The organism is Paraburkholderia sp. EG286A, assembly GCF_040965375.1.
Classification (GTDB): Bacteria; Pseudomonadota; Gammaproteobacteria; order Burkholderiales; family Burkholderiaceae; genus Paraburkholderia.
Window position 1 is genome coordinate 57,532 of sequence record NZ_JBFRCB010000012.1, and the last position, 113,328, is coordinate 170,859.

The following is a 113,328-nucleotide window of genomic DNA, read 5'->3' on the forward strand; positions in this document are numbered from 1 at the left end:
CCGCCTCGTGCGCAGAAACTCCATCAGGCGCAGCAACCGCCCCGAACGTGACATGCAAGGCTCCCTCTCTGCAATGCTCCGGGCTGCCGGCGAATGCTCCGGCAGCGCTCCAAGATTGTAGCCGTCGACAGCAACCGCTAGCCGGCGGGAAATCCTGCTCCTGACAGGAACTGACAGCAGCAGCCCTTATGATCGATTCCCGATTTCAATGGAGAACTGAACCCATGCTCGATCACATCATCCTGACCGTAAGCGATATGGTACGCTCGCTCGCGTTTTATGAAGCCGCGCTCGAACCGCTCGGCATCCGTTGTTTTATGCCCTACAAAGGCGAAAACGGCCATCCGGATCTATGGGGATTCGGCGACGGCCAGAGTGCTTGTTTCTGGTTGAAGCAGGGAACACCGAATCCCGCTGCGATCCATTGGGGTTTCATTGCGCCCGATCGCCAGACCGTTGATGCGTTCTACAAAGCCGCCATTGCAGCCGGCGCAACGAACAACATCTCGCCCCGTGCCCGGTTGGAATACTACCCGGGCTACTATGCCGCCGATGTATTCGATCCCGACGGATATTCATTTGAAGTCGTGCACAAAAGCTGACACACGCAGCCGTGTCACACCTTTGCGATACCTTTTCACTCGACCTTCGCAATTGGCACCTGACGCCCCCCACAGCCGCTTGAGCCGGGATTAAGCTAACGGTAGCTTCCAGGGTCTAACGGCTTTTCACAAGCGAGCGGCATTATCCTCCGTCATCGTGCGGGGGGGAGACTCGCCCCGGGCGGGCGCCCAATATCGAATCGACTCTCGGGTGCGACGAGTGCATAGGCCGATGGGCCACCTGCCCGAAGAATGATGCCTGCGCCGAAGGTGTCGAAGTTGCCGTCTTTAAGCAGGTCCTGGCGAATGTGAACAGCCACGACTTCTCCCAACACGAGCCAGGTGGTAACAGGCGTGCCCGTGTGATTGCGAAGCTGGATCACATCGGTGAGCCTGCATTCGAAGTTGACGCCACTCTCCGCCACGCGTGGAACGGCAACTTGCCGTGACGGAGCTGGAGTCAGCCCGGCCAGTTCAAACTCGTCGACTTCGTAGGGCGCCATTGCACACGTTGCATTCATTTTTTCGGCGAGATCGCGTGTGGTGAGGTTCCAGACAAACTCCCCCGTTTCTTGTACGTTGCGCAGGCTGTCCTTCGCGTTGATGCTCGCGAACCCGATGATCGGCGGATGGTAGTTGAAGGCGTTAAAAAAGCTGTATGGCGCGAGATTGTTCGTGCCGTTGCCGCCGCGCGTGGAAATCCAGCCGATGGGCCTAGGACCGACAATCGAATTCAATGGATCATGCTGCAAACCGTGGCCTTGTGACGGTTCGTAGTAGTGGTAGATTGCGTCAGTCATAAGAGGGTGTAGTCAGAGATGTGAGTGTACCAGGCTAGCGCGGCGGCTTGCAGCGCGCGCATTGCATGCCTGAACTGCGCCTGCCGCGAACATGCCGCGCTGGAACAGGTTCAGCTATACCGTCCAAGAGGTTTCAGGCATCGCGGCCGCTTCTATCGTCGAGAGACCTTCCGGGATCGCCAGGGTGTTGCTCTCATGCGCGACCGCGTACTCCGCATAGCCGCCGCTCGGGACCAGCGCACAGACGAGATCGCCAACCGCGAATCGGGTCACGTTGCGCCCGACGGACACGATCGCGCCCGCGACTTCGAGCCCGGGAATGTCCGATGCGAACGGCGGCGGATCGTACAACCCCTTGCGCTGAAACACGTCGGGACCGTTCACGCCGGCCGCATCAATGCGGATCAGCACTTCGTCGTTGGCCGGTGCAGGAACATCGCGCTGCTCGCGTGCCAGCACGTCCGGGCCGCCCGGCCGCGCGACGTTGATCGCGGTCATCGCCACGGGAATGCCTTTTGTTTCATGTGACACGACTTCAATCCTCTTCAAATGCCGGATGCGCCGCGGTTTCGGGCGTCCGCCCAGAATTGCCGCATCGCTTGAAAAAGTGTAGCGGTGCAGCCGGGGCCTGACATGCAGCAATTTACCGAACATATGATGCAAATTTGCATCATGCCGGAGGCGACATGAACTGGGACGACGCGCGCATCTTCGTCGCTCTCCAGCGGGAAAGAACTTTGCGCGCCGCTGCCCGCGCGCTCGACATCGATCAGGCGACGGTAGGCCGCAGACTTGCAGCCTTCGAGCACGCGCTCGGCGCGACGCTGTTCCTGCGTACATCGAACGGCTATGAGCTTACGCCGGCTGGCCGGATCGCGATCCGCGCGGCCGAGGCGATGGAGCAATCGGCAGCTCCCTGTGCCAATGGGCGAACGATGCGGTCTCGAGCTGATCTGGCCAGACCGTTCCGACGACGCGCGGTACGAAGTTTGGCTCGTCACGCATCAGGATTTGCGGCACACGGCGCGCATCCGTGTGACGATCGACGAGATCGTCTTAGCGTTCGGCGCGTAGCAGCAAATGCGCTGCTCGTGACAACGGAGGTGCTAACTCTTTCCCCTGAGCGACCGACAAGCGGCAGTCAAAACCTGGACTCCTGCTGATGCATGGCGAAATGTCCGTAGGTGGTGGGCCGGTATTTTCACCCAACCGCGTTCGAGCGGAAAGCGGACCTTCTGGGGCGTTGAAGCCGAAATGGCAAGTGGCCAAGAGTGTTCCCTCGAACGCGGCACAGCTTCGTTCAATTTCAATACCCTGCTTGTTTGCGGCCCTCGTCACAAAAACTTCTGCCGGTGTGCGCCAGTCGAGCGCGTCTTGCGCAGGCGCATGTTCAGCCGTTTCGTCCAGGCGAGCCCGTCCTGACACGTCGAACGCAAATTGCAGCAATCACAGCAGCAACGAAGAAACATGCGGCGGTCGCACCGAAAATTTCCAAAGAGATGAACTTCAAAGCGTCATACAGGTATTCCGACGTGACGATAGCAATTCCAGTCATAAACGTCCTGTTCAGCGCGCAAGGGCGCGGTTCTTTGAATCGGTTAACTTATCCGAGGGCAATTCCACGCGATGGCGTTTTTTGCTTGCTGCGTCGTGCCGGCAATCGCCTGCACGACGCTCGCTATCTGTGTGGCAAGCTGGCCGACCGCCTGACGATGGCCGGCCACCAGTGCGTCGTATCCGGGGCCGATCTCCACTGAAACGTCGGAATGACAGGTCATCACCGCCTGGCTGGCGAGCGAGCGCACGCTCCAGACCGCATCGATCGATGCCCGCTTTCCCGGCCACGACTCGAAGCGCTCCACGTTCACGCTAACCCGGTAAACCGGGATCGCTGGGGGGCTCGCCGAATTGGCGACATCGATCGTGTCGAGGCGTGTTGCCAGCGCGGACGACAACGCGTGACAAATCTCCTCGCTGGGCAGCGATATCCACCGCTCCCGCTCCACTACGTCGACTTGTGTCGCACTCTTTTGCACGACGAACTGACTTCTCTCAACCTGCTCGGGCACATCGACTGCGACCAGCTGGATCAGGAATGACGGATTGTTGGGCTCCGTGTGTACGGTCGCCGGGTCAACGGTATCCAGCGTATAGAAACGCTCCGGTGGCGACGAACATGCCGCGAGCGACGCCAGCAGGGCGCCCGCGCCCGCGAGACGGTAGAACGAACGTTCAAAACTGGAAATCAATTCTTCTCTCCTGGCTTGCCCTGCAACAGCGCCTCAGGGTGCCGCTCCAGATAGTCGGCCAACATGTTGAGCGACTGCAACGTGCGTGTCAGTTCCTTGAGGGCGCTGTGCACGTCCGATTGCAGCGGCGAATCCTGCTGCAGCGTCGCTTGCGCGCTCGAGAACGTTTGTTTGGCCGCCGAAAGCGTATCGCGCGCCTCAGGCGCGACCTGCGTGTTGAGCTGCTTGAACAACCCATCTGCGTTCTTCAGCGCCGAATTCAGGTTATTGCCAATCTCATCGAACGGTACCTTGTCCAGCTTTCTGGTGATGTCGGCAACCTGCAGTTGCAATTCGTCGAGCGTATTCGGGATGGTCGGCAACTCGACCGTATCCTTTCTGATGTCGAGCTTCACGGCGGGTGCGTTCGGGAAGAAGTCGAGCGCGACATACAGCTGACTCGTCAGCAGATTTCCTGTGCGCAACTGACCACGTAACCCCCGCTCGACGAGCCGCTGCAGAATCTCGCGACGCTGGGTCACCCCCTCACTACGGATCGTGTCTCGAAAGCGCTTGCCGAGCCGGTCGGGGTAGAGTTCTATCGTCACTGGCATCGTAAAGTTTTTGGCCTTCGGGTCGTAATCAACACCGATGTTCGTCACCTTCCCGAGTTCGATACCGCGAAAATCCACCGTGGCGCCCACAGCCAGGCCGCGTAGCGACTGGTTGAAGTTCATGACGACCTGCACCGGCTCGCCGTCCGGAGTGTGCATGGCATCGGCCTCATCGGCGCTTAGCTGGAAGGATGCGTTGTTCGGCGCGGCACTGCCGACCGGCTGGCCTGGCGGCGACTGGAACGCAATACCGCCGAGCACCACTGAGGCGAGCGACTGCGTGTTCAGCTTGAAGCCGCTGGAATCGAGCCGTAAATCGATCCCGCTCGCCTGCCACCAACGCGAATCGAGGCCGACGTATTGGTCGTACGGTGCGTTCACGAACACGTGGAACGTGACGCCCGTGCCGTCCTTGTTGAGCGAGAAGCCGACGACCTGACCGACCTGAAGGTGCCGGTAATAGACGGGCGAGCCCGTATTGATCGAGCCAAGCGAGTTGCCGTGTAGGACAAACGACGTGCCTTTCTGGTCGACCGTCACCGCAGGCGGGGCCTCGAGCCCGGTGAACGCGTCCTGGGTGTCCTGCGAACGGCCGGCGTCCGCGCCAATGTGCGCACCGGAAAGCAAGGTGCCGAGCCCCGACACGCCCCCCACGCCGATGCGCGGGCGCACGACCCAGAACCGCGTACCCTTCACGGCGAATTTCTCGGCCTGCTTGGTCAGTTGAACTTCAACGAGCACGTGCGACAAGTCCTTCGACAGCGTGATCGTCTTGACCATGCCGATCTCGACGTCCTTGTATTTGACTTGCGTCTTGCCGGGCTCGAGCCCTTCCGCAGTGCGAAAGCTGATCGTGATGTCGGGCCCACGCTCGAGCACAGACCTGGCGACCAGTCCAATGCCGATCAGCGCCGCGATGAACGGCACCAGCCACACGAGCGACGGCCTCCAGCCGCCGTGCCGCGACACGACGGGATCGGATGAAGATGGCTGCCCGCCATTCCGGTCGTTTGGCGAGCCGTGCGAGTTAATCATGAAGTTCCTCCGATATTTCAACGTCGTCCCAGACCAGGCGCGGATCGAACTGCATCGACGCGACCATCGTCAGGATCACTACTGACCCGAATGCGAGCGCACCGGGCCCCGCCGTGATCGACGCGAGCGGACCGAAGTTGACCAGCGCGACCGTGAGCGTCACCACAAAAATATCGAGCATCGACCATCGGCCGATTCGTTCGACAAGACGATAGAGTTTCGCCCGTTCGAGTGGACGCCAACTGGACCGGCACTGAGCGCTGACGACAAGGATAAGCAGCGCAATGAGCTTGAGCATTGGCACGAGCACGCTTGCGACAAACACCACAAAAGCGAGGGGCCATGCGCCAGAGACCCAGAAATAGACAATGCCGCTCATGATCGTGTTGTCCTGCGAGCCCGCGATCGACGTGGTGTGCATGATCGGTAGCAGATTCGCCGGAACGTAAAGGATGGCCGCAGCAATCAGGAATGCCCATGTGCGCTCGACGCTCGCAGGTATGCGCAGGTGCAGCGCAATGCCACAGCGCGAGCAGTGTGCTTGCACGCCGGGGCGCGACAGTTCCTGCAAGTCACCACAGACATGGCAATTCGCGAGGCCCGCACGGGCAGCGGTCGAAAGCCTCATTGCGCGGGCGCCCCGCATGGCAGGCATGTCGCGCGGTACCGCCAGCGCACCACGTGCACGAATTTGGTCCGCGACGTCCCAGAGCGTGCGCAGATCGAACATCAGCACGACGGCAAGAATCAGCGTCACCGCCGCGAACGCAAAGAGCGCCGCCTCCGGGATCACCTGCGCGAGCGTCACCATCTTCACGATCGTGACGAGAATCCCGAGCACGAACACCTCAATCATTCCCCACGGCCGCACGAACTGCGTCACGCGCAATACCTGATTGAACGCCGGCGGCAGGACGCCCGCGCGCATCGGGAACAGCAGGTACAGCAATGCAACGATTTCAACGAGCGGGAACAGAAGCGTCGAGCAGAACACCATCGCCGCGACGATGCGCATGCCCTGGGTCCAGAGCGCCACCAGCGCGCCGATCAGCGTGGTCTGCACGCGTATGCCGTCGACCTCCATTTCGAGGATCGGAAAGCTTTGCGCAATCACGAACAGGACCAGCGCCGCGAGGGACAGCGCGAGAATGCGCTCGAGATTCGAAGCATTGCCGCGATAGAGCAATGCCTTGCAGCGCGGGCAGTGCGCGACCTCTTTTCCACCAAGGCTCGGCTTGGATAACAAAGCGTCACAAGCGTGACAAGCAATCAAATCAAGTTGGGACACGTGGCGTAAGTCAGTTCATTTACCTGAGGATCCGCTGAAGGAGCCGCTTGAGACCCCCCCGCTCCTCAGCCGTGAATCCGCTCAGGATGGTGTTCTCAGCCTCCATCAGTAGCGATGAAGCTTGCGCGGCAGTCACCAGACCGGTCGACGTGAGCAAGAGATCCAGCGCGCGACGGTCCCGCTCGTTGCGGTGACGCGCGATCAACCTGCGGCTCTCGAGATCGTGCGTCAGGCGCGAAATATGGCTTGCGTCGTATGCGAGCCGTTCCGCGAGTTCGTTACATGACACGCTTTCGCCACGCGCGAGTTCCACGAGTGCACTGACTTGCGGGAACGGCATGTCAAGCGTTGTCAACGTTCTCTGGTTCACCAGTCGCCTGACTGCGAGCTGAACGCTCAGAATCAGGCGAAATCCATCCGCTGCGTGCGATTGATCGCCGCTACTGGATGGAACGAACCTGTCGTCCATTCTCTGCCCTACCGTGGTTTCAGGACAACCGGAGCCTCTGCGCGATATCCACCGCCCAGCGCCTTGGTTAGCGCAATATCCTGGCCGATCCGCTGCCCATCGATGTCGAGCAGCGCAATGCGCTCGACAATCACGGCCTGCTTCGCTTCCACCGCGGATAACTGGCTCTCCAGTCCAGTGCGATAGTGGGCGTCGGCGCCCCGCTCGGCAAACGTCACCGCCTGGATCTTCTGCGTTTGCAGCTTTGCTTCGGCATCGAGATCCTGTAGTTGGCTGCCCGTCATCGCAACGTCGCGCACGGCGTTCAACACCGACTGGTTATACTGAAGAATCAGCAGGTTGCTCGCGGCGCGTGCCCCGCTGAGATTCGCGTTGAGCAGGCCACCATCGAATATCGGCAGGTACAAACCGGGAACCAGGTTGATTTGCTGGCTTGCGTGCGTGAACAGATCGCTCAAATGCAGTGCGTTGACACCAAAAAATGCCTTGATGTCGAAACTGGGATAAAACGCGGCCTTTGCCGCATCGATCTTGTCGAACGACGCTTCGACATACCAGCGCATCGCTTGCAGATCGGGGCGTCTCGCCAGCAATTCGTACGAAAGCGTCGTTGGCAATGAGGATGGTGGCGTCGGCAACGCTACGGACTTGATCTCACCCAGATCGCCAGGCCCCGCCCCGATCAGCGCGCGCAACGATTCGCGCATCCGCCGGATGCGCCCCTGGGCGGCCACGATCTGCCGTTGCGCCGCCAGTTTCTGCGCGCGTGCGAGCTCGGTTGGCGTCTGTGCCTCGAGGCCGCGAGACGCGCGCGCGGCGTGTGCATTCAGGGAAAAGTCGGCGACATCCTGCAATTGCTCCTGCAGGTCGATGAGAGCCGAGGTCGTTTGAATGCCGTAGTAAAGCTGTGCGACGTCTGCGGAAATCTCCAGTTCGACCGCCGACGTCTCCACCCGTCGCGCATTCTGCACCCCCAACGCTGCCGCCACCTGCGCGCGCTGCTTACCCCAAATATCGACGTCAAGACTCGCCCCTAGACCGACAATGCCAGCCGTGTACCAGGGGCCTGTCGCGCCCAATAGCGGCTGATTGCCGGAATACGCGCTCAGGAAGCCGTTACTCGACACTCGTTGGCGATCCACTGCGCCAATGGCGGTCACCTGCAAATTGCTTCCCGCTCTGGCGAGATCGACACCGGATTTCGCCTGGGATACGCGCGTCCGGGCGATTGCCATGGTCGGCGAGTCGGCGAGCGCACGCTCGACCAGTGCGTTGAGTTGCGGATCGCCATAGCCGGTCCACCAACGAGCCGATGGCCAGGCGTCACTCACAAGATGAATGTCGTTGGCGACGCGGATACGTTCGGCATCCAGCGTCGACACTGGTTTGCTGTCGTGCCGAATCAACGCGCAGGCGGACATGCCGCACATCAGGGCAACAACGGCGACACAGCGCAGCGCTGAATGTGAAGAACGAATCAACGAAACGGTCATGCTTGCGAAGCTCGCGAGGTGAATACAGAGTGGGCTTGTTCAGGCGCCCAGGCCGGCAGACCCGATATTTGATCGGCCAGGTTCCGGGCCGTCGCCAGCAATCGTGTATAGGCGGCGTGCTGGAGATCGGTCGGCTGCGTCGAGAGATCGGCCCGGCAGCATGCCGACAATGCTTCGAGAGCGGCGGTCGGCGGCGCATTGGCGGTTAGCGGATGCTCGGACAACTCGCGCGCGTAGCCGTCGAGTAACGCGGCAAGCTCGGCCTGAAACGCGGTCGCCTCCGCAGCAGTCCCGGCGGACGAACTCAGCGACCGCCGCTCCGCGCCAAACGCGTCGGTGGCCAGAAGGATTTCCCTCACCCGGGCGAGCAGCGACTGCATACGCAAGGTCAAACCTTCCGGCTGTCCTTCGGCCATCTGCCAGCCCGGCTCCAATGCGACACGCGCGGCCATCGACTCAGAATCGCTCAGCTCGATCCACACGCCGCCAGGCACCGGCCCGCCCATACCCGAGCGGAGTTGCTCACCGATCCGGCGTAGCAGCCGCGCAACGCGCTGACGCAGTGCTTCGCCCTCGGCCTCGGGCCACAAACACGCGTGCACGACCGTCGATACGGCAACGCCTAGCAAAATCCCGCACATCCGATCGCGGATTTCGGTGAGATTAGTGGTCGGACCAAACTGGTCCAGCAAGGCCAGCGCAAACGTGAACATGATCTGGGTGCCGGCATAGCTGATGCGTTCCGAGCCGGCGGACACCCAGGCCCCCAGCGCGATTACCGGCAAGGCCATCATCAATAGCCCGACTATTCCGTCGAGATGTGGCACGACCCACACGACCAGCGCGAGAGCCAGTGCACTGCCGATCAAGGCGCCGCCGAGCCGGAGCACCGCACGCTGGGTCGTTGCACCAAGGCTGGGTTGCGCGACGATCAGACAGCTCAGCATCATCGTGTGTATGCCTCGCCAATCGGTTGCGATATAGAAGACATAGCTGAGCATGGCCGCCATCAGCACCTTCAGTGCGAACTGCGCATAGACCGGGTTGGTAAAGGCATCGGGTACCAGCAAGCGCTCCTTTTCAGCGGGAGATTCAGCGGCGAGCGGGGCAGCAGAACGATCCGAAAATGCCAACAGTGCGTCACGCATCTCCGCCAGCGCGCCAGGCAAGCCATCTGCCGTCAAATCGCCCAGCGCGCGCGGGGCTACAAATTGCGTTTCCATCTTGATCGACTCGCCTAGCCTGTGGCAGGCGTTGCGAACTACAGACACCGCGCCGTCCGCTATTCCTGCTTCGGAGGCCGGCATATGGCCGGTCGCGGCATGCAGGCGCGAAACCGTCACGACTCTCGCAAGGTGGAACGCCTGGTTCGCGCGATACACAGTGTCTCGCATCGTGGCGAAACGGAGCAGCTTCTGGAGCGTCAGCACGCCAGCCTGGAATTCACGGGCGCCGGGCCCGCCTGCAACCGCTGTGCGTTGTTCGAGACTCGCCAGTCTCGCGTCTATTGCGTCCAGTTGACGGCACATGGCGGCTTCGAGCTGGTGCACCGGTTCAGCGGGCAGGAACAGCGTGTTGATCACGAGCGTCAGTGCGATCGCGTAGTTGACCGCAACCCATACCCACAATACCGCGCGCACCAGCAACTCCGCCTGATCGGTCTGATCGACGAAGGTCTGCGCGTAGATGACGACGATGCCGACGATAAAGAACACGACGCCAATCCGGGTCACCCGCATCATGTAAACGCTGAAAAAGAACAGTGCTCCGGCTAGCAGAATTCTTGCCAGTGGGTAGTCGTAGGTGAACTCGAGTACAAGAAGCGCAGTGCCGACCGCCACCGTCGATCCGACGATAAAAAGAATGCCGACGAGGCGCGTCATCACGACATTCGACTGCGTCACGTAGAACACGACAATCAGCGACAACGCCAGAAGCGGCACTTGCAGCGCCATGGATGTCACGATGACAAGCGCACTCGTGAGCACGCAGCGCATTGTCACGTTCATGCGCCCAGGGTATGGACGAATTTCACCACCGACGAACTGTACGAGTCGTTCGAGACTATTCAATGAGGACTGCCCTGCGTTCATGCGTTGCTCACCGCGAAGAGTCGCGGTGCAGCGTGGCGACTGCCGAGGTGCCGACCCGGAACAATGCCGGCTGCGGGTTGAGCACCGCGATCTTGACCGGGAAACGCTGCGACACGTGCACCCAGTTGATGCTGCGCTGCACGCGCGGCAAGCCCTCCAGCACCACGCCGCCATCGTCGGGCAGCACACCGTAGCTGATTGAATCGACCCGGCCTTCGAAACGCTTGCCGGTATCGCTCATCAGATAGACAGTAGCCGGCGTCCCCGCACGCACGTCCTTCAACTCCGTCTCACGGAAATTCGCAATCACGTACCAATGACGTGTATCGATCAGCGTGAAAACCGGCTTGAGCGCCGAAGCGAACTGACCGACCGCGGTGCGCAGCGCCGCAACCCGTCCGTCGAATGGTGCCCGCACCTCGGTGAACTCGAGATTCAACTGCGCGATGGCAATTTGCGCCTCGATTTCGGCGCGTTGCGCGACCAGTGCATCCACGCCGCTCACCGCAGCGGAGGCCTGTTGAGCTTGCAGCATCGCCGCATCCAGCTCCGCCTGGGCCGACGCTTGCGCAGTGCGGGCGCGATCGACCTCTTCCGCCGATGCATAGCCTTGCGCGAGAAGCGGCTCGATGCGATGAAACGTGTCCGTTGCCTGATTGGCCGCGGCGCGCGAACGCGCTACCGCGGCCTTTACGGATTGCGCGTTGTATTGCTGTGCGTTCACCGAACGCTGCGTGAGCGCGATCTGCTTGTCGAGCGTAGCGAGCCGTGCGCGCGCCTGATCCAGCGCATCCTGGTACGGCCGCGGATCGATCCGGAACAGCAGATCGCCCCGCTTGACCGCCTGGTTGTCGCGCACTGGCATCTCGACGATGCGTCCGCTCACCTCCGGCACCACGTTGATCGTGTCGGCATAGACATAGGCGTCATCGGTGCCCGGTGCGCGATCGATGCGCCACAGCACGACACCAAGCAGTACGAGCGCGGCGACAACGATGAGCAACGCGGGAAGGGACTTTTTGCGCGAGGCGCCGGAAGCGTCGGACATGGACGGTAAGTGAAATCAGTGGGAAAAGACCATCAACCAGAAGGCCATGGCCAGCAGTGCACAAAGGGCCGGATAGCTGAGCGCCAACGGCGCGAGCGCCGCGCGCTTGCCTTGCTTGCCCAGTACGGCATGGACGACTACGGTGCCCAGCACGCCAAAGGCAATGCAGAAGAGCCAATCCGGAAATGCTGCGCCGAACACGGCGATCGAGGGTGCCGGCGCGCAGCCTCCGAGCAACAGGTTTGCCGCCAGGGACACGAGATTCAGGGCGGTAGATGAGCGCATCTGCAAAGTGAGTACGGCACGGTAAACGCGGCACGAAAGAATGCCGCAAGGTTGAATCGACAATTGAATGCGCACTGCGGAAGGAGGCTCGGGCTAGCCGCCGCCTACTTTGCGCGGCAGCCGGGCGCCTTTGCTGGCTCCGGGCCGGAATCGCGCAACGGTCAGAGCATGCGCGTCAAAGGTCTCGATATTAAGCGCGTAGGGGTGCCGAGAAAATTGTACGAACCCGCAATTTGACTGTGGATAGTCACAACGGACCGCCCGGTTCCGGCCGGCACGCGGCCGGAATGACACGCTGTACAATGGGAATCGATCTCCAGGAGCGAAGAAACGTGACTGTCGCAGTCCCTGAAATATCCCCAGCCTTGCGCGAATGGACCGAGAAAATCGCCCGGGATCATACGGAAGTTATCGATCGGGTTTACAAGACGCTATCCATTATCAAGCCGTATGCGGACCTCGATGCGCCTACCCGGCTGGATATTCGCCATTCGATCGGTTTGTCCCTGGGGTTATGGCTCGATACGCTTTTGTCAGGTAGTCCGCCTTCGGAGCAGGCGCTTGAAGACTTCCAGGATTACGGGCGCCGGCGGGTCTATCAGGGCGTTCCGCTCGAATCGCTGCTGCGTGCCTTTCGACTCGGCTCTCGCGAACTATGGTGCCACTATATCGAACTCGACAAGAAGGACGAAAAGCTGCGCGACGAGCTCTTGTTCCAGGTTTCTCCCTATTTAATGGAGTTTTCCGACACATTGGCGCAGGCCATTACCCAGATTTACCTGGAAGAACAATACAAGCAGGCCCGCTGGCGAGAATCGCTTCGATATCAGCTTCTCAGCATTATTCTCAACTTTCCAGACGAGACCGAAAGATTCTCGAAGGCCGCTGCCGCACTCAATCTCGACGCGAAGACGCCGCGAATGGCATTGGCCTTCGATATCGACTCGGTCAATAGCGATTCGCCCACGTTCAAGAGCGAAATTGACCCGATCGTGGCAGCCACCGCGCGACGCCTCAAATTGCCTGTGGATGAAATCTTCGACATCTGGTTTCGCGGCCAACTCGTCATGTGGATACCTGCCCGGGTTGGAGAGCTGATGGGAACGAGTGTTCGTCAAGCGGCCGGGCAGATCGCCAACATCACCGATGCATTTCCCCAAATCAAGGCGATTGGCATCGGACTCCCAGGTGAGGGCGCAGCGGGATGGGCCATGTCGGCCGACGAAGCCAGCAAGGCACTGCGTTTCGACCGACGCCGCGACGACAAGGATCGCGTGCGCCTGTATTCGGAAATCGCCGTCGAAGAGAGCATCCGAGGTACGGATCGTGCGCTGGGCTATCTGGTCTCACTGGTCGAGCAACTCGCCAGTGAGCCCGACTTGCTCGAAACGCTCCGGACCTACTTCGATCAATTACAGCGCCGCAAGGTGACTGCAAGCGTACTGGGCATTCATCCCAATACGCTCAACCACCGGCTGGGGCGCATCGAAACCATTCTCGGCGCGCGACTGGACGAATCCGGCTGGATAGCGAAGCTCGACATTGCGCTCAAGCTGTACGCCCCGTGAAAGTAAGAGGATGTCTAGTCTGCATGAAATCTCCGCCACTGCATGGGAGACATCTCATACTTCCCTTTGAACGCTCGACTGAATGCCGCTTCGGACGTGTAGCCGAACCGATTTGCAATATCGAATGTGGGCGCACGCCGTTCCGCAATGACTCTGCGGCCCGATCAAGGCGACTGTTCGTTAGGAAATGCAATGGCGCGGACCTACGACGCACGGGATTCGATCTGCACAGGCCGAGCGGGACAGATTCGACAACGCTGCGAGGTCATTGATGCTCCATGCCCGACCGGCATCGGCATGAATGGCAGGCGGTCTTCCACCTCCGCCCTTAGCCCCAGGTCCCCATGAGAACGTGACATCGAGTCCCGCCATCATGGTCCAATACGGGATATTGCTTCCGATCCCCGTTGTGACCGAGATCGAGGACACGTTGAAGATCAACCCGTTTCCGGTCCCTTCCAATAACGCCCGAAGTCTCCGGAAGGCGGCAAACTGTGCACGCTAATTGACCTTCGTGATCTCGCCGATCAAACCCGTCGGTCAGCGCGCCGAGGTCAGCGTGCTTGACAGGCCTGGTGAGGCCTACTGTGTTCCCGAATATATCTACACGCCTGGACGCGCTGCGCACATCGCTTTCCAACGCAGCAAGCGTTCCGCTGTCGGTCATCGCCACCCGTCATCACGAAAATCGATCGCGCATCACGAAGATTCTGGTGTTCGCGGCTGTCAACGCGCCGTTCGACCATGTCGACTGGCTGACCGTGACCACGGCATTGAATTGAGCCATTAGTTCTTCGATGGGAAGAACTTCTTCGTGCAGCGAACCGGGCTTTCCGACCGGGTAACTTTGACCGTGCAAGGAGACTGGCCTTATTACCCGATCCACGCATTGATCTATTGCCTGTTTTAAACAGCATTCGTCATATGTTTTTTCTCCCATCAACGTAACGGTATGATAATTCGGCGTAAATCGGCATGTTCCGTGTCGCGCCAACCACTTACAAATGCACCGTGAGGCTTTCAATATGCTTTTTAATTAACGAAATCGAAACGGTGTTTTGGCGTCAAAAATGCTATCGCGTCAATGTTTCCCCCTATGATCTGTGGCGACGTTTTTACGCAGCCTGGACTGGAGAACAGTATGGATCTGGCAAGAATCCGCCGCGATGCATTCGCGATGCCCATGCACAACCCCGCGTATCCGCGGCCGCCGTTTCGCTTCGTCAATCGCGAATATTTCATCATCACGTACGAGACCGATCCCGATGCGCTGCGCGCCATCGTGCCGGAGCCGCTCAAGCCGGAAAACAATCTCGTGCATTACGAATTCATCCGCATGCCCGACGCGTCGGGTTTCGGCGATTACACCGAAAGCGGTCAGGTGATTTCCGTACGCGATCCGCAAGGCCGCCTCGCGAATTACACGCATTCGATGTATCTCGACGACGAAGGTCCGATTGCCGGCGGCCGTGAAATCTGGGGCTTCCCGAAGAAACTCGCGCGCCCCGTGCTCGCCGTCGATGGCAACGACACGCTGCTTGGCACGCTCGATTACGGCACGCAGCGCATCGCGACCGGCACGATGGGCTACAAGCATCACGTGCTCAACAGCGAAGACGAGCGCCGCAAGCTCGCCGACACGCCCAACTATCTTCTCAAGATCATTCCGCATGTGGACGGCACGGCGCGCATCTGCGAACTCGTGCGCTTCTATCTGCGCGACGTGACGGTGCGCGGCGCATGGAGCGGCCCGGCCGCGATCGAGCTGCATCCGCACGCGCTCGCACCCGTCGCCGATCTGCCGGTGCGCCGCGTGGTGGGTGCACGCCACGTCATTGCGGACCTCACGCTCGATATCGGCGAAGTCGCCTTCGACTATCTCGCCGCGACATCGAGCCAGGACGCCGCCCTGGGCGAGCCCGAAGTCGAGCTTGCCTGATCTGCTTAACAATCGCTTTTAGTAAGGAATACATATGTCGTTGAAGGACAAGGTTGCAGTCATCACGGGCGCCGCGAGCGGCATTGGCGAACATTGCGCACGCACGTTCGCGAGCCAGGGTGCGGCGGTCGTGATCGCCGACCTCAATCTCGCGAACGCCGGCAAGGTGGCGGACAGCATTGTGGCCGCGGGCGGCAAGGCCCTCGCCGTGGCGATGGATGTCACCAACGAAGAAGCCGTGAATGCGGGGATCGACGAAGCGGCGAATGCCTTCGGCGGGATCGACGTGCTCGTGTCGAACGCGGGCATCCAGATCATCAGCCCGGTGGACGAGTTCCCGTTTGCCGACTGGAAGAAGATGCTCGCGATCCATCTCGACGGCGCGTTTCTCACCACCAAGGCCGCGCTCAAGCATATGTACAACAGCGGCAAGGGCGGCTCGATCGTCTACATGGGATCGGTGCACTCGCACGAGGCGTCGAAGCTCAAGGCGGCTTATGTCACGGCAAAGCACGGTTTGCTCGGCCTCGCCCGCGTCGTGGCGAAGGAAGGCGGTCCGCGCGGCGTGCGCGCCAACGTCGTGTGCCCGGGTTTCGTGCGTACGCCGCTCGTCGACAAGCAGATTCCCGAGCAGGCCAGGGCGCTCGGCATTTCGGAAGCCGACGTCGTCAAGAACGTGATGCTCAAAGACACCGTGGACGGCGAGTTCACCTCGCTCGACGACGTGGCCAACACGGTCGCGTTCCTCGCGGGCTTCGGGTCGCAGGCGTTGACGGGCCAGTCGGTGCTCGTCACGCACGGCTGGTCGATGCACTGAGCAATCAACGAACGAAGGGAGAACGTATGCGCAGCAGCAATCTAACCGCCCGCACGGAGCGCAAGCCGTTTGAGCTGCCGCGCTACGACGAAATCGCCCTTGTTTTGCAGGGCGGCGGCGCGCTCGGGTCCTATCAGGCCGGCGTGTTCGAAGGGCTCGCGCAGGCCGGCGTCGAACCGCATCGCATTGCGGGCGTGTCGATCGGCGCGCTCAACACGGCGATAATCGCGGGCAACGAACCCGCGCGGCGCGTCGAAGCGCTGCGTGGTTTCTGGGAGTCGATCTGCCATCCGCTCGACTGGTTCGGCAACCTCGGCGCGCTCGCCATGCCGATCTTCAGCCAGCAGGAATTTTCGCGCCGTTGGGCCAGCATGTGGGCCGCGGGTCGCGCGCTCACCGAAGGCCAGCCGGGCTTTTTCGCGCCGCGACGCCCGCTGCCCGTCGCAGGCTGGCAGAAGGCGACTCCGAGTGCGGTGAGCTACTACGACACCGCCGCACTGAAGTCGACGCTGCAACGTTTCGCCGATTTCGACCGCATCAACGACGGCCCGATCCGCGTTTCCGTGGGCGCCGTGAACGTGCGCAGCGGCAATCTCGTCTATTTCGACAACGCCAAAATGCGGCTCGAGCCCGAGCACTTCATGGCATCGGGCGCGCTGCCGCCGGGCTTTCCGGCCGTGGAAATCGACGGCGAGTATTACTGGGACGGCGGCCTCGTGTCGAACACGCCGCTCACGGAGGTGCTGCGTGACGCGGACCACAAGGACACGCTCGTATTCCAGGTCGATCTATGGAGCGCGAGCGGCAACGTGCCCGCCGATTTTCTGGACGTGGCCGAACGCGCCAAGGACATTCAATATTCGAGCCGCACGCGCGCCATCACCAACATGCTTGCCGATCGGCAAAAGCACGCGCGCTTCATCAAGGAACTCCTCGAACACGTGCCCGCCGAGGCGCGCCGCAGCGATCCCCTGTTCCAGCTCGCGGAGAAGGTGGCCGATGGTTCGTCGATCAACGTGATCCATCTGATCTACAAGAACAAGCCTTACGAAGGGCATTATAAGGACTACGAATTCAGTGCCGACACCATGAAAGAGCACTGGTCGAGCGGCGTCGAAGACATTCGCGCGTCGTTCGCGCATCCGGACTGGTTCGCAATACCGAGCCGCGAGCAAGGCTTCGTCACGCACGACATCCATCGGCGCGCGGGCGACTTGCCCGAGTCGGATCGCGCCGAACTGAGCGCCGGCGCTTTGGGGCAAGTGCATTTGACTCGCAAGGTCGCTTAGGTGGGTCCCCCTTTGATGTCGATGCATTTTTCCGGGGTTACCACATATATGTTCCAAATGAACGCCCCGTTTGCGCCAGGTGTTCGAGGTCTTGACGAATGGGATGGGCTGCACGTCTGCATCCGGCCTCTCTGTGCAGCTTCAGCTTCGCTGCGGGCCACTATGAAATCCGCGGACTCACGCCTCATTCAAATCGCGAGTTTAAGAAGCTCAACATAAATTCAGGCTTGGTGAGTCCTAGGTCCAACCCGATCTGTCATCACACTCGAATGCCGCCGCAACTTTTGACGTTCCACCCCTTAAAGCGAAGCCAGTAGACACCGTGATCGAAACATGACGGTCTCGTGCACGCGTAATTTGCGCGGTATGGCTGTTGATGCGCCAGGACCGCCCAGATTATTCGAGCGAGCTTGTTGGCCATGGCAACGATACTACATTCAACGGACGCCGTTGCTTCATTTGCGTAACCCATTGCCCCGGCTCTTTGGCCTTATAGATAAATGCTGCGCGCTCCATGTACCAGAAAAGTCCTGAGATACGTGTCACCTCGCTGATTCCTCGTAGCCTGACGGTTCCCAGCGTCTTGACGCACTTTATTCCCACGGATCAAGTTTCCATGGGCGGCAAGGGCAACGCTCGGGATCAGGTCTCTATGATTTTTGCACATGTTATGCACTTCAGGTATAGGCGAAATGATTGTCTCTGCGTGGCATGGCGCTTGCCGCTTCTGGTTGCGTGCGCGAAGGGCCCGCGGGTAAGGTTGTGGGCCCAGAACAGAATAAATCTCGCCGACGCAGTGCTCTTCGACCCAGCCCACTGCCCGGTCGCGTGCAAAATTCAGGGCTTCGTTTTCGTCGATGAAATTCTCATCCAGGCACAGGCATATACATCCTCGTCAAATGAACCGTCTGATGCCGGGACGAAGATTCTCGCATTCGCCACAGTCCGTCATCGATGCTTACGCTCGTACTGATCAGGCAAGACTGAAACATGAATTGCATGGTTGACTCAGGTAGCTCGCCGCGTTACGAGAAGCGCATGCGCAAATGTCATGCCGCCTTTTCGTCATGCCTTGCGCGGTGGAAAAGTACAACGGGCTTCGTTTTGAGCCGCCATGCCTGTGGCGTCCATGGCCCCGGATGTGATAGCTGATTGAAGCGAGCATTCCTCTCAGGTTGAAAGGAATGAGTGAAGGCTTCGCCCGCAATTTCGACGCTGACGTGGCTTGCGCAGTAGACATCGGTGGGACACCGGCAACGGGCGTCAGCCGTGACGAACCACCGGTCGATGCGATCACCCTGCTTCGGAACTGAATCCTGCAACTATGGTCCCGTACCGGCTACCATGACGGGGAGATCGGGCACCTGTCCGCAGGCGGGGCTGGCGGCGGGGGCATCGGGTTTGCAGGGCAGATTCCTCATAGTGCTCCATCTGGCAGCCGGGCGGGCGCATCCCGGTTTTTCCATGGAGCGCACTATGAGCCTGGCGTAACGCTATGACACGCCGGCAGTTTATGGACCTTTGAGGGATCGGGCGCGCAGCGGGGACCTATCATGCAGTGACCAATGCGGTAATGACCCACGGCTGGGCATTCAGAAGCATCGTGACATCGCCGAGCTCGGCGGGAGAAACAGAATCGAGCATGACGGTCAGCTCATCAAAATTGCACTTCCCGCTGCAATGCACGTGACTTCGCTTCGCGTGTGACGCGTGTTGCCCGAGCGCCTGCCAGACTCCGACGATGCTCATTTGCCCGGGTGCACAGCGAACGGTCAGGCACACAGGATTGCCGGCAACGCTGGGAGCGGGTGCAAAGGCCATTTTGCAAGTCCTCCGTGAGAACGATTCTCCGATCCGTCAGCACGGCTCCGGCGACCGCGCCTGGGCAAGCCTTCGATGTGGCTAGCGTCGTCCACGCTGCGGGCTCCGCGTATCCTGGTTTTTGTGAGTATCGTTATTCAGGATATTACGCTTCATGCCGATGCAAGCGCGGTGCATGCCATCGACTTGTGAGTTCACGCAGCCCATGAAATCGTACTGTCCCTACGAGAGCCAGTGGCCTGTAAGCGGAGACACCTCTGTGGCTGGCCAAAGGATCTGGAGCTTGTCGTACGCAATGGTCACGCAGTTGTTCGTTCGACTGACGTAAAGCTTGACATCGGGATTGTCCCGCTGAACCGTGAAATACCTGCGGTCAGCAAAGTCGCCCTTGCGCGGGACGTCGTTGCCCGAATCCCGCACGACGTTGCCGGATGCGTCCAGCACGAGTATCGAGCCGAGAAGTCTGGCGGTCATCGCGTGATCGAACAGCACGTCGCGACGCAGGGCCGGCGTCAACGCAATCACGTCGCGCCGTTGCAAATCATGGGCTGCTGCGACAGATCGTAAAGCTCGAGGTTGCGCTCGACGTCGCGCTCCGCGATCAGGCCGAAATTGCGCGAAGTTTCACTTGCACGGTCAAGCGCCTTCTGCCTGTTTTGCAGCAGTTGCAGGGCGCACAGGCGCTTCCCATTCCCACGAAGACAGGTTGGCTGGACAGGGAGCGTGAGGGATCGTGGACGTCAAGGGTGTCACCGGCATCGAGCTTGTCCACATAAAGCACGCGTTTGGTGCCCGCGTGCGAAAGTCGGGAGCGGAAGAGAGTGCCTTTCGCGCCGGCGGCAATGACGGCATTGCCCAGCGACCAGCTTGGCGGTTCGATCCGTTCGTTGAACCTGATGGAGCGCCAGTCGCAATAGAAGTCCTCCCAGAGCGGGACCCAGGTTCCCGACACGTAACCGCGGGTGCAATCCACGACCGGTGCAGCCGCGACACCGTAACTGACGAGCGTTCCGGTGGCAGAAGCGGGGAGAAACGAATGCTGCTTTGTGGTGAGGGCGTCAAATTGACCGAACTCGGTCGCTCACCGACAATAGATTTGCGAGAGGGGCGTCGCGGTCGCAGCGGTTCAGCCGAGCATGGCTAAAGCCGTCGTCAGAACGGCGCGTTTGAATGCCTTGGGACGCCGCGGTAAGGAAGAGAACGGACTCAGCACGTGGCTATAGGCGACAGTTTTGCTGATGCCATTGGCGAGCATCGTGAACATGATGTCGGGATCTTGCCGCGAAATCTCACCTGCGTCGATCGCATCGATGAGCAACGGCACGAACACGTCGTGAAACGGCCGCACCACCCGTTCGATCAGCAGGTTAAGGCGCTCTCCAGTTTCCGTTGCGGCAGTCGAAAAAAACATGCCAACGTCTGGCGTCAGAAACACCTGGTCGATCAGGATCGACACGGCGCCCTCGACGCGCGCTCGCGGTCCTGGACCTGAAATCTCCCGCAAGGCGGCGGTCTTCGCGACCATGGGAGCCACATCGTCGGCAATCTGGTCCACCACGGCAATCCAAAGCGCTTCCTTCGAGCCGTAGTGATGCGCGACCAGCGCAGGGTCGACACCCGACGCCCTGGCGATTTCGCGCACGCTCGTCGCCTCATAGCCGCTCCTCGCGAACGCCCCTCGGGCGCTGCGAAGCAATGCGTCGGCGCCACCCGCGTCGCTGCACGCTGGACGGCCGCGCGACCGACGGGGCGTGGGAGTCGTCGTGGCGCACTGGGTTTGATCGTGAGGGTGTTTCATCGGCGACGGTAGATCGTGTTCAAGGAAAGCCCAGAATTTAGCGGGTGCCGCACCGTGAATAGCAGCGGCACCGGTTTGACATGAACCCTTCGAAACCTTAGTATCGCATTTATTCATCATTCGTGGAATATTAAAATATGCACCAGACCACTCGGATCGTCATCGTCGGCGGCGGTATCGCTGGACTTCTGCTTGCGACCAGGCTGGGCAACACGCTTGGCCGCAGCGGCCGCGCTCAGGTCACGTTGATCGACAAAAGCGCAACCCACATCTGGAAGCCCATGTTGCACACGATCGCGGCGGGCACGCGCGATGTCCAGCAACAGCAGGTCATCTATCTCGCCCACGCTCGCGACCACGGCTTCAACTATCAGCCAGGCGAGATGGAAGGTCTGGACCGCAATGCGCGCATCGTAAAGCTGGCTGCGCTGCGTTCGAAGTCGGGTGAAATTGTGACCGGCCCGCGCACCGTCGAATACGATGTACTGATTCTTGCGTTAGGCAGTCGCGCCAACGACTTCGGCACCCCAGGCATCCTCGATCATTGCCATTTCATTGACAGCCAGGCTCAGGCTGAAGGCTTCAACGAAGCATTGCGAATCCGCATATTTCAGAGTGTTGTGACGAATAGCGCGTTGCGCGTGTCGATCGTCGGCGCTGGAGCGACTGGCGTCGAACTGGCAGCGGAATTGAGCCGCTTGCTCGAAGTGGCGTCGAGTTACGGCGACCCCGGCATCCGCTCACGTCTGAACCTCACCCTTTATGAAAGCGCACCGCGCGTACTGGCGGCGTTTCCGCCGGCGGTGTCGGAGTCCAGTGAGGCACAGTTACGGCATATTGGTTTCAAGGTGCGAACGGGCACGCGTGTGACCGCCGCCGAACCCGATGGACTCCGGTTGGGCGATGGCAGCCACCAACCGGCGGATTTGATGGTGTGGGCGGCGGGCGTCAAGGCCCCTGATTTTCTAAGCAAACTGGATGGGATCGAGATCAATCGTTCCAATCAGATCGCCGTCAGGCCAACCCTGCAGGCGCAGGACGACGACACACTATTCGCGCTGGGCGATTGCTCGACGTTGACGCTCGCCGGCAATGAACATCCTCTCGCACCCACGGCGCAAGTCGCCACGCAGCAGGCACAACATCTCGCCAAGCACTTTCCGGGCTGGCTCGGCGGCGGCTCATTGCCCGACTTTGCATTTCACGACTTCGGCGCGCTGGTATCGCTGAGCGACTACAACGCCTTTGGGACGCTCGGGCAGTTCGGGTTCTTCCGTGGCGGATTCATCAAAGGCCGATTCGCGCAGCTCAGTCACGCCATGCTCTACCGGCAACATCAGCAGGCTTTGCACGGTTTTGGGAAGGCCATGATGCTGTGGACCGCCGAGCAGATCAACGGCCTCGTGCAGCCGAAGATACGGCTGAGCTGAACGCCACCTCACTGTCGACGGGAGTACCCATGGATCAATACGTGACGGCCGACATTGCATGGCAGCGCACTGTCGGCCAACTCGATGCGGGATGCGCGCATCAATTGACGGTTCGAGTCAGGCATATGGTCGATTCGCACCGATCGAGCAGTCTGCCGGTCAAGAATGGCGACGTTACGATCGCGCTGCTCGATCGACCCAGTCCACGAACGGCCACCGTATCGTGGAGCGACCCCCGAGGTTGCAAGTACGGCGAACAGGTCTGGCGCCTTGCTACAGCCAAACGATCGGGTATATGCGCCTTGAGCGGACAGGGCATTGCCGCGGGCGATGCGATCTACCGCCCCTCAAAGGTCGAGCCGCCTCCCGCCAACGCGGCTGTCATGATGCTTGCAACATTAGTCGAGCTCGCCTTTGCCGATCCATGGCGTTAGTTTTGGCAGGCGTGTTTCCGTGTTGATTCGGCCCAGAACGGCACGGCGCGACCGAATAGTCGCTGCGGGGTAGTGCCGATCAGTTGACTTGTATATTTGAGCTATAGACAGGACGTCGCCGAAGCGCCCGAATGTCGCTTAACAGGTGTGCAAGGGACGTGTGCAAATCTTGCGCGAACGACTCAAACTGGCCGCCCCCTGCCTGTCGCGGTCGGCTAATGTCGACCCGACTCCTCTGTTGAACGGTTCGGCGGGGTAAGAGCGCCAATACGGCGCGGATCCGTCATATCGAGTGCCATCGAACGCACATGCGTCGATGCTCGGCGATTTGATGCGCATCCGTCCGCTGCGTCAGCGTGTCGAATTCTCTTCGACTGACAGTCGTCCTCAATCAATCACGCGACATTTAAGGAGCGAGCGCGTCGTTTTAGTGACGGTATATCCCGGTCTGGTCGCGGAGTGCTGGCAGGCCGGGGCGTCGCAGAGCGTCACACCATCAGAACGTCACGACCGTCCGCAGTCCGGCCGCGACCTCGTTGCCGATGCGTGCACCGCTGTTGCTCGGATTGGGGATGCCGCCACCCGGCTTTGTCAAGTTAAGCGAAACAGGTTATGACTTTCCATTTAGATAAGGCATCGTCAATATGCGCTGAGGAGCTGCGCACCTGCCCAGTCGTACCATGCAAGCAGTCGCGCCCTGAGCTGTTCGCGATGACAGGCTGCGTTCATCCGGTGCCGGGACAAGGCGAAGTGCTGACGGTTCGGACCAAAGCGTGAGAGAAACGCCCGCGTACGCTGCGGATCGCGAAAGCCCTGCATCTGGCATTCACGCCGGTGCGTGGGCTGATGGCTGTTTTCTGCGCGATTGTTCACTCGCGCCGCTGCCTTCACGAACACGTGCTTCACGCCGGCCAGTTCGGGCACTTCCGCCTTCGCCGCAGGATAGCTGCGCAGCTGGTCGGTGACGATCTTGCGGGGCACCGGGTGGGAACGCTGTACCTTCCTGAAGAAGCGCTTCGCCGCGGCCTTGTCGCGGCGCTTTTGCAGCAGGACGTCCAGCTCGGTGCCGAACTCGTCCACCGCGCGCCACAGCACGTACGGCTCCCCCTGCAGCTTCAGGAACACTTCGTCGAGGTGCCAGGTGGAGCCCGGCTTGCCACGCGCGGCTTTCGCCCACTGGGCGAACTGCGCCCCGAACCGGTCACACCAGTTGCGCACCGATTCGTACGTGACGGTCACGCCGCGCTCGAGCAGCAATTCCTCGACCTCGCGCAGGCTTCATATTGAAGCGGTGGTACCAGCGTACCGCGCAGCTGATGACCGCCGCAGGAAAACGGAATCCCTTGTAAAGTGATTGACTCTTCTTGATCCCGCCATTCTATCCGGCAGCGCATTCATTTTGACAACGCCACCCGCGGTCGTGACAAGGACGACTTTCGCAGGTGTTCCCGTCGCCGCCGTGCTCGGGTCAACGCTTGTGGCATTCAAGGTGGTAGCGGCGAACTATCTCGCTCCCAAGTACGTCTTCGATACGCTTCTGTCGTCGACTGGTGCTATCGCGCTTGTCGTTTACCTCGTGATCGCGATCAGCCAATTGAAGCTTCGCTCCCGACTCGCCACGACATCGAAGCTAAAAGTGAAAATGTGGCTTCATCCATGCCTCGGCCTGCTGGTTGTAGGCCTTATCGTCGGGGGGCGTTCGTCGTCATGGTTCGCAGCCAGGATCATCGGGAGGAAGTAGTCGCGACACTGGGAAGTTGCGTGGCACTGGCGGCAGTCGGTTACTTGCACCAGCGCCGGGCGCCGAAGCGATAGAGTTGCCGTTGAATACAACCTAAAGTTGGACATCTTTCCGACCTTTGAGGTGTTTCACTGAGCCCATTTCGATTGTGCGGGGGGAGTCAAGGGACTTTACGCGACTCTTTCGTCCCACCAAGGAGTGTCATGGCCTCTGTCGGTTCGGCGGCGCCGGCTATTTCTACTCATCCCCCAAAAACTTGAAATCTCCCGGGAAACCTTGCCAGGAAAGGCTTTCCGGGGGGCTCTTTGCCGCAGGCCAGATCCGAAACGCCAGGCCACGATTCGCATTGTGTGAATTGCGTTCATCCTATTCACGTAAAAAACTTCAGTTCATTCATTAGCTTGTCCGCCTTAGCATGTTCCTGTCACTAGACGTGAGGCGGGAGACATGGAAAACCAATACACCAAGCGGTGCTCGGAAGAAGACAAATTGCTCTTTCGAGAAAGCTGGTTTGACAGCTATCCTCCGCAAGTGCCACGGGCGGTCGAATTGGATGGCCAGGCGTCGATCTGCAGTTACTTTGAGGACGCAGCGCGCCGATATGCCACGCGTCCTGCAATTCAATGCTCGGGAAAGACGTTCACCTATCGCGAGCTGGCTGTCTACATACGCGCATTTGCGGCGTGGCTGCAGAGCCTGGGACTGGACAAGGGCGCGCGGGTGGCGATCATGCTGCCGAGCAGTATCCAGAACGTAGTCAGCATGTTCAGCGTTTTACGTGCCGGTTACGTGGTGGTGAACGTAAATCCGCTGTACACGGCTCGCGAACTCGCGCACCAACTGAACGACAGTGGCGTGGAAGCCATCATCGTCCTCGATCAGTTCGCCAGCACCTTGCAACAGGTGCGTAACGAAGTTCCAGTCAAACACATTGTCGTCGCTTCGACGGGTGACCTGTATGGCGTGTTGAAGGGGGGCGCGATCAACTTCGCGATTCGACGCGTGCGCAAGATCGTGCCGCGCTGGTCCTTACCCGGTCATCACGCGTTCGGCAAGGCCGTTGCCAGAGGCCGGTCGCTGCCCTTACGCGAGGTCATACTGCATCAGAGCGATCTGGCCATGTTGCAGTACACGGGCGGCACCACAGGTGTGGCGAAGGGCGCAATGCTGCTCCATCGAAATCTGCTCGCGGCGGCGACCATCGCAGGTACGTGGCTGAACGTCGCGTTGCAACGCGAAACAGCCGTTGCTCACCCTGCGATGCTGCTTCAGCTACCGCTGTATCACATATTTACGATCTACGTCCTGATGGTGGGGTTCGGCGTCGGGGCGTGCAGCACGTTGATTCCCAATCCGCGCGATATAGCCGGTCTCGTCAAGACGATGAAAGCGCAGCGCTTTCACCTCATGTGCGGGTTGAATACGCTCTATAACGCCTTGCTCAATCATCCAGCCAGCCGGCAGGTGGATTACTCGCACTGTCGGGTCTTCGTGGCAGGCGGCACGGCCACCCAGCAAGCAGTGGCGGACCGCTGGCATCAATTGACCGGACGCTGGATTCTGGAAGGTTGGGGCATGACAGAAACCACCGGCGCAGGGACTTGCAACCCGACACATCGCAACGAATTCAACGGCAGCATCGGTTTGCCTTTGCCGTCCGTGACCGTTTCGATCCGCGATGACGAAGGCAATGCGTTGCCGACCGGTGACGTCGGTGAAATTTATATCTCGGGTCCGCAGGTCATGGCCGGGTATTGGCAGCGCCCCGATGAATCGGCGCAGGTGCTCGGCCGCGATGGTTTTCTTAGAACCGGAGACGTAGGCGTGATAGACGCGCGTGGTTACGTGCGTATCGTGGATCGCAAGAAGGACATGATTTTGGTTTCAGGTTTCAACGTTTACCCGGCGGAAATTGAAGAAGTCACCGTTTCTTTGTCTGGCGTACTGGAAGCCGCAGCAGTAGGCATGCCGAGTGAGAGTTCCGGTGAAATGGTGAAGCTTTTTATCGTCAGAAAGGATCCGCAACTGACGGCCGAGCAGGTCCTGTCGCATTGCGCCCGGAACCTTACCAACTACAAGCGCCCGCAGCAGATCGCATTCGTCGATTCGCTGCCAAAGTCGCCTGTAGGCAAGGTTCTCCGTAGGGAACTGTGTGACTATCAATAATTAAGGGTACTGAAATGGATTTTTCTCCGAGTCCCAAGGCAGCAGAGTATCTCGAGCGGATGCGCCAGTTCATTGACACACACATCGTGCCAATCGAAGATTCCTACCGCAAAGAAAATCGGCACATGAATCCCGACGGCGACTGGTCCCGGTGGCGTGTCCCGTCCGTAATTGAGGCGCTCAAGGCGAAAGCGCGTGAAGCCAGCCTCTGGAATTTGTTCCTGCCATCCGAGAGCGGACTGACCACCCTGGAGTACGCGCCGTTGGCAGAACTGACCGGGCGTTACGAATTTACCGCCGAGGTCTTCAATTGCAACGCTCCCGATACCGGCAATATGGAGGTTCTGCATCACTTCGGTAGTACGGAACAAAAGGAGCAGTGGCTCAAGCCATTGCTGGCAGGGGAAATTCGCTCGGTCTTCTGCATGACGGAACCGGATGTGGCCTCGTCCGACGCCACAAATATCGCCGCGACCATTCGAGAGGACGGCGACGAGCTCGTGCTTGACGGCAAGAAGTGGTGGTCCACCGGCATCGGGCACCCGAACGCCAGGGTGGCCATCTTCATGGGGGTTTCCAACCCCGATGCGGAACCGTACAGCCGCCACAGCATGGTGCTGGTGCCGCTCGATACGCCGGGGGTCCGCATCACGCGCATGTTGCCGACCTTCGGCGAATATGACCCGCCGTATGGCCATGGCGAGGTGGAGTTCAGCAATGTGCGTGTACCAAGGAAGAACGTGATCTTCGGTCTGGGCAAGGGCTTTCTCATCGCCCAAGGCCGGCTGGGCCCGGGGCGCATTCATCATTCCATGCGCGCGATTGGTGCCGCCGAGCGCGCACTGGAGTTGACGATCTCCCGAGCGAGGCAACGCGAGGCTTTTGGCAAGCCGCTCATCAAGCTGGGCGGCAATCTGGAGCGGATCGCAAATGCGCGTATTGCGATCGATCAGGCCCGACTCTTGACCTTATACGCGGCGTGGAAAATTGATCATCACGGGGTCAAGGAATCAATGACCGAGATTTCCGCCATCAAGGTGGTGGCGCCCAACGTGCTGCAAAGCGTGGTCGATCAGGCTATCCAGATTTACGGTGGCGCAGGCATGTCTCACGATGTCTCGTTGACCAATCTGTTTCTGATGGCGCGCGCGCTGCGTTTGGCCGACGGGCCGGATGAGGTGCATCGTGCGATGGTCGCCCGTCGTGAATTGGCCAAATACAAGTGACGAGAGGCGAAACTGGCATGAAATCGCAACGCGTATTCATAACTGGAGGGGCGTCCGGACTCGGCCGCGAGCTGGCGCGTCACTATGCCCGCGCAGGCGCGAGCGTTTTGATCGGCGACATCGATGATGACCGTGGGCAAGCGCTCGTCAATGAGCTCGTCCGAACGGGCGTACGGTCGCACTACCTGCCGTGTAACGTGCGTGAGGAAGCGGACCTGCAGCGCGCAGCCGACTGGCTGCGTGTCAACTGGGGCGGCGTCGATGTCTTGTACAACAACGCTGGCGTTGCACAGATGGGACCGATCGCAGACGTCTCACTCGACGATTGGCAGTGGGTGGTGGACATCAACCTGCTCGGCGTAGTGCGCGGCTGCAAGGTTTTCACACCCATGCTACGTGCGCAAGGGAGCGGCAAGATCGTCAACGTGGCGTCCATGGCTGGCCTGCTTCATTTGCCCAAGGCAGCTGCCTACAATGCCACGAAGGCGGCCGTAGTGGCGTTGTCCGAAACTTTGCAGCTCGAGCTGGCGCGCGACAACATTCACGTTTCGGTCGCTTGTCCGGCGTTCTTCCGCACCGATCTAGCCAGGCATATGCGTGCGAGCGATGCGGAGTCCGAGCGATTCACCAAACGGTTGGTGGAGAGGGCGCGTGTAGGCCCAGAAGAAATCGCGAGGAAGATTGCCGCCGGAGTGGCTCATGGCGACACGCACATCCTGACCCATGCCGACTCCCTGAAGGCTTGGCGCATGAAGCGGTACTTGCCACATGCATGGTATCTGCGGTTGATTCGCCGACAGTTGGCAAAAGTCGAAGCGCGGATGCAACAACGGAAAGAGGTAGCGGCATGAATGCGGTTGCAGTATTGGACCAAGCCGGCGCGGTACGGGCCGGAGAGGAGCTGGGCAGCAATGCGATCGACGCCTGGCTCAAGCTCAAACTGCCCGATCTACAAGGACAGCTGGAAATTACCCAATATTCCGGTGGTGCATCGAATTGAACCTACCGCCTCAAATAGGAGAATGTCGACCTTATCCTGAGGCGCCCTCCAGCCGGGACCAAAGCGAAATCAGCGCACGACATGGGCCGAGAGTATCGTCTTCAGCATGCCCTGAAACCGGTATTCCAGTTCGTGCCGGAAATGCGCATTTTTTGCGCCGACGAATCGGTAGTCGGCGCGGAGTTCTACGTGATGGAGCGCCTGAACGGCATCATCCCGGGCAATAACCTGCCTCGCGGTCTACAGCTCTCTGCTGACCTATCGCTAATCTGTGTCACGGCAACAGTCTGCAAGTCCTGTAGGTATCGACATCATTGAGTGAATCATTATGCGCAGGAACATTCTAATCACGGGTGCCAGTTCGGGACTTGGCGCCGGCATGGCGCGGGAGTTTGCCAAACGCAACTGCAACCTTGCCCTTTGCGCGAGACGCCTCGATCGACTGAAGGAACTAAAGCAGGAACTGCAGAGGAGCGCGCCAAACATCAAGGTGTGGATCCGCGAACTGGATGTCACCAATCATGACCAGGTCTTCGAGGTTTTCCGGGCGTTTGCAACTGATATGGGTTCCATCGACCGAGTCATCGTGAATGCTGGTGTTGGCTCCGGTGCGCCCGTAGGGAGGGGAAACTTCAGCGAAAACAAACGGACGGTTGAAACGAACTTCCTCGCTGCTCTAGCACAGAGCGAAGCGGCCATGGAAATCTTTCGGGCGCAGAATTCTGGCCATCTGGTTGTCATCTCTTCAATGAGCGCGATGCGCGGCTTGCGTGGCAGCATGACTGCATACTCGGCCAGCAAGGTCGGTGTCGCTGCGATGGCGGAAGGCATTCGTGCCGATGTACTTCGCAAGCGCGCCATCAAGGTCAGCACAATATATCCGGGCTACATCCGGACGGAACTGAATGAGAACACCTCAGCCGGCAAGACACCCTTCATCATCGATGCAGCAAAGGGCTGTCGGCTGTTGACCGCCGCTATCGAGAAAGAGCCGACTACAGCGTTCGTGCCACGGTGGCCTTGGGCGCCGCTCGGCTTTCTGATGAAGCGGATGCCGCTGTCCTGGGTCGTCAAACTGAGCTGAGATAATGGCGATCACGCCACTCGAGAATGCTCCGCGGAACCGGATCAACGCTGTCTTTGCTGCACTGAACCGAATGCCGCGTGCGCTTCAGGTTCTCTTGTTCAATTTCATATTCGGACGTTTCTCGTGCTTTTATCGCACTATTGGCGTCAAGGCGGAAACGATCGGACCTTACAGCGTGACACTGACGTTGGCGAATCGCCCGCGCGTGCGCAACCACATCCTCGGAGTCCACGCGGTTGCAATGACGTTGCCGGCAGAATATGCGGCTGGACTGGTGGTGGCCCAGCATCTGTCGTCGAATGCCATAGTGGTGCTGAGGCGCCTCGAGATGGATCTGCACAAGCCCATTCGAGGTGCCGTATCCGCAACGGCCCTGCTCACGCTAGAGCAGGGCGAGTCCCTGCGCGAACAAACCGAAGGAAAAATTTAAGTGCCGATCGTGATCAAAGATGAGACCAGTCAGGCTCCAGTGTCGGGAATCATGTGCATGGCCTGGATAGCGCGCAGTAAGCCCGAGCGTCGATAGTCATTACGAAGGAGGAGACACATGCAAGCAGTGCAACTCAAGAAGCGCCTGATATCAATTCCAGGGCAGGCGCCGGAGGATGTCGTGGTCGACCGTGAAGGTTATCTCATCACCGGCGTCAACGATGGGCGGGTTCTCGGGATCGATCCGCGAAGCGGAAAAGCGCAGCAATTGACCGACACCGGCGGGCGTCCGTTGGGGCTGGAGGTACTTCCGGACGGTCGTGTCCTTATTTGCGATAGCCCCAAAGGTCTGCTCGAACTGAATCCGCGCACCGGGGAACTGAAGATATTGGTGAGCCAGTATGCCGGGCGGCCGCTTCCATTCTGCAGCAATGTGGTTGCTGCAGAAGATGGAACCATCTTCTTCAGTAGTTCCACTGATCGGTACACGGTCCACGAGTGGCGCAAAGATATCGTGGAGAACGTCCCTACCGGCCGCCTGTTTCGCCGCGACCCCTCCGGCCATGTCAAGCAACTGCTCGAGAAACTCTATTTTGCCAATGGCTTGGCACTGGCACATGACGAGTCCTGGATTGTGGTCGCAGAGACCGGAGCTTATCGTCTGCGCAGGTTGTGGTTAAAGGGGCAGAAGGCCGGGCGCAGCGAGATCTTCGCGGAGCTCCCTGCCTTTCCCGACAATTGCTCGATGAGCGCGGATGGCCTGGTGTGGGTGGCGCTGGCTTCACCCCGTAATCCTGTCGTCGATAAACTGCATAAAATGCCGCTGCCCATTCGCAAGCTCGCTGCCCGATTGCCTGCTGCCCTGCAGCCAGCTCCCGAGCGAGTCACGTGGGCGATGGCTTTTGACGCCGAGGGCCGCGTGGTTCACGATTGCCAGTGGACTGACGGAGAGTACGGCATGGTCACCGGTGTATGTCAACACGGCGGGACCGTGTACCTGAGTAGCCTTGTCGAACAATCAATCTTTTCCTTCGAACTGACGTCTGGTTAGCAAACAACGCCACCATGGGCTCAAGAAAGCCGGATAAAGGTGATGATCGGTCAGATGCGCCGACTATGGAACATAAAAGAATTCAGCAGCTAGATCTCAATCTGCTCAAGATCTTTGAAGTCGTCTATCGAGAACGACACCTGAGCCGCGCTGCGCAAAGCCTGGCGTTGACGCCTTCGGCGGTTAGCCATGCGCTCGGCCGTCTGCGAGAGCATTTGAACGATGAACTCTTCGTAAGAGACGGGCGCAACATGCAGCCAACAGCAACCTGTCTCAGGATGGCGCCGGGCCTCCTGGAGCAGGTCGCTAAACTACATCAGTTGCTCCAGCAATGGGGGCTGTTCAATCCAGCTGAAACACGAAAGACCTTTCGACTAGGTATGCCGGATGCGATCGAACCGCTGCTGCTGCCCGCTCTGACGCGCGCATTGGGCGACCAAGCTCCAATGGCCACCCTTGCGAGCAGCCCGATCGACCGCAAACGGATGGCAAGCACCTTGGCGGCAGGCTACCTGGATTTGGTTATCGATGTCGCATTGCCGATCAGCGAACCGGTGCGGCATCGCCCATTACTGGAAGATGCCTTCTGTATTCTGGCGCGCAAGGATCGTTGGACCGCGCGGAGCATAACAATGGAGCACTACCTCGAGGCGAAGCATGTCGCTGTGTCGACGCGCTCGCAAGGAACAGTTCTCGAAGATGTCGCGTTGTTGAATCTCGGATTGCAACGCAGTATTGCAGTTCGTTGCCAGAACTACTATTCAGCCTGCCATATCATTCAGCAGTCGGATTTCTTGCTCACCATGCCCGCGCGACTTGCTCGGCAAATCGATACAAGTCGTTCCCTGGCCCAGCTTGATTTACCGTTTTCATTACCACCCGTGCAGCTCCACATGTACTGGCACGTAAATAGCGACATGGATTTCGCCAATCAGTGGTTCCGGCAACTGATTGACGATACAGAATCGCATGGAGGATTCGAACGATAGTAGGTGCGGTATCGTCCGGTGAAGGCTCAACGCCCCACATTGAGCGGCTGGGAGTGGCCATAGTGGTCCGGCTCGGTGAAGGTCTCGCCTGCGCTATCTATTCTTTGTCGTAACAGCTGACCCCAGCGAGGAACTTTGAGTCGCGGCGCCGGCGTGGTGAGCGGCTATCCGTTGCCATCGTGCGCGGTTTGAAAGCCGGGTCGCTCGAACGTTACACCGCTATCGGAGGAGAATCATGGTCGCAGTCAGGCACGACGATCTTTCCATGGCCTTTGACTTTGTCAGCTACGCGGCGCCAATGGAGCATAACGCGTATGTCTCGCTCGATACGGGCAAGGTCTGGTGGACTTCTGATTCCAGTGATGCGTTTGACGAAGAGATTCCGGACGACCTTGAAACTTCCGATCGCTACCTTGCGATCCCGCACAAGAACGACCTTGATCTGGGAAGGCGTCTCGCCCTGCGCTTTGTCGCACAGGAGTTACCGGCGTGTTACGACCAGGCCGAAGGATTTTTCCGGCGGCAAGGGGCGTATGCGCGCTTCAAGGATTTGCTGGAGCGTGAAGGCGTTCTCGAACGCTGGTATTCCTTCGAAGCCGATGCTGTCGAAAGCGCGCTGAGGCAGTGGTGTGCCGAAAACGGTCTTGAGCTTGTTCAGACGTGAAGAATGCTGTCAGCTTTCGCGGTGCCAGGCGCGCCCCCCCCTTTGGTCAAAAGTGGACGTTCCGGTGAGGCGACGCACGCCGGGTTGCTCGACCGGCTACTGGCCATGCGAAAATCCGTGACTCCACATCGCCAGGAGCTGTCGATGGCGGTCTAAATCCGCGCAAATCTGGCGGCGTCACATAGAGGCGGCGTGACGCGAGAGCAAAAAAGAACTCGCGGAAATGACCAACGCATCGTGACCGGGGCTTGTTGATGCAGGGCACGGTGAAGGGAGCCCGTAGGGCGACTGGAGACGTGCCCTGCATCGGGGCGTGCCGTCCGCATGGTAGAAAGGCGTTTGCCGAAGAAGAACAACAGGCGCAGCGCCGGCCTCAACCGCCAAGTCCAGTCCGGCGCCGCACCTCCACAAGGGATATCCACATGGCAGGCCTGTTGGCCGGCCGGACAGCCGTGTGAGCCGTCAGTATCGCATTGCTCACGTGGCCCGTCGACCTTGTTCGACTCCTCCTCTTTGGCGTTCTGGAGGAACCGCCAATGCAGCCGCCCACGGGCCGCCTGTACGTGTGCGCCCGTTGCCGGGCGCAGGTCATCGTCTGCCGTCGTTGCGATCGTGGCCAGATCTACTGCGGTCGCGACTGCTCCCTGGCTTCCCGCCGGGCCAGTCAGCGGGAGGCTGGCCGCCGCTACCAGCGCAGCCGGCGCGGACGTTCTGCACATGCCGCCAGGATGCGCCGCTTTCGCGACAAGCGAAATAAGGTGACGCATCACGGTTCCACTGGTCCCGCCGCTGATGCTCTACTGGCCTCGACATCGACGACGTCGGCCAGCGGGGCCATCCCCACGATTGCTGCTACGCCGCTGGCGACCGGACATTGCCGTTTCTGCTGCCGCGCATGCGAATTCGTGCGTCATGGGCCGTTACGTCGTCGGGTCTTCCATGAAGTTCGTACTGCTACGGATATGAAAGGAAACGATTCATGACCATCAAGGCTGAACTGGAGGCGCAGATCCTGCGCTATTACCATGTCGAGAAGTGGCGCTGCGGCACCATTGCGCGCCAGTTGCATGTGCATCGCGGCACCGTGCAGCGCGTGCTTGCCCAGGCAGGCTTGCCACGGCTGGGCGCAGCGCAGCGGCCCTCGCGGATAGATCCCTATCTGCCCTTTATCCATGAGACGCTCAGGAAGTTCCCTTCGCTCACGGCAAGCCGCCTGTACGCGATGGTGGCCGAGCGTGGCTACAGGGGCAACATCCACCACTTCAGGCACATGGTCGCGCTTCATCGGCCGCGACCGACCCCCGAAGCCTATCTGCGTTTGCGCACAGTTCCGGGAGAAGTGGGTGAGGTCGACTGGGCCTCATTCGGCCATCTGCAGATCGGTCGCGCGCGCCGGCCGTTGATGGCCTTCGTGATGGTGCTGGCGTGGTCGCGCCAGATCTGGCTGCGCTTCTTCCTCGATGCCCGTATGGACAGCTTCCTGGCCGGTCACGTGGGCGCCTTCGAAGCTTGGTCCGGACTGCCAAGGGTCTTGAAATACGACAACTTGCGCAGCGCCGTGCTCGAACGTCAGGGCGATGCGATCCGCTTCAATCCTGCGCTGCTGGCATTTGCGAGCCATTACCGGTTCGAGCCGAGGCCAGTAGCCGTGGCACGAGGCAACGAAAAAGGTCGCGTCGAAAGAGCGATCAGATATGCGCGGGAGAGCTTCTTCGCGGCCCGCAAGTTCAACGACCTCGACGATCTGAACGCCCAGGCTGCGCAGTGGTGCGCGGGCATGGCAGCCGAGCGTCCCTGCCGCGAAGAACCGCAGATCAGCGTACGCGAGGCCTTCGAGCGCGAGCGGCCCAGTCTGCTTGCGCTGCCAGATAACCCGTACCCGTGTGAACTGCAGTTGCCCGTGAAAATCGGCAAGACGCCGTATGCACGCTTCGACCTGAACGATTACTCGGTACCCCACACCCATGTGCAACGCACCCTCACGGTACGTGCCGATCAGCACCATGTGCGCATCCTTGATGGCGCCGATGTTGTTGCAGTGCATGCGCGCAGTTACGATCGCGGCGCGCAGATCGAAATCGCTGCACACATCGATGCATTGGTGGAGCGAAAACGCGAGGCCCGTCATCATCGCGGCCTGGACCATCTCACACGCGCTGCACCGGCTGCCCAGACCCTGATACTGCGTGCGGCCGAGCGCGGCAGCAACCTGGGGAACATCACCGCGCAGCTGTTGCGTTTGCTCGACCGCTATGGCGCCACCGAGTTGCAGGCGGCGATCGAGGAAACCCTCGCGAGCGACGCCGCGCCTCACCAGAATCCGGTACGTCTGGCGCTGGAGCGGCGTCGGGTTGAACGCGGAGCGCCTCCACCGGTCGCCGTGAAGCTGCCGGAACACGTGCGCGACAAGGACAAACTGGTAACACCACACCGGCTCGACATCTATGACGAGCTCACGCGGGAGGCCGATGATGAACAGGACTGAGCAGTTGCAGGAGCGCGCCAACGCGTTGCGGTTGTACGGGTTGCTGGCGCACTGGAGCGAGATTGCCGAGGCGTCCTGGGTCGAGCCGTTGGTGCAGTGGGAAGAACAGGAGCGCACGCGCCGTTCGCTCGAGCGGCGCATCCGCGACGCGCGCCTGGGTAACTTCAAGCCCCTTGCCGACTTCGACTGGGAATGGCCCAAACGCATCGACCGCGTCGCGCTTGAGGAATTGATGGCGCTCGAGTTCGTCAGGGAGAAGTCCAACGTCGTGCTGATCGGGCCGAACGGCGTGGGCAAGTCGACACTCGCGCTGAACCTTGCGTACCAGTCGCTCATCCATGGTTACACGGCGCTCTTTACCACGGCTGGCCAGATGCTCGGCGAACTGGCTGCGCTCGACAGCGACTCGGCGCTGCGCCGCCGTCTGCATCGCTATGCTTCCCCCGAAGTCCTCGTGATTGATGAAGTGGGCTACCTGTCGTACTCGAACCGCCATGCCGACCTGCTGTTCGAGCTCGTCAGCCGCAGGTATGGTGCCGCGAGCACGGTGGTTACGACCAATAAACCGTTCAAGGCATGGTCAGAGGTGTTCCCGAACGCGGCCTGCGTCGTCTCGCTGGTCGATCGTCTCGTGCATCGCGCTGAGGTCATTGCCATCGAGGGCGAGTCGTATCGCGTCAAGGAAGCGCGCGAGCGCTCGGAGCAGCGCGCCAGCAGGCGTAATGCCGCGCGCCCGGAGAAAAAACCGTGAGCCGGCGCACGCACCTGCCATCGGGACTGTCTCGCGGACTGGACTTCCTGATCGATGCCGAATGGTCGCCCCAGCAAGCGCTCGCTGTGTTTGAGCTGCTCAGCGATCTGCGGGCTCGCATCTGGATGTGTTACGGCGTCGAGTTGCACGACCTGATCCGTCAACAGCGATCGCCTCTGAACGTCGGCGACGTTGACGATATCGCGGACCCGTTCTGAATCAACGCTCACCGGTGGCCGACATCGGCGGCCCATTCGGTGTTGAGCGATTTACTCGACCTTGCGCCGCCGTTTAGTGTCGGAATTACACAGCCGTCAACACGGGCGCACATGACGTCTGGTATCGCGTGAAGAGGGCATTTGTTCCGACGGCAGAGCAGCAGGCCGTGATCGACGCGGCGCTGCGCCTCGGGAACCTGAAGGTCAAGGCCTTCGCAGGCGCGGGCAAGACTTCCACGCTCCAGCTCGTGGCCGAACACTTCGGCCAGCGGCTCGGCATGTACCTCGCGTTCAACCGGGAAATCGCGGCAAATGCAGCCCGGCGTTTCTCGCCTCACGTCGACTCGCGGACGATGCATTCGCTGGCGTGGGCCAGCGTGAGTCCTTCGCTGAGAAGCCGGGTGAGCCTTCAGGGCGAGCCGCCGCATGAACTGGCGGCGCGTTACGGGCTTGGCCCGCTGGAAGTGCGCACGGTGACGGGCAAGGCCGTCGAGCTTGCGCCTTTTGAGATCGGGCGGATGATTGCCGACGGGCGGGACAGGTTCTGCCGGTCCGCGGATATCCAGCCGGCAACCCGGCATATTGTTGTCGATGAAAAGATCGACGAAGCGGTGGCCGCGCAACTGCGCACGTATCTGCTGCCTTACATCGGACACCTGTGGGAAGAGGGCGCGGCAGCGCGCGCCGTGGGGTAATCGTCCTTTTCGTGCAAAATCTGGCGGTTAGGTCTATTTTGTCTTTTAAAATCAATGCAGTTTGCGGCTCCCGAATTTCCGGACCTCATCTCTTTGAAGCAAGATCTGGCGATTCATGCGGCCGCCGTTCCCGTGCACGCTGAGTAGTGGCGTGTGGCCTCGGCGGCGAGACCTGCGTCTTCCGGGCTCGCTGTTCGATCTCATTCCGCTAGGAGATAACGGCCTCAACGCGTGTTCATCGCCGCTCCTTCGTGTGCCCGCCTCACAATCTGGCCGCGCGCCGCCAAGGCGCCGCATCCAGCAGCATCTCCCGATAGCGTTCGATCGGAAAGCTCATCATCCCCCGGAAATTTACGTGCGCGAAGTGCGCCGGCCCCAGCCGGCGCAACCAGTCGTCGCCAATGCCTTGACCTTTGCTACGCCAACCGTCAAGGGTCGCCTGCATACGCTGCGTATTCCACGCAATCACCACGTTTGTCAGCAGCGTCAACGAGCCGGATATCGCAATCATTTCATCGCGGCGCCGTCCGCGCTCTGGCGCGACCTTGCCGGTGTAGATCGCGCGCTGCAACTGATGAACCGATTCTCCCCGGTTAAGCAACGTATGCATTTCGCGCCGAAACTCCACGTTGCTGAAGTAATCACACAGGAATAGCGTGCGCAGTAACCTGCCGAGGTGGTCTGCCGCCCGGTGCACAGGATCGCCCTGTGCCGCGCTTCCGAACCGCTGCAAAGCGACTATCGCGCTCACGCGGCCAGCATGAATCGATGCGACGACACGCAGCAGTCCGTCCCAGCTATCACGAATCGCCTTGATGGACACCTCGTTGGCGGCGATGGCTGCCAGCCCCGCTGGTGCGACCATGCCTCTGGGCAGATGCAGTTTGCGTTCCGAGAGGTTGCGCAGACGAGGGCAAAGGTCAAAACCAAGCAGCTTCGACACTGTCATCCCTACGTTCGTGTATCCATGCGTGTCTACACAAAGCCGCTGCAAACCGCCATCGTCACGGTTCTCGTTGTGGCGGGTCACGCCCTCGATCGCTACTCCGGCCTGGCGTTCGTTCAGCACGATGGGTTGGTTATAGACAATGCCGTGCTGGTCCAGCACGTGCGTGTACATGCCCACCGCATGGGTGCGACGTCGCGGATCGACCCGCGCATAAAAGAGGTGCGGTGACGTATCGAGGCTCATCGAGTCGCTTGATGCCTGCCGTCCAGAGCCCCAGAGTTCCGTAATCGGATGCGTGCGCTGGAATTCCACCACGCGGTCATTCGCACGTGACAGCCGCCCGGGCATCTCAAGGAGACGCATTGCCGTCGAAATATGCGCCGGGTCCAGTTTCGGGATCATGGCCGCGACGTTCGTGGTGTCCAGGTCCGTGCCGTGCGCAATCAACGCAGCGTACAGCGAGACGAGTTCGTTCGCATCTCGCGCCTTGCGTGCCAGGAGCACTTCGCTGAAGCCGGTGTGGGCATCCATCTCCATGATCATGTCGGCGAACTGCGCGGTACCGATCTCGCTGAATATCAGATCCCGCGTACGTTTAGGTATGCCATCTATCGGCAACGCTTCGAGTGCTGAGAGATGCAGCGCGCGGTCGGGGCCGATCGTGACGCGGCCTGCTTCGCGTGCTTCCTCCAGGGCCGCCAGCGCGGCCTTCAGGTGTTCCGTCAGCCGTTCGAGGAACGGATCCGCGGTTCCCGGCAACCCGAGCGAGGAAAGATAGCGGTTGTGATCGCGTTCCCACTGCGCGTGCGGGATCAGCAACTGATCGCGCTCACGGAACGACAGGCTGTGGTTGACCCAGACCGAGCCGCGGCGAAGCCCCTTGCGCAGACCCGTGATTGCGGATGCCTCCAGCGCCCGCAACGCTCGCGTCCGATCGTCGCCCTTGACTAGATCGCGCCAGGCCGCGCTGACCGGCACATCGCAGTCGAGCGGCAATTCGGTTACGCCGCTGTCACGCAGTGTGCCGACAAGCTTGAGCTGTCGGAGACTCGGCTCCGCTTCGCGGCCCACGAAGCCTAGCTCACGTAACGGCCCCATCAGATTTCGGATGCGGTGGTGATCGTCGGTCAGCGCTTCGCGAACGCTCGCTGCGTGACTTGCAGGCGGCTTGTCTGCGAGATTCGCAAGCAGCTTATCTATATCGTCGAGCCTTTCTTGCGCAGTACGCCTGCTATCCCGAACCAGCGCCTTGATCGCGACCAGTTGCTGCCGGTATTCAACAGCGGAGTGTGCCTGCCGAACGGTCGTGCGGTCGTAAGCCTGCCGCACGAGGTCGGAAACCCGGCGCCCCGTTTGATAAAGTAGCGCGTCCGTCAGCTCGAGCAGAGTGACGTGCAGGAAAAAGATCAACTCGATCGTGCGGGTCGACTCCTTAAGTTCGCGTACTTTCGCAGGACGGCGAGCCTGAACGCGCTGCGCGTACGCTCGCTGCTTTTCGATCGGTACGACATCCAACTGCCACTCGTGCACGCCGAGGTCCTTCAGGAGGCGGATTTTCGCAAGTGTTTCGGTGATGGTGGACGGACTGTGTCGAGCGGGCGGAGTCTTGAGCCATTCTAGTATCGTCATGCCCGAACTGCCATGCCGCGCGGAAAGAAGCGCATCGGCGCGCACGCGCTGCGCTTTCGGCACGGCCGCTTCGATCAGTGCGAGCAGGTCGCGCTCGACCTCTGCCCAGATCGATCGCGCAAGATCACGCAACTTCCGTTCTGCCGGAATCAGGATGCGACGTTCGTAGAGCCAGTGGTGGACATGCTGGATCAGATCATCCATTGAGAGAGTCTCGGCGGCATCCTGCTCCATCCATGCAGCAACGTCGACCAGCTGGCCCTGGCCATGCGACGTCAGCCCGAGGTATTCGCAGGCCCAAACCTGATGATCGTATTGCGTCTTGTAGCGCTGGTACAGCGTGCGCAACGAGGCGATCGTCGGAATGGGCAAGCTGAGCCGTTCGCCGATGTAGCGCAGCAACTGGCGTGGGAGGGTGCCAACATGATCGAGCGTGCGTCCGCTTGCTCGCAGAAACACCAACTGAATGGCAGCGCCAGCACGCCGATCACCCCGGAAACGCTCGTTAAGCGCGGCGATGTCGCTATCAGTCAGCGCGAAGTAGCGTTCGACATCGAATTCCGACAACCTCGAGGGCAGACGATGCTGCCCCACATAGCGAAACGCCAGTCCCGGCATGGCTTGCCTCCCGTCGGAGGGCGATTCGAAATCGCGGGCGGCTAGGTTACCGCAGATCGCTGCCAAGCCTGCCGATAGTCGTCTGGATCGCCCGCTGAGCCTTGCCGCTAAAGGCGTCTAGGAGGAAGCGCCAGATTTTGCACGAAAAGGACGATTACCCCAACTCCTGGCGCAGATGGAGTGGGGGCCCAGGAGAACGCCTTGCTGACTTTGTCGCCTTCAAGAGCGTTCACGGAGCGCCTTTTCGATTTCGATGATCTCGTCTCCGAGAAACCGCGGTGACGCGCCGGCTGGAAGTGAGGAGGAACCGGTTTCGATTAACTGTTTGAGCGATTCGAGCCAGTCGTAGGCGACCGAACAATCGTCGAACACGATCGGCTGGGTTGCGCAGACGTTCTGCGATTCGATTTGCCAGCAGATATTCAACAACCGGTACGTGAGCGCTTGCGCTGCGGCGGCTACGGATGCGATCTTCGTCGCACTGGATGTACTCCGTTCGAGCATTGCTGAATCCGCATTGAACAGATCCTGTAGCGCCATGGCGCGGTGTTGAAGATCTCGGCGCGCTTCGAGAGCCTCAGAAGTAACGACCATGCGATGCGACAGGCACCAAAGCACGCGTTGGGCTGCGACGATGGTGCGCACGAGTTCACTGCGGAACTGACGTGTCGAGTAACGCGGTGCGGCAATCGAGAAGACCGCGATGGCTATAGCGCAACCAATAGCAGTATCAAGCGCTCTCGCGGTGAAAAGCTCGGCAATGCCAAGGGGCATGTTTCCTCCCGCGGCGATTGTCATTGCGTTGGCCGTGATGAAGATCGCCGCGATTGCATACTGGAGCACCACCCAGATCTCCACGAGGAATTGCAAAAGTCCCACTGTGGCCGCAATCCATACTCCCTGCAGTTGACCCACAAAGATGCACCACGCCAACATAAGGCCGAGCAGCGTTCCAACTACCCGCGAAAGCGCTCGACGTAGCGTGCCCGGCCAGCCATACGGCTGGTTCAGCACAACAACGACGGCCGCCATACCCCAGTAAGCCCGGTCCAGGCCGAGCGCGACGCCAATTGCCCCAGCGATGAGTGTCGCTGCGCACACGCGTGCGGAGAGCAGCAGGGGGGTGGACCACGGGGCAAGGCCTTCCAGCAGCGCAGCAACGGCGCGAGGGCGGCCGAGAGGGAACGGTCTCGTTGGGGGAGAGATTGCGTCGAGGATTCCCAATTTCGCCTTCCGGCCAATCTCGCGAGCTTCCTCTGCAAGACTAGATTGCGCTGGTCTATTTTCGCCGGCCGCAGTGAGAGCGCAAGCAAAGATGGTATGAAGCTGTTGTGCAAACTGGCGCAACGCATCCAGCACGCTCTCGCGTTTTTGCATGAGAGGTTGGAGCGTCACAAGTGTGGTCCAGACCTCGTCGAGTGTGCGGGCCGCCTGATGCTGCGCGGTCCGGTTGTGCGGCGTACCGCTGGAATCGACGAAGTTCGCAACCGACTCCGCCGCCGCGATCACAGCCGACCGTTCGGGCCCGCGTCGGTCAAGCAGTGCGCCCGTCATGTGCGCGAGCCACGAAATGATGCCGCCGCACAGAACGTAGAGGCCGCTTCGGATCGGGTCGCTGGTGTCACCCGCCATCCCGGTTCCGCTTGCGCAGGCAAGCGCAAACATGTACGCGCCAGGTGGCCCGATGCGCAGCGCATTGCAGATGAACGTAGCAAGTGCCGCGATCGTTGCCACGACGAATGCGGCAAACCAGGGATGGGGGGCCACGCTGATACCCAACGCGACGATAGCAGCTAGTGCAATCGCAATAGCGGCAAGGTGAACGGCGCGGTTGCGATAAGGCCGGCCGCTTCCATAGAGCGCCGTGAATGCTCCGATGGTTGCGAGTAGCCCGGCTTTGATATCGCCGGCAAACCAGCCGATCACTACAGGAATTCCGCTGCATAAGCCGGCGCGCAGGGCGAACGGAAAACGCCGTTTCGCGGTGGAAGATGTTGCGAGAGCAAGCAGCTGACGCAGCAAAGCACTGACACCTGATGGCGTGAGATTCATTGGATCGTCGATCGTGTTCGCTAATGGTCGATCTGGCAGCGACGAGGCCTGGATCGAAGTCTGCCCAAAACGCACTTCGGAAAGAAGCGTTGCACGCAACATATTGTAAAAATTCGAGACACAAAGCCCTGCCATTGTCGGCAGAATAAGTCATTTTCTGCGAGCGATTGCAATCAATGATCCGGCATCTTCAGAAACCCATTCTCCTGTTAGCTTCGCGTGGTGCAATTCCATTGTGCGTTTCAGGCAGCTTGCTAGCCTGTGCGAGCGCTCAGGCACAGGTTCCCGCGAACATCGCACCGGCAATCGCTGCAATGGGACACAAGGTCGATCGATTCGAGACGGCGCTTATCTACGCGCCAATGCAGGAGCGGATGCCGGTGGAAGGTATTGCCGTGCAGCGCGACGTCGCTTATGGCGCGGGTGAAAAGGAAAATGTGGACGTTTTCACGCCGGTGGAAGCGTCGCGACCACGCCCCATTCTGATTTTCGTTCATGGCGGTGCTTTTCGTTTTGACGACAAAAGCAGGACACCTGATGGCAGGATCGGGCCTTTTTACGACAACGTCATGATTTGGGCAGTCAAGCATGGCATGGTCGGTGTGAACATGAACTACACGCTCGCACCAAAGGCCGCTTATCCGGCCGTGCAACGCGAAATCGCGCAGGTAGTTGCGTGGGCGCGTAGCCATGCTGCTACTTTAGGCGCGGATCCGCAGCGCATCGTGCTGTGGGGGCATTCCGCCGGCGCTTCGCACGTAGCAAGCTTCCTGGCACATCCAGAGGTCTATCGCGACGTTGAGGGCGCAACGGAGCCCGTTTCAGCTGCGGTCCTGTCGTCAGGGATCTACACGTTGCGGGATCCCTCGGTCAACGTTTACTTTGGGCCGCCGGAAACGGCCATCGGCAGAGCGTCCGTCAACGGTCTGCTGGCGTCTGCCGTTCCGTTACTGATCACCTCTGCGGAGTTCGACCCACAGGCGATGATTGACGAGGCCCAGCATCTTGATGCCGCGCTGACCGCGGCAGGCCGCAATCATGCGATGCTGGTCGCGAAACAACATGGGCATATGTCCGAAATTTATTCGGTCGATACCAGCGACCAGACGTTAACCGGCCCTGTCCTTGAATTCATTTCGCGGGACGTGCGCTAGCACTGCCCCAGCGAGCGAGTTACGGCGCTATGCGCGTTCTGGTAACGGTGGCAGGTCGGTCGTGGCATAGCGCCGGGCCGCTTCAGCTTCGACACCGAGACCGCGCAACACGAGTTCGGCCGTGTCGGACCCAGCGTCGCGCCAGGTCCGATGGCCGTCGAGTACCAGGACGATTGAGGCGAGCACCGAACCCGCGATAACCGCAATCACCGAATGAAGCTGGTCCGATCGAAAGTTGTAACGACCTTGCTCCAACCCATCGAGAACGTCGCGCATCGTGGGCCCGCTCCACATGTTCTGTAGCGCATCGTGGCTAAATGCGAAGCGGCTAAGGAAGCGACCCCAGTGAGGTTCCTCGTGAGCTCGACGGATGAAGTGGCGAATGCCGTTGGCTAGCCGTTGGGCGGGGTCGGAAATGTTCACAAAGCTTGCAACGACGCGTTCGTGCATTTCCTCCGCCATGCGTGCGGCGACGGTCTCGAAGAGCGCTTCGGGCGACGGCACATGGTTATAGACCGTGCCACGAGCAATGCCGGCCGCATGGGCCAGTTCACTGATGCTGACTTGTGTCTCGCCTTTTTCTGCGAAAAGCTCAAAGGCCGCCCGGTGGATCCGGGAAATGATCGGGAGATTGGGCTCCATGACTGATTCCATCTTGATTGTCTACCATTGGACACGATTGTCTAATTTTGGTCAACATCTCGATGGGAAAATGAAAGGCTTCCCTCGTCAGATCATCGGGCAACAAATGTGGGCCGCCACAGTGCGCTGAAGTGCGGCCTGCCAGGCCATTCTCCCGTCGGGTGGCAGGACGCGTGGCACGATATGGGTTCTGACTATTCGCGCAGCCAGGTCTGCGTCCGGCCGAGCAGGCTGATGCCGATGAACCCCCGCACATTCAGCTTCTTTCCATCGTCCGACAGGGACATCTTCGCGCTGTACGCCTTGCCATTTTCCGGATCGAGGATCGTCCCACCTGACCATTCGTTGTCTCCTGTCTTCTTCATCCCGGACAGGATCGTCATGCCAACGATGGGTTTGTCTTTCCGGTCGTCAGTGCACTTCGTGCAGATTTTGGTGCGCTCGTCTTCCTTTAGCACGTTGGTCAACGCGCCCGAATACGTATCATTCTGTTTGACGATAGTGACTTCGCCGCGAGGCTGCCCGGTTGTATCGTCAATCGTTTTCCAGGTGCCCACCGGCGAGGCCTGCGCAAGAGCAGTACCGGCAACGCAGGCGATCGCCAGGCCGGCAGCAAGGCGGCCCAGCGTGTTGGAGGTGTGTTGCATGAATAGAACTCCGGTATGGAATAAATTGGGGAACTCAGGGAGCGTCCATGTTCTTCGGCGAACCTGACCGATTGCCGTGGCTGCAGGGAGCTAGACGCCAAGCGCCTTCCTGAACTTGGGTACGAGCATATGGCCAGCCTTCGCCATACGGCTGAAGGCTGGAGAGCGAACGACACCCAGCACCGGCAGATGGAGAACCCCGTTGCGACTGCCGAGCGTGACGGCCATCATCGGGTTTCCGGTTTGCGGCTTATGAGCCTTCAGTCGTGGCGACTTGCCGGAACCGGCCAAAACGGCTCGAATGTTGTAGGCCGCATTCTTGACCTGGCTGTCGATATGCCAGGCCATCTTGTTTTCGTCCAGATCGGTGATATCGCCGAGTGCGAAGACTGCATCCATCCCGACGACCCGCAGTTCAGGCGTAACGCGAATCCGTCCTGCGCCATTTAGCGCCGAGGGGAAGTGCTGCTTCATGTAGCCCGTATTAGGTTTTCCGCCGATGCACCAGATCAGGAGGTCGTACGGAATGCGTTGCCCGGAGTCCGTCTGGGCTTCGCCAGCGGGAGCAAATGCGTCCGCACTGGTACTGCCGGCCAGCTTGAGCCGCTCGTTGAGCAGGAGCGTCACGCCGCGCTCTTTCAGAACCTTCGCGGCGTGGGCTGCCGCGGCTTCCGATGTTCCGCCCAACAACCGAGGTCCTGCCTCGAGGATCGTGATGGACCTCTGCGGGTGAATTTCGCTAATTTCTCCTGCTACTTCGACGCCGATCGGACCACCGCCAACGATGAGAATTCGTTGCGCCGTGGCGATCCGTTGCTGGTAGCTGGCATAGAAGGCTTTGCGTTCGTTGACTGAAGCGCCGCCCATGGCGCGCATCAGGGAATTCGAGAAAGCGCTTCCAGTGGCCAGGACCGTCACGCGCCCCTTGACGACGTGCCGCCGTCCGTCCTGCAGTTCGACCAGCCCGCCGTTGCGGCGCAGTTCGACCAACGTGCCGCGAACATGATTGACGCGGGGCAACGCCTTGGCAAAAGGGATAATCGACTGTTCGGCGAACTCTGGCTTCACCAGGCTTCGGGGCGCCGCCATCGGTACTTCGAAGTACTCGTTCGGGTCGACGAGTGTGACCGGGACGGTGCGGGAAAGGGTTTTGGCAAGCAGGGCGCCGGCAATGCCACCGCCGTAAATGACGACCTGGGCATCGATGGAGTGTATGGACATGATGGGCTTCGGGTTAGGTGCGTGGAGTAGGAAATCGACCGCTCAGGCCGCGTCGCGCGACAGGAACCGGGTAACCTGTTTACTGTCTCGACCTCGCGCGAGCTTGAGCGCCTCGTTGAGCCAAAGTACGGGAAGAAAGCTTCCCCGCATCTTCAGGTCACCGGCAACGAAGGCACGCTGCAGGTCTGTTTCGTCGCTGCTGGTCAGCGCTCGAAGTGCTTCGCGGGCCGATGACCACGTCTGGGTCAGATCCGCAGTGTGTGCGGTGCTACGACTGAACGACAATTGCCCGTTGCGCAGCGTCAGTTGGCCACCGCCGCCTTGCAATGTTGTTATGGTTACGACGAACGAACTGGTCCCCAACAATTCCTGCAGTCGTGGTGTGCGTGCTGCGGCACGATGGATGAGTCTGGGCGTCATCGACAGCAGGGCAAATAAACCAAAGTTCGCCAGCGTCGATGGGATGTGATCGATCAGCGAATTCCGGACGCGTTCCGCCCGGGAGGATGGCTGGGGACGGCGAACGGGCCGCGTGACGGGATGGGTAGCGTGATTCATGATTGGGCTCCACGCGCGGTATCGATGATGGGTTGGCAGTCGGCGGGTAGCATGTTGCCGCGCCAGCACACGTGTTGATCGGGGCGCACGAGCACCCACTTGCATTCAAGCATCCGGATGATGTGTGGCTCGTGGATGTGCAAAGAGATGAGTGGCACGCCTGCAGCGGCCGCAGCTGCGCGCATCGGAGTTGTGTCGCAGTCCGCACTGTCGGCAACCAGAAGCGTAAATCCGCACGGGTCGAGTTGGTCAAAAAGCGCGGTGCCGTCTGCGCGGAAGGTACTTGGCAGGCGCGCTCCCGACCAGGTTGTCGGGCGGTACTCGATCTCGGGATAGGGAGGCGCTTCAGCGTGATCGGGCAAGATCACCGGGGAGCCTTCATAGCGATATCCTATCTCGATGCCAAGTGCCTCGTACATCCGAGAAATGCGCGTCTCCAGCATATGTCCTAACTCATTGCGCTGATCGTCGCCCTTGAGCGTGGCCTCGAAAACTGCATCCTTGTCGGGAAACTGCGCTTCGAAGGCGGCCGCCGCGCATTTCATTACGTGGTCGCGGTTCCGGCGTGCGATGGCCAGGCGTTCGATCCCGTAACTCGGAAGCAGATCCTTGCCGCCCCAGCCCTTGAGCATGGCGGCCAGTTTCCAGGCCAGATTGTGTGCCTCTGTCACGCCGGTGTTCATTCCGAGCCCACCCGTAGGCATGTATTGATGCGTGGCGTCTCCTGCCATCCATACACGCCCTTGACCGAAGCGCTGCGCAACGAGGAACTGTGGCCGCCAGGGTCCGCTCTGGACGATCTCGAACGGCAGTTTTGTACCGAGAGCGCTTTCGACGAGTGCTTCCAGTGACTCTCCGGCCCGCGGCGGATAGGCGAGGTGGAGTACCCAGTCGTCCTTACTTGCGTCCGGTGAAACGAGCAATCCGGTGAACCCGGGCCGGCTGAGCCAGGTATGCCAGTAGGGCTGCTGATCGGGGTAAAGCGTTTTGACTGCTCCGGAGCGGAAATGAATGATGAACAACTCGCCGATCAGATCGCGCGTGCCGTCATACTCGATCGCCAGGGACCGCCGGACGAGGCTGTTCGGACCATCGCAGCCGATCAGATATTGAGCCTGGAACTGCTCGGGTTGACCGTCGTCCAGACGACGGGCGTTTGCGATGACGCCATCGGAGTTCTGCCGGAAGTCTTCCATTTTCCAGCCGAAACGAATGTCGATGTTCGCGTCCGCCTGCGCTGCTTCAAGCAGAATAGGTTCGAGATACATCTGCGATATCCGCTGCATCGACTCCAGCGGCAGACTCCCGTCGATGCAGGTTTCGATCTGCTTGCGAGCCTGGGCCACGGGCGGATAGAACAGATGGCGATCACGCAGGACACCGTACCACGGCCCACTCGCGGAAGCGGCGTAGGCCGCGTACTGGTTGGCATTCAGGGGATTGCCGGCTGCACGAACTTTGTCGGCCAAACCCAGTTGACGAAAGATCTCCATGGAACGGCAATTGACGACATCCAGCTTCGGATGGCGCGTCGTGCCTGTGCGGTCATTGAGCACCACGGAGGCAATGCCCTGCCGACTGAGGCTCAAGGCGAGTGTCATTCCAACAGGGCCGCCGCCGACAATCAGGACAGGCGTCGTAGTCATACAGGTCTCCTAATAATCCATAGTCTCTTGCACCTGGCACACCGCGCCGACTACTGCACGATGCGATTGGCGACGTTTGTGTAATCCAGTGGCCGCTATGTACTCTTTCTGCCGCACAGGCGATAAGCTCGACAAGAGCAACGTGTCATGCGCAATCGGCCAGCGGTGGAAGTTCGTCAGTCGCGTAGCGTCGGGCAGCCTCAACTCCTACACCGAGCGCGCGCAACACCAGCTCCGCAGTGTCCGAACCTGCGTCACGCCAGGTCCGGTGGCCGTCGAGCACCAGCAGGATTGAGGCGAGCACGGCACCCGCGATCAAGGCCATGGCCGAATGCCGTTGGTCGGGATGGAAGTCGTATCGCTGTTGCTCCAGGCCGTCGAGGACGTCCCGCATCGCAGCTCCCGCCCACATCCCCTGCAGCGCCTTGTGGCTGAAGGCGAATCGGCTGAGGAATCGCCCCCAGTGAGGCTCATCGTGAGCCCGGCGGATGAAATAGCGGATGCCATTGGCCAGTCGATGTGCCGGGTCGGGGACGCCGGCGAAACTCGCGACGACCCGTTCGTGCATTTCCTCCGCCATGCGTGCAGCAACGGTCTCGAAGAGCGCCTCGGGCGATGGCACGTGGTTGTAGACCGTCCCGCGCGCAATCCCGGCCGTCTGAGCCAGTTCACTGATGCTGACCTGTTTCTCTCCCTTCTTTGCAAAGAGCTCGAACGCCGCCCTATGGATCCGGGAAATGATCGGAAGATTGGGTTCCATGAGCAGTTCCATCAAACGATGTCTATAATTGAACACTACTGTTCACAAAGAGTCAAGAAGGATCACTAGTGATTTACACTGATATGCGTTCATGAACATCAGTGTTCATAATTGGCTCAAGTTGTCGCCAACTTGGGGTTGCCCATCTGGACGTTGCCAACCTTCGTCTCGTTACCATGATTCAATTGCTTACCACCCAACCGGCTCGCCATCCCAATCCAACGGTGAAAGCCACCTCGCTGGCCTATCTGATCTTCGAGCGGCCGGATCTTGACGAGGCCGAGCGCTTCCTCGTTGACTTCGGTCTCGTGGTTGCCGAGCGCTCGGACGAGGTGTTGTATCTGCGCGGCACGTCCGGCACGCCGTACTGCTACCGCGTCCATCGCGCCGACAAGCCTCACTTCGTTGGCCTTGGCTTCGCGGTAGCGGCGCGCGCGGACCTGGAGAGGCTCACGGCAGTGCCGGGCGCCAGCCAGATCGAACCCGCGGCGCATCCCGGTGGTGGTGAAAGCGTTGCGCTGCGGGATCCAGCCGGCTTCCAGGTGGAAGTTGCCTGGGGCCAGGTTCCGGCAGCCGAATTGCCGCATCGAGAGCCGCTTCACATCAATACCGCTGGGGCCGTGCAGCGCATCGATGACACGCAGCGCCCCCCAGCGAAGCCGCCCGAGATCGTTCGTCTGGGCCACTGCGTACTGGAAGTCGCCAACTATCAGGCTTGCAGTGCCTGGTACACGGAGCATCTCGGTCTGATCCCGAGCGATGTTCAGGTGTTGCCTGACGGTTCTCCCGCCGTGACTTTCTTTCGCCTGGATCTTGGTGAGATGCCTGCCGACCATCACACGCTGGCGCTGGCACAGAGCTTCATGCCGGTTTATAGCCATAGCGCCTACGAAGTTGTCGACGCGGACGCGGTTGGGATGGGGCAGCGCGTCCTGCGCGAGCGCGGATGGAAGCATGCATGGGGAATCGGCCGGCACATTCTGGGCAGCCAGATCTTCGACTACTGGGAGGATCCATGGGGAGACAAGCATGAACACTACTGCGATGGGGACATGTTCACTGCGAACCGTCCGCTTGGGGTGCATGCCGTCAGTCGCGAGGCCATGTCGCAGTGGGGGCAGACGATGCCGGCCAGCTTTACCAAGCCGAGGCTTAATCCATCAGCGATTGCTGCACTGGTCCGCAACCTCAGGCGTACCCCGGATCTGACGCTGCGGAAACTTGTGACGCTCGCGCGATTATTCGCATGATTGGCGCGCAGTAGCGGCGAACAGGATTCGCTGCAACTACGGTCTCGTCGTCAACGGAGCATGGGCAGCAATCGTAGGTGACGTTATCCAGAAAATGGCGTCCGACACACAATGTATCGATTTCAAGACTGAGTATTTAGCCATGCCAATCAATATTGTCCGATTTGAGCACGATAATCACACCCGTTGGGGTGTGATTCGCGACAATCGCATTACGCCGGTTCCCGGTGACTACGCCACTACCGGCGACTTCATTCGCTGCACGACTCCGGCCGCGCTGGCAGCACTTGACAGCGAAACGCTCGACCGATCTGCCGTCAAGCTTCTGTCGCCGGTGACGCAGAATCAGCAATTCGTCTGCCAGGGAGCCAACTATCGCCAGCACATGATCGAGTCGGGGATGGATCCCGACGTGAAGACTTACAACATGATCTTCACCAAGGCCTCCGGCTGTATTGTGCCGGGGGACAGCGACGTAATACGCCCGCGTATGGTTCAGTATCTCGACTATGAGATCGAACTTGGACTGATCCTGCGCAAGGCCATTCATGGTCCAGTGCAGGTCACAGACAACAATCTGCACGAGTATGTGGCTGGTGCCGTAATCGTCAACGACTATTCGGCGCGTGATGTCCAGATTCCCCAGATGCAGTTCTACAAGGGCAAGTCGTTCCGTACCTTCGGCCCCGTCGGCCCCTGGCTGACTCTGCTCGATCGCGAGGATTTCCATGCACTGCGAAATCTTCAGTTGAAGCTGACTGTCAACGGTCAAATCCGGCAAAACGACACAACGGCAAACCTCGTTTACGGGCCAGCTGAGACGCTTGCCGAACTGTCCCACGTCCAGGACTTCGACGCGGGCGATCTGCTCGCAACCGGCACTCCTGCCGGCTGCGCGTTGTCTGTTCCCTCGCCCGCGAAGCAAAAGTTCGCGGCGCTGCTTCCCGAAAAGAAGAAGTGGGAGATTTTCCTGAAGGTTCAGTCGGCGAGATCGCAATACCTTAAGGTCGGCGACGTCGTGGAAGCAAGTATCCGCTCGGTGGACGGCCGCGTGGATCTGGGCGTGCAGCGCAACCGTATCGTCGCGCAGAGGTGATGACCATGTCTGGAACAGCAACAATGCACGACGTTGAGGCCGCGGAAATGCACGGGTTACCGGACGATCTTCCGCAGAGCACATACGAGATGATCTGTCGGGCGGCAACCCTGCATCCCGAAGCTCCAGCCCTGAGCTTCTTTTTATCCGTCGACGAGCATCACGCGCCCGACACCTGGACCTACCGGCAGCTTCTCGCGCGCATCACGCAGACCGCAAACTTCTTCGATGCCATCGGCGTCTCGAAAGAGAGCGTGATCGCCTTTGTCTTGCCCAATCTCCCCGAGACCCATTTCGTGATCTGGGGTGGACAAGCGACTGGTATCGTCACCGCGTTGAATCCGCTCCTCGAGGGGGCGGCGATCGCTGAGCTGTTGAAGGCAGCGAATGCGACGGTGCTGGTCACGCTGGCGCCATTCCCGGGAACGGATACCTGGGCCAAACTTCAACCGCATCTGTCTTCCATTGACTCACTGCGGCACCTCGTCCTGGTCAATCTCGCAGACCGCGTCCAGGGGGCGAGACGGTATGCGGCGCAGATGGTACAGAAGGGCGAAATCGAGCGCCTGCATGGCTCAGATGGTTTGCGAGGCGCAGTTCCGCCGGGGATCGTGATCCACGATCTGAACAACGCAATCTGCGAATACCCATCGGATCATTTGAGCAACGGACGCAGCTTTTCGCGTGACGACACGTCCTCGTACTTCTGCACCGGTGGCACGACTGGCCTGCCCAAGCTCGCAATGCGCACGCATGGTAACGAGGTTGCCAACGCATGGAGTACCGCGCAGGTGCTGGGCGACGGTATCGGTCCCGGCAAGGTGGTGTTTTGCGGATTGCCGCTCTTTCACGTGAATGGCGTGCTCGTCACCGGGTTGCTGCCGTTTTCCAGAGGTGCGCACGTCATTCTCGGAACGCCACAGGGATATCGCGGCGAGGGTGTGGTGCCCCGGTTCTGGGAAATGGTGGAGTATCACCGCATCAACTTCTTTAGTGCAGTCCCAACCCTCTACGCGTCGCTCCTGCAGGTTCCGGTCGGCCGGCACGATGTCAGCTGCCTTGAGTACGGGCTGTGCGGTGCCGCGCCAATGCCCGTGGAAGTATTCCGCAAATTCGAGCAACACACGGGCATCAAGATCCTGGAGGGCTACGGCCTCACCGAGGCGACTTGCGTCAGCAGCGTCAATCCCCCATTGGGCGAACGTCGCCTTGGCTCCATCGGCCTGCGCGTACCAGGTCAGAAAATGAAGGTGGTCGAGCTCGATGAGCGCGGGGCCTGGCTACGCGACTGTGGATACGGCGAAGTAGGTTTGCTCAGCGTGGCCGGCCCGAACGTCTTTGCCGGTTACCGCATCGAAGATCAAAACCGCGGGGTATGGATCGATTGCGGTGACGGGCTCTCGTGGCTCAACACGGGCGACCTCGCACGTCAGGATGAAGAGGGTTACTTCTGGCTGACCGGGCGCAAGAAAGAACTGATCATCCGCGGCGGTCACAACATCGATCCTTTGACGATTGAGGAGCCATTGCATCGGCATCCCGCAGTGGAGATTGCCGCCGCCGTCGGACGTCCGGACGCGCATGCCGGCGAACTCCCCGTAGCTTATGTGCAGTTGCGCCCAGGTGCTTCGGCCACGGAATCCGAGTTGCTGGCGTTCATCAAGGACCTGATTACTGAGCGGGCCGCGATGCCGCGACAGGTCCGCATCGTGGAAACAATGCCTTTGACTGCAGTGGGCAAGATCTTCAAGCCTGCGCTCAAACGCCGCGAGACAAAGGATGCACTCGAAGCTGCGTTGCGTGGGGATCATGTCCCGTTTCGGGAGCTTGTTGTCCAGGATGACAAGGCCAAGGGCCTGGTAGTGGAGTTGCACCTCGACTCGAATGCAGTTGAGCCTGTCGCCCGGCAGGTGCTTGGACGGTTTCCGTTCCAGTTTTTCATCGCCTGAAGAGAACATTTGTGAAGGGGTCTGTGGGGGCGTGCCGGGACAACTCCTTCAGTTTCAGGAAGATTGGTCCAGTTCACACAGGCAGTGACTAACGTCGGGCGTAAAGAGATAAAAGAAAACAGCGGCAAACGGTAGCTAAGTGCCGCAGCTCTCGCCGATATCGAGGATCCAGTGCTGACATTCGGGCATTGTATAAAAGGTTGCTCTGTGTAATTGATTAACTAAGTACTACATATTATAAAACGTGGAGACATCATGAAACGCATTAGCCAGGCAATTGTTCTTTCAATAGCATCGATATCGGCTGCCCACGCACAGTCGGCCGGACAGTTTGTCGTCAACGCCGGGTGGTTGCATATGGCGCCACAGGATTCGAGTCAACCTTTGACGGTGAGCGCACTCGGGCAGTCGGGCTCGATTCCGGGTAGTGGGGCGTCGGTTGGCAACTCCGATACGTTTGCTCTCACCGCCAGATACTTCTTCACCGACCACATTGCTCTGGAAGGGATCCTCGGCGTGCCGCCCAAGTTGCAGATGAGCGGAACCGGATCAATTTCCCAACTGGGAGAATTGGGCACGGCTCGTGTGTTGAGTCCCGCACTGCAGCTCCAGTATCACTTCGGCGATCCGTCATCACATTTCAGGCCCTACATCGGCGCAGGTGCGGCGTATGTGTGGTACCGGGATATTCATCTTAGCCAACCCGTGGCGAGCGGCCAGATGCTCTATTCGCCGATGCTCGGCAAGGCACTCGAAGGGCCGACTTCGGCTTCCCTGAGCAGTTCGGTCGCACCGCTCGTCAATGCCGGGCTGACGTACAACATCAATTCGCACTGGTCGGTGGGTATTTCACTTTCCTATATGTGGCTATCGACAAGAGCAACGCTCACCACCCGGTCAGCAGTGGGCACAGTGACAACAACCGCGAAGGTGAAAATCAATCCGTTCATCAGCTTTTTGTCGATCGGCTATCGATTCTAGGTGTGGTGGACGTCCAGAAATCAAACCGGTCCCGCTTTCCCACGCTTGAAAGCACTCGATTGCTGAACGTCCGTGCGATCAAAAGCCGCAATAAGAGAGGATAGCGGTTTGACGCAATCCGGATCTTTCTGCGCTGTGACACGTTCTCAGTATTCTTAAGGAGCATTAGCCATGTCTGAATCTCTAGGCGAATCGAAGAACGTCAGAACCGTGAAGGAGTACTTCATCCGCTCCGACGCTGGTCGCGCTGACGTGCTTGAGCTGTTTTCGGATGACTTCGAGTTTTATTTTCCGAAGTTCGGCCTCGGACGCGGGAGAGTGGAATTTGCAGGATTCATTCAGGGGCTGCTGGGTACGGTCAGAACGATTACCCATGATATTGAGACGATGAGATTTTTCGAGGGAGAGAATTTTGTCATCGCTGAAGGGACGACGGAGGGTACGTATCACGATGGTTCTTTCTGGTTTGGCGGCAAGACACCTGGTGGGCGCTTTTGCAGCATCTACGAGTTTGATACCGACGGACTGATCAGACGCATGCATATCTATCTCGATCCCGACTACGCGGGCAGCGACACTGAAAGATTCGTTTGGCAAGGCGCGCGTCGCTGGTAATCGCAGTTCAATTCTGTCGCATGGAAACTTTGCAGGCGGGGCAACGACTATGAATAAAGCCATGAACAAGAAAGAGGCGCTGTCTGGGGAGGCCGCAGGCCCCAAGGACGTTACAGATACCGCGCCAAGAGGTATCGCACAGCGCACTCGAGGACACGGCAGTGGACCTATTGTGCGGTTGATGAGTCCATCCGATCTTGGGCAGGTTCTGAAGCCATTCGTATTTCTGGACATCTTCGACTTCGAGCACGCGATGCTGAAGGCGATGGCCGCTGGAGGTGGCATGCCACTTCATCCTCATTCGGGCGTAGCCACGGTAACAGTGCTCACTGAAGGTCGGCTCCTCTGGGAAGACCCGTCCATCGGTTCAGGAGTAATCGGCTATGGCGGCGTAGAGTGGATGCGTGCTGGTGGCGGTGTCTGGCACGGCAAGGAAATGTCGCCACCTGAGGACGTATCACGCGTAAAGGGATTCCAGCTCTGGCTCGCTTTGTCGCCGATGCTCGAACAGGCGGCACCCGAATGTTGCTATGTTGAGGCCGGCGACATGCCACGTGTCGGCCCCGCGCACGTCGTCATCGGCTGTTATGAAGGGGTTTCGAGTCCCGTGCCGGCGCCGGCTGGGATCAACTATCTCCTGGTTACCCTGCGGGTCGGCGAACGCTGGGTTTACCGCCCGCCTGCGGGTCACTCCATCGCGTGGTTGGCGCTTGCCAAAGGCGCCTTGCACGCGGTTATCCCACTCAAGGCAGGGGAAATGTTGCTGTTCAAGGAGGGAGAAGAGCCCATCACGCTTCAAGCCGAAGGAGAGGACGACGCCGTTTTTGTCCTGGGCTCAGCCATCCCGCATCCGTATGCGTTGTGTCTCGGCCGTTATTCGGTTCACACCTCTATCGAAGCACTTTTGGCAGGTGAATCCCGCATTGCCGAGTTGGCCCGCGCGATGAAGGAGCAGGGGGAGCGGCGAACCGCGTCAGGAGCCGTTCCAGTGTTTCGTTAAGGCATTGGTATTCGAAACGCGACCCGGAGCAAGTGATCTGCAGGGAAGCGAAAAACTAGGTGTGGGCGCGCTCTGTGTGCCTGGGATGGCGTCGCTGTCTGCCGGGGGGAAGCCGAAGTGAAGAATCTAAAGATCGGAATCAAGCTTTGGGGGGGATTTTGCGTCTTTCTGCTGCTATTGATATTCGTCGATGCGGTCGGCCTCGCGAACCTGCGCAGCCAGCATCAGTCCACGGATCGGATCGCGAACGTTCTCTATCCGAAGGCGATCGCGGCTGTGCGGATCTCACAACTGCAAACGGATCAGGGACGCCTTGCACTAAGAATCATCCTTTCACCGGACGAAAATGGGCGCGCACGGGACAAGGCATCGTTCGACCAGGACGCTGCCGGAATCAAGACGCAGCTGGGGGAGCTAGACAAACTCGTCGGTACGGACGAAGGCCGGGCACTGCTGGCTGCTGTCAGATCGACCCAGTCCGACTACGCCGGCTTTGTAAATAACGCTGTTGCGCTGGCGCTTGGGGGCAGGACGCAGGACGCAATGGCGCTGCTGCTTGGCAATCGCAACGACGCACAAAGTAGGGCAGAGGCGGCGCAGAGGGCGATGAGTCAGTTTGAGGAGGCCGCAGTGCAGAGAGGCGCAGCGGATGCGAAGCAAGCCTATGCGCAGGCCAGCGTCGTCGTCTGGGGCGTTCTGGCGCTTGCGCTGGTTGTTGGCGCAAGCCTGGCGTGGTTTGCGACACCCTCGATCACCGAACCATTGAAGGAAGCCCTGAGCGTCGCGCACAGGGTCGCCGACGGTGACCTCAGCGCGCCGGTCCACGCGTCGTCGCGGGATGAGACTGGTCTTTTGCTCGCAGCACTCGAGTTCATGCGGCATAGTCTGGCGAAGAGCGTCGCGGCTGTACGAAGCAATGCTCAAAGTGTCTCCATCGCCAGCTCGCAAATCGCGGATGGCAACGCGGATCTCTCAGCACGTACTGAGGAACAGGCGGTCGCGCTTGAGGAGACGGCAGCGAGCATGACGCAGCTTACCCAGACGGTGAAGCAAAACAGCGAGAACGCGAGGCAGGCCGATATGCTCGCGACGCGGGCGACCAATGTCGCTGACGCGGGCTATGATGCGGTACAGTCGATGATCCAGTCGATCGGGAGAGTCGAGGATAGCTCCGGGCGGATCTCCGAAATTACAGCCGTGATCGAGGATATCGCATTCCAGACCAATATCCTGGCGTTGAATGCCGCTGTAGAAGCGGCGCGGGCCGGCGCGGAAGGCCGGGGATTTGCGGTCGTGGCGAGTGAGGTGCGCAGCCTGGCACAGCGCTCGGCCGCCGCAGCGCGAGAAATCAAGGCGTTGATCGGCTCATCGGCGAGCTTGATTCATGGGAGTGCGACTCAGGCCGCGGAAGTCGGTGCGACGATGGCGGAGGTGAAGCAGGCGATCGAGCGGGTTTCGGGTATGGTGGCGCAGATCGCTGCGGCTTCAGACGAGCAGAGCCGGGGCATCGAACAGGTCAGTCATGCCGTGGTGCAGATGGACGAGGCAACGCAGCAGAACGCCGCCCTTGTCGAGCAGATAGCAGCTGCCGCACGTACGCTCGAAGAGCAGGCCAGCAGGCTTGACGAGGCTGTCTCCGCATTCAGGCTTGCAACGACAGAGCAACCATCATTCCAGCAGTTCCAGGGGGCTTGCGCTTCGCTCGAAGCGCCAATCCGAGCCGCAGGACACGGGTGTTGCCCAGACATCCGGCCTGCAGTGAGATCCGAAGTGACTTCAACAGGACGTCACTTGAGTTTGTTCAACATCCTTGCGTGTCCGCGCTCGAGAAGAGAGTTGAGCGGTACCGCAATCGCCTCCAGTTCGCCGCGCACGAGCGCCTGGGAGCCCGACCGGCTGACCCCAAGGCCGCGGAGAATGGCGGCGACTGCCTGCTCGGTTTGCTCACTCGCTGCGCCATCTTCTGCAAAGCGCTTTATTGTCGCCAGCGCCGTACCTGCGATCAAATCGAGCGCCACTTCGACCGTGACGTCCCGGAATCGCCCCGTTGCCAGTCCCTGCTCAATGTGAGGGGGCAGATAGACGTAGATCAGGCTACTTGGTCCTGCGGCGTGCAATCCGGCCGCACAGATAAAGCGCGCAAGGAGCGGGTAAGTGCGTGCCGCGTGCAGAAACATCCGCACGCCACAGGCGATTCGTCGCGCGGGATCATCATATGAACCTACTTCAATCTCGATCAGGCGAAGCAGTTCGTCGTTGAGTTCCTGCGTCACGGCGTCGAGGAGCTCCTCGTTCGTCCGGAAGTAGTTATAGAACGTCCCTTGCGAGACCTCGGCCGCTGCGATGACCTCCTGGATCACGCTGGCGCCGACGCCCTTTTCCGCAAAGACCAGCATCGCGCTCTCGATCAGCCGCGCGCGCATACGTTCCCGTCGTTCCGCTGCAACCCGGGGCCTGTGATCAGTGGTCGTGTGTTCACTCATGGTGCTGATTATACGGTGCGGACGGCGCACGCACCGCGACTCGTCCAGGGAAAACGAGAATATTGTCATAATGACAGAGATCTCAATACAATGAGCGATATCAAGCTAACTACCCGGACCGATTGACACACATGGACGCCCCAACTACCGCAATTGCAATGAGCCAACGCACCGTCCAGGTCGGCGGTCGAAGTATCTTTCTGACAGAGGCTGGCCACGGCCCTGTCGTGCTGATGCTGCACGGGGGCGGTCCCGGTGCTTCGGGCGTTTCCAACTACTCGAGGAACATGGAAGTCCTCGCCCGTCATTTCCGGGTTCTCGTGCCCGACATGCCCGGTTACGGGAAGTCGACCAAGGGCGTCGATCGTGGCGACCCGTTTGGGGATCTGGCAGCCGGCATGCTGGGGATGCTGGATGCACTAGGCATCGGGCAGGCCCACGTGATCGGCAATTCGCTCGGTGGCGCCTGTGCCCTGCGCATGGCGTTGGAGCGCCCCTGGGCAGTTGGCCGGCTCGTTCTGATGGGGCCGGGCGGCGTGGATACGACTCGTCAACTTCCCACGCCGGGTCTCAAACGGCTATTGAACTACTACAAGGGCGAAGGGCCGACGCTCCAGAAGCTCACGACATTTATCCGCGGCGACCTGACCTATGACGGCAGCCTTGTTCCCGAAGCGGTGATCCGGGAGCGGTATCAGTCGAGCATCGACCCGGAGGTCGTCGCAAGCCCGCCTTTGCTCGGGCCCAAGGGCATTCCGCAGTTTAGAAAGATCGACTTCACACGTGATCCGCGCCTGTCGTCAATGCAGAATCCCACGTTGGTGTTGTGGGGCACTGAGGACAAGGTCAACCGGCCGAGCGGCGCGCATTCGCTGCAGCGTCGCCTGCCGAACTGCGATGTGTATCTGTTCAGCAAGACCGGTCACTGGGTGCAATGGGAGCGAGCCGCCGAGTTCAATGCAGTCGTGCTCGCGTTCCTCGCACAGGACAACGCCGGGGCGCAAGTTTCCCGCAAGCGGTAGCCCGGAGCTTGTTGCCATGCCAAACATCTCCAGTCCAAGCCGTTTGCCCAAAAGCCTGTTCGGGCGTGTTCGTATGGGTTACCTGCTGGCCGAATCGACACGGCTAGCAGAATGGCGAAAGTTCGTCGGCGAGGGACTCGGACTACACGTCGATGTCCTGGAGCCGAAAGTGCTCGCTTGCCGCATCGATTCACATCAGCGGCGTTTGATCATTCGCGAAGGCGTCGCGGAAGACGTGATCGCAATCGGCTGGCAACTCGACGACGAAGATGCGCTGCAACTTGCGTGCAAGCGTCTTGCGGTGTACGGCATCAAGGTCCAGGAGGGCAGCCCGCAAGAGGCCGCCCTGCGAGGCGTGCATAGATTCTGGTACTTCGCCGGTCCCAAGAAGCTACGCACGGAGTTATTCACGCAAGCACTGCACAGCGACCTGCCGTTGCAGATGAAAGCGAGCGGCTTCGTGACGGGAGCCGCCGGCATGGGGCACGTCGCAATCACAACGCGCCAGCCGGAAGCGATGCAGGCGTTCTGGAAAAAGGTCTTCGACGCGAGGCTTTCCGATGAAATCGAAGACAGGATCGACGGTATGAGTCTTGACTTTGCGTTCCTTCGATTGAACGAACGTCACCATTCGCTCGCGACCGCATCGACGCGCGGTCTTCGCTTGAATCCACTGCGTACCCAGATTCACCACATGAATCTTCAGTGCGCATCGCTTGATGATGTCACACAGGGCTATTTGCGGTGCCGCGCAATGGGTTATCCGATCGCCAATGCCATTGGTCAGCATCCGAATGACCGTGAGCTTTCCTTCTACGTTCAAACGCCGTCCGGGTTCGAAATCGAACTGGGTTGGAATCCGATCGTGGTGGACGAGCGCACATGGCAGTCCACGACGTACCAGGGCATCAGCCTGTGGGGGCATCGTCCCGAAAACCTGAGCCTGGGAGTCAGACTGGGGCGCTTGCGCCGTGGTCTTGCATCGTTGATGCACCCTGAGTTCACTGTACAAGGAGAGCAGTCGTGAGCGTAGTGCATCTGGACGATGCCTGCGATGTCGCGATCGTGGGACTGGGCCCCACTGGCCTCGTGTTGGCGCATATGCTCGGACGGGCCGGCCATCGTGTCGTCGTCCTGGAGCGCGAGCCGGTCTTTTACGGCAATGCCCGCGCGGTGTACACCGACGACGAATGCATGCGCATTTTCCAGTACCTCGACGTCGCAGACGAGGTGCAGTCGCAAATGATGATGGAGACACCGGTGCAACTGGTGCGTCCGGACGGCACGCCGATCACGCAGTACATGCCGCGCAAACGGCCGTTCGGCTGGCCAGTCATCAACTTCTTTTACCAGCCGTATCTGGAAACGACACTGACCAAAACCCTTGCGCGTTACCCAAACGTCGAGGTACGAAGGGGGCGCGAAGTCGTCGATTTTTCACAGGATTCAAGCGGTGTGTGCGTCGTTCATCAGGCCACACGTGAAGCCCGGTTCAGCGACATGAGCGATGCGCGTATGCGCGTCGACGCCGATCCAGACATCCGATCAGTGCGCGCACGCTACATGGTTGGCGCGGACGGCGGGCGCAGCATCGTGCGTACGAAGCTGGGCATTGACATGAGCGGGCGGAGTTTCCCGGAGCCATGGCTCGTGGTGGATCTTGAACGCAAGGCAGGTACCGATGCGTTACGTCATCTGCCTTACTTCAATTTTGTGGTCGATCCAAAGCTGCCCGTCGTGAGTTGCGTTCAACCTGACAGGTTCCACCGGTTCGAGTTCATGCTGATGCCAGGGGAAACAAAGGAAAACATGGAGCGACCCGAAACGGTCCGGAAGTATCTTTCCATGTTCGTCGATCCTGACCAGTTCAATATCAAACGCAAGCTTGTTTATACGTTCAATGCATTGATCGCTGCAAAGTGGCGGGACGGCCGGATCCTTCTGGCGGGCGACGCTGCGCATATGACACCCCAATTCATGGGACAGGGCGCCAGTTCGGGCGTGCGGGATGCGTATAACCTTGGCTGGAAACTCGACTTGCTACTGCGAGGCCTCGGTGGTGATTCGCTTCTGGATACCTATCAGTCGGAACGTCACGCTCACGCAAAGGCGATGATCGACGCGTCAGTCCTGCTCAAGAACGTTGTCTCGGCCAGGAATCTCTTCGCGACGTTGCTGCGCGATATTTCCCTCGCCGTGATTCGGGCAGTACCCCCGCTAAGACGCTGGTTTCAGGATGGTGGCTTCAAGCCGATGCCGGTCTATAAAAAGAACGCCTATCTCGGTATGCCGCGCAGCCGCCGCCGTGGGCCAGAGGGCGCGCTCGCACCACAGCCGGTGGTGCGCATGTTCGACGGTTCGAGACGACGGATGGATGATCTTCTCGGCCATGGGTTTTCGCTGGTAGGACTCAACGTTGATCCATACCGTCAAATTGATGAGTCATCTGCCGAGACACTGGGCGCGCTATCGGCGAAGGCGATCACGCTTTATCCCTATGGCGCACGGCCGCAGGGACTCAGCGGTGTCGAGCGCGACAACCGGAGCGGACCGGTGGAGGTCGAGGATATCGACGGAGACATGATCGCGTGGTTCGCCAAAGCTGGCTTCAGTCAGGAGGCCGTGGCGATTCTGAGGCCCGATCGCTTTACCTTCGCCGTGGTCCCGGTTACCGAACTCAATCGCACGATCGCGGAACTTCGCAACCAGCTCGGTATGCGGGCAGGCACGCGCGGAGTTGTTTCATGCCCGTCGGCGGGCGTGCCCGTTGTTGCAAAAGCTGCCTGAACCTTGCTTACCTTACGTACCTGTCATGTCTGAATCGCTTGATCATACTGCCGTTCATGCGGCGGCCGCCGCACTGCGCAATGCGCGCGCAACGCGCGCGCCCGTCGATCCCGTTTCCACGCGGTTTGGCATCGCCGGTCTGGAGGCCGCCTACGCTGTCGCCGAAGTAAACGCCGTCGCGCGAACGGGCGAAGGCCGGCGCGTCGTCGGCAAGAAGATCGGTCTCACATCAGTCGCAGTACAGCGCCAACTGGGCGTCGACCAGCCGGACTTCGGCGTGCTCTTCGACGATATGGAATATCTCGACGGGGACGACGTTCCAGTGAGCCGCCTCCTGCAACCGAAAATCGAAGCGGAGGTGGCCTTCGTGGTCGGGCGCGACATCGAAGACGACGCGCCAACCTACGGCAGGGTGCTTTCGTCGCTTGCATACGCGGTTCCAGCGCTGGAGATCGTAGACAGCGCGATCACAGACTGGCGCATTACGCTCGAGGATACCGTTGCGGACAACGCGTCCTGTGGCCTGTACGTGCTTGGTCACCAACCGGTCGCTATCGGTCAGTTGTCACTGGGCGACCTGGGTATGGCGATGACCCGCGATGGGAAGACTGTATCCACGGGAACAGGCGCAGCGTGTCTTGGCCATCCGCTGCGCGCTGTCTACTGGCTCGCGCGCACGATGGCTAGTCGAGGGCAAATGCTGCGCGCGGGAGACGTCATACTTTCCGGCGCGCTCGGCCCCATGGTTCCGCTCGCCGAGGGCGACGTAATTCATGCGCAGATAGGCGCACTCGGCGGCGTCAGCTGCCGCCTGCTTTGAGGACGGGATTAATGAACAGTAAACTGAAGGTCGCCATCGTTGGCAGCGGCAACATTGGCACCGATCTGATGATCAAGATACTGCGTCACGGCGAACACATCGAGATGGGCGCGATGGTGGGCATCGACGCTGCCTCGGAAGGATTGCAGCGCGCCGCACGCATGGGTGTCGCCACCACGCACGAGGGTGTCGAAGGACTCGCCCGGATGCCCGTGTTCGCCGACATTGACATCGTGTTCGACGCGACGTCGGCCTCGGCGCACACGCGCAACGACGCATTCCTGCGCGCATTGAAGCCGGGCATCCGCTTCGTCGACCTGACACCGGCTGCCATCGGACCGTATTGCATACCGGTCGTGAACGGCGAGTCCCATCTCGACGCGCCCAACGTCAACATGGTGACCTGCGGTGGTCAAGCCACTATTCCGATGGTCGCCGCAGTGTCCCAGGTCGCAAAGGTCCACTATGGAGAAATCGTCGCATCCATCTCCAGCCGCAGCGCAGGACCCGGCACGCGCGCGAACATCGACGAATTTACCGAGACGACATCGAGGGCGATTGAGACGGTCGGTGGCGCAGCGAGGGGCAAGGCCATCATCGTCCTTAATCCCGCGGAGCCGCCGCTACTCATGCGCGATACGGTGTACACGTTGAGCGAGTATGCCGACGAAAGCCAGATTGAGGAATCGGTGGCGCGCATGGCCGCGGCTGTGCAGTCGTATGTCCCTGGCTATCGCCTGAAGCAGCGCGTGCAGTTCGACCGGATCGACACCGATCAGGCGTTACGGATTCCCGGTGTCGGCGAGCGCATCGTCGGCCTGAAGACCTCGATCTTTCTCGAAGTCGAGGGGGCTGCGCATTATCTGCCCGCCTACGCAGGCAACCTCGACATCATGACGAGCGCCGCCAGGACAACGGCGGAGAAGATCGCCGCCCGCTTGCTGGCCAACCATAGTTGAGTTCCGCCGATGGAAAAGAAAATCTACATCTCCGATGTGACGCTGCGTGACGGCAGTCACGCGATCCGCCACCAGTACAGCGTGGAGCAAGCAAAGCAGATCGCCATTGCGCTCGACGCAGCGCGGGTCGATTCGATCGAGGTCGCGCACGGCGACGGTCTCCAGGGCGGCAGTTTCAACTATGGGTTCGGCGCGCATACTGACGTCGAGTGGATTGCGGCAGTCGCCAGTGTGGTCAAGCACGCAAAGATCGCTACGCTGCTGCTGCCTGGCATTGGGACTGTCCACGACCTGCGGGCTGCCTATGATGCCGGGGCCCGGATCGTGCGTGTTGCCACGCATTGCACCGAGGCCGACATTTCCCGGCAGCACATTCACTATGCACGTGAACTTGGCATGGAAGCCGTGGGCTTCCTGATGATGAGTCACATGCAAACACCCCAGGCACTGGCAGGGCAGGCAAAGCTGATGGAGAGCTATGGTGCGACCTGCTGCTACGTGGTTGACTCGGGTGGAGCGATGACCATGAGCGATATTCGCGAGCGGATGAGGGCATTCAAGGATGTACTGAATCCCGAAACTCAGACCGGCATTCATGCCCACCACAACCTCAGTCTTGGCGTAGCGAATTCGATCGTCGCAGTTGAAGAGGGCTGCGATCGTGTCGACGCCAGTCTCGCGGGGATGGGCGCAGGCGCTGGCAATGCGCCGCTTGAAGTGTTTGTGGCAGCGGCCGCCCGTCTGGGCTGGAATCACGACACTGATCTTTACCAGTTGATGGATGCGGCCGACGACATCGTGCGCCCGCTACAGGATCGGCCGGTGCGTGTAGATCGCGAAACGCTTGCTTTGGGCTACGCAGGTGTGTATTCGAGTTTTCTGCGTCACGCGGAGCGTGCCGCTGAGAAGTTCGGCCTGAAGACCGTGGACATTCTTGTGGAACTGGGGCGCCGGAGGATGGTTGGCGGCCAGGAAGACATGATTGTCGACGTGGCACTGGACCTGTCGAAGGCACGTGCTTAGGCCTTGGGTCTTTTAGGTCCTGTGCGTTAACTCAGCTGTAGAAAACGTTGGAGATTGGTGTGAATCGCGTCGATGTTCATCATCACTTTGTCCCTCCTGTCTATCGGCAGGCGATGTCCAGGCATGGCTTGCACAAGGTAGCCGGTGCAGCGCTTCCGGACTGGAGCGTCGGCGCGTCGTTGGACGTGATGAACGCCAATTCGATCCAGAGCGCCCTGCTGTCAGTCTCGGCGCCCGGAGTCTATTTCGGGGATGTTGAGGAGGCACGCAAGCTTGCACGCGAATGTAATGAATTTGCGGCGGCTGTTCGCGATCAGAATCCGGACCGCTTCGGCTCGTTTGCGGTACTTCCGATGCCATTTACGAGGCACGCGTGCGAAGAGGCGGCCTATTCGCTGGATGTCCTGAAGGCGGATGGAGTCGTTCTTCTTGGGAGCACCGAGGGGAAATTTCTCGGTGACCCGCAGTTTGACGAATTGATGGCGGAGCTCGATCGCCGGCGGGCGGTCGTCTTTGTCCACCCGAATCTGCATCGCTCGAGCGAGGAACTCGGTCTGGACGCACCCGGGTTCCTGATCGAATTTCTCTGCGATACGACACGCGCGGCACTCAACCTTATCCTTAGCGGAACGCTGGAACGATTTCCGCATATTCGCTGGATTCTGGCCCACGCTGGAGGCTTTCTCCCCTACGTCGCGTGGCGGCTGTCGCTTGCAAACCTGATGCCGGACGTCGCGTCGAAGGCACCGGCCGGGATACTGACATACATTCGCAACTTCTACTTCGATACGGCGTTGTCCCCAGCTGCCTATCCGCAGGCCGCATTGCGCGAACTCGTCGGACCGTCCCAGATCCTTTTTGGCAGCGATTTCCCGTTCGCTCCAGCGCCGGTAACGGCAATGCAGCGCGACACACTTGAGCACTCTACTATCTGGGACGTTAGCGCGCGCACTGATATCGATCGCGAGAACGCACTGCAACTGTTTCCGAGGTTCGTAAGTGCGGGAGATGTGATCACTTCGGCGCGGGCGCGGGACGTTAGTTCACTCGCCCCGCTGAAGCGCGCTGCGGCCAATGCAGGCGTAAGACTGATTGACAAGCTAAGAAATCGCTAGGGCGAACTTCTGTCTGATTCTGGGCTTCAGCGAATCCATTTAACTATGGATTCCTAAGTTAAAAAAATCATGACTAAGAGAATCTTCCGCGAATATGGCCGGAAGTTGCGCCCTTGTTAGTCAACGGCAACGGACAAGCCACTGTCGAGACCGATACGCGGACGGCGGAACGTGGCCCGTTTCCAGCATTTTTTCAAAGCGTCGGCAGGACGACGCTTCTCTATAAGATCTTAACTGGAGACAAAATGAAGCGTAGCAGCTCGGCCTTACTCTTCTCGCTCTTTGCGATTTCGGGGGGAGCACATGCTCAATCGGCAAATCAATGGATGCTCAATGCTGGCTGGATTCACCTCGCACCCCAGGACTCGAGTCAACCATTGACGGTAAATGCACTCGGTGCATCAACAACGGTCCCCGGCAGTGGCGCAGCGGTATCTGATGCGGACACCTTCGCCGTCACGGCCACTTATTTCGTAACGGATCACGTTGCGGTCGAAACCCTCCTGGGTGTGCCACCAAAGTTGCAACTTAGCGGAACGGGGTCGCTTGCGGCGCTCGGCAATCTGGCCAGCGCAAGGGTCTGGAGCCCTGCGATTCTGGCTCAATACCATTTTGGCGAGCCGACGGCACGCCTGCGTCCTTACGTCGGCGCGGGCGTCACCTACGTCTGGTTCAAAAACATCGAGTTGAACAGTCCGATCGCCACTGGTCAATTTCTTGCTTCACCAACACTCGGCGCGAAGCTGGAGGGTCCGACGTCCGTATCACTCAGCAGTTCACTTGCACCGATTGTCAACGCGGGATTGACATACAACGTCAACTCACATTGGTCGGTCGGTGTTTCCGTTTCGTATGCCTGGCTGTCAACGAGAGCAACGCTTACAACACGGTCTTCGCTTGGAACCGTTACAAGTTCAACCAAGCTAAAGATTGATCCGATTGTGAGTTTCGTTTCGGTCGGGTACCGGTTCTAGTTGGGCGCTGGGTTTTAAGGTGGGAAGTGCCGGTGCGATTGAGGGTCTGCTCGTCGTCGCATTGCATGTACCCTACGCAAAATGGTTCTGGACGTTCGCGGGCAGGTCGTAATTGTGCGCTGGTCCAGAACCAATGCTCATACATCGCTCTTGGCATCGATAAGGCATGCGAAGGGAAGCGGTCTTCGGGATTGGCAGAACGGACCACCGGCCGAAATGGCGGTCTAACTCGCGCGGCAGAGTGCCGACATGATCGAGGGCGGGCCCACACGCCCGCCGAACGACCATCTGGATCACATTGCTTGCCACGTGGACACGCTGAAAGCGCTCGTCGCGTGCCGCGATGGCGCGGTGAGTCAAACAAGAAGTGCGCTTCACGTCAAAATCCGATAGCCGGGTTGGCAGACGATCTCCCCTACGCGAGAGTGCAGGTCGTGGCACTTCTGCCTCCAGTGAAAGTCGCGCAATGCGCAATTGCTGGCGTATCGGTTGTCGCACACTCAAGGGAGAACTGAGTAATAGACTCCCCTTCATGGAAGCCGTGAAGAAAAATACGCATGAGTGAGGAGCGGGAATGTGTGGCCGACGGTGGGATGCCCGAGTGTGGGTGATCAGCACGCGGGAAGCTCAATGCTATCGCGGTAACGCGGAGCGGTTGTTTCCGCGATTGGCCTTGAGGTAACAGGAAGGTGAGCACGCGCGATGTACGCACGCCCCCATTGTTCCCGATTGCTTCCGTGGTCGACCACAACCGGTCACGGCACCTTGCGCCGCGTTGCTTTCAACTGTCAGCCCTCACAAGCTGACCATCGGGCTGGCCGCTTTGCAGCGCGCGATATTTGCCGAGTGAGAGAAGCAGCGCGCTGGCAACGATGAGCACCATCGGGGCAAGCCGCAGCGGTAACTCGTAGTTACCATTCAGGTCGAAATAGCGACCGGCGACGAGCGGTCCAACTACAGCGCCGAAGGCATAGCCCGCGAACGCAATCCCATAGTGCAGGCCGAAGCGGCGCAGTCCCAGATAGGCGCGAACGAGATAGGAAAGTAGATCGCCTTCGGCTCCTATCGCGAGGCCGATGCAAGCGCATGCGAATAGCGCGGAATTCAGCGATGCAGCGTTCATGAGCAGCAGGTACCCCGCGGCGCCTGCGAGAAAGAATCCTGCTCCGACAAATGGTGCATGCAGATGATCGATGAGGACGCCGGAAAGCAGCCGTCCGACGAGAATCCCCACGCCGATGAGCGAAGCGCTATAAGCTGCTGACCCGGAGGACAGGCCTCGATCCGTCAGCAGTGCGGGCAAATGCGGATTGAGCGAGAGTGTGGCGCTTGATGCCAGAAAGGCTACAGCGACGATGGTCCCGAGCTTAAGAGCTGAGAATCGAGGATCCGCGACGGTGCCGTCTGGGAAGCGCTCGTGCCGGGGTGTCCGAGGCGTGTTCTTTCGATCCTTGATCAATGCGCATGCGAGAAGGGAGCCCGCGAGAGACACACACGCAATGATCTGGTATGCGTGGCGCCAATGGAACGCAGCGATGAGGTGCTGCGTTACCGTTGGCGCGGCTGCGGCCCCCACGCCGAGTCCGACCATTGCACAACCAGTTGCCAGGCCGAGCCGCCTGTCGAACCATTGTGGAAGGATCGCGAGATAGCCTAGAACCGATGTCGCTGCGCCCGAAACGCCGATTACCAGCGAAAGCGCAATCCAGGCGGCGATGGCTCCGCTCTGCAGGCCCATACACGCGACGGCGAGACTGAACACAATCGCGGACACAAGAATCACGCGCTTTACACCGAAGCGATCCATCAACATGCCGACGAACGGGCTCGCTGCCGCCAGCCCGGCCATCGAAGCTGCATACGATATGGCCGCCTGTTCCCGGGTCCAATGGAATTCGCGCAGAATTGCGGGTGCGAATACACCAGCGGTTGCATTGAACGCGGGCGCATAGCCTATAGCCATGCCGATCGCTGCCCCTGCAACGATAGCGGTGAGTTGTAACTTCCCGGGCTCACCGGAATGTGCCGACTCTACTGGCGCTGCGCTCATAGGTGTCTCCTCATGGCTCTGGATATGGTTGGCGGCGCGCGGCTCTCTGGCCGGTTCCGCAGACATTGGGAAAATGCTGGGTAAATCGAAACTGTGAAAGTCAGTCGAGGCCTTGACAGTCGCCGAGGTAAGCACCAGCGCCTTTCAGTTGGGGCTCGAGCCCGAGCAGCTTGAGCATCTGCCGTACAGTGCAAGCGGCAGTGGACGTGACTGGCACACCGAGTTGACGTTGCGCGAGGTGCAGTGCCGGCAGCGACGGCATCTGCACACAGGCGGAAAGCACGACCGTGTCCACGCCGTGCGTATTGAGGCGCTTCACATCGTGGAGGAGCATGAGCGGGTCGCGCGCGCCCACGTCGAGGTTGTCCTCGATCGAGAAGTTGATCGCGTCCTGAACCTCGATACCTTCCGCCTCGATGTAATCGACGACACGCCGCGTAAGTGCATCGCTGTATGGCGCCATCAGCGCAACGCGTTTCGCACCGAAGCTCTTGAGTTCGTCGACGAGCGCGCCAGCCGAGGTCATCACTTCGGGCCGCGCGGCGTTTGCGTCGATGGCTTCGCGTAGCGCTTGCGCAGCCGTGCGATGGTAGCCATGCCCCATGCACATGATTGCGACGAGGCAAGCCGTGCTCAGCACGTCCACGCGCGCATCGGCAAGCTCGACGGCGCAGCGGCCCATGTCGCGGTTCATGCGTTCGAGCTCCTCGGCGACCACCTTGTGCATGCGCACACGGCTCGAATGGAACGTGAAGGTGTGTTCGGGATGGTCGTTCATGTACGACGCGAACATCGCCGGAATTTCCTTTTCCATCGTGATGTTCGAGCTGGGCACGATCTGCCCGATGCGGTAATTCATGTCCTGTTCACCTTGTTGTGACGGCGCGGGCGTGGCGCGCCAGGGTCGCGCGTAGCGGCGCGGGAATGTCCGTGCTCTCGCGCACGTGGGCGTGCACGCAAATCGGCGAGAAGCGCGCATTGAAGACCGGCTCGCCGCCCGGACGTCTGCCTTCGCAGTGGAAGTCGAAGCTGCGCGTGCGGATCTCGCCCACGTAGCATTCGAGATCGACGATGTCGTTGGGCCAGAGCGTGCCCGCGAAGTCGAAAGTCATTCCGCGACAGGGCAGATCTACGCCGTAAGGCTGGCCGAGCGATTCGCCCGATCCGCCCGCGATGTGGTCCTTGAAGAGCGCGAGAGCGCCGAGCAGAAAGTCCGGGAAGCGCCCCGTGTAGACGACGCCTGCCGGATCGCAGTCGCCCCAGCGCACGGTGCGCCGAACGACGAACGGCGCGTCGCTCAGCACGTACTCGTAGCTTTGCGTCATGGCATGGCCTCGCCGGCCGGGACCGCGCCCGCGCTCGCGAGTTCACGCATGAGCGCGGGATACTGCTCGCGCAGACGGGCGGCGTCGACACGGCCAGTGCGCGTCATGAACTGGTAGACGAACTCATGTGGCGTGTACGTATCCATCCATTCGCGGACCTGCTCGTACCATTCATACGAGGCCTCAGAGGCGCTGATCAGGCGATCCTTCGCTTCACGACGCAACCCGGTGTACGCGCGCAGCGCGGCCCCTGCGTCGTCCGCGTGTGCCGCGATGGACTGTGCGAGTGCGATCGAGTCTTCCATCGCGATGCGCGTGCCTGAACCGATCGAAAAGTGCGCACTGGCCAGTGCATCGCCAATCAGCACACGATTGCCGCTGAGCCAGTTCGCGTTGCGGATGACCGGGAATTGCCGCCAGATCGAGTTGTTCGAGACGAGGCCGTGGCCTGCAAGCTCGGGTGCGAAGACGCGTTCGAACAGCGCGCGGCGTTCGTCGGCGCTGGTGTGTTCGAGGCCAAAATCGCGCCACGTGCGGTCGTCGCATTCGGCCACGAACGTGCTCATGCCGTCGGAGTACGGGTAGTAATGCGCGACGAAATAGCCGCCTTCGTACCGTCGGAACACCAGCGCGGGACACGCAAACGCCTTTTGCACGCCGAACCATGCGAAGTGGTTGCTCAGATCGCGCCGGGTCGTGCCGAAGCCCGCTTCGTCGCTCGCACGCACGAGCGAATTGATGCCGTCGGCGCCAACGACGATGTCACCGTCGAGCGTCTCGACATTGAGCACGCGTGAGGACCACGTCACGCGGATGCCAAGGCGCCTGGCGTGCGCCTGCAGGATCGAGAGCAGCCGCAGCCGCGCGATCGCGCCGCCCCCCTGGCCCGGACGTTGCACCGTGATTGGCGTCTCGGCGCTGACGATCGTTTGCTGCGTGCTGAACTTCATCGCCCTCACCAGATCGCCGCAGACCTCGGGGGCGGCGTCGCTCAGGCGCGCGAGTCCAGTGTCGGCGAGCACGACCCCGAAGCCGAACGTCGCGTCGGGTGCGTTCTGTTCGAACACCTCAATGTCGACGCCGGGTGCGTTCTGCGCGAGCAGGATGGCGAGAAAGAGGCCGGACGGGCCGCCGCCTACGATATCGACTTTCATGGCTGCACCACCGGGCTGATCACGAGTTGGTCGGTATCGAACTGCTCGATGCGGCCCGCGAGGCCCCCTGTGAGCGCGCCATACCATACCGCAGGCTTGAAGCCGAGCGCCTTGCGGGTGAACGTGATGCCGGGATTGCCGTCGATCCGGATATAGCCGTCACCGGTCGCCGCGGTGCGGTAAGTACCCGATTCGCGCGCGGCGTCGACGAGCGGCCGGAATTCGGGGACGTCGAGTACGAACACCGAAGCGACGCCGGCATCACCGGGAAGCTGCAGGCGGCTTGCCTTGCGCTGCCATACCGGCTCGATCGAGGCAAACGGTTCGCCGGCGGCGCCGCGCTGCTCCAGGTCGATGGCCGCCTCGATGGTGCGCGTGGCGTCCGCGGCGTCGATCGTGTCGAACGGGCGTGTCTGGTAGGTGATTTCGATCGGGTAACCGTTCGGATCGTTGAAATAGATCGACTCAATCACTTCGTGGCGTACCTGATAGCGCAGCTCGATGCCGGCCTGCTCGACACGCGCGCGCCATGCGGCCAGCTCGACCGCGTCGGCGACCTGCCACGCGGTATGCGTTGCTCGCACCTGGTAGTGATCGCTCGGCGCGAGCCGTTCAGGGCGCTCGGTGCCGATGTAGTAGAAGAACGCAATCGTGCTGCCGTTGCCGCTGTCGAAGAAGAAGTGCAGGAAGTCGGCGTGATCGGCCGGTCCCCAGCCGCGCGCGGAGATCGCATGTACGAGCGGGAGGCCGAGCAGGTCGCGATAGAAATGCACGGTTTCCTCGAGCTTCCAGGTGGGGCGCGCTGTGTGATGCACGCCGCGTAACACGGGGAGCGTGAGCAGGGACGAGTGGATGGGCTGATTCATGACTTATGCTCGATTGGAGGTGGATGCAGCGCCCTCATGCTGGAGACGCTCGATCAATTGCTGGCGCAACAACACCTTGCTGCGCTTGCCGGACGCGGTGACAGGAAATTCGTCAATCAATTCGAGTCGTTCGGGCCATTTGAATTTTGCGAGTCCTTCCGCTTCGAGAAAGGCCGTAAGTTCGCCGAGCGTGAGCGTCGTGGCCGCCGGGCCGGGCACAACGAACGCGCAGACTCTCTCGCCGTAAACCGGATCGGGCATACCCACGACTGCCGACGCATGCACGTTCGGACAGCGATTGATGACGTTCTCGAGTTCTTCCGCGTTGATCTTTTCGCCGCCGCGATCGACGACGTCCTTCGTGCGACCCCGGAAAAAGTAGTAACGCTTTCCGTCGATCACCTCGGCCACCATGAGGTCGCCTGAGCGATAGAAGCCGTCGGCGGTGAAGCGATGCACGTCTTCCTTTTCCGACTTGTAGTAGCCGCGGATCGTGTACGGTCCGCGAAAGATCGCTTCGCCCGTTTCGCCGTCGGGAACTTCCTTTTCGCCGCCGATTTCGACGATCTTCACCTCGTCCCACGCGGACACCGGACGACCGACGGATTCGTCGAGCGCGTAAGCTGGATCGCCTGCCTGCGTGAACATGATCACGCCCTCGGTCATACCGAAGATGTGATAACAGGGCGAGCCGAGCATTTCGCGCAGGCGCGGCGCGTTCTTCGGGCCGATCAGCTTGCGGCGCGCCTTGGTTTCGGGCGCGGCACGCCTCATCTGGTCGGCCACGCGTGAAAGGATCGGGCCCGCGAGGCCGTACCAGGTCGGGTCGTAGTGCTCAATCGTGGTTGAGAGCGTTTGTGCGGAGATGTCGGGGCAGACGGTGACGCGTCCGCCCACGAGCAGGATCGGCCCGAAGAAGCAGACCATGTTCATGTTGTGCATGAACGGCGTGGGCATGAAGAGCACGTCGTCGCCCGTGTAGCCGTTCCATGCCGCGACAGCCTGCATGTTGTACAGATACTCGTTATGAAAGCGGGGAATGATCTTCGGCACGCCCGTCGTGCCGCCGGAAAGCTGGAATACGGCGGCCTGGAAAGGATCGTCCTCGACGCGCGCCAGCAGATCGCGCGCTTCATCCGCAGGCGTGCCTTCGATGAGCGACCATAGCGTGACGGCTTCGCCGCGCCGCGCGCCGCGCGCCTGGATCGCGATCGTCAGGGAGGGCACATGGGCGCGCATCTCCGCAGCGAAGGCGACGTCGTCGAACTTCGGATCGTCTCCCTGGACCACATGGACGGTCGCTTCGCTGAGGTTGCCCAGGTACGTGATCTCGTGTTTGCGGAAGGCCTGCAGTGCACACAGTGGAATCAGCGACGCCTTCAGGCAGCCGATGAATGCGATGAGCAGTTCGTTGCAGTTGCCGCACTGCAGGATCACGCGATCGAGCGGCTGCGCACCGAGCCTGAGCAGGGCCGCCCCGAAACGGTCGGTGAGGTCGTCGAGCTGCGCGTAGGTGTATTCGGCCTCGGGGCCGACGATCGCGAGCTTCGCGGCATGTTGCGCGAACGCCTCGCGCAGCGCCGAAGTCAGCGACTGCGTGCCGAGCACGCCGGCTTCGAGGTACGTTCGCAGCCTCGCCTCGTCAGGGTATCGCACGCCTGGCAGTGCGACACGGGGCCGTATTGTCTGTTGTTCCAACGTTGTCTCCATCATGATGCCAATTACAGTAATCAGTCTGCGCCGAATCGCGCGTTCAGCCATTCGACGATGTGGCGGCCGGCAATCTCTCGTCCCGACGGCTCGTCGCGTTGCATCGCCATGCCGTGATGGTTGCCTCGCACGCGAATGCGGGTTTTGTCGGCGGCGCCAAGGCCATTGAAGATGGCCTCGAAATCCCGCGGGAACGCACATTGGTCTCCCGTGTATTCGAGCAGCAGCGTGGGGGCGACGATCGATCCGGCACATTTCTCGAACGATGCCTGCGATGAGAGTCCCGACCACGTCGAAAGCCACGATTCCGGCGTGACGACGCGCCCGAAAGCAACGCTGCCCCAGTTCGACGTGAACGGATCGTTGCCCCACAGCGAGCCCGGCTTGCGATCGGATGGATCAAGGGATGTATCCCATGCGCGCAGGTCGGCGTCCGTGCGCCAGACCTGGAAGATCGGCGCATGCGCAGCGACCCGGCGATCGGCGAACGAGGGCACCTCGCCCTTCAGACGGCGGCGCGCGTCCAGCTTTCGTTCGATCAGTCCGCGCGCTTTCTCGTCCAGACGCTGTGCGCGCTGCGACTGCGCCGCCCGGTAATGTTCGATGAACGCGGTTGCGTAGTGCGCAGTGCGCGTCACGGGGTCGTAGCCGTTGTCGGGTGAAAACGGATCGAGCGCGGGATCGACGGACATCGGGTCGCTTTCATCGACGACGCTTGGATCGAGACTGTTCAGCAGAATCGCACCTTGTCCCGGATGCGGTGAGACCAGAATGAAGCCGTCCGCGCGCGGCAGCTCAACGTCGGCGAGCCCTGTGGGCCGCCCCGCTGGTGTGCGCACCAAACGCTCGGCGGACAAGAGATGCGACTGCTGGTTATAGAACGCATACAGCGCGCCACCGCCCGAGTTGCCGAGCAGCACGACATCGCGATAACCGAGGGCGCGCAGATGCTGCATGCCGGCTGCTACATCGAGCAGGGCGATCTCATGTTCGAGCCGTAGATCATTGCCGATCGAGCGCGGACCCTGTACCCAGCATGCGCAGCCGGCGTCGAGGACCGCGGGCACGAGATAGTGGGTCACGGACATCTCACGCGGGTGCATGATCGACACGACCGTCTTTTCATTGCCTGTTGCCGTGAAAAGAAAGCCGAGCGTTTTCTGGCCGTCGGCGGTTTGGAGTGCGTAAGGCACCACCTTGTAGGGGCGGCGCATCAGCGCCGGGTCCCAGTTAGCGCCGCGCAGGCCTGCAGTCACGACCGCTTTTTCTACCTGATTCACGTCTCCTCCAAGGGGAATTGAGCTTGATATAAATCAGGTTAAGAATTAATTGAGATAGTGTCAATTAAAATTTGAAGGTACACTCTGGGTACTTACCCGAGCGACGACTGCCATCAATGACTGCACGTACCATCAGGAAGCTGGAAACCCCTGCGGAAGCGCCGCCGCGCAGGCGCGGTCGGCCGCCGAAAGCTGCCGCACCCATTGGTGCAGAATCCATGCTGTCGCGCAACGTCATCATCGATCGTGCGAGTGAAATGGCGAAGACGATGCCGCTCGACCAGATTTCGATGGTGCAACTGGCCAAGGAATTCGGTGTCGCACCGGGGCTTATCCACTACTACCTCGGCAGCCGCGATGACCTCATCTCCGGGGTTTTGAACGGCTATTACCGGCGGCGTCTCGAGGCGTTGCCGGCCCTGACGGGAGACTGGCGGCCTGACGTCGAGATCATTGCGCGCACGTCATTCTCGCTGGCGCGGGAAATGCCCGGCGTGAGCCTCTATGTCGCCTCACACAACCGTTTCCGACTCTTCCAGTCTGTGGCGCCGGGCGAAATCGACTACGGGATGGCGCTCTTCAATCACATCACCTCGGCATTTCTACAGGGCGGCTTTGCGGCCGATCGCGCAGCGCTCGCGTACCACCTGCTTGCGCAGTACCTGCTGTCGTCGAGCATTTCTGCTGCGGGCCGCCAGTCGCCGGCAGAACACTCGGGCTACCTTCGCGGCAAGTTCGACGAAGTTTCCGGCGATCGCTATCCCGCCGCGAAAATTGTCGGTGTGGCTTTCTCCCAGTTGAGCGCAGAGCAGGCTTTTGATGAGGGTTTGAAGTTGTTGCTCGATGGCTTTGTGAGCTGGCAGGTGCAGGGCGCGGCTGCACCCGCGGGCGTGAAGCAGCAGACGTCGCGCGCGCCCCGCAGGAATCGAGGAGCGAGCGCGGCCTGAAACGTTAGAACTTGTGGCGAATGCCGATGCGCACGCCAATCTGCTTGTCGGTTGTGGATGGGCTGAAACCGGCTATCGATGCGACGGCGGACTGACCGAGAGAGTCTGTTCCCATCGCGCGCTGCAGCGCCGTCAGGAGGTAAAGATCCGTGCGCTTGGACAGAAAATAATCGGCTGCGAGATCAAGTTGCAGGTATTTGGCGCCGTCGTCGCCCTTTACCGAGTTCCGGTGCGTGTAGTCGATGCCGCTTCCAAGTTGCAGGTATGGCGTCACGTTGTATCGTACGTTGAAGTCAAAACTGGTGAACACGGCGTTGCCACTGTAGCCGAGTGGATTGGGGCCCGACGACGAGCCAAGATGGTCGAAGCGCGTGTTGGTTGCGACAAACGAAAACGCAGCGCCGCCAAGCGTGTACGAGGCGCCAGCACCGATGATTTCGAGCGTCTTCGCCGACGCATAGCCCGCGTAGACCGGGTACGACTGCGCGCTCGTGGCGCTGCCGGCCGAACCGATGTTGTTTGCCGTTGCCGTCCCCTTGTTCGGGGTATTTCCGTAGAACGAGACATTCGGGTCGCGCGCGTTCAGGTAGCCTGCGCCGAATGAAAAAGATCCGCCAGTGTAGCCTGCGCCGAGAGACCAGATCTGGTTTTGCGTAACGTTACCCGCGACGCCGCCGAGGCTGTACAGTGCTCCAGCGCTGAAGCCGCCGAATTTGGCCGTGGTGATCTTGACAGCGTTGTTGATCCGGTTCGTGTTGGTCAGGTTATCGAGATCGTCCGGGTGGGCGCCCATGTAACCGGCCCACGATCCCGACGCGGAAAATGGCTGCACGAAATCGATGAGCGAATCGTATTGGCGGCCTAGCGTGACTCTGCCTAGCGGATTGGACAGGCCGATATAAGCCTGGCGGCCGAATTCAGCGCCGCCTTGAGCCAGCGCGCCGCTATTGGCAAGGAAGCCGTTTTCCAGAACGAATATCGTACTCAGCCCGCCACCGAGGTCCTCTGAGCCGCGCAGGCCCCAACGGCTGCCGCTAAGTCCGGTCGCGTGAGCGTCTGTCAAGGCGAACTGTGAGCCACCGATCGGCTTTCCGCCTACGACACGCGTCTGTGCACTATTCGTATACGTCAAGCCGATGTCGACAATTCCATAGAGCGTCACCGAACTCTGCGCGTATGCCGGCGCGGCAAGAATGGCAGTAAAGGAACAAAGCGCTGCGTGTCTCCGAAGCATGCTGCATCTCCACATAAGTAGTTGTACGAATTGTTGTTGTCTTGAGTGCCATCTACTCGCGCTGCCACTTTGGCTTATTTGAGATGGAATCAATTATGTAGCAGAAATCTAGCATAATTGAGATCCATGTCAATAATTCATGGGTTGTCCGGGCTACATCGTTTACCCCGGTATCCGAGGGACTCCGCTGTGCTTAAGCCTCGGGGCCCAGAAGGGCAAGGCAGCGTTGCATTGGCCGCACTCGTTCGTTGGAGGCTAGAGAAAGGGGGGCAACCGCAGGCATTCGAAACCGCGACAATGGCGGCCTTATAGGCGGCCGTGACCTGCGGCAGGGGGTGCCCCTATGTGGTTCGTCAAGCCGTTAGGGGCTGACTTGGGTTCGTAAAAGGTGCCGTCTCGCAGCATGGCAAACAGGACGTCGCAGCGTCGCCGTGCCAGTGCGATGAGCGCCTGGTTATGTCGCTTGCCCTGCTGGACCTTGCGTGCGTAGTAAGCCCGTGAGATGGGGTCTCTCAAGGCTGCGAAGGCCGATAGAAACAAGGCGCGTTTGAGTACCTTGTTGCCGCGCCTGGACGGATGCTCGCCACGGATAGATGAGCCCGAGCGCCGAGTAACTGGTGCGAGGCCAGCGTAGGCCGCTAGGTGACCTGCCGAAGCGAATGCTTTGTGCGCGACTTCGGTGAGGAGTCTAGCGGCGGTCCTGACGCCGACTCCCGGCATGCTGGTCAGGACCGGCCAAAGAGGGTGAGCAAGCACCAGCCGTTCCACTTCGGTGGCGATTTCGTCGCGCTGCTTGCGTAAGGCGGCAAGTTGCTGAGCCAGGCGCGGCATGACGATGGTGGCGGCTTGCGTGCCGGGCACGATCACGGCCTGTTCGCGCAGCGCTTGAACGATTTCGGCGGCCAATCCTTTGCCCATGCGCGGCGCGAGTTTGGTCAGGCGGTTGGCGAGTGTCTTCTCGCTGATCGCTGCAAGTGCGGCTGGAGACGGATAGCGCTCGAGTAGATCAAGCACGGCGGGATGGTCGAGGCGCGGTCCGAGAACGCGCTCAAGTGCGGGATGAATCTGGGTGAGCAGGCCGCGAATGCGGTTGCTGGTTTGTGTAATTTGAGCGGCGAGATCGTCGTCGAAGCCGCAGAGCATGGTCAGCTCGGCGAGCGGCTCATCAGCTAACCGAAGCGAGCGCAGTGTATGCGGCATCGAGCGGGCGGCCTCGGCGATGATTGCGGCGTCGCGGGCGTCTGTCTTGGCTTCACCGGCATGCAGGTCGGCAATGCGGCGCATCGCGAGTCCGGGCAGATAGGCAACCAGAACGCCTTCATCGCGCGCGACGGCCACCGGTAATGCGCCAATGGTGGAGGGCTGGTCGACAACGAAGAGAAGGCGGCCATGTACCTTGAGTTCGGCGTTGAGGGCGCGCAGTTTGGTCTCGTCGTTGGGGAGCGCCTTGTTGTACAGGCGCTTGCCATTCCGACCCAGTGCTACTGCGTGATGCTGGCCTTTACCGACGTCGACACCAATGAAGACATCGACGGCGTCATGTTGTTGTGTTTCTTGCATCGAAGTTTGTGCAGATTGAACGGATTGGCCTGCAACAACGGTGGCAAGTCTCGGCATCCACGTTACGGACGGCCTTGGAATATCCCAGCCGAGCCCCTATTAGCGATCACCAGCCACCCACCAGACCCGGTGACAACACCCCCCGGATCATGACTGCGACTGGGGGCGAGAATCATGCCGGGCCTGGCTGGCCAAAGCCTCGATTATCGAGGCGGGAAGATAGTAACGGGGGGTGCTGCTCTCGAAGGCAGGCTGAAAGGTTGACTGTGGAGGCTGCCCCGGCTACCGGTCAGCGCGCGTCAACGGCACGAAGTTTTGGGTCTCGTGGCACGCGGGAGCGATGCTGTCGATCAAATTGCTACTGCAACGCGGGTTGATGCTGAATACGCGGGGATGTCGCGCGGTCGCGCGTTTTAGTCGGCCACGGCCACGCCGCACGGCACGCCTTTTGAGGCTCCGAGTCCTTTGGGCAATCTGAACAAACAGCATTTCCAATTCTTCGATGGAGTCCTCGTCATCGCGGCAATTGCGAAGCAGAAGCTCGATAGAGCTTTCGTTCACCGCGAGCGAAGCCCGATCCGTCGGCTGTACCTAATTGAGGCATTGAGCAATTCTGGTTAGCTGACGTCGAGCCTCCACGCGCCGACTGCGTTTGCAAGCGAGCGTGCGTGCCCATTGAGATCATCGGTCGTTTCAACGAGATGCTGCACCATCTGCGCGTTTTGTTGAGTGACAGAGTCGATCTCCTTGATGGCATCGTTCAGTTCCCGTACTCCATGGCTTTGTTCGCTCGCGGAACGGCTCATGTCGTCACTGAGTTCCACCACTTCGTGGGCGGCCGCGACGACTTCGTCCATGGCTGCGCCCACGTCGGCACACAGCTGCGCGCCGTGCTCGATCGTCGCTCGCGCGCTGGCAATCAACCCTTCGATTTCGCATGCCGCGCTGGCACTGCGCTGAGCGAGGCCGCGGACTTCGGAGGCAACCACCGCGAAGCCTTTGCCCTGATGGCCGGTGCGCGCAGCTTCAACCGCCGCATTGAGCGCGAGGATGTTGGTTTGGAATGCGAGATCGTTGACGACTGACACCACGGCGCTGATCTGCCGGGAGTCGTTCGCGATGGAGTCCATCGCGTCGATCACCGCGCGCACGCGCGTGCGGCTCGCATTCGCGAGCTGCGACGCGTTTTCGGCCAGTCGGTTGGTCTGGGCCGCCACCTGTGCGCTGCGCTGTACGCCTTCGCTGATCTGTTGGGTCGTTGCCGCGGTCTGCTCGATGGCCGCCGCCTGCGACTCCGTGCCACTCGAAAGACGCAGGTTCTGGCTGGAGAGATGCGTTGCGCAGGCATCGACCGCGACGGCCTCGTGCGTGACGAGCGATAACGTCTTGACGAGTCCTTGCTGCATCTGTGCGAGCGCCGCGAAGAGCTTGCGCGCCTGGGTCGCGTCGTCGATGACGATCGTCTCGCGCAACTCACCCAGCGCGATGGCATTGACCGCGCGCATGGCGCCGTCGAGCGGATGAACGACTTTGCTGGTCAGCCACCGCCTTCCTGCGAACGCCACCATTACGCTGCCTATCGTCAGGATACCGATACAAACCAAAGCGATGTGTTCGAGTCGCTGCATGCTGGCAAGCGCCGCAACGAGTGCGCCGGCGCGCGGCTCTCGTGCCGCGATCAACGCGTCTAGCGCCAGTGCCGAGCAGAAGTAGGCGCAGGCCGCGCCAGTCGCGGCGATCGCCAGCGACATGGCGAGACCCGCGCCGACGACGAGGCTCAGCGGCGGGAATGCGGACGTTCTTCATCACCATCGTCGGCGTTCCAGGCTAGAACGCGTGGACGATGCCGAGAATTCCGGTCGTGATGTTCTTGCCCGCGGCAACGGCAATGCCGGGGCCCGCGGCGTCCGTCACGGTGAACGCGGTCGTGCCGTGATTGTGCACGCCCGCTACGCCGGCATAGAGGCCCGTGCGCTTCGAAAGTGGGTAGTCGTAGCGCAAGGCCCACGACGTGGCATGACCGTCGCCGCCCGACTTCAGGAAGTACTGGCCGAAGCTGGCAAGCAGCGAACCATTGCCGAGATGGCGAATGAGCGCGTTCACTTCGTAAAAGTCGTGGTTGGGCGTGGCGTAGGCGCTCGAGATCGACGTGCTCACGCCGGTCGCGTTGCGATGCATCTGATAGAGCGCCGCGGTCTTCACGATGCCGAAGTCGTACGAGGCGCCGATCAGGTAGTAGCGTCCCGTGCCGACCGGTGTCGTGGCGGTGAGCGTCGCCGTGTTGGCAAAGCGCTGCTGCAGATAGTCGACGTCGACGGAGAACTGGCCCGCCTTGAAGTTCACGCCTGCGGAAAGCGTGTCGCCAAGTGACGCCGGCACACCACTCGTTCCGTTTGCGCCGCGCGCATACAGCGCGCGCAGCGTGAAGCCCGCGAGTTCGTTCGAGGTGTAGCGGATCGAATTCGCGGTGCGGGCCACAGGCACGAACACGTAGTTGTTGGTGGCGTTACCCCAGGCAAGCGCATTGAGTTCGCCAATCGAGTAGGTCACATACGAGAGGAACAGCGGCGTGTAGTTGTTGCCCGCCTGGACCTGGCCGAACGGCCCGCGAATGCCGATCCATGCCTCGCGGTTGAAGAGCGTGTTGCTGCTCGCCAGCGCGCCCGAGTTCAGATTGAAGCCGTTTTCGAGCTTGAAGACTGCGCTATAGCCGCCGCCGAGATCCTCCTTGCCGAAGAGGCCCCAACGGTTCGGGGCGACGGAGCTCGACGCCTCGCGCACCACGGTGTTGCCTCCCGTGCGGGCGACCTGGATGGCGGTGTCGATGATGCCGTAGAGCGTGACGGACGATTGCGCGTAGGCTGCGGGCGCGGCGAGCGCGGCAGCAAGCGCAGCGATCGGTACAAGCGGGACACGCGCGGCAAGCGGAAAGGACGGCGCGAGCAGTGGCTTCATGAAGTCTCCTGAACGGTGCCGTCGGGATGCGGCACTCTCTGAAAGCAGGAGTTTTGTGTACGGACTAGTCTGTCGTCAATAAAAATATACAAAACTATCGAAAACACCAGGTTGTGTATGTTGGCGGCACGGACGAGCGCAGCCGGGCCCCGGTGGGGGGCGACAGGCTGCACTGGAGGGGGAAAGGCTTAGCGGGAGGACGGCGGGAACAGGTCGGCGTCGGTGAGGATGATGTCCGCCGTCTGCTGGTAATGCGAGGTGAGAAGCTGGATGGCGTGGGCCGCGTCGCCCGCCACGACGGCGTCGAGAATTTCCTTGTGCTCGGCGCCTTCGTGGCGCTTGGGAAACACGCGCCGCACGGAGAGCTGGCGGTAGCGGTAAAGCTGGTCGGCCAGTTGCTCGCAGAAGTTGATGAGCCAGCGCGACTGGCAGCCGCCAATCAGCGCGCGGTGGAACTCGCGGTGGCGGCGCTCCCACTCGGGGTTTTCCTTGTATTCGCTCTCGCTGAGCGAGCGCGGTACTTTGGAGAGCCGATGATAGGCGAGCACCACGTCCTCTTCCCATTCGGTCGAACGGGTGGCGAAGGCTTCGCGCAGCGCGACTTCTTCAAGCCAGCAGCGCGTTTTGGTGATTTCGCGCAGGTCGCTTGCACTGATGCCGGCCACGGCGAAACCGCGCTGGTCGCGGCGCTCGACGAGGCCGTCGGAGGTGAGCCGGTTCAGCGCCTCGCGCACGGGCGTCTGGCCCGCCTGGTAGTGGTCGCAAAGGAACTCGATCTGGAGCTTGCGCCCCGGTTCGAGCTTGCCGTCGAGCAGATCGGCGCGGATGCGGTCATACAGGTTCGTTGCCAGGGTCGCGACGCTCGCGCCCCCCGTGCCTGCGGGCGCAGCTGGGTTAGCCACGATGCGGGACAAGTCACACCTCATTAGGATTCAATCTGGGATGAAGTATATCTGATTTGGGCGGCTACACTTCGGTCTGGCCGCGATTCGGGGTTTTCCCTCAACAAATACACAAAAAGTTAGACTATGTTGTTTTGTATATATTATGATCACCAACAGATCAAATCCTGACTGGAGAGGCACTTGGAATCATTGACGCTGGATCAGGCGAAGCGCGCCGTTGATACGGCGCTCGCTGCGGCGCGCCGCGAGAGCTTCAAGCCGATGGCGGTCGTCGTGCTCGACGAAGCCGGACAGGTGAAGTACGTGGCGCGCGAAGACGGCGCCACTGCACTGCGTGTGGAGATCGCGCACGGCAAGGCCGCCGCGGCGTTCGGCATGGGCGTCGCCTCTCGCACGCTGCATGAGCGCGCCAGTGCCAACCCGGTGTTCTTTGGCGCCATCGCACCGGCCGCGGGCGGCAAGTTCATCCCGCAGACCGGCGCGGTCGTGATCGTTTCCACAACCGGCCAGGTGCTTGGCGCGATTGGCGCGAGTGGTGGCACCGGCGATGAGGACGAGGCCATCTGCATCGAAGGTCTGCGCAACGCAGGCCTCTCGCACCGGTAAGGCGGTTCCTCGCAATGCAACCTACCTACCGCTGCGCGTGTCATGGCATCGATGTTCACGCGCATATCGTGCCCGCGGAGTTTCCGCGCTATCTGGGCGCGAAGGCGCCGGGCGACTGGCCTTCCATGCGCGAGGCGCACGCTTGCCATCGCCATGTGGTGATCGACGAGAAGATCTATCGCACGGTCTCCGACCTGTGCTGGGACACGGAAAAGCGTCTCGCCGACATGGACACGCAGAGCGTGGCGATCCAGGCGATCTCGCCGATGCCCGAATTGCTGTCGTACTGGATGGACGCGCCCGACGCGCTGCCGCTGCTGCAATACCTCAACGACACAATCGCGCAGATGACCGACGCGAGCGCGGGTCGCATGGTCGGGCTTGGCGCCGTGCCGCTGCAAGACGTGGATATGGCGATTCGCGAGCTCGAGCGCCTGATGGCCACGCCGGGCTTCGCGGGTGTCGAGATCGGCAGCAACATCATTGGCGCGGCGCAGTTCGATGCCTTCTTCGAAGCAGCCGCGGCGCTCGGTGCAGCCGTATTCGTGCATGCGCTGCGCCCCGCAGGCAAGGAACGGCTCGTGGGTCCCGCGCAGCTCGTGCAGGCGCTGGCGTTTCCCACCGACGTGGGCCTAGCCGCCGCTTCGGCCATTACGTCGAATCTGATCGTCAACCATCCGAATCTTCGCATTGCGTTCAGCCATGGCGGCGGCACGCTTGCTTCGCTGCTGCCGCGCCTCGAAAAAGCCAGCCGCGTGTTCGAACCGCTGCGCGAGACGCTGCAGCAAAGCGCGCACGAGCAGGCCCGCCGCCTCTGGTACGACTCGCTGGTGTTCGACCCGGCCACGCTGCGCCATCTCGTCGATACCTTCGGCGACACGCGCATCATGCTGGGCACCGATTACCCGTTCGCGTTCCGCGAGCGCGACCCTGTGGGCGGCGTCGAAGCGCTCGGCCTCGACGCGGCCGCAACCGAACGGCTCATCTATCGCAACGCCCGGGAATTCCTGGGCATCAGGAATGGAGCATGACATGACGCAGTGCCTCGTAACGGGCCTCAGAGGCATCGAGATCGGTGTGCCGGATCTCGAACTCGCCGCGCGTTTCTATGCAGAGACGTGGCACCTGAAGGAACTCACGCGCCGCCCGGAGAAAGTGTATTTCCGTGGCACGGGCGCAGCGCATCACATCCTCACGCTCACGCAGAGCGAGCACGCGGACGTCCGCGCCATTGAATTCGATGTGGCCGAAATCGCGCATCTCGACACGATCGCGCGTGCGGTCGAGGCGCACGGCGGCACGGTGCTGAGCGGCCCGGTCCCCACGACCATGCCGGGTGCGGGCACGCTGCTCGAAGTGCTGGACCCGCAGGGGCGGACGCTGCGGTTCATTGCAGGCGAGCGCAGCCACGCGGTCACCGAGCCGGTGAAGGACCACCCGATCAAGATCACGCACGTCGTGCTCAACAGCGAGAACGTCGCGGTGGCGCAGGCTTTCTTCGAGCAGGCGTTGGGCTTCAGGCTTTCGGACCGCACGCGCATCATGGCCTTCATGCGTTGCGGCAGCGACCACCACAGCATTGCGCTGGCCGACGCGCAGGAGAACAGCCTCAATCACATCGCCTTCGTGATGCCGGACCTCGATTCGGTGATGCGCGGCGGCGGGCGCATGAACGACGCGGGCTATCCGATCGAGTGGGGCGTGGGCCGCCACGGTCCGGGTAACAATGTGTTCGCCTACTTTCTGGGGCCGTTCAATTTCGTCATCGAATACACCGCCGAAGTGCAGCAAGTGGACGAGACCTATCGCACGGGCGGCCCCGACGACTGGAAATGGCCGCCGGGACGCATCGACCAGTGGGGTGTGGGACGCAACCCCTCGGAGCGGATGAAGGCTGCGCAAAAGAACATCTTCTTTCGTGCGCCGGAAACTTCAACAACCGAACCGCATTGATCCCTTATAAATATCGCATAACGAATCAATTTTTCTCAAAAAGACAAGATATCATGAAACTGGTTACCTTCCGATCGGGCGAGACGACGCGCCTTGGCGTTATCGACGGCGACGACGTCGTCGACCTCAACAAGGCGGACGCTTCGGTCCCCGCCGATCTGCGCGCGGCGCTCAAGGCCGGCGTCGACCTGAACGCCGCGGCCCAGCGCGCCATCGCAAGCGGCGAGCATCGTGCGCCGTATGCGTCGCTCAAGCTCGCGCCCGTGGTGCCGGAACCGGGCAAGATCGTGTGCCTCGGCCACAACTTCTACGATCACGCCAAGGAAGGCGGCAATCTCAAGCCGGTTTATCCGCTCATCTTCTTCCGTGGCGCAACTTCGCTGATCGCACACGAAGACCCGGTGATCCGCCCGCGCATTTCGGAAAAGCTCGACTACGAAGCGGAACTCATGATCGTGATCGGCAAGCGTGTGCGTCATGTGAAGCGCGAGAATGCGCTCGACTACGTGTATGGCTATGCATGCTTCAACGACGTTTCCGTGCGCGACTATCAGAAGCGCACGTCGCAATGGACAATCGGCAAGAACTTCGACGGCACGGGCGCCTTCGGGCCGTGGCTTGTGACCGCCGACGACCTGCCGCCGGGCGCGGAAGGCCTCAAGCTGCGCCTCATCCTTAACGGCCAGGTCATGCAGCAGGCCAGCACGACCGACATGATCTGGGGCGTGGCGGAAACCATCGAGCTGCTGAGCGAATGCATGACGCTCGAACCCGGCGACGTAGTCGCGATGGGCACGCCTGCCGGCGTGGGCTGGGCGCGCGATCCTTCCGTGTGGCTCAAGCACGGCGACCGTGTGGAAGTGGACATCGAACGCGTGGGCCGTCTGCAGAACACGGTGCAGGACGAGCAGAACGAAGCGGGCGCATGACGATGGAACGTACCAACCATTACGAGGTGGTCGTGGTCGGCTTCGGGCCGTCCGGCGCGGTGGCAGCGGGTCTGCTCGGCCAGCGCGGCCGCAAGGTGCTGTGCGTGGACCGCGCGCGCGAAGTCTATGACAAGCCCCGTGCGATCGCCGTCGACCATGAAATCATGCGCGTGTTCCAGGGGCTCGGTGTTGTCGAGCGCATAACGGAGCACGTGGCCGTGTTCCCGCCTTCCGAATACTACGGCGTGGACGGTCAGCTCATCAAGCGTATCGACACGGTGGGGCAGCCCTGGCCGCTCGGCTACATGCCGACGATGGTGTTCACGCAGCCGCCCGTGGAGGCCGCGCTGCGCGAGCACGCACGCGCTTACGAATCCGTTGAAATTGCGCTGGGCACGGAACTCGTGAGCTTCGAGGAAACCGCGCAGAACGTGACGGTTCATCTCAGGGACGACACCGGCGCCACGCGCACCGTGACCTGCGACTACCTTATCGGCTGCGACGGCGCATCGAGCACGGTGCGCACGCAACTGGGCATCGAGTACGAAGACCTCGTGTTCGACGAGCCCTGGCTCGTGGTGGACGTGCGCGTGAACGAGCGCGGCATGGAAAAGCTGCCGAAGGTCGCGATCCAGTACTGCGAACCTTCGCGACCCTGCACGTATATCGTCGGGCCGGGCGGGCATCGCCGCTGGGAAATCATGCTGATGCCCGGCGAAGACCCGCGCGAAATGCAGGCCGACGCGCAGGTGTGGAAGCTGCTCTCGCGCTGGCTCACGCGCGAGGACGGCGAACTGTGGCGCGCGGCAAGCTATCGGTTCCACGCACTCGTTGCGAAGCAATGGCGCCGTGGACGCGTGTTCATCGGTGGCGACGCCGCGCACCAGCAGCCGCCTTTCATCGGCCAGGGCATGTGTCAGGGCATTCGCGACGTGGTGAACCTCGTGTGGAAGCTCGACGCCGTGATGGCGGGCAGCGCACAGTCCGAGCTGCTCGACAGCTACCAGGCCGAACGCAGCCTGCACGTGCGCCAGCTCACCACGCGTATCAAGGAGATCGGCAAGCTGATCTGCGAACGCGATGTGGCCGCCGCGCGCGAACGCGATGCGCGGCTGCTGCGCGAAGCGGGCGGCGAAGTGAAGACGATCGCGCGCCAGGACATCGTGCCGAAGCTTGACGCGGGGTTGCTCTCGCATGCCACGCACGCGGCCAACGGAACGTTGTTCCCGCAACCACGCGTGCAGCACGCCGACGATGCCGCGTTGCTCGACGTCGTCGCGGGCAGCAACTGGCGCGTCGTGACGCTGGGCGGCGAGCCGCTGTCGAGCGACGCGCAGCAGGCGGCGGCCCGCATCGGCGCGCAGATTGTCGAGCTTGCCCCGGACGGCGATGTCCACCATGCGGCGGTGCTGCCCGACACGCGCAGGGTCGCGGAGATCGACGGCGTGCTCGCCGCCTGGTTCGAGCGCAACGGCTGCCGAGCGGCGATCGTGCGTCCGGACCACTACGTGTACGGCGTCGCAAGCGATGCGGCGGGTCTCGCTGACTCACTTGCGAAGCTCGACGTCGCGCTGCACGGCTAACGCTCGCGAACAGACCGTGAACAACGGCCTGTTCAAAAGCTCTTTCAGCCCGCGATCAGACCGCCAGGAAAAGGCGGCACGGGTACGTAACCCAACCATACGGAGACAACCTTGGCAACACCGATCAATGTCAGGGAGGAGCTAGCGCAGGCGCGCATCGGCGGCTTCCATCTGCGATTTGCCGTACTCGTCGCGTTCATCATGTTTTTCGACGGCTATGATCTGTTCAACGCCGCCTATGTGATTCCCCTCGTGCGACACCAGTGGCAGCCGTCGCCGGAAATGATCGGCATCATGCTCTCGAGCGGCATTGTCGGGCTGTCGATCGGCTCGGTGCTCCAGGGCTTGATCGCGGATCGTATCGGCCGGCGCAAGGTGATGCTCGGCGCGCTCTGGACGCTCACGCTGTCGAGCGGCCTGCTTGCCACGGTCGTCCACTCTGCGACGAGCTTCGCGCTCGCGCGCCTCCTGATGGGCACGGCGCTCGGCATGGTCACGCCGCTCGCGCTCACCTGCATCAACGAGTGGGCGCCGCGCCGCAACGCGAACACCTTCGCCACATGGGTCTTTCAGTTCGGGTTCTCGGCGGGCGGTATTTTCGCGGGTATCGCCGGGCTCACGCTCACGCCGCATCTCGGTTGGCAATCGCTCTATTTCGTCGGTGTGCTGTCCGCGCTGGTGGCGGCCGCCGCAACGAAGTGGCTGCCGGAATCGGCGCAGTATCTCGCGCTGCGCGGCCGTAACGACGAGGTGCTCGCGCTGCTGAAAGCCGCCCGCCCCGAGCGCGAATCCGACTACCGTGAAGGGCATATCCTGCCGATGCGGCCGGCTTCGCGAGCGGGTTCGGTGCGCGATCTGCTTTCGCCGGAGTACCGGCGCAACACGCTGGTTCACTGGGTCGCGGGCGCGCTAAGCCTCTTTTGCATCCACGGTCTCACCGGCTGGCTGCCGACCATGGTGGTGAACAAGGGCGGTGGCGTGTCGTCGGCGTTTGGGTATGGCACGGTGGTCATGGTCGCTTCGGTGTTCGGTGGCATCTCCATGGGCTGGCTCGCCGACCGCATGCATAGCCGTATTCGCGCGATGATCGTCGGCTATATCGTCGCGGCGTTCTTCATGGCGGCGCTTGCCGTTACGCTCGGCAAGGATGGCTCGATGGTACTGATCGCCTGCGTGGGCTTTTTCATCTTCGGTGCGCAGGCGATCATGAACAACTATCAGGCCATGTGCTACCGCACGGAAATCCGCGGGACCGGCATGGGCGTCGCGGTCGGGTTGAACCGGATTGGCGGCATACTCGGGCCTGTTATCGTGGGTATCGTCGCTTCCATCAATCCTGATCCGGTGTGGACGTTCGCGGTGTTCACGGCTGCCCTGATCCTGGCTGCGGGCGTCATCGCGCTGGGCAGAACGGAAATCGCAGCATTGCCGGGATCGCCGCGGAACGCCGTGAGTGCGCAGGACGACGAGGCGCTGGCCTCGAACGCGCGGCACGATCCCGGCGTGGCGGGCTGAGCGCCGAAGACGGAGCGGCCACATCGTTTCGGATACCAGGGCCGCCCAACGAGGCGGCCTTCTGCATCGAGACGCGTGCGATGCGCCCGAAGAGGGGTATTCGTGCCTTTCGTGCAATTTCTGGCGGTCCTGCGGAAAAAATCGTTATAAATCAGCGCCTTGAATTCCTTCTTGTCCTGCCTCGCTGACTTGCCAGTAAAGCCCCGTCGTGTGGGGCGTCAGAGGACGCAAGCGCCAGAAATTGCACGAAAGGTACGAATACCCCTAGTACCGCTCGTCAGTGCCGAAGCCGAGGTCGCCGAACGTCTGCGACAGCTCTTTGGTGCGATACGCCGTGTGAGTGAGCCAGCGCAGAGTGTCCGCTGTCTGGTAAGCAGCGCAGTTTGAGATCGTGGAAGCGGGCGCCATCTGGGTCAGATATGCCGAGCCCATTTGCAGTGCATGGAACAGGAAGCGGGAGGGCGTGTAGTGGCGCGCGAGCGTGCCCGCCCAGGTGCGTGCGAGCATGGTGTCGTGACCGCGTGCGGAGAACTGGTCTAGCAGCCCGAAGGCATACGTTTCCTGCCCGTCCTGGAGCATGTTGTAGGTGCGGTAGACGAGCTCGTCAGGATCGCGGAACGCATTCCAGTCGGGCCGAGTAAGCGGGGAAGCATTGCGGTTTCGCTTGAACCATTGCGCCATTTCGAAGTTCGGATCGAGCTCGAACGGCGCATCGGGATTGTCGGTCGTGTAGTGCAAATTGGTCGTGACGATCTCGTACTCGCTTGGCTTGCGCCGCCGGGCCGCCAGATGGCTCCATGTTTTCAGTGGCTTGAGGACTTCGGGTTGCGTCATGATTGTCTCCAGTTAAGGAAGGGTTGCAGAGGTCGCTTTCGGAGCGGTGATCCTCCACGCTCATCGCAGTCTGAACGGCGACGACATTCTTGTGTGGAGATTTCCCGGCAGAGTCACCCGTCAGTTGCCGTGCCGGTGAAACATATAACTGCACGGGCAGATCTTCAGTGTTTCGCAAAGCTCTGCGCATCATCCATAAATCGCTAAGAGCAGACCGCGTCGTGGTCTGGACGGCATTTTCACCAACCCCATATAGCGGGCCCTCGCATAGCCGAACTGTCGCTTGATGATGGGAAAGGGATGTTCAATCTTGGCACGGATCTTTGCCTTGAGCCGGTCGATCTTATGGTGCATAGCGTCCAGACAATCGCTCTGGTTCAGTGCACCATGCCGCCATCGAGACCCAGCAACTCGCGATACTGCGCCTCTTCCATTGCAGGGTCCGACAGAGCGAACCTTATGCTCCATAAACCGAATTTGCGGCATCGTCGCGATCGGGAAAAGCGGTCGTCCGTTTTTGCCTGGCGCATAAATGCGGCTCGATCAGCGCAAATCGGCTCCGACCAAGGTACCACGCCGCATCGTGTCGAGAGATTCGGAGGCTTGGTTGAAAGATCGAGCGAACTGCGACATTACACTTCTACCCAACTAATTCGCGATGCTTCCAAGAGAGCTGAACGGGCGTCGATGCCAGGACTCCGGCTGACCTTCCTTAAAGCGTCTTTTCGTAGTAAAAACGCACATACTCGTCGGTCGTCTCGATGCGGCCCGCGAACGAGCTGAGATTGACTTCGAGTTCGGACATCCTGAACGGCCGACCCAGCGCTCCCTCCAACGTCGAGCGGCATAGGATCAGTTCGCCGTCCGCGTCGATGCGCACATATGCGAGCTTGTCGTCCACGCGGATCGCCTTGCCGGGGTTGTCCTCGTGCGCGGCTTCGATGACGCCGGCCGTGATTCTGCTCGCGCGAAGCACCGGACCCACGCGGTTGTTACGGTAAGCTTCGGCGGTCTTGTCAATGTTCATGTTGTGTTCCCCTGCGGACTCAGGAATGGGCAAAGAGCGCATGAACGCCTTCTACGGCAATCAGAACATCGTCGCCTTGGAGCTTCACGGCATATTCGGCGAGACGGCAGTCACCCGGATTGATTCCTTTGCCCGTATTTGCGTCGAAGGTCCACTGATGAGCCCGGCACGTCAGCACGCGGCCATCGAATTTTCCTTCAACGAGCTGAATGTCGTGGTGCGGACAAATGCCCTGAAAGCCGCGCGGCTCGCCGCCTTCGGGACGTACCAACACGATCACGTGGCCATCCACTTCCACCTCGGTCATCTCCGCCTCCCACAGGTCATCGAGAGTGCAAACTTTCCGAAACTTCATGTCGCCCTCAATCATCGCAAAAGATGAATTCCAGCGTTTCCATCGGCTTGATGTCGGTCTCGCCGAGTTTCGCGTTGCGCGGATAGAACTGCTTGCTACCTTGGCGGCGCACGCGGATCACCTTTTCGGGTTGAGGCGCTACTCGCCGGCCCACCGAATGATGAGATGCTGCGGCGGCGATCTCGTCCATGGAATTGTCGGTATCCACGGTTACGAGCTGCAATACAAAGTCGTACTGAAAATTAGAAATCACAGGGACAAGAGCCATATCGCCCTCTATTGAATCGCGGCTTCATGCAGACTTTTCTTCGTAAAGCTTGTTGCAGTACGCCTTCACCCACGCGTAATGGTGCGCGTCATCGCCACTTTCGCCCGGGGCGAGTTCCATGTACTTCAGCGCACCCGTCAGGTTGGGTGGCTGGATCTTCCCAGCCAGTAGGCGATCAACGAGCGAGAGGTGATTGCGGTAGCGAGCGGGGTCCTGCTGGAACACCCAGCGATCAATTTCCGAGTTGAAGTGATACGTGCGGCCGTTGTAGTCGAGCGGATGGTCCTTTACATTCCAGCCATTGCCAGGGATCGCGCAGATAGGCAACTGGCTCATGTTGCAGATGATCGGCAGCGTCTCGGAAACGGTGAGCTCAGGCTTGCCGGTAAGCAGGTTATCGACTATGACATCCCACACTTTGCCGAACGTGTCGTTCCAGCCGGGATATTTTTCTTCGAGCCAGTCGCGGCACTCAGGTGTTATGCCGGCAGCAGGATTCCACCACACAGTAGGCCGCCAGAACCAGATTGCCAATTGATACGCATGGTGCTGGTAGTCGAACTCGCGAATGATCTGTTCCCAGTACCATGGCAGGTCGAGTCCGAGGTCGATCAGAGTGCGTTCGAACTGACCTACGATCCATTCCCGCATGAATTCCTTGAACGACTGCTTGCGATGCACGAGTGGCGTGGCGTAATCCATCGAGGAGCCCGTGAGCAGGCAGAACAGACGCCACGCGCGCGCGATCGCGACATCAACGAGCTTTTGAGCTTGCTCTTTACGGCCGTTGGCAATCAGGATCTGCAAGGCGGGACCCCCGATTTGCGCATGGCGCGACTCATCAGTCTGAATGCTGGAAATCAGGCTTGCAAAAGTGTAGTCGCCCGCTTCGGCGGCATTGGCCGCGAGGCCGAGAAACTGCATGTTGGTAAAACCCGTTTCGAACGCGAAGGTTAGCATGACCGCGATTTCGATCGCACTGCGCGACATGAACAGGTCATCGAACGCGCTGCGCGCGGCAATCGCACCCCACGCGTTGGTGTGATACGCCTTGTGGGCCCAATCGAACTGGCGATCCTTGGGACAGTAGTCGTGAGGGAAGTAGAGCTGCAACTGACCATGACGATTCTCGTCGAGCATGCCGAAGGTGGCCATATTGCGCATGCCGGGCGCACGGCCGAAACGTACCATTCGGGCCTCGGCGCTCATCGCCGCATATTCGCCGAGCGCAATTGCACCGTAGTGCGCCTTCAGAATGGAGAGCCACCCCGGATCGGCGTCCTCGAACATGCGGCTACGCTCAAGTGCCTCCTTGACTGAATATGCGCCAGCATCCTTCTCACGCTGGATGCGCACATACTCGGGATACGACGTCTTGTAGGGCTCGTCGTAGGTTTCCCAACTCGCCATGGGAATGCCTTGCGCCCCAGACATGAGATCGGGAAAGAGCTCTGACTCCGTCACATATCTTGAGGTCCAGTTGGTGGCACGTGCAATGTCATACCATGCGGCTCGTTCCAGTAACGCCATCGTGACGCCTCCTTTTGGAATGGGCGATGCGTTTTCCCGGCACGGTGCACACTCCACCGGGCGCCCCTTGAGAACGCAAGATCAATGCCCAATCCGCGGCGTTTCTTTCTTGGCGGCCGCGGCGAAAAACTGAGAGTCGCGGCGGAGCGAAAGGGGAACCAAAATTGCGCAAGTTTAACGAGTAGGACTTGTACCACCGCGCGCACAGCATGGCCGCATCCACTGGGTGACGACAGCGTTTGAGCACCGTGGCGGCGCTCGGAAACGGCATCTTCTTCGGTATCGCCGTTTATGTGGTCATCAAGATGCGGGGGCGAATCTTACCGCAACGCAGCGCCCTATCGCGACACTGCATTGAGGTGGTAAGCCCGCAGCTGTCGAGGTTCCACGACGATGAGTGACTTCGGCCGTAAAGGCCCATTGATGGTTTTGTCCAGCACGGCCCGCACTCTGCACACAAGCGGACAATGAGCATCGAGTTGATAAGCGTCCGGCGAAGTTAAGTGGTCGTTGCGACATAACCGCCGCCTTAATTCTCCGTTGTCGCGGCAACCGCGGTGTCGCATATTCGACGTTGTCGGATATGCAACATCTCCCAGCGCACGAATGCGTACTTCACGCAACGCTGATCAAGTCGACCGCAGAGCTACTGCGAGCGTTATAGATCGGGGTGGATTCGGAGGACAGAACAGGTTGAAGCCGCCGACGCTGTGGATGGCCGCCGATGAAGGTGCGGCTTTCGAGACGCATCACAAACGGACGCGACGTGATGAGTTTCTCGCGATGAACGCAGTTTCGCCGTGTGGGCTGAGCTTTGCGCACTGGTCGAGCCGTATTATCCGAGGTGCGGCAATGGCCGCCCGCCGATTGACCGGGAGCGCATGCTGCGCCTTCATTTTATCCAGCACTGCTTGAACCTGGCCGATTTCGCTTGTGAAGACGCTCTTTACGTTAGTGCCAGGTTGCGTCGCTTTGCGAGAATCTGGACTGGGAGGCAGTACTGGACGTCACCACACTGCTGAAATTTTGCCGTCTTCTTGAAACCCTCAAGCTGAGGTGAGAAATTGATTGCCGAAGTCGGCCGGGTGACGAACGGCATGAAACTCAGGAGCGTCACGGTCGTGGATGCCACCATCATCGGTGCGCCAATATTCGAGGAAGCATGAGCAGAACTCGTGCGCCCCCCAAATGCATCAGATGCGCAAAGACAAGCAATGGTACTTCGGCGCGAAGCTATACATCGACGAGGACAGCCAGCGTGGCCTGGTGCACAGCGTAGTGCTCGCGCCGGCCAACGTGCATCCGCTGCCGCAATTGCTACACGGCCAGGAGCGGAAGGTCTACGCTGACAGCCCTTACGCCAGCCAGAAGGCTAATCCACAGCAAAGCACCGCAGGCGCACGGCTTCACGAAGCAGCGCACCCACCGCGCGTGTGAAGTCCATACGGTTCCACAATGCCAACACGTCGCAAATTCGGCGACTTTTTCAGCCTAGCCTCAACGTGACAACGCCGACATATGTCGTCGAGAATTGGACAAACAAGACAGGCACCCCAAGAATTTATCGAGCTTTCTCGGCAATTTTTCTAGTTTCACGCCGTGCGAAAAGGTGGCGCATAGGTTGATTCCTGAACCTCCAGATATTTTGCTTCGTTCTGTGAAAATGCTGTACTGGCTGACCTCTGTTAGCCGAACGGCCCGTCGCCACTACGAGAAGGTTTTGTCGGCGCAGCACCGTAGTCCCTCCCGCCTCCACCTCAATCATGGCAAGCGCCGCGGAATATTTTTTCTTTGGGGACCCGCGACACGAAGTCGGCACGAATCTTGTTATTTTCAGAACGCATCACCGACAGTGAGACGCCCGAAGACGCGGTCGTATATGCCAGCGTCGCAGGGCCGAACGCGATCAAGGGACCACATAGTGATCGAAACGTTTTATGAAGTCATGCGACGCCAAGGGATCTCGCGCCGTAGCTTCCTCAAATTCTGCTCGCTGACGACGACGTTGCTCGGCCTCGGACCTGCGTTCATGCCGAAGATTGTCCACGCAATGGAGACCAAGCTTCGCACGCCGGTGCTCTGGCTACACGGACTCGAATGCACCTGCTGCTCAGAGTCGTTCATCCGCTCGGCGCACCCGCTTGCGAAGGACGTCGTGCTTTCAATGATCTCGCTCGACTACGACGACCTGTTGATGGCTGCCGCGGGACACCAGGCCGAGGCGGTCCTTGAAGACGTGATGACGAAGTACCGTGGCAACTACATCCTTGCCGTCGAAGGCAATCCGCCGCTGAATCAAGACGGCATGAGCTGCATTATTGGCGGAAAGCCATTCGTCGATCAGTTGCGCCGTGTGTCGAAGGACGCGAGGGCTGTGATCTCGTGGGGGGCGTGCGCGTCGTGGGGCTGCGTGCAGGCGGCAAAGCCGAACCCGACGCAGGCGGTGCCGATCCACAAGGTGATCACCGACAAGGCGATCATCAAGGTTCCAGGCTGCCCGCCGATCGCCGAGGTGATGACGGGCGTCGTTACCTACATGCTCACGTTCGACCGGATACCGGAATTGGATCGCCAAGGCCGTCCGAAAATGTTTTACAGCCAGCGTGTTCACGACAAGTGCTACCGCCGTCCGCATTTCGACGCGGGCCAGTTCGTCGAGTCGTGGGACGACGAAGCGGCACGGCGCGGCTACTGCCTCTACAAGGTCGGCTGCAAGGGCCCGACGACATACAACGCCTGCTCGACCGTGCGTTGGAACGGCAGCACGAGCTTCCCCATTCAGGCGGGCCACGGCTGCTTCGGTTGCTCTGAGGAAGGATTCTGGGATAAGGGCTCCTTCTACGATCGGCTCACGCGGATCGATCAGTTCGGAGTCGAAGCGAACGCCGACAAGATCGGCGCGACCGCGGCCGTCGTGGTGGGCGCCGCCACTGCTGCGCATGCAGCCGCTTCGGCAATTCAGCACGCCAAGTCGAAGCAGGGCTCAATGGACGACCGCGACGGAGAACAGCTATACCCCGCGTCGGGGTGCAGCCGAAGCCGCAAAGGAAAGCAACGATGACCGCCATTTCGAACCCAGGGTTTCAGCTCGGTAAGAACGGACGCCGCATCGTCGTCGATCCGGTCACACGCATAGAAGGCCATATGCGAGTCGAGGTCAATGTTGATTCGAACAACGTGATCCGCAACGCCGTTTCCAGCGGCACCATGTGGCGCGGGCTAGAAGTAATTCTCAAGGGGCGCGACCCGCGCGACGCATGGGCGTTCGTCGAGCGCATCTGCGGCGTATGCACGGGATGTCACGCGCTCGCCTCGGTGCGCGCCGTCGAGGACGCGCTCGACATCCGCATTCCGCCCAACGCGTACCTGATCCGCGAGATCATGTCGAAGACATTGCAAGTGCAGGACCACGTGGTGCACTTCTATCACCTGCACGCGCTCGACTGGGTCGACGTGTTGTCGGCGCTCAAGGCCGACCCCAAGCTCACGTCCGAGTTGCAACAGCGCATCTCGCCCGCGCATCCGATGTCGTCACCGGGCTATTTCCGCAATGTGCAGACGCGTCTGCGCAAGTTCATCGAAAGCGGCCAGCTCGGTCCGTTCATGAACGGCTACTGGGGCAACCCCGCGTACGTGCTGCCGCCGGAAGCGAATCTGATGGCCGTGACGCACTACCTCGAAGCGCTCGACATGCAAAAGGAGTGGGTCAAGATCCACGCGATCTTCGGCGGCAAGAATCCGCACCCGAACTACCTCGTGGGGGGCGTGCCTTGCGCGATCAATATCGGCAACGACCTAGCGGCCGGCGCCCCCATCAACATGGAGCGCCTGAATTTCGTCAAGTCGCTCATCGACGAAGCGATCACTTTCTGCCGCAACGTATATGTGCCCGATCTGCTTGCGATCGGCACGATCTACAAGGCACGCGGCTGGCTGCATGGCGGCGGCCTGGCCGCGACCAACGTGATGGACTACGGCGCGTATCCGCTCGTCAACTACAACCCATCGACCAACCAGATGCCAGGCGGAGCCATCATCAACGGCGACTGGAACACGCTCCTGCCAGTTGATCCGCGCGACCCCGAGCAAGTGCAGGAGTTCGTCGCCCACTCCTGGTATCAATACCCTGACAACTACCGCGGGCTGCATCCCTGGGACGGCATTACCGAACCGCACTACGAGCTCGGACCCAACACGAAGGGCACGCGCACCGCAATCGAGTCGATCGACGAGAGCGCGAAGTACTCGTGGATCAAGTCGCCGCGCTGGCGCGGGCACGCGATGGAAGTCGGACCGCTCGCGCGCTACATCCTCGGCTACGCACACGCGGAGCAGAGCAATCCGCATTGCGGCCGTATGAAGGAACAGATCGAGGCCTCCCTCCTTGCAGTGAACCAGGGCATGCCAAAGCTGCTCGGCTTGCCGGAAAGCTCGCTTGGCGTGAAGCAACTGCTGCCGACCACCATCGGCCGCACGCTCGCCCGCGCGCTTGAAGCGGAGTATTGCTCCGAGATGATGGCGGACGACTGGCAAAGCCTCTTGAAAAACATCCGCAACGGCGACACCTCGACAGCGAACCTTGACAAGTGGGATCCTTCGACGTGGCCAGCCGAGGCGAAGGGCGTGGGCGCGGTCGCCGCGCCGCGCGGCGCGCTCGGCCACTGGATCCGGATCAAGAACGGTCGCATTGAGAATTACCAGTGCGTCGTTCCGAGCACTTGGAACGGCGGCCCGCGCGACGCGAAAGGGCAGATTGGCGCGTTCGAAGCGAGCCTCATGGACATGCCCGTGGCGAATGTCGAGCAGCCCGTCGAGATCCTGCGCTCGCTGCATTCGTTCGACCCTTGCATGGCGTGCTCGACGCACGTGATGAACGCGGACGGTGCGGAAATGACCGCCGTGACTGTGCGCTAACCCCACCAGGCCGCCACAGCGCCTGCGCTCACCGACGCCGCGCGGCACGCAAGGATGATGACGATGCAATCGTATTCTCGACGCGAAAAGGCGGCCGACTTTGTTTCGCCCACCGAGGCGATTTACGTGTACGAAGCGCCGGTACGCGTCTGGCACTGGATCAACGCAGTGTCGATCGTGGTGCTGGCGTTGACCGGCGATTTTATCGGCTCCCCCCTTCCCACACAGCCCGGCGAGGCGAGCGCGAATTTTCTGATGGGCTATATCCGGTTTGCGCATTTCACCGCGGGCTACCTGTTCGCAATCGGACTTGTGGGCCGCGCGTATTGGGCGATTGTCGGCAATCGCCATGCGCGCGAAATGTTCTGGGTGCCGGTATTCTCGCGCGAGTACTGGCTGGACATGCTCACCATGCTGCGTTACTACTTGTTCCTCGGACCCACGCCGCGCCAGCTCAGCGGGCACAATCCGTTATCGCGATTCGCGATGTTCTTCGTGTTCCTGCTGATCTCACTCTTCATGATCGTGACCGGTTTCGCACTGTATGGCGAAGGCGCGCAGGCCGACTCTTGGCAACAGATTGCGTTTGGCCAGGTATCCACGCTGATCGGCCAGTCGCAGAGCGTGCACACGTGGCATCGCCTCGGCATGTGGGCGATCCTGATGTTCGTGATCGTGCATGTCTATATGGCGATCCGCGAAGACGTCATGGGGCGCCAGAACATGGTCGGCACGATGATATCGGGCTACCGTACCTTCAGGAAGTGAGGTTGCAATGCTGATTTGTGCACAAACCGCCGCGCCTGCCATCGTCGTACTCGGCATCGGCAACTTGCTGTGGGCCGACGAGGGTTTTGGCGTGCGCTGCATTGAGGCGCTTGAGCAGCACTTTGAGTTCGCCCCGCACGTGAGCCTCATAGACGGCGGCACGCAAGGGCTGTGTCTGGTCCAGTACGTCCAGGCCACCGACAGTCTGCTCATTTTCGACGCGGTCGATTACGGTCTCGCGCCGGGCACGCTGAAGATCGTTGAGAATGACGATGTACCGGCGTTCCTCGGCGTGCGCAAGATAAGCCTGCACCAGACCGGCTTCCAGGAGGTGCTGATGCTCGCGCGCCTGACAGGCCGGTATCCACGCCGCGTGCTGCTGATCGGCTGCCAGCCGGACGAAGTGGCCGATTTCGGCGGCAGCCTGCGACCCGCCGTTAAAGCGTCGCTCGAGCGCGCGCTCGAACTTGGCCTCGAGCGCCTTGCCGCATGGGGCGGAAAGCCCACGCCGCGCCACACCCCGTTACATGCCGACGATGCGGTCACGCTGCCACATCTCGCGCTTTCGCGCTACGAAGGCGAGCGGCCCAGCGAGGCCGATGCGTGCCGCACCGGCGACGAGCGCGTGCTGCAGCGCATGCGCCGCGAGGAGACGCCGTCGTGTGTATAGGCGTGCCGATGCGGGTGATCGAGGTGCAGGGCTTGCAGGCGCTGTGCCACGGACGCGACGGGCACCGCCGGATCGACACTTCGCTGGTTGGTCCATGCAGCGCCGGCGAATGGCTGCTGGTCTTTCTCGACACGGCGCGCGAGAAGCTCGACGGGACACGCGCGGCAGAAATCGACGCGACGCTCTCGCTCGTGGAACTGGCGCTGGAGGGAGACGCCGCCATGGCCCGAGCGAGCTCGCATTTTGAAATGCCGTCCGACCTCGGCGTGGACGATCTAGCCCGGTTGACCTCCAGCGCGCAACCGACGCATGGCCGTCACGGGTCTTCCGAGCAATCGACATGACAAATACGAACGGTATCGCGCTTGACGCGACGCCCGTGGCAGCGGCTAACCGATGGCAGACACGCCGTGTCCGTGGACGAACGAAAGGTAGACGACTGGATTGCGTACGGCGGCGAATGCGTAGCGCCGCTCGGGGCCGACGCGGTGCACTTTCCCGAATTCCTCGACGTGGCCATGATGCTGCCCGAACTCGCGCGCCGCGTGTGGCGGTGATCCACGTTGCTGTGTCTGCGCGACGGCGCTTATGTCACGAGGCTCTCCAGTATGACGGACTGGGATGACTACGTGGCAAACGTCGCACATGCGCTCGGGCAACCGACTACGCGGATGCCATGGGTCGGCATTCCCGGTCACGCCGTCGGCGCTTCGCCCGGCTGTCACGAATTGTCAACCAATTCTTGGGGTCGTTGATCGTGTCCATGAGTCCATTTCCCATTCCCGTCGCGCCTTTCGGCCCGGGCAACCAGGCCGAGAGCGACGCGGTGCTCGACTATCTGCCGATGCCGCAAGGCATGCGCATCTATGTGGCGCCGACGCTGCCTGAGCGCTGTGATGCGTGGGCACTCGACGCCGCGCGCGGCGTGCTTCGCGACGTATTGGGCGTACTGGCGGCATACGAACCTGGCACGCCGCCCGAAACCATCGATCTGACGCCGTACGATCCGGTAACGTTGCGCATTCTCAACGACGTGCTGGGCGAGGGCGAGGTCAGCGCGCGCGTCGACGACGCGCAGCGGAGCGGCGGGCTGATCCAGGAGACCGTGTTTGCCGGCCTGTGGTGCGTAGTCGAGCAGAATGGCGCGGGCCCGATCGACCGCCTCGAAATCGGCGCGGCCCCCGCGATGCTTGCCCGGCCCGAACACCCGGCGCAGCCGATGATGCCATTGCCGGACATGCTCCCGCTCGACGTGATGAACGCGCCGTCGATCCTGAGCGAGGTACGCGATTCCGTCGCGCGCTGGCGCGCCGGGGATGCGCCCCACATCGTCAACCTAACGCTCCTGCCGTTGTCGCCGGGGGATCAGCGACTGATCGACGCCGTGCTGGGCGAAGGCGCGGTACAGATATTGTCGCGCGGCTACGGAAAATGCCGAGTGTGCAGCACGGCGATCGCGAACTGCTGGCGTGTTGCATATTTCAACTCGCAGGACATGCTGATTCTGAACACGATCGAGATCACCGATCTGCCAGAGGTCGTGCGCGCCGCGCCAGAAGACCTCGCGGATTCGCGCGAGCGCTTGACCCAGTTGATCGAGTGGGTGGGTGAGGCGTGACGATGGACCAGCGAACGAAGCAATTCGAAGACTGCCATCTCGGCGCCAGCAGCCGAATCGAGGCGCACACGTGCCTCGAATGCAAGATCTGCTGGTGGATCCACCATCCCGAACAAGGCGACCCGGTCTTGCAGATTCCGCCGCACGCGACGTTCGTGGCGCTTCAGGCGCACTGGCGCTGCCGCGTTTACGGCCGCGCGCCGGATCAGTTCATGGTTCTTGTGGGACGCGGATTGACCGTGCGTGCAATCCAGCGGGAGGTCATACACGGCGATCCAAGGGTGGCTACGCTGGTCGCGCACTTCGAGACGGCCGCAACCAGTGCGATGCCTGACATGCCGGTCGTGAAACTCGCCTTGCGCATCGAGGGGACCGGCTTCGGGCCGATGCCCGGCGAGACCGGGGCCCGATGCGGTCGGTTCGGGATGCCGATCACGCCGTTGTCCATGAGGCCCCTATCGTTACCCGGCGCGATGCAGGACTCGGTGCAATGTCCGCGGCAGGCCGGCAAAGCGCGCGTGCGTCTAGGCGACGTCGATTTCAAATGGCTCGGCGCGCACGCGCAAGACGTCGGAGCCTATGCGTGCTGCTCGCTTTTTTTGCCGATGCTCGAATTCGCCGGACAGAAGAGCGCCACATCGGGCGGTGTCCCGCGCGTGTCGCGTCATTCGCTCCTGCTGCGGCCGGGCGCGTTAGGGAGCGCTCCATGAACGCGGCGATGCTGGCGACCTTGGCCGCACAGTACCGGGTGCGCCCCGGCCGGCACGACTGCATCGCGGGCGGGCGCCCACCACTCGCCGCCGCGCTGCTGCGCGGGCAACCGGTAGCAACCGCTGCGGCGCGGCTGTCGGCGCTCTTCTCGTTGTGCGGACTCGCGCATAGGCTCTGCGCAGAACTTGCCGTCGACGCAGCGGGCGCTTCAGTGGAGCACAAAAGCGACGGTGTGACCGACACCGCTCACGCCGCAATGCTCATGCGTGAGACGCTCGCCGTGCATCTTCGCTGCATGTGGACCGACTGGCCGGTACGGCTCGCCGCCGCCGCGCCGCATACGCTGCCCGACTTCGACTCGGTTGATTCCTCCGACTGGCTGGAGCGGCACGTTCTGGGCATGCCTGCGCAAAAGTGGCTAGCGCACTGGACGGACGATCCGCGTGGCTACTTAGCGGCCTGGAGCGCGCGAGCCGCGACGTTCCCGGCCCGGTTGCTGGCAGCCTGCCGCGCACACGCCGATACGATGCGCGCTACGCCGCGGCCGCTCATCATCGACGAAACGCGGTTAAGCGAACTGGCCGTGGCGATTGCCGAGAGTCCGGTCTTCGCGCACGCGCCCGTACAACGCGGCCTGCCTGCGGAGACCGGCGTGTGGACACGTAGCGACGATCCGCGTGCGCTGGAATACGACACGCCTTGGCTGCGGATTGGCGCGCGCGTCGCGGAGGTGGCGCGGCTGGCAGCGGGCGATGGCGGGCCAAGTGCGCTTCGCTTTGGCGCGCTGACGTGCGCGCCCGGCGAGGCGCTCAGTTGGTGCGAGATGTCGCGCGGCGTGCTGCTCCATTGGGTGCGCCTCGCGCCAGACGATGCGGCGCGCATCGAGGATTATCGCGTGGTCGCGCCGACTGAGTGGAACTTCCACGGCCAAGGCACGCTCGCGCAAGCCTTGTCGCGGCTGGACCCGGCGTGCGGCGATGGAACGTTCGCCGCGCGAGTAGGCGCGTGGATGGGCGCGTTCGATCCGTGTGCCGCCTATGTGGTCGACACGGACGGCGCGTGAGCACCAGGATCGAGACAAGGCCCCGAATACTGAGCTGAATGGAAGCCAAGGTATGCATGAAGTAAGTCTGGCCGGCGGCGTGCTTGCGTTGGTCGAAGCGGCCGCGGAGCGTGAGAGCTTTGTCCGCGTGAAGGTGCTGAGGCTTGAAGTCGGGCGCCTCGCTGGCGTCGATGTCGAGACGCTGCGCTTTGCCCTCAAAGCGATCGCGCCCGGCACCTGCCTTTGCAGCGCACGGGTCGAGATCGACGAACCCTCGGGAAGCGCGTGGTGCATGAACTGCAACGCGACCGTGGCGCTGGCCACGCGGGGCGCCCCCTGCGCGCACTGCGGCGGCTACTGGCTCCAGCCGAACGGCGGCACAGAGTTGCGCATCGTCGATCTGGTCGTCGACGATGCCTGACAATCATCGGATTAGCGCAAGGAGAAGCAACATGTGCATAGTATGCGGGTGCATCACCACCGGCGATCGGCAAAACACCGCTCAGGGACACGAGTGCGCGCATGCGCAGGGCCAGTCCGACACTCATTCCCGCTCCTACCGGACGCCATCGGGCAAAGACCTGCACTACGGGCTCGGGCCCGCGGGCTTCACGGTGCCCGGCCTAGACCAGGGCCGCACCATCAAGCTCGAGCACGACGTGCTGGGCGAGAACAATCGCCATGCCGCCGTCAACCGGCGGCACTTCGCGCAGCATGGCGTGCGTGCGCTCAATCTCGTGTCGAGCCCGGGCTCGGGGAAAACGACCCTGCTGTGTGCGTCGATCGCCGCGCTGCGCGAGCGTATGCCGAGCTTGCCCATCGGCGTGATCGAGGGCGACCAGCAGACGGCAAACGACGCAGAGCGTATCCGCGCGGCCGGTGCGCCCGCGATCCAGGTGAACACGGGAAAGGGCTGCCATCTCGACGCCGCGATGGTCGCCGCGGCCTTCGGACGGCTGCCGTTGCACGATCATCGCCTTTACCATGAGCACAAGGACGAGCGTGAACACGTGCCGCTAACGCCCGACACCCCGTGCAGCGTGCTCTTCATCGAGAACGTAGGCAACCTCGTCTGCCCCGCGCTGTGGGACCTCGGCGAGGAGGCGAAGGTCGCGATCATCTCGGTAACGGAGGGCGAAGATAAGCCGCTCAAGTATCCCGACATGTTCGCCGCCGCGCGCCTCATGATAGTCAACAAGGTCGACTTGCTGCCCTATGTACAGTTCGACGTCGAGCAGTGCATCGCGTATGCGCGCCGCGTGAATCCGTCCCTCGAAGTGATCTGGCTTTCGGCCACAACCGGCGAAGGCCTCGATGCGTGGCTCGACTGGATCACGAGTGCACGCGACTCGATTGCCGAGCGCATTAGCGTGCTGGAGAACAAGCTTGCGGCGCAGCGCGCGCAAAAGCATCGCGCCGGAGGCGAGGCATGACGGCGCGTGTGCAGAACCTGCCGCATACCCTCGGCGAGCGGACGGTGCTCGCCACCGGCGCATGGCTGAAGAACGCTGCGTGCCTGTGCATCGGCGGCGACGTTCACTGGTCGATGCTGCACGGTGATCTCGACGATCTGGAGCACTGTGTGGCACTCGACGCATCGGTGGCGGCGCTTGTTGAGACCGCCGAGCGCGCGGGGCAGCCCGTGCGCACGATCGCGCACGATCTGCATCCCGACTTCTACAGCACGCGCGTCGCGCTCGAATGGGGTGAGCGGCTCGGCGTGCCGACCGTCGGCGTCCAGCATCATCACGCGCATATTGGCGCGGTTGCGGCCGAGCAAGGGCTGCGCGAGCCCGTGATCGGCCTCGCGCTCGACGGCGTAGGCTTCGGCACGGACGGCGCCGCATGGGGCGGTGAGCTGCTGGAGGTGGCGCCCGCCTGCTGGCAGCGCCTCGGCAGTCTCACGCCGCTCGCGCTGCCCGGCGGCGACGTCGCGGCGCGCGAGCCTTGGCGAATGGCCGCCGCCGCCCTGCACGCGCTCGGGCGCAGCGGCGAAATCGGGCCGCGGCTCTCGGCCGTCGTGGGCGCGACCGCGGCGCGCACGGTCGGCGCCATGCTCGCGCACGGGCTCAATTGCCCGCCTAGCACCGGTGCGGGTCGCTGGTTCGATGCGGCGGCGGGACTGCTCGGCGTGTGCCTGCGCCAGCGCGCCGAATCCGAGGCGGCCATCGCGCTCGAAAGGCTCGCGAGCGGCTACCTCGTCGCGCACGAGGCCCCCGATGTGGCGGGCCTGTGGCGAATCGCGGACAACGGCGAGCTCGACCTTCGTCCGCTCCTCGTCAAGTTGCTCATGCTCGCGGACGCCGGCGAAGCCGCGTGCGGTGCGGCCGTCTTTCATGTTGCGCTGGCCGAGGCGCTCGCCCAATGGGCCGCGCTTGCCGCGCAGGGGCGCGCCGTTCTGTTTGGCGGCGGCTGCTTTGCTAATCGGCTGCTCACCGCGCATCTACGAGAGTCGCTCGCGGCGCACGGCGTGCACACCCTCATGCCCGACACGGTGCCCTGCGGCGACGCCGGGCTAGCGCTTGGCCAGGCTTGGGTTGCCACATATGGTCCGCAGATGTTGTCCATGCCTACGACGGCACGAGGAGTCAGTCCATGTGTCTAGCCATGCCGGCACAGCTCATCGACCGGTCCGACGCCGAAACAGGCGTCGTCGATTTCGGGGGCGTTCGAAAGACGGTCTCACTCGCGCTCGTGCCCGACGTGCGCCCAGGGGACTTCGTGATCGTGCATGTCGGCTTCGCGCTTGGCGTGATCGACCCCGAAGAGGCCGAGCGCACGCTCGCGCTGTTCAGCGAGGTCGCTCGGTCGCTTGGCGACGCGCCCATCGTCCAGTCCGGAACGGCGCAATGAAGTACGTCGACGAATTCCGCGACGACGAACTCGCCGCGCGTATTGCTGGGCGCATTCAGGCGGAGACGCTGACCGAACGCCGTTATCACTTCATGGAGTTCTGCGGCGGTCACACGCACGCCATTTCCCGGTTCGGCATCGCTGATCTTCTACCCGGTAACGTGTTGATGATCCACGGTCCCGGCTGCCCTGTTTGCGTGTTGCCGCTTGGGCGCATCGATCTCGCGATTCGCCTCGCGCTCGAACACGACGTGATCCTCTGCACGTATGGCGACACGATACGCGTGCCTGCCTCGTGCGGTCTATCGCTCCAGCGGGCCAAGGCGCGCGGGGCGGACATCCGCCTTGTGTATTCGCCGCACGACGCGCTGCGCATCGCGCGCGAGCATCCGGAACGCGAGGTCGTCTTTTTCGCAATCGGCTTTGAGACCACTACGCCGCCTACCGCGCTCGTCGTTAGCGAAGCGGCGGACTGCGGCGCGGAGAACTTTAGCGTGCTGTGCTGCCATGTACTCACGCCCGCGGCGATGACACATCTGCTCGCCGAGCCGTCTGTCGACGCGAACGCGGTGCTGCTCGACGGCTTCGTCGGTCCCGCGCACGTGAGTGTTGTGATCGGCTCCGCGTCTTACGAGGCCTTCGCGCAGAGGTATCGCAAGCCGGTCGTGATTGCCGGGTTCGAGCCGCTCGACGTGCTGCAGGCGATCCTCATGCTGGTGCGTCAGGTCAACGATGGCCGCGCGGAGGTCGAGAACGAGTTCGCGCGCGCCGTCACGCGCGCGGGCAACGCTGCCGCGCAGGCGCTCATGCAGGAGGTGTTCGAAACGCGGGAGTCGTTCGAGTGGCGCGGCCTGGGCGAGGTCCCATTGAGCGGGCTGCGCATTCGCCCGAAGTACGCGCGCTACGACGCCGAAGTCCGCTATGAGCTCGTCTACCGGCCCGTCGCCGATCACCGCAAATGCGAGTGCGGGGCGATCCTGCGGGGGCTAATACATCCGCGCGACTGCACAATGTTCGGCACGGTCTGCACGCCCGAGAATCCCATGGGCTCGTGCATGGTGTCCAGCGAGGGCTCATGCGCCGCGCATTATTCTTATGGTCGCTTTAAGGACATTCGAGTCGTCGAAGCATGCGCCCAGTCCACACATCCCCGGTGAAGTCCGCCTACGTGCGACCCCTAAACTTTCGCGACGGCCGCATCGACATGGGCCACGGCGCGGGTGGCCGCGCATCGGCGCAATTGACCCGCGAGCTGTTCGTCGCAACCTTCGATAACGAATGGCTGCGCCAAGGCAACGACCAGGCCACCTTCGCGCATCTCGCACCCGGGCCCGGCGAGCGCATGGTGATGACCACCGACGCGCACGTCGTCTCGCCGCTTTTCTTTCCCGGCGGCGACATCGGCAGCCTCGCCGTGCACGGCACCGTCAACGACATCGCGATGGCGGGCGCACGGCCTTCGTATCTCAGCGCGAGCTTTATCCTGGAGGAGGGCCTCCCGCTGGCGGATCTGCTCCGCATCGTCGAGTCAATGGCTGCTGCGTCGCGCGCTTGCGGCGCTCCAATCGTGACGGGCGACACCAAGGTCGTCGAGCGCGGCAAGGGCGATGCCGTGTTCATCACCACGACCGGGATCGGCGTCGTGCCCTCGGGCATTCACGTTGATGGCGCGCAGGCGCGGCCCGGCGACGTTGTGCTGCTCTCGGGCACTCTCGGCGAGCACGGCGTGGCGATCATGTCGCAACGCGAGGGCCTAAGCTTCGACACGGAGATCCGTTCGGACAGCGCCGCGCTGCACACGCTCGTGGCGGACATGGTTGCCGTCGCGCCCGGTGTGCGCGTTCTGCGCGACCCGACTCGCGGCGGACTGGCCACCACCCTCAACGAGATCGCCAGCCAGTCGGGCGTCGGGATGCGCATTCAGGAGCGCGCAATTCCCGTGCTGCCGCAAGTCGATGCGGCGTGTGAACTGCTCGGCCTCGATCCGCTTTATGTCGCCAACGAAGGCAAGCTAGTTGCAATCTGCGCAAGCGTCGACGCGCCGCAACTGCTCGCCGCGATGCGCGCACATCCGTTTGGCGCGGCGGCGGTTTGCATCGGTGAGGTGGTCGCGGACGCCCACGGCTTCGTGCAGATCGAGACGAAATTCGGCGGACGGCGCATCGTCGACTGGCTTACAGGCGAGCAACTGCCGCGGATCTGCTGATCCGTTCGTGGCGATAGTGATCGGGAGACTGAGAGTGCTTTCGGATAGTCAGGTCTCCCAGTCCCGCCCTCGCTGCAGCAGCCGTCGACCGCGCCCGTCGTCGACGCTACGCTACATTCAGACTCTATTACAAGGCGTTGTCACGTTAAGGTATTCGAGACGCAAGAGCGCACAGGACGTACATTTGTTCAGAAATTGGACGGATCTTGGGCGAGCCCAGTGAATCGATGCCATCCGGCAAAGCGTGCGGCGAGCTGTTTGCGATAGAGTGATGCACGCAGCAAATGTCGCTCAAGCGCGAAGTGCTGGCGAAGCGGACCGAAGCTCGATAAGAACGCTTGTGCGCGATCAGGATCGCGGAAGCCACGCATCCGGCGTTCGCGCTCACGCGTAGGTTGATGGCTGTTTTCGGCGCGGTTTTTCACCCGGGCACTGGCTTTGACGACGACGTGTTTGATGTTTGCCAGTTCTGGAATTTCGCCCCTCGCGGCCGGAGAGCTGCACAACTGATCGGTGACAATCCTTCGTGGCGCGTCGGCGTTTACGGATCGAAAATTTCGTCCGCACCCTCGGTGGCTCAAAATTCAGTCGGCGCGGACAATGCCTTGAGACACTCGTGCATCTTAAGAGGTCGGTGACCTACCGTTGAACCGCTACCTGAGATCGATTGAGGTGTCACCGGTCGTCTGGCAGAAAACGCAACCGCTCCTACGCAACCGACGACGATGCCGGGACAGTGTTTCAGATGCCTACCCGCAGAAGGGATGCTCCTGCTCCTGCATCCCCGCACGGATCGCTTGACGTCAATGAAACTTTCGCCGTTGGGCAGAACAACGGTCATTCCGGCTGGCCTGTTCCGGGAAGTCTGCATTACCGGCGGATACACATATATCCACGCGAGGACGGTAGGCGCCGATATCATTCGGTGGTGACGGAGAAGTTTTTGGACGCGAAGGGCAGACCGCCAGGCGACGATGTTATCTCGAAGCCATACTGAACATCGCCAAGCACGACGTCATCGAAATAATTCCGCGACTTGAGGTAATTCATGAACGCCAGCACGTCGAGCTTGGCATGGTCGGTCTTTTCTGTGCGAAGAAACGAATAGACCGTGTTACTGCCGTTGCTGCCCACGTATACATTCCAGTAACCGCCCGACAACTGGACATCTTTCTGCATTGGGATCGCGCAGCCGGAAAACGTCCAGTTCGCAGAAATCGGTTTGACGTTGCCGCAGCCATCAGGGGATCCGGTATAGTTGAGCCAGACCATGATTTCGTGCGCCTTGTTTCCGGCCCAGATATCGAAAGTCGATTCCCAAGCGCCGCTAGAAGGAGTGATCGCTGAGACGACAGCAGTCAGCGACTTAAGCGAACTGAGGGACCTGTTGACGGCGTATCCGATGTGCGGATAGGCCTTGATGTGGCCGGTGTCGGGTTGATTTGAATAGACGCCCCAGTCAAGGTTGCTGTTGGCCCAGATTGTCTGCTCGCCTGCGGCGACGCCTTGGCAGGGCGCCCAGACGTCATTGTTGAACGTGTAGCTACCGTAGGAGCTAGAGGCAAAAAGGAGATTGGACGGATAGCAGGACGAGGTTTCGGGCGAAGTTGCAGACCAAGTCTCGGCCTGTGCTTCTGCACTGCAAACCATCAAAGCTGTGGCGGCACAGCCGGCGAGGAATGGCATTCGCTGCATAAGCTTGCTGTCTCCTATAGGGTGGGTGATGTCAGTCGAGATTGGTCTCCCTTGGCTTTTAGCAGCGATATGAGCGGTAAAATTGCCGAACTGTCAGTCACCCATCCTATTGCCACTTTTGACTGACGGCCGAAGCCAGCGGCGTTGGTCAAACGGGAACAGAACGTAGTCGCGAACCGTATGCGGTTCCGGTTGGTTGCGAAGACCAACTTCCGGCCATTCCTCTTTTACCGGCCAGTATGCCGTGCGAAAAACCGTGTCCCAGATGGTGGTGAAGAACCCGTAGTTTTGGTGCCGGTGATGCGACTCCATTGAGTGGTGAATGCGGTGAAACTGGTTATCGCCGATGATGTATCGGAGCGGCCCGAGATTCACACGGGTGCTCGAGTGAGAAAGATGCGCCTGAAAACTAATTAGCGTCATGGCAACCGCGGGCGCGACACCGGACTTGAAGTGGATTAGCGCGAGTGGCAGTGCTACAAACATCGCGTAAACAATCGGTTCGGAAATGTGATGATTACAGTTCCATGCGGTCAACTCGCGGATCGAGTGATGAGTCGCATGCAAGCGCCACAGGAACGGAATTGCGTGCTGTGCGCGGTGCATCCAGTAGTAAAAGAAGTCGCCGGCAATTGCAACCAGAACGCTAGAAAGAACTGCCATAAACACCCCTACAATCGTGTTTCCGGAATGGAGCAACGCCTCAAAATCGACAGTCAGGAGTGGTTTCACACCTAACCATTGCAGCCCCATAGCGTAAAGGTGCCAGATTAATGCACCACAACCAATGCGGATTATCCAGTTCCGCGCGCCCCGAATGTATGACGAAAAACTGTAACGGTAGGCCGGGAAGATCAGCTCGAGTACGACGCAGACGTTAGCGAAGACCATCACGAGCTCAAATGAGTTCACGAAGAACAAGGCCATCTGATCAATATCGACAACGTGCATTCATTTGCTCCGGCGAATCGGCGTTTTATGCGCGAGCCTAGGTTAAAGCAGTACTCATCAGCCGGTTGCCTGATAGCTGTCAACTGTCGGTTCACACGTCCGAGAGTATTTGGTCCGGCGCGTCCGATAAATGCCGGCTCGGCATGCCATTCGAAGTGCGCGCGGTGGTGCACGGGATGCACCTAGCTGATCAAGCAACATCAGTACCGTAGTTACTTCAACTATAACGGTGACGACTACACAGCAGGATCTAGTATGCATCGCTCCGCGCCATTGCGAAAATAGATTGTTTGGATGGGAAGCATCCGCATTCTAAATGCCGTTTGCGCTTCAGTCGTAAGTAAGTACTGCCGGCATCACAACTGATTTGTCTCAGGAGTTGATTGCCACATTCACCGACCCAACTCTTCTACGGACATGACGCCAATCTGATCGCGGTCGACAGTCCTTGCTATGCCGTCGCAGTGGGATCGGCGTGGAACGAAATCCACAGCGGGGAGTTCGTCTCTCTGGGACATCTGGGCACTAGTGTTCCGTCCCAGAAATAACTTTGCATAGCCGAGCCACTTTCTGGAGAATTGAATCGGCGGTCGCGGTCCATACGAACGGCCGGCCGTGTTGGTTGTACTGCTCGATATATCGCTCGATGCTGGTGATGAGTTGACGCACGTTCCTGAACGACCCTCGACGGATCGCCTGCTGCGTAATCAGGCCAAACCAGCGTTCAACCTGATTCAGCCAGCTTGAGTAGGTCGGCGTGAAGTGCATGTGGTAGCGCGTATGCCTGGCCAGCCACGCCCTGACCTTGGGATGCTTGTGTGTCGCATAGTTGTCGACGATCAGATGCACATCGAGATCGGCGGGCACCGCCTGATCCACATGCCTGAGAAACGCCAGGAATTCCTGATGTCGGTGGCGCGGCTTACATTGCGCAATAACTTCACCCGTTGCCGTATTGAGCGCGGCGAACAGAGTGGAAGTGCCGTGCCGGACGTAATCATGCGTCACTCCCTCGAGACAGCCCAACCCCATTGGCAACATCGGCTGCGTACGCTCCAGCGCCTGGCACTGGCTCTTCTCGTCGACGCACAGCACCAGGGCATTGGTCGGGGGGCTCAGGTACGGCCCGACGATATTGCGCACCTTCTCCACGAAGTAGGGATCATTAGACAGCTTGAAGCTTTTTGACCGATGAGGCTGTACGCCGAACAACGACAGATATCGGGCCACCGAACTCTTCAAAATCCCTGTCTGCGCAGCAGCGGAGCGCACGCTCCAGTGCGTTGCCCCGTCCGGCTTCTCATGCAGTATCCTCGCCAGCAATTCCGCAACTGCTTCATCGTCATGCGTGCGAGGCCGGCCTGGACGGGCTTCATCATGCAGACCGGCAAGTCCATGGGCAACAAACCGCTTCTTCCAGTGCGTAATTGCCGGCGGTGTTACTTCGCACTGCGTTGCAATTTCTTGACTCGTATGGCCGTCAGCGGCCATCAAGACAATCTTTGCCCTGCGCACCAGAGAGTGCGGCAGCGAACGCGAGCGGCTCATTGACAGCAATTGTTCTCGCTCCAGTTCCGACACGACAACCTCGATTCCTTTGCGTCCCATGATCGCCTCCAACTCATCGTGATTCGATCATAGAACAATCTGAATTTACGTAAAGTTATTTCTGGGACACAACACTGTCCAGTGAACCAATGAAATTGCACTGATCTAATAGTGCATGGGCAAAATGAATCTGAGTGAAACCGAGCGCGAAGACCTGATGTCGATGCAGCGCAGCCGCACAATGGCCGTTGGCGAGGTGAGGC

General features: G+C 60.9%; 102 protein-coding genes and 10 pseudogenes (1 of these 112 only partly in view). 64 read left to right on the top strand and 48 right to left on the bottom strand.

Annotated elements, in window-relative coordinates:
* Positions 1–54: the 5' portion of a helix-turn-helix transcriptional regulator gene (locus tag AB4Y35_RS37655; protein ID WP_368708443.1), read on the bottom strand. 657 nt of this gene lie to the left of the window's left edge; only the first 54 of its 711 coding nucleotides appear in the window; its start codon is at positions 52–54; the stop codon falls past the left edge of the window.
* A 170-nt stretch (positions 55–224) separates the two neighbouring features.
* Between AB4Y35_RS37655 and AB4Y35_RS37660 the strand changes: the two genes are divergently transcribed.
* Positions 225–602 (top strand): VOC family protein, encoded by a 378-nt coding sequence (locus AB4Y35_RS37660; protein WP_368708444.1) that lies wholly within the window; start codon positions 225–227, stop codon positions 600–602.
* 152 nt (positions 603–754) lie between these two features.
* Here AB4Y35_RS37660 and AB4Y35_RS37665 read toward each other — a convergent pair whose 3' ends face one another.
* Positions 755–1,402, bottom strand: coding sequence for a flavin reductase family protein (locus tag AB4Y35_RS37665; RefSeq protein WP_368708445.1), 648 nt, complete (start codon positions 1,400–1,402; stop codon positions 755–757).
* A gap of 117 nt (positions 1,403–1,519) precedes the next feature.
* Positions 1,520–1,933, bottom strand: a pseudogene (locus AB4Y35_RS37670) (alcohol dehydrogenase catalytic domain-containing protein); the annotation flags it as partial.
* Positions 1,934–2,088: 155 nt separating this feature from the next.
* On the opposite strand from AB4Y35_RS37670, the pseudogene AB4Y35_RS37675 reads away from it, so the two are divergent.
* Positions 2,089–2,476: pseudogene (locus AB4Y35_RS37675) on the top strand (LysR family transcriptional regulator).
* Positions 2,477–3,000: 524 nt separating this feature from the next.
* Here AB4Y35_RS37675 and AB4Y35_RS37680 read toward each other — a convergent pair.
* The 8 genes from AB4Y35_RS37680 to AB4Y35_RS37715 are packed head-to-tail and all read right to left on the bottom strand — an operon-like array spanning position 3,001 to position 12,030.
* A complete protein-coding gene (locus AB4Y35_RS37680) occupies positions 3,001–3,648 on the bottom strand; it encodes a membrane integrity-associated transporter subunit PqiC (RefSeq protein ID WP_368708508.1) in 648 nt (215 codons plus the stop codon).
* The gene (locus AB4Y35_RS37685) at positions 3,648–5,279 is read right to left on the bottom strand and encodes an intermembrane transport protein PqiB (RefSeq protein WP_368708446.1); all 1,632 of its coding nucleotides are present in this window, start codon (positions 5,277–5,279) and stop codon (positions 3,648–3,650) included. The genes AB4Y35_RS37680 and AB4Y35_RS37685 overlap by 1 nt, the downstream gene beginning before the upstream one ends.
* Complete coding sequence (locus tag AB4Y35_RS37690) at positions 5,272–6,567, bottom strand: paraquat-inducible protein A (protein ID WP_368708447.1); 1,296 nt, start codon at positions 6,565–6,567, stop codon at positions 5,272–5,274. The genes AB4Y35_RS37685 and AB4Y35_RS37690 overlap by 8 nt, the downstream gene beginning before the upstream one ends.
* Positions 6,568–6,586: 19 nt before the next feature.
* Positions 6,587–7,036 carry a MarR family winged helix-turn-helix transcriptional regulator gene (locus AB4Y35_RS37695; protein WP_368708448.1) on the bottom strand — a complete coding sequence of 150 codons (450 nt, stop codon included), beginning with the start codon at positions 7,034–7,036 and terminating at the stop codon, positions 6,587–6,589.
* 8 nt (positions 7,037–7,044) lie between these two features.
* Complete coding sequence (locus tag AB4Y35_RS37700; RefSeq protein ID WP_368708449.1) at positions 7,045–8,529, bottom strand: MdtP family multidrug efflux transporter outer membrane subunit; 1,485 nt, start codon at positions 8,527–8,529, stop codon at positions 7,045–7,047.
* Positions 8,526–10,622: an FUSC family protein gene (locus AB4Y35_RS37705; RefSeq protein WP_368708450.1), complete on the bottom strand. Its 2,097-nt coding sequence runs from the start codon at positions 10,620–10,622 to the stop codon at positions 8,526–8,528. The genes AB4Y35_RS37700 and AB4Y35_RS37705 overlap by 4 nt, the downstream gene beginning before the upstream one ends.
* 7 nt (positions 10,623–10,629) lie before the next feature.
* The gene (gene mdtN, locus AB4Y35_RS37710; RefSeq protein WP_368708451.1) at positions 10,630–11,670 is read right to left on the bottom strand and encodes a multidrug transporter subunit MdtN; all 1,041 of its coding nucleotides are present in this window, start codon (positions 11,668–11,670) and stop codon (positions 10,630–10,632) included.
* A 15-nt stretch (positions 11,671–11,685) separates the two neighbouring features.
* Positions 11,686–12,030, bottom strand: a complete 345-nt coding sequence (locus AB4Y35_RS37715) for a YtcA family lipoprotein (RefSeq protein WP_368708452.1) — start codon at positions 12,028–12,030, stop codon at positions 11,686–11,688.
* 257 nt (positions 12,031–12,287) lie between these two features.
* On the opposite strand from AB4Y35_RS37715, the gene AB4Y35_RS37720 reads away from it, so the two are divergent.
* Entirely contained in the window at positions 12,288–13,523 is a 1,236-nt protein-coding gene (locus tag AB4Y35_RS37720) for a PucR family transcriptional regulator (protein ID WP_368708453.1), read from the top strand.
* Between the two features lie 14 nt (positions 13,524–13,537).
* Here the strand turns inward: AB4Y35_RS37720 and AB4Y35_RS37725 are convergent, their stop codons facing one another.
* Positions 13,538–13,672, bottom strand: coding sequence for an AraC family transcriptional regulator (locus AB4Y35_RS37725; RefSeq protein ID WP_368708509.1), 135 nt, complete (start codon positions 13,670–13,672; stop codon positions 13,538–13,540).
* 438 nt (positions 13,673–14,110) lie between these two features.
* Between AB4Y35_RS37725 and AB4Y35_RS37730 the strand changes: the two genes are divergently transcribed.
* The 4 genes from AB4Y35_RS37730 (at position 14,111) to AB4Y35_RS37745 (ending at position 17,568) form a co-directional block, all read left to right on the top strand.
* Complete coding sequence (locus AB4Y35_RS37730) at positions 14,111–14,305, top strand: hypothetical protein (RefSeq protein ID WP_368708454.1); 195 nt, start codon at positions 14,111–14,113, stop codon at positions 14,303–14,305.
* A 359-nt stretch (positions 14,306–14,664) separates the two neighbouring features.
* Positions 14,665–15,462: an acetoacetate decarboxylase gene (locus AB4Y35_RS37735; protein ID WP_368708455.1), complete on the top strand. Its 798-nt coding sequence runs from the start codon at positions 14,665–14,667 to the stop codon at positions 15,460–15,462.
* A gap of 34 nt (positions 15,463–15,496) precedes the next feature.
* Positions 15,497–16,279, top strand: coding sequence for a 3-hydroxybutyrate dehydrogenase (locus AB4Y35_RS37740; protein ID WP_368708456.1), 783 nt, complete (start codon positions 15,497–15,499; stop codon positions 16,277–16,279).
* Between the two features lie 26 nt (positions 16,280–16,305).
* Positions 16,306–17,568, top strand: coding sequence for a DUF3734 domain-containing protein (locus AB4Y35_RS37745; RefSeq protein WP_368708457.1), 1,263 nt, complete (start codon positions 16,306–16,308; stop codon positions 17,566–17,568).
* Between the two features lie 259 nt (positions 17,569–17,827).
* On the opposite strand, the pseudogene AB4Y35_RS37750 reads toward AB4Y35_RS37745, so the two are convergent.
* From AB4Y35_RS37750 to AB4Y35_RS37765, 4 genes and pseudogenes are all read right to left on the bottom strand, one after another.
* Positions 17,828–18,124, bottom strand: a pseudogene (locus tag AB4Y35_RS37750) (hypothetical protein); the annotation flags it as partial.
* Between the two features lie 995 nt (positions 18,125–19,119).
* Positions 19,120–19,389 carry a hypothetical protein gene (locus tag AB4Y35_RS37755; RefSeq protein WP_368708458.1) on the bottom strand — a complete coding sequence of 90 codons (270 nt, stop codon included), beginning with the start codon at positions 19,387–19,389 and terminating at the stop codon, positions 19,120–19,122.
* Positions 19,390–19,707: 318 nt separating this feature from the next.
* Positions 19,708–20,069 (bottom strand): annotated as a pseudogene (locus AB4Y35_RS37760) (diguanylate cyclase); the annotation flags it as partial.
* A gap of 446 nt (positions 20,070–20,515) precedes the next feature.
* Complete coding sequence (locus tag AB4Y35_RS37765; protein ID WP_368708459.1) at positions 20,516–21,187, bottom strand: TetR/AcrR family transcriptional regulator; 672 nt, start codon at positions 21,185–21,187, stop codon at positions 20,516–20,518.
* Positions 21,188–21,324: 137 nt separating this feature from the next.
* Here AB4Y35_RS37765 and AB4Y35_RS37770 point away from each other — a divergent pair, with 137 nt between their 5' ends.
* Positions 21,325–22,617, top strand: a complete 1,293-nt coding sequence (locus AB4Y35_RS37770) for an NAD(P)/FAD-dependent oxidoreductase (protein ID WP_368708460.1) — start codon at positions 21,325–21,327, stop codon at positions 22,615–22,617.
* A gap of 29 nt (positions 22,618–22,646) precedes the next feature.
* Entirely contained in the window at positions 22,647–23,051 is a 405-nt protein-coding gene (locus AB4Y35_RS37775) for a DUF3331 domain-containing protein (protein ID WP_368708461.1), read from the top strand.
* 639 nt (positions 23,052–23,690) lie between these two features.
* Here AB4Y35_RS37775 and AB4Y35_RS37780 read toward each other — a convergent pair.
* Positions 23,691–24,420, bottom strand: a pseudogene (locus AB4Y35_RS37780) (IS6 family transposase).
* A 90-nt stretch (positions 24,421–24,510) separates the two neighbouring features.
* Here AB4Y35_RS37780 and AB4Y35_RS37785 point away from each other — a divergent pair.
* The 15 genes from AB4Y35_RS37785 to AB4Y35_RS37855 all read left to right on the top strand — a co-directional run bounded on the left by AB4Y35_RS37785 (position 24,511) and on the right by AB4Y35_RS37855 (position 37,553).
* Positions 24,511–24,792, top strand: a complete 282-nt coding sequence (locus tag AB4Y35_RS37785) for a hypothetical protein (RefSeq protein ID WP_368708510.1) — start codon at positions 24,511–24,513, stop codon at positions 24,790–24,792.
* Positions 24,793–25,239: 447 nt separating this feature from the next.
* Positions 25,240–26,958, top strand: coding sequence for an AMP-binding protein (locus AB4Y35_RS37790; RefSeq protein WP_368708462.1), 1,719 nt, complete (start codon positions 25,240–25,242; stop codon positions 26,956–26,958).
* Between the two features lie 14 nt (positions 26,959–26,972).
* Positions 26,973–28,184 carry an acyl-CoA dehydrogenase family protein gene (locus AB4Y35_RS37795; RefSeq protein WP_368708463.1) on the top strand — a complete coding sequence of 404 codons (1,212 nt, stop codon included), beginning with the start codon at positions 26,973–26,975 and terminating at the stop codon, positions 28,182–28,184.
* 17 nt (positions 28,185–28,201) lie between these two features.
* Entirely contained in the window at positions 28,202–29,035 is an 834-nt protein-coding gene (locus tag AB4Y35_RS37800; protein ID WP_368708464.1) for an SDR family oxidoreductase, read from the top strand.
* Positions 29,032–29,184: a hypothetical protein gene (locus tag AB4Y35_RS37805; RefSeq protein ID WP_368708465.1), complete on the top strand. Its 153-nt coding sequence runs from the start codon at positions 29,032–29,034 to the stop codon at positions 29,182–29,184. Before AB4Y35_RS37800 ends, AB4Y35_RS37805 begins: the two co-directional genes overlap by 4 nt.
* A gap of 36 nt (positions 29,185–29,220) precedes the next feature.
* Positions 29,221–29,502, top strand: coding sequence for a phosphotransferase (locus tag AB4Y35_RS37810; RefSeq protein WP_368708511.1), 282 nt, complete (start codon positions 29,221–29,223; stop codon positions 29,500–29,502).
* A 10-nt stretch (positions 29,503–29,512) separates the two neighbouring features.
* Entirely contained in the window at positions 29,513–30,268 is a 756-nt protein-coding gene (locus AB4Y35_RS37815; RefSeq protein WP_368708466.1) for an SDR family oxidoreductase, read from the top strand.
* Between the two features lie 4 nt (positions 30,269–30,272).
* Complete coding sequence (locus AB4Y35_RS37820) at positions 30,273–30,701, top strand: DUF4442 domain-containing protein (RefSeq protein WP_368708467.1); 429 nt, start codon at positions 30,273–30,275, stop codon at positions 30,699–30,701.
* Between the two features lie 117 nt (positions 30,702–30,818).
* Positions 30,819–31,751 (top strand): SMP-30/gluconolactonase/LRE family protein, encoded by a 933-nt coding sequence (locus tag AB4Y35_RS37825; protein ID WP_368708468.1) that lies wholly within the window; start codon positions 30,819–30,821, stop codon positions 31,749–31,751.
* Between the two features lie 14 nt (positions 31,752–31,765).
* Positions 31,766–32,740 carry a LysR family transcriptional regulator gene (locus AB4Y35_RS37830; RefSeq protein ID WP_368708469.1) on the top strand — a complete coding sequence of 325 codons (975 nt, stop codon included), beginning with the start codon at positions 31,766–31,768 and terminating at the stop codon, positions 32,738–32,740.
* A 235-nt stretch (positions 32,741–32,975) separates the two neighbouring features.
* Entirely contained in the window at positions 32,976–33,404 is a 429-nt protein-coding gene (locus AB4Y35_RS37835; protein WP_368702609.1) for a hypothetical protein, read from the top strand.
* Between the two features lie 979 nt (positions 33,405–34,383).
* Positions 34,384–35,889, top strand: a complete 1,506-nt coding sequence (istA, locus tag AB4Y35_RS37840; protein ID WP_368697794.1) for an IS21 family transposase — start codon at positions 34,384–34,386, stop codon at positions 35,887–35,889.
* Complete coding sequence (istB, locus tag AB4Y35_RS37845) at positions 35,876–36,640, top strand: IS21-like element helper ATPase IstB (RefSeq protein ID WP_368697796.1); 765 nt, start codon at positions 35,876–35,878, stop codon at positions 36,638–36,640. Before istA ends, istB begins: the two co-directional genes overlap by 14 nt.
* Positions 36,637–36,858 carry a hypothetical protein gene (locus AB4Y35_RS37850; RefSeq protein ID WP_368697795.1) on the top strand — a complete coding sequence of 74 codons (222 nt, stop codon included), beginning with the start codon at positions 36,637–36,639 and terminating at the stop codon, positions 36,856–36,858. The genes istB and AB4Y35_RS37850 overlap by 4 nt, the downstream gene beginning before the upstream one ends.
* Before the next feature lie 167 nt (positions 36,859–37,025).
* Complete coding sequence (locus AB4Y35_RS37855) at positions 37,026–37,553, top strand: hypothetical protein (RefSeq protein ID WP_368708470.1); 528 nt, start codon at positions 37,026–37,028, stop codon at positions 37,551–37,553.
* Between the two features lie 262 nt (positions 37,554–37,815).
* Here AB4Y35_RS37855 and AB4Y35_RS37860 read toward each other — a convergent pair whose 3' ends face one another.
* Complete coding sequence (locus AB4Y35_RS37860; protein WP_368708471.1) at positions 37,816–40,749, bottom strand: Tn3 family transposase; 2,934 nt, start codon at positions 40,747–40,749, stop codon at positions 37,816–37,818.
* A 219-nt stretch (positions 40,750–40,968) separates the two neighbouring features.
* The gene (locus AB4Y35_RS37865) at positions 40,969–42,903 is read right to left on the bottom strand and encodes an FUSC family protein (protein ID WP_368708472.1); all 1,935 of its coding nucleotides are present in this window, start codon (positions 42,901–42,903) and stop codon (positions 40,969–40,971) included.
* Positions 42,904–43,115: 212 nt separating this feature from the next.
* Between AB4Y35_RS37865 and AB4Y35_RS37870 the strand changes: the two genes are divergently transcribed.
* A complete protein-coding gene (locus tag AB4Y35_RS37870) occupies positions 43,116–43,955 on the top strand; it encodes an alpha/beta hydrolase (protein ID WP_368708473.1) in 840 nt (279 codons plus the stop codon).
* A 27-nt stretch (positions 43,956–43,982) separates the two neighbouring features.
* Here AB4Y35_RS37870 and AB4Y35_RS37875 read toward each other — a convergent pair whose 3' ends face one another.
* On the bottom strand, positions 43,983–44,597 hold the full coding sequence (locus AB4Y35_RS37875) for a TetR/AcrR family transcriptional regulator (RefSeq protein ID WP_368708474.1): 615 nt from the start codon (positions 44,595–44,597) through the stop codon (positions 43,983–43,985).
* Here AB4Y35_RS37875 and AB4Y35_RS37880 point away from each other — a divergent pair.
* Complete coding sequence (locus tag AB4Y35_RS37880) at positions 44,596–44,727, top strand: hypothetical protein (RefSeq protein WP_368708475.1); 132 nt, start codon at positions 44,596–44,598, stop codon at positions 44,725–44,727. The two genes, AB4Y35_RS37875 and AB4Y35_RS37880, sit on opposite strands and share 2 nt — an antisense overlap.
* A 64-nt stretch (positions 44,728–44,791) precedes the next feature.
* On the opposite strand, the gene AB4Y35_RS37885 is transcribed toward AB4Y35_RS37880, so the two are convergent.
* From AB4Y35_RS37885 to AB4Y35_RS37905, 5 genes are all read right to left on the bottom strand, one after another.
* Positions 44,792–45,244 (bottom strand): DUF2147 domain-containing protein, encoded by a 453-nt coding sequence (locus AB4Y35_RS37885; RefSeq protein WP_368708476.1) that lies wholly within the window; start codon positions 45,242–45,244, stop codon positions 44,792–44,794.
* A gap of 90 nt (positions 45,245–45,334) precedes the next feature.
* Positions 45,335–46,465 carry an NAD(P)/FAD-dependent oxidoreductase gene (locus AB4Y35_RS37890; RefSeq protein WP_368708477.1) on the bottom strand — a complete coding sequence of 377 codons (1,131 nt, stop codon included), beginning with the start codon at positions 46,463–46,465 and terminating at the stop codon, positions 45,335–45,337.
* 42 nt (positions 46,466–46,507) lie between these two features.
* Entirely contained in the window at positions 46,508–47,023 is a 516-nt protein-coding gene (locus AB4Y35_RS37895) for a hypothetical protein (protein ID WP_368708478.1), read from the bottom strand.
* Positions 47,020–48,669 carry an FAD-dependent monooxygenase gene (locus tag AB4Y35_RS37900; RefSeq protein ID WP_368708479.1) on the bottom strand — a complete coding sequence of 550 codons (1,650 nt, stop codon included), beginning with the start codon at positions 48,667–48,669 and terminating at the stop codon, positions 47,020–47,022. The genes AB4Y35_RS37895 and AB4Y35_RS37900 overlap by 4 nt, the downstream gene beginning before the upstream one ends.
* Positions 48,670–48,814: 145 nt before the next feature.
* Positions 48,815–49,429 (bottom strand): TetR/AcrR family transcriptional regulator, encoded by a 615-nt coding sequence (locus AB4Y35_RS37905; RefSeq protein WP_368708480.1) that lies wholly within the window; start codon positions 49,427–49,429, stop codon positions 48,815–48,817.
* A 179-nt stretch (positions 49,430–49,608) separates the two neighbouring features.
* Here AB4Y35_RS37905 and AB4Y35_RS37910 point away from each other — a divergent pair, with 179 nt between their 5' ends.
* The 7 genes and pseudogenes from AB4Y35_RS37910 to AB4Y35_RS37940 form a co-directional block, all read left to right on the top strand.
* Positions 49,609–50,679 (top strand): 2,4,5-trihydroxytoluene oxygenase, encoded by a 1,071-nt coding sequence (locus AB4Y35_RS37910; RefSeq protein WP_368708512.1) that lies wholly within the window; start codon positions 49,609–49,611, stop codon positions 50,677–50,679.
* Positions 50,680–50,821: 142 nt separating this feature from the next.
* On the top strand, positions 50,822–51,775 hold the full coding sequence (locus AB4Y35_RS37915) for a fumarylacetoacetate hydrolase family protein (protein ID WP_368708481.1): 954 nt from the start codon (positions 50,822–50,824) through the stop codon (positions 51,773–51,775).
* Positions 51,776–51,780: 5 nt separating this feature from the next.
* On the top strand, positions 51,781–53,724 hold the full coding sequence (locus AB4Y35_RS37920; protein WP_368708482.1) for an acyl-CoA synthetase: 1,944 nt from the start codon (positions 51,781–51,783) through the stop codon (positions 53,722–53,724).
* A gap of 255 nt (positions 53,725–53,979) precedes the next feature.
* A complete protein-coding gene (locus tag AB4Y35_RS37925; protein WP_368708483.1) occupies positions 53,980–54,705 on the top strand; it encodes an OmpW family protein in 726 nt (241 codons plus the stop codon).
* A 171-nt stretch (positions 54,706–54,876) separates the two neighbouring features.
* Positions 54,877–55,320: a nuclear transport factor 2 family protein gene (locus AB4Y35_RS37930; RefSeq protein ID WP_368691693.1), complete on the top strand. Its 444-nt coding sequence runs from the start codon at positions 54,877–54,879 to the stop codon at positions 55,318–55,320.
* 61 nt (positions 55,321–55,381) lie between these two features.
* Positions 55,382–56,320 (top strand): pirin family protein, encoded by a 939-nt coding sequence (locus AB4Y35_RS37935; RefSeq protein ID WP_368708484.1) that lies wholly within the window; start codon positions 55,382–55,384, stop codon positions 56,318–56,320.
* A gap of 117 nt (positions 56,321–56,437) precedes the next feature.
* Positions 56,438–57,856: pseudogene (locus AB4Y35_RS37940) on the top strand (methyl-accepting chemotaxis protein); the annotation flags it as partial.
* Positions 57,857–58,107: 251 nt separating this feature from the next.
* On the opposite strand, the gene AB4Y35_RS37945 reads toward AB4Y35_RS37940, so the two are convergent.
* Positions 58,108–58,872, bottom strand: a complete 765-nt coding sequence (locus AB4Y35_RS37945; RefSeq protein ID WP_368708485.1) for a TetR/AcrR family transcriptional regulator — start codon at positions 58,870–58,872, stop codon at positions 58,108–58,110.
* 89 nt (positions 58,873–58,961) lie between these two features.
* On the opposite strand from AB4Y35_RS37945, the gene AB4Y35_RS37950 reads away from it, so the two are divergent.
* The 8 genes from AB4Y35_RS37950 to AB4Y35_RS37985 all read left to right on the top strand — a co-directional run bounded on the left by AB4Y35_RS37950 (position 58,962) and on the right by AB4Y35_RS37985 (position 67,503).
* On the top strand, positions 58,962–59,825 hold the full coding sequence (locus tag AB4Y35_RS37950; protein WP_368691698.1) for an alpha/beta fold hydrolase: 864 nt from the start codon (positions 58,962–58,964) through the stop codon (positions 59,823–59,825).
* A gap of 16 nt (positions 59,826–59,841) precedes the next feature.
* A complete protein-coding gene (locus AB4Y35_RS37955; protein ID WP_368708486.1) occupies positions 59,842–60,852 on the top strand; it encodes a VOC family protein in 1,011 nt (336 codons plus the stop codon).
* Positions 60,849–62,612, top strand: a complete 1,764-nt coding sequence (locus AB4Y35_RS37960) for a bifunctional 3-(3-hydroxy-phenyl)propionate/3-hydroxycinnamic acid hydroxylase (RefSeq protein ID WP_368708487.1) — start codon at positions 60,849–60,851, stop codon at positions 62,610–62,612. Before AB4Y35_RS37955 ends, AB4Y35_RS37960 begins: the two co-directional genes overlap by 4 nt.
* A gap of 25 nt (positions 62,613–62,637) precedes the next feature.
* Positions 62,638–63,432, top strand: coding sequence for a 2-keto-4-pentenoate hydratase (locus AB4Y35_RS37965; RefSeq protein WP_368708488.1), 795 nt, complete (start codon positions 62,638–62,640; stop codon positions 63,430–63,432).
* 11 nt (positions 63,433–63,443) lie between these two features.
* Positions 63,444–64,391 (top strand): acetaldehyde dehydrogenase (acetylating), encoded by a 948-nt coding sequence (locus AB4Y35_RS37970; protein WP_368708489.1) that lies wholly within the window; start codon positions 63,444–63,446, stop codon positions 64,389–64,391.
* 9 nt (positions 64,392–64,400) lie between these two features.
* Positions 64,401–65,414 carry a 4-hydroxy-2-oxovalerate aldolase gene (gene dmpG, locus AB4Y35_RS37975; protein ID WP_368708490.1) on the top strand — a complete coding sequence of 338 codons (1,014 nt, stop codon included), beginning with the start codon at positions 64,401–64,403 and terminating at the stop codon, positions 65,412–65,414.
* 59 nt (positions 65,415–65,473) lie between these two features.
* Complete coding sequence (locus AB4Y35_RS37980; protein ID WP_368708491.1) at positions 65,474–66,529, top strand: amidohydrolase family protein; 1,056 nt, start codon at positions 65,474–65,476, stop codon at positions 66,527–66,529.
* 245 nt (positions 66,530–66,774) lie between these two features.
* Positions 66,775–67,503: an OmpW family protein gene (locus tag AB4Y35_RS37985; RefSeq protein WP_368708513.1), complete on the top strand. Its 729-nt coding sequence runs from the start codon at positions 66,775–66,777 to the stop codon at positions 67,501–67,503.
* A 781-nt stretch (positions 67,504–68,284) separates the two neighbouring features.
* On the opposite strand, the gene AB4Y35_RS37990 is transcribed toward AB4Y35_RS37985, so the two are convergent.
* The 7 genes from AB4Y35_RS37990 to AB4Y35_RS38020 form a co-directional block, all read right to left on the bottom strand.
* Positions 68,285–69,553 (bottom strand): MFS transporter, encoded by a 1,269-nt coding sequence (locus AB4Y35_RS37990; protein WP_368708492.1) that lies wholly within the window; start codon positions 69,551–69,553, stop codon positions 68,285–68,287.
* Between the two features lie 100 nt (positions 69,554–69,653).
* Positions 69,654–70,412, bottom strand: a complete 759-nt coding sequence (locus AB4Y35_RS37995; RefSeq protein WP_368708493.1) for an Asp/Glu racemase — start codon at positions 70,410–70,412, stop codon at positions 69,654–69,656.
* 7 nt (positions 70,413–70,419) lie between these two features.
* Positions 70,420–70,878: an acyl-CoA thioesterase gene (locus AB4Y35_RS38000; protein WP_368708494.1), complete on the bottom strand. Its 459-nt coding sequence runs from the start codon at positions 70,876–70,878 to the stop codon at positions 70,420–70,422.
* The gene (locus AB4Y35_RS38005) at positions 70,875–72,032 is read right to left on the bottom strand and encodes an FAD-dependent monooxygenase (RefSeq protein ID WP_368708495.1); all 1,158 of its coding nucleotides are present in this window, start codon (positions 72,030–72,032) and stop codon (positions 70,875–70,877) included. The genes AB4Y35_RS38000 and AB4Y35_RS38005 overlap by 4 nt, the downstream gene beginning before the upstream one ends.
* Positions 72,029–72,898: a VOC family protein gene (locus AB4Y35_RS38010; RefSeq protein ID WP_368708496.1), complete on the bottom strand. Its 870-nt coding sequence runs from the start codon at positions 72,896–72,898 to the stop codon at positions 72,029–72,031. Before AB4Y35_RS38010 ends, AB4Y35_RS38005 begins: the two co-directional genes overlap by 4 nt.
* A 3-nt stretch (positions 72,899–72,901) precedes the next feature.
* Positions 72,902–74,554: an AMP-binding protein gene (locus AB4Y35_RS38015; protein WP_368708497.1), complete on the bottom strand. Its 1,653-nt coding sequence runs from the start codon at positions 74,552–74,554 to the stop codon at positions 72,902–72,904.
* Between the two features lie 74 nt (positions 74,555–74,628).
* On the bottom strand, positions 74,629–75,822 hold the full coding sequence (locus AB4Y35_RS38020) for an alpha/beta hydrolase (protein ID WP_368708514.1): 1,194 nt from the start codon (positions 75,820–75,822) through the stop codon (positions 74,629–74,631).
* A 182-nt stretch (positions 75,823–76,004) separates the two neighbouring features.
* On the opposite strand from AB4Y35_RS38020, the gene AB4Y35_RS38025 reads away from it, so the two are divergent.
* Positions 76,005–76,835, top strand: coding sequence for a TetR/AcrR family transcriptional regulator (locus tag AB4Y35_RS38025; protein WP_368699429.1), 831 nt, complete (start codon positions 76,005–76,007; stop codon positions 76,833–76,835).
* A gap of 4 nt (positions 76,836–76,839) precedes the next feature.
* Here the strand turns inward: AB4Y35_RS38025 and AB4Y35_RS38030 are convergent, their stop codons facing one another.
* The 5 genes from AB4Y35_RS38030 to AB4Y35_RS38050 all read right to left on the bottom strand — a co-directional run bounded on the left by AB4Y35_RS38030 (position 76,840) and on the right by AB4Y35_RS38050 (position 83,498).
* On the bottom strand, positions 76,840–78,069 hold the full coding sequence (locus AB4Y35_RS38030; protein WP_368699428.1) for a porin: 1,230 nt from the start codon (positions 78,067–78,069) through the stop codon (positions 76,840–76,842).
* Positions 78,070–78,375: 306 nt separating this feature from the next.
* Positions 78,376–79,629, bottom strand: coding sequence for an IS110 family transposase (locus AB4Y35_RS38035; protein WP_368708515.1), 1,254 nt, complete (start codon positions 79,627–79,629; stop codon positions 78,376–78,378).
* Positions 79,630–80,246: 617 nt separating this feature from the next.
* A complete protein-coding gene (locus AB4Y35_RS38040; protein WP_368708498.1) occupies positions 80,247–81,380 on the bottom strand; it encodes a methyl-accepting chemotaxis protein in 1,134 nt (377 codons plus the stop codon).
* A 76-nt stretch (positions 81,381–81,456) separates the two neighbouring features.
* Positions 81,457–82,584, bottom strand: coding sequence for a porin (locus AB4Y35_RS38045; protein ID WP_368708499.1), 1,128 nt, complete (start codon positions 82,582–82,584; stop codon positions 81,457–81,459).
* A 188-nt stretch (positions 82,585–82,772) separates the two neighbouring features.
* Entirely contained in the window at positions 82,773–83,498 is a 726-nt protein-coding gene (locus tag AB4Y35_RS38050) for a GntR family transcriptional regulator (protein WP_368699423.1), read from the bottom strand.
* Positions 83,499–83,669: 171 nt separating this feature from the next.
* Here AB4Y35_RS38050 and AB4Y35_RS38055 point away from each other — a divergent pair, with 171 nt between their 5' ends.
* From AB4Y35_RS38055 to AB4Y35_RS38080, 6 genes are all read left to right on the top strand, one after another.
* Positions 83,670–84,095 (top strand): heme-binding protein, encoded by a 426-nt coding sequence (locus AB4Y35_RS38055; RefSeq protein ID WP_368699422.1) that lies wholly within the window; start codon positions 83,670–83,672, stop codon positions 84,093–84,095.
* Between the two features lie 14 nt (positions 84,096–84,109).
* The gene (locus tag AB4Y35_RS38060) at positions 84,110–85,126 is read left to right on the top strand and encodes an amidohydrolase family protein (protein ID WP_368708500.1); all 1,017 of its coding nucleotides are present in this window, start codon (positions 84,110–84,112) and stop codon (positions 85,124–85,126) included.
* Position 85,127: 1 nt separating this feature from the next.
* Positions 85,128–86,048 (top strand): VOC family protein, encoded by a 921-nt coding sequence (locus tag AB4Y35_RS38065; protein ID WP_368708501.1) that lies wholly within the window; start codon positions 85,128–85,130, stop codon positions 86,046–86,048.
* A gap of 53 nt (positions 86,049–86,101) precedes the next feature.
* Positions 86,102–86,977, top strand: a complete 876-nt coding sequence (locus tag AB4Y35_RS38070) for a fumarylacetoacetate hydrolase family protein (protein ID WP_368699420.1) — start codon at positions 86,102–86,104, stop codon at positions 86,975–86,977.
* Positions 86,974–88,560: a bifunctional 3-(3-hydroxy-phenyl)propionate/3-hydroxycinnamic acid hydroxylase gene (locus AB4Y35_RS38075; protein WP_368699419.1), complete on the top strand. Its 1,587-nt coding sequence runs from the start codon at positions 86,974–86,976 to the stop codon at positions 88,558–88,560. The genes AB4Y35_RS38070 and AB4Y35_RS38075 overlap by 4 nt, the downstream gene beginning before the upstream one ends.
* Before the next feature lie 111 nt (positions 88,561–88,671).
* Entirely contained in the window at positions 88,672–90,075 is a 1,404-nt protein-coding gene (locus AB4Y35_RS38080; protein WP_368699418.1) for an MFS transporter, read from the top strand.
* A 270-nt stretch (positions 90,076–90,345) separates the two neighbouring features.
* Here the strand turns inward: AB4Y35_RS38080 and AB4Y35_RS38085 are convergent.
* From AB4Y35_RS38085 to AB4Y35_RS38110, 6 genes and pseudogenes are all read right to left on the bottom strand, one after another.
* Positions 90,346–90,909 (bottom strand): annotated as a pseudogene (locus tag AB4Y35_RS38085) (toluene monooxygenase); the annotation flags it as partial.
* A 172-nt stretch (positions 90,910–91,081) separates the two neighbouring features.
* Positions 91,082–91,290, bottom strand: a pseudogene (locus AB4Y35_RS38090) (IS5/IS1182 family transposase); the annotation flags it as partial.
* A 331-nt stretch (positions 91,291–91,621) separates the two neighbouring features.
* Positions 91,622–91,936 carry an MmoB/DmpM family protein gene (locus tag AB4Y35_RS38095; RefSeq protein ID WP_368692872.1) on the bottom strand — a complete coding sequence of 105 codons (315 nt, stop codon included), beginning with the start codon at positions 91,934–91,936 and terminating at the stop codon, positions 91,622–91,624.
* 19 nt (positions 91,937–91,955) lie between these two features.
* On the bottom strand, positions 91,956–92,291 hold the full coding sequence (locus AB4Y35_RS38100; protein WP_368692873.1) for a Rieske 2Fe-2S domain-containing protein: 336 nt from the start codon (positions 92,289–92,291) through the stop codon (positions 91,956–91,958).
* Between the two features lie 7 nt (positions 92,292–92,298).
* On the bottom strand, positions 92,299–92,559 hold the full coding sequence (locus AB4Y35_RS38105; protein WP_368692874.1) for a toluene-4-monooxygenase system B family protein: 261 nt from the start codon (positions 92,557–92,559) through the stop codon (positions 92,299–92,301).
* Positions 92,560–92,583: 24 nt separating this feature from the next.
* Positions 92,584–94,089, bottom strand: a complete 1,506-nt coding sequence (locus AB4Y35_RS38110; protein WP_368692875.1) for a YHS domain-containing protein — start codon at positions 94,087–94,089, stop codon at positions 92,584–92,586.
* 714 nt (positions 94,090–94,803) lie between these two features.
* On the opposite strand from AB4Y35_RS38110, the pseudogene AB4Y35_RS38115 reads away from it, so the two are divergent.
* The 16 genes and pseudogenes from AB4Y35_RS38115 to hypE form a co-directional block, all read left to right on the top strand.
* Positions 94,804–95,545, top strand: a pseudogene (locus AB4Y35_RS38115) (IS5 family transposase); the annotation flags it as partial.
* Positions 95,546–96,010: 465 nt separating this feature from the next.
* Positions 96,011–97,150, top strand: a complete 1,140-nt coding sequence (locus AB4Y35_RS38120) for a hydrogenase small subunit (RefSeq protein WP_368692876.1) — start codon at positions 96,011–96,013, stop codon at positions 97,148–97,150.
* On the top strand, positions 97,147–99,003 hold the full coding sequence (locus tag AB4Y35_RS38125; protein WP_368708502.1) for a nickel-dependent hydrogenase large subunit: 1,857 nt from the start codon (positions 97,147–97,149) through the stop codon (positions 99,001–99,003). The genes AB4Y35_RS38120 and AB4Y35_RS38125 overlap by 4 nt, the downstream gene beginning before the upstream one ends.
* 63 nt (positions 99,004–99,066) lie before the next feature.
* Positions 99,067–99,771 (top strand): Ni/Fe-hydrogenase, b-type cytochrome subunit, encoded by a 705-nt coding sequence (gene cybH, locus AB4Y35_RS38130; protein ID WP_368696936.1) that lies wholly within the window; start codon positions 99,067–99,069, stop codon positions 99,769–99,771.
* A gap of 7 nt (positions 99,772–99,778) precedes the next feature.
* Entirely contained in the window at positions 99,779–100,441 is a 663-nt protein-coding gene (locus AB4Y35_RS38135) for a HyaD/HybD family hydrogenase maturation endopeptidase (protein WP_368692911.1), read from the top strand.
* A gap of 8 nt (positions 100,442–100,449) precedes the next feature.
* Positions 100,450–100,785, top strand: coding sequence for a HypC/HybG/HupF family hydrogenase formation chaperone (locus tag AB4Y35_RS38140; protein ID WP_368692910.1), 336 nt, complete (start codon positions 100,450–100,452; stop codon positions 100,783–100,785).
* A 21-nt stretch (positions 100,786–100,806) separates the two neighbouring features.
* On the top strand, positions 100,807–100,998 hold the full coding sequence (locus AB4Y35_RS38145; protein ID WP_368708503.1) for a hypothetical protein: 192 nt from the start codon (positions 100,807–100,809) through the stop codon (positions 100,996–100,998).
* A gap of 119 nt (positions 100,999–101,117) precedes the next feature.
* The gene (locus tag AB4Y35_RS38150) at positions 101,118–102,059 is read left to right on the top strand and encodes a hydrogenase expression/formation protein (RefSeq protein WP_368696937.1); all 942 of its coding nucleotides are present in this window, start codon (positions 101,118–101,120) and stop codon (positions 102,057–102,059) included.
* A gap of 2 nt (positions 102,060–102,061) precedes the next feature.
* Complete coding sequence (hybE, locus tag AB4Y35_RS38155) at positions 102,062–102,769, top strand: [NiFe]-hydrogenase assembly chaperone HybE (protein ID WP_368692907.1); 708 nt, start codon at positions 102,062–102,064, stop codon at positions 102,767–102,769.
* Entirely contained in the window at positions 102,766–103,833 is a 1,068-nt protein-coding gene (locus AB4Y35_RS38160; protein ID WP_368692906.1) for a hydrogenase maturation factor HoxV/HupK, read from the top strand. The genes hybE and AB4Y35_RS38160 overlap by 4 nt, the downstream gene beginning before the upstream one ends.
* A 52-nt stretch (positions 103,834–103,885) precedes the next feature.
* Complete coding sequence (locus AB4Y35_RS38165) at positions 103,886–104,233, top strand: hydrogenase maturation nickel metallochaperone HypA (protein ID WP_368692905.1); 348 nt, start codon at positions 103,886–103,888, stop codon at positions 104,231–104,233.
* A 31-nt stretch (positions 104,234–104,264) separates the two neighbouring features.
* The gene (gene hypB / locus AB4Y35_RS38170; RefSeq protein ID WP_368692904.1) at positions 104,265–105,245 is read left to right on the top strand and encodes a hydrogenase nickel incorporation protein HypB; all 981 of its coding nucleotides are present in this window, start codon (positions 104,265–104,267) and stop codon (positions 105,243–105,245) included.
* Positions 105,242–106,417, top strand: coding sequence for a carbamoyltransferase HypF (locus AB4Y35_RS38175; RefSeq protein ID WP_368692903.1), 1,176 nt, complete (start codon positions 105,242–105,244; stop codon positions 106,415–106,417). Before hypB ends, AB4Y35_RS38175 begins: the two co-directional genes overlap by 4 nt.
* Positions 106,408–106,665: a HypC/HybG/HupF family hydrogenase formation chaperone gene (locus AB4Y35_RS38180; protein WP_368692902.1), complete on the top strand. Its 258-nt coding sequence runs from the start codon at positions 106,408–106,410 to the stop codon at positions 106,663–106,665. Before AB4Y35_RS38175 ends, AB4Y35_RS38180 begins: the two co-directional genes overlap by 10 nt.
* On the top strand, positions 106,662–107,822 hold the full coding sequence (gene hypD, locus AB4Y35_RS38185; RefSeq protein WP_368692901.1) for a hydrogenase formation protein HypD: 1,161 nt from the start codon (positions 106,662–106,664) through the stop codon (positions 107,820–107,822). The genes AB4Y35_RS38180 and hypD overlap by 4 nt, the downstream gene beginning before the upstream one ends.
* On the top strand, positions 107,795–108,871 hold the full coding sequence (hypE, locus tag AB4Y35_RS38190; protein WP_368708504.1) for a hydrogenase expression/formation protein HypE: 1,077 nt from the start codon (positions 107,795–107,797) through the stop codon (positions 108,869–108,871). Before hypD ends, hypE begins: the two co-directional genes overlap by 28 nt.
* 188 nt (positions 108,872–109,059) lie before the next feature.
* Here hypE and AB4Y35_RS38195 read toward each other — a convergent pair.
* From AB4Y35_RS38195 to AB4Y35_RS38210, 4 genes and pseudogenes are all read right to left on the bottom strand, one after another.
* Positions 109,060–109,404 (bottom strand): annotated as a pseudogene (locus AB4Y35_RS38195) (DDE-type integrase/transposase/recombinase); the annotation flags it as partial.
* A 385-nt stretch (positions 109,405–109,789) separates the two neighbouring features.
* Positions 109,790–110,566 (bottom strand): glycosyl hydrolase, encoded by a 777-nt coding sequence (locus tag AB4Y35_RS38200; RefSeq protein ID WP_368708505.1) that lies wholly within the window; start codon positions 110,564–110,566, stop codon positions 109,790–109,792.
* A gap of 93 nt (positions 110,567–110,659) precedes the next feature.
* Positions 110,660–111,517 (bottom strand): sterol desaturase family protein, encoded by an 858-nt coding sequence (locus AB4Y35_RS38205; protein ID WP_368692898.1) that lies wholly within the window; start codon positions 111,515–111,517, stop codon positions 110,660–110,662.
* 525 nt (positions 111,518–112,042) lie between these two features.
* The gene (locus tag AB4Y35_RS38210; RefSeq protein ID WP_368692897.1) at positions 112,043–113,125 is read right to left on the bottom strand and encodes an IS630 family transposase; all 1,083 of its coding nucleotides are present in this window, start codon (positions 113,123–113,125) and stop codon (positions 112,043–112,045) included.
* Between the last annotated feature and the right edge of the window lie 203 nt (positions 113,126–113,328).

Bases quoted from the DNA above. Each gene is read 5' to 3' on its own strand.
- AB4Y35_RS37865 (WP_368708472.1), bottom strand. From the start codon at position 42,903: ATGTTGCGTGCAACGCTTCTTTCCGAAGTGCGTTTTGGGCAGACTTCG.
- AB4Y35_RS38060 (WP_368708500.1), top strand. From the start codon at position 84,110: ATGCAACCTACCTACCGCTGCGCGTGTCATGGCATCGATGTTCACGCG.
- AB4Y35_RS37685 (WP_368708446.1), bottom strand. From the start codon at position 5,279: ATGATTAACTCGCACGGCTCGCCAAACGACCGGAATGGCGGGCAGCCA.
- AB4Y35_RS37800 (WP_368708464.1), top strand. From the start codon at position 28,202: ATGAAATCGCAACGCGTATTCATAACTGGAGGGGCGTCCGGACTCGGC.
- AB4Y35_RS38070 (WP_368699420.1), top strand. From the start codon at position 86,102: ATGAAACTGGTTACCTTCCGATCGGGCGAGACGACGCGCCTTGGCGTT.
- AB4Y35_RS38045 (WP_368708499.1), bottom strand. From the start codon at position 82,584: ATGAAGCCACTGCTCGCGCCGTCCTTTCCGCTTGCCGCGCGTGTCCCG.
- AB4Y35_RS37915 (WP_368708481.1), top strand. From the start codon at position 50,822: ATGCCAATCAATATTGTCCGATTTGAGCACGATAATCACACCCGTTGG.
- AB4Y35_RS38095 (WP_368692872.1), bottom strand. From the start codon at position 91,936: ATGAACATTGACAAGACCGCCGAAGCTTACCGTAACAACCGCGTGGGT.
- AB4Y35_RS38165 (WP_368692905.1), top strand. From the start codon at position 103,886: ATGCATGAAGTAAGTCTGGCCGGCGGCGTGCTTGCGTTGGTCGAAGCG.
- AB4Y35_RS37740 (WP_368708456.1), top strand. From the start codon at position 15,497: ATGTCGTTGAAGGACAAGGTTGCAGTCATCACGGGCGCCGCGAGCGGC.
- AB4Y35_RS38135 (WP_368692911.1), top strand. From the start codon at position 99,779: ATGCTGATTTGTGCACAAACCGCCGCGCCTGCCATCGTCGTACTCGGC.
- AB4Y35_RS38140 (WP_368692910.1), top strand. From the start codon at position 100,450: ATGCGGGTGATCGAGGTGCAGGGCTTGCAGGCGCTGTGCCACGGACGC.
- AB4Y35_RS37665 (WP_368708445.1), bottom strand. From the start codon at position 1,402: ATGACTGACGCAATCTACCACTACTACGAACCGTCACAAGGCCACGGT.
- AB4Y35_RS37900 (WP_368708479.1), bottom strand. From the start codon at position 48,669: ATGACTACGACGCCTGTCCTGATTGTCGGCGGCGGCCCTGTTGGAATG.
- AB4Y35_RS37890 (WP_368708477.1), bottom strand. From the start codon at position 46,465: ATGTCCATACACTCCATCGATGCCCAGGTCGTCATTTACGGCGGTGGC.
- AB4Y35_RS37930 (WP_368691693.1), top strand. From the start codon at position 54,877: ATGTCTGAATCTCTAGGCGAATCGAAGAACGTCAGAACCGTGAAGGAG.
- hypB (WP_368692904.1), top strand. From the start codon at position 104,265: ATGTGCATAGTATGCGGGTGCATCACCACCGGCGATCGGCAAAACACC.
- AB4Y35_RS38110 (WP_368692875.1), bottom strand. From the start codon at position 94,089: ATGGCGTTACTGGAACGAGCCGCATGGTATGACATTGCACGTGCCACC.
- AB4Y35_RS37835 (WP_368702609.1), top strand. From the start codon at position 32,976: ATGGTCGCAGTCAGGCACGACGATCTTTCCATGGCCTTTGACTTTGTC.
- AB4Y35_RS37985 (WP_368708513.1), top strand. From the start codon at position 66,775: ATGAAGCGTAGCAGCTCGGCCTTACTCTTCTCGCTCTTTGCGATTTCG.
- AB4Y35_RS37660 (WP_368708444.1), top strand. From the start codon at position 225: ATGCTCGATCACATCATCCTGACCGTAAGCGATATGGTACGCTCGCTC.
- istB (WP_368697796.1), top strand. From the start codon at position 35,876: ATGAACAGGACTGAGCAGTTGCAGGAGCGCGCCAACGCGTTGCGGTTG.
- AB4Y35_RS37945 (WP_368708485.1), bottom strand. From the start codon at position 58,872: ATGACAATATTCTCGTTTTCCCTGGACGAGTCGCGGTGCGTGCGCCGT.
- AB4Y35_RS37695 (WP_368708448.1), bottom strand. From the start codon at position 7,036: ATGGACGACAGGTTCGTTCCATCCAGTAGCGGCGATCAATCGCACGCA.
- AB4Y35_RS37700 (WP_368708449.1), bottom strand. From the start codon at position 8,529: ATGACCGTTTCGTTGATTCGTTCTTCACATTCAGCGCTGCGCTGTGTC.
- hypD (WP_368692901.1), top strand. From the start codon at position 106,662: ATGAAGTACGTCGACGAATTCCGCGACGACGAACTCGCCGCGCGTATT.
- AB4Y35_RS37860 (WP_368708471.1), bottom strand. From the start codon at position 40,749: ATGCCGGGACTGGCGTTTCGCTATGTGGGGCAGCATCGTCTGCCCTCG.
- AB4Y35_RS38000 (WP_368708494.1), bottom strand. From the start codon at position 70,878: ATGACGCAAAGCTACGAGTACGTGCTGAGCGACGCGCCGTTCGTCGTT.
- mdtN (WP_368708451.1), bottom strand. From the start codon at position 11,670: ATGTCCGACGCTTCCGGCGCCTCGCGCAAAAAGTCCCTTCCCGCGTTG.
- AB4Y35_RS37755 (WP_368708458.1), bottom strand. From the start codon at position 19,389: ATGGCCTTTGCACCCGCTCCCAGCGTTGCCGGCAATCCTGTGTGCCTG.
- AB4Y35_RS38160 (WP_368692906.1), top strand. From the start codon at position 102,766: ATGAACGCGGCGATGCTGGCGACCTTGGCCGCACAGTACCGGGTGCGC.
- AB4Y35_RS38020 (WP_368708514.1), bottom strand. From the start codon at position 75,822: ATGCGCCGCCCCTACAAGGTGGTGCCTTACGCACTCCAAACCGCCGAC.
- AB4Y35_RS37705 (WP_368708450.1), bottom strand. From the start codon at position 10,622: ATGAACGCAGGGCAGTCCTCATTGAATAGTCTCGAACGACTCGTACAG.
- AB4Y35_RS38180 (WP_368692902.1), top strand. From the start codon at position 106,408: ATGTGTCTAGCCATGCCGGCACAGCTCATCGACCGGTCCGACGCCGAA.
- AB4Y35_RS38100 (WP_368692873.1), bottom strand. From the start codon at position 92,291: ATGAAGTTTCGGAAAGTTTGCACTCTCGATGACCTGTGGGAGGCGGAG.
- AB4Y35_RS37815 (WP_368708466.1), top strand. From the start codon at position 29,513: ATGCGCAGGAACATTCTAATCACGGGTGCCAGTTCGGGACTTGGCGCC.
- AB4Y35_RS37925 (WP_368708483.1), top strand. From the start codon at position 53,980: ATGAAACGCATTAGCCAGGCAATTGTTCTTTCAATAGCATCGATATCG.
- AB4Y35_RS38105 (WP_368692874.1), bottom strand. From the start codon at position 92,559: ATGGCTCTTGTCCCTGTGATTTCTAATTTTCAGTACGACTTTGTATTG.
- AB4Y35_RS38205 (WP_368692898.1), bottom strand. From the start codon at position 111,517: ATGCACGTTGTCGATATTGATCAGATGGCCTTGTTCTTCGTGAACTCA.
- AB4Y35_RS38040 (WP_368708498.1), bottom strand. From the start codon at position 81,380: ATGTCGCTGGCGATCGCCGCGACTGGCGCGGCCTGCGCCTACTTCTGC.
- AB4Y35_RS37885 (WP_368708476.1), bottom strand. From the start codon at position 45,244: ATGCAACACACCTCCAACACGCTGGGCCGCCTTGCTGCCGGCCTGGCG.
- AB4Y35_RS38030 (WP_368699428.1), bottom strand. From the start codon at position 78,069: ATGCTTCGGAGACACGCAGCGCTTTGTTCCTTTACTGCCATTCTTGCC.
- AB4Y35_RS38150 (WP_368696937.1), top strand. From the start codon at position 101,118: ATGGGTCGGCATTCCCGGTCACGCCGTCGGCGCTTCGCCCGGCTGTCA.
- AB4Y35_RS37920 (WP_368708482.1), top strand. From the start codon at position 51,781: ATGTCTGGAACAGCAACAATGCACGACGTTGAGGCCGCGGAAATGCAC.
- AB4Y35_RS37805 (WP_368708465.1), top strand. From the start codon at position 29,032: ATGAATGCGGTTGCAGTATTGGACCAAGCCGGCGCGGTACGGGCCGGA.
- istA (WP_368697794.1), top strand. From the start codon at position 34,384: ATGACCATCAAGGCTGAACTGGAGGCGCAGATCCTGCGCTATTACCAT.
- AB4Y35_RS37735 (WP_368708455.1), top strand. From the start codon at position 14,665: ATGGATCTGGCAAGAATCCGCCGCGATGCATTCGCGATGCCCATGCAC.
- AB4Y35_RS37995 (WP_368708493.1), bottom strand. From the start codon at position 70,412: ATGAATTACCGCATCGGGCAGATCGTGCCCAGCTCGAACATCACGATG.
- AB4Y35_RS37825 (WP_368708468.1), top strand. From the start codon at position 30,819: ATGCAAGCAGTGCAACTCAAGAAGCGCCTGATATCAATTCCAGGGCAG.
- AB4Y35_RS37950 (WP_368691698.1), top strand. From the start codon at position 58,962: ATGAGCCAACGCACCGTCCAGGTCGGCGGTCGAAGTATCTTTCTGACA.
- AB4Y35_RS38065 (WP_368708501.1), top strand. From the start codon at position 85,128: ATGACGCAGTGCCTCGTAACGGGCCTCAGAGGCATCGAGATCGGTGTG.
- AB4Y35_RS38210 (WP_368692897.1), bottom strand. From the start codon at position 113,125: ATGGGACGCAAAGGAATCGAGGTTGTCGTGTCGGAACTGGAGCGAGAA.
- hybE (WP_368692907.1), top strand. From the start codon at position 102,062: ATGGACCAGCGAACGAAGCAATTCGAAGACTGCCATCTCGGCGCCAGC.
- AB4Y35_RS38125 (WP_368708502.1), top strand. From the start codon at position 97,147: ATGACCGCCATTTCGAACCCAGGGTTTCAGCTCGGTAAGAACGGACGC.
- AB4Y35_RS37905 (WP_368708480.1), bottom strand. From the start codon at position 49,429: ATGGAACCCAATCTTCCGATCATTTCCCGGATCCATAGGGCGGCGTTC.
- dmpG (WP_368708490.1), top strand. From the start codon at position 64,401: ATGGAAAAGAAAATCTACATCTCCGATGTGACGCTGCGTGACGGCAGT.
- AB4Y35_RS38010 (WP_368708496.1), bottom strand. From the start codon at position 72,898: ATGAATCAGCCCATCCACTCGTCCCTGCTCACGCTCCCCGTGTTACGC.
- AB4Y35_RS37970 (WP_368708489.1), top strand. From the start codon at position 63,444: ATGAACAGTAAACTGAAGGTCGCCATCGTTGGCAGCGGCAACATTGGC.
- AB4Y35_RS37880 (WP_368708475.1), top strand. From the start codon at position 44,596: ATGACTGATTCCATCTTGATTGTCTACCATTGGACACGATTGTCTAAT.
- hypE (WP_368708504.1), top strand. From the start codon at position 107,795: ATGCGCCCAGTCCACACATCCCCGGTGAAGTCCGCCTACGTGCGACCC.
- AB4Y35_RS37935 (WP_368708484.1), top strand. From the start codon at position 55,382: ATGAACAAGAAAGAGGCGCTGTCTGGGGAGGCCGCAGGCCCCAAGGAC.
- AB4Y35_RS37820 (WP_368708467.1), top strand. From the start codon at position 30,273: ATGGCGATCACGCCACTCGAGAATGCTCCGCGGAACCGGATCAACGCT.
- AB4Y35_RS37955 (WP_368708486.1), top strand. From the start codon at position 59,842: ATGCCAAACATCTCCAGTCCAAGCCGTTTGCCCAAAAGCCTGTTCGGG.
- AB4Y35_RS38075 (WP_368699419.1), top strand. From the start codon at position 86,974: ATGACGATGGAACGTACCAACCATTACGAGGTGGTCGTGGTCGGCTTC.
- AB4Y35_RS38175 (WP_368692903.1), top strand. From the start codon at position 105,242: ATGACGGCGCGTGTGCAGAACCTGCCGCATACCCTCGGCGAGCGGACG.
- AB4Y35_RS37775 (WP_368708461.1), top strand. From the start codon at position 22,647: ATGGATCAATACGTGACGGCCGACATTGCATGGCAGCGCACTGTCGGC.
- AB4Y35_RS37765 (WP_368708459.1), bottom strand. From the start codon at position 21,187: ATGAAACACCCTCACGATCAAACCCAGTGCGCCACGACGACTCCCACG.
- AB4Y35_RS37795 (WP_368708463.1), top strand. From the start codon at position 26,973: ATGGATTTTTCTCCGAGTCCCAAGGCAGCAGAGTATCTCGAGCGGATG.
- AB4Y35_RS38200 (WP_368708505.1), bottom strand. From the start codon at position 110,566: ATGCAGCGAATGCCATTCCTCGCCGGCTGTGCCGCCACAGCTTTGATG.
- AB4Y35_RS38025 (WP_368699429.1), top strand. From the start codon at position 76,005: ATGACTGCACGTACCATCAGGAAGCTGGAAACCCCTGCGGAAGCGCCG.
- AB4Y35_RS37745 (WP_368708457.1), top strand. From the start codon at position 16,306: ATGCGCAGCAGCAATCTAACCGCCCGCACGGAGCGCAAGCCGTTTGAG.
- AB4Y35_RS37790 (WP_368708462.1), top strand. From the start codon at position 25,240: ATGGAAAACCAATACACCAAGCGGTGCTCGGAAGAAGACAAATTGCTC.
- AB4Y35_RS37770 (WP_368708460.1), top strand. From the start codon at position 21,325: ATGCACCAGACCACTCGGATCGTCATCGTCGGCGGCGGTATCGCTGGA.
- AB4Y35_RS37830 (WP_368708469.1), top strand. From the start codon at position 31,766: ATGGGCTCAAGAAAGCCGGATAAAGGTGATGATCGGTCAGATGCGCCG.
- AB4Y35_RS38005 (WP_368708495.1), bottom strand. From the start codon at position 72,032: ATGAAAGTCGATATCGTAGGCGGCGGCCCGTCCGGCCTCTTTCTCGCC.
- cybH (WP_368696936.1), top strand. From the start codon at position 99,067: ATGCAATCGTATTCTCGACGCGAAAAGGCGGCCGACTTTGTTTCGCCC.
- AB4Y35_RS37870 (WP_368708473.1), top strand. From the start codon at position 43,116: ATGGGACACAAGGTCGATCGATTCGAGACGGCGCTTATCTACGCGCCA.
- AB4Y35_RS37965 (WP_368708488.1), top strand. From the start codon at position 62,638: ATGTCTGAATCGCTTGATCATACTGCCGTTCATGCGGCGGCCGCCGCA.
- AB4Y35_RS38035 (WP_368708515.1), bottom strand. From the start codon at position 79,629: ATGCAAGAAACACAACAACATGACGCCGTCGATGTCTTCATTGGTGTC.
- AB4Y35_RS37990 (WP_368708492.1), bottom strand. From the start codon at position 69,553: ATGAGCGCAGCGCCAGTAGAGTCGGCACATTCCGGTGAGCCCGGGAAG.
- AB4Y35_RS37875 (WP_368708474.1), bottom strand. From the start codon at position 44,597: ATGGAGCCCAATCTCCCGATCATTTCCCGGATCCACCGGGCGGCCTTT.
- AB4Y35_RS37895 (WP_368708478.1), bottom strand. From the start codon at position 47,023: ATGAATCACGCTACCCATCCCGTCACGCGGCCCGTTCGCCGTCCCCAG.